Here is a 115,343-nt window from a genome sequence, read left to right on the forward strand (position 1 = left end):
AGAACAGCTATGTCTTTTCGATTTTTTGATTGGTTGAACCTAAATCGTGACGTGTTTGCTGCTTACAAAGCCAGTTTAGGGTTTATTTGGGCTTAATTTTTGTCTAAGTCCCGCTAACCTCAAAGTTCTTGGATGTTAAGTAGTGGTGTTTGCACTACTAGGAAAATAGGGTGATGAGGGAATGGGGAGGTGAGGTGATAAGTGAAAAACTCCCAAAGTTTATGTATATTAACGTCCTACCTCCCCATCTTCCCCATCTCCTCATTTGTGAGTTCTACCGAATTGCCAACAAATCTATCCCTAACCAGCCAGAAAACATCTGTTTTTGAGCATCCGAGGGAGATTCCACAGGTACAAGCTGATAGCGACTGGGTCGTGGTTGTGCCAAGTTTACAGGTAGGGTACGCAATTCGTCTTGGTGGAAGACTGTCACTTGGATGGTATCACCAACCTTGTAGTCTTTCAGGCGATCGCTTAAGCTCTCAGCGGTTACTCGTATCGCATCAATCGCTAGCAACTCATCACCTGCATCAATACCTGCTATCCCAGCCGGAGAACCCGCTTCGACAAACTTGATGACTTCCTGATTGTTCTCCGTTTTCACCATTGCACCGAAGAATGGCGCGGCATCGTCTTCCTCGAAGCTATGAAGCCGCAAGCCAAACGGTTGCAGGTACTCATCGAACGGTAACTCGTCAGTACTATCAACGTAACGCTCAAAGAAGTCAGCCAAATCTGTCTGTGCTACCGACTCAAGCACATCCCGCAGTTGTTCGGGGGTAAACCCAATTTCATCTTTGCCAAACTGCTGCCACATTACTGCCATTACATTATCGAGCGATCGCTGATTTTCATGTCGCGCACGGATTAGCAAATCCAGTAAGAACGAGACCATTTCTCCTTTCAAGTAGTAGGAAATCTGAGAATTATCACTATTGGTATCTCGTCGATAAAGTTTAATCCAGGCATCAAAACTTGACTCACTTAGCGGCTGTACCTTCCGACCTGGTGTTGTCTGCAAGCGTGTAATTTCTTTACTCAAACCCTCTAAGAAAGTCTTGGCATCGTAAATCTCTGCCCTCAAGGGGATTATCAAATCGTAGTAACTCGTTGTTCCCTCACTAAACCATAGAGACGTTGTGTAATTTTCCTGCTCATAATCAAACGTCTCTAGCGCTTTCGGGCGAATCCGCTTGACATTCCACAAGTGAAAGAACTCGTGCGCTACCAACTGTATGAAGCGGTTGTACTTCTCCTTATTCCGAAAACCGAAACGAGGGTAAATTAAGGAACAGCTATCCTTATGCTCCAATCCGCCGAAACCAGTAGCGGCAAGATGCAGCAAAAATAGATAACGCTCATAGGGCAAACCCCCATATAACTCGGCTTCAACCTCAATAATTTTTTTGGTATCCGCAATAATGCGATCGGGGTCAGCGTTGCCTTTTCCCCAAATTGCGAGTTGATGCGGTTTCCCCAACACTTCAAAGTCATATAGCTGTGCTTGACCAATTTCAAACGGGCTATCTACCAATGTGTCAAAGTCTTTTGCCTCAAAGGTATTCGCTTCTCCTGAAACAGGTTGTAGGGGTGTTGTTACACACCAATCCGGCTTAGGGGGCACAATCGTTACCCGACTCGGTTGTTGCTCAAAGCCAGGAATGAAGAAGAACAATGCCGCCCCATTAAAATAGCCATGAGTTGCATCTAAGTGATTGGTTCGCACTGACAATTCATTGGCAAACACCCGGTAACGCACCGCTATTTCTGAAGCATTCTTTGTCTCAACTTGCCAGTGATTTTTGCCAAGTTTGAGCCAAGGCAATGGCTGTCCTTTATCACCTGCCTTAGCGGAGAAATCCTGGAGATGTTTAGCATACTCCCGCACTAGGTAAGAGCCTGGAGTCCAAACTGGCATTTTCAAGTCCAGTACCGATTCCTGCCAACCTTGTACAATCAGCGTCACCTCAAATAGGTGTGATTCGGGTTGTGGCATTGCCACTTGGTAAAAAATTACTGGTAGAGTGCTGGGTACCCCAGTGGGGCGAACGGTTGTTGCTTCAGTCTTCATTTAGCAATTAGCTTTATAGCGATTAAGCTTTTAGATTAGCTAATTGTGGGGGTGATGAGGTGATGCAGTGGTGGGGAAGGTGAGGAAGGTAGGGCAAAAATTACTCCCTCATCTTCCCCATCTCCTAAACTCGTCCTGCTAGATGAGTCAACTGCTTAATATTAATCAGGTAGAGTGTCTGTTTTTGGGTATCACGTTTAATCCAGCCTTTACTTTCAAGCTTTTCCATGATTTTGCCAGTATCCTCAGCACTGATATCTGTGATATCTGCCAAATCCTTGTAGGGAATGTTATAGATTTCCATCCCCCGCTCAGTGGGTTGACCATAGTTTTCTGCCAAGCCAACCAGTGTACTTACTAACTTCACAGCAGGCGGCTGATGCCGTCGTTGAAAGCGGAGATTTGTCTGACGTAGCCGCCGCACCATCAGTTGCAACATCCGGTGGTGCAATTGCGGGTCTTTGAAGAGGGTTTGAATAAAGCGCTGAGCAGAAACGCTTAGTAACTGTACGTCAGATAAGGCAATGACATCGTTTGAGCGGGGAGACTCATCGAGGATTGCCATTTCACCGAAAAAATCACCCCGACCCAAAATTGCCATCGTAACAACGTTATCTCCATAGAGGCGTCGAACTTTGACCCAGCCGGAGACAACAAAGTAAACGGCGTTTCCCCAGGCATCTTCCATTAAGACAGCTCTATCTGATGGGTACTCGTGTTCGACGACAACAGACAGGAGCCATTCTAATGTCTCTGGGTTAGCCGTGTTAAACAGTGGGAAAAGCTCATTAAAAGCTTTAGTCTGCATGAAAAGTCTTTAAAGATAAAAATCTGAGGATGCAAAAGCCGTGATAGTCCGGGACTCGTGTGACGCTTTAGAAGATTCCAGCTCGGCATTGGCTGCGTCTATAACCAACTAAAGATAGCTGAGCTAAGGGGCTAGTACCTCCTACGCTTCCCATTACACCACACTAGGCATAGTAGTACTCAATTTTCCTGTGGTCGGTCACGTTGTCTGTATTTTTGAGCGGTTGTTTAGCAGTAGGATTACAGTGGTGATGCGGTTAGCATAAGGAGTTCGTATTGTTCGTATTTAAAAAGCGATCGCATACATCAAATCGCCCCACTAGCCTTACAACTTGATTGCCATCACTCGAATTCGTTTGTAGTCAGCAAACCAAGTTCCCTCCTGATACAACGTTGGACGTAACTGATTTTCAATATTCGCTAAAACCTCGGTCTGCTTGTCAGCCGGAAGGATTTGCAAAAAACTATTGCCAAACATTTTGATCCAATTTTGCATCCCTTGATCTCCATCATCCAACAGGGTCGGGCGTTCAAAAAGAGTAGCAAAGGTCAACTCTAATCCTTGTTGTTCCAGTAACGTTCCATATTCCCCAATACTAGGAAAATACCAGGGATTCATCGCTTCATCAACGGGATAACCGACAGCCTCCATAGCGTTGGAAATCGCCCTAATAACGGCATTAACGTTACCCTTTCCACCAAACTCAGCAACAAAACGTCCTCCTGGTTTCAGCGCACGTTGGACACCAGCTACAACCTTTTCCGGTTCTCTAATCCAATGCAGGACAGCATTGGAAAATACAGCGTCAAATTGTTCTTGAAATTGCAAATCTCTTGCATCCGCTACTTCAAACCGTAGGTTGGGGTAATGGTGACGTGCTTGCTCAATCATGGTTGAGGCGCTATCAATACCAATGACTTCCGCCCCAGACGCCGCAATCTTGTCAGTCAGATGACCTGTGCCGCAACCAAGGTCTAGAATAGATTCTCCAGATTTTGGAGATAGCAACTCAACCAAGCTTGTACCGAACTGGGAGACAAAGGAATGCTTACTATCGTAGAGTTGTGCATCCCACTGGGTCTGAAGTGAGGTTGGGGAATTGCTAGCGGTTTGGCTATCCATACGGAGTAATCTCTCTACATCGTAGAAAGCACTACCGTACCACGAGTGCCTCAGGATGTTACAGGCGTTTCGTCTTCTGGACAGGACAAGAAGGGATACCCATTTAGATTATGGGTTTTGACAACTTTCTCACAAAAGCGATCGCACTCGCTGGACTCTCACGCTGGGAGTATTGCCAGAAGCTGTCTCTTATGTTTCTAAAAAATTATGTAAATTTTTGTAATCAAAGCCTTTTTGTAGCTTTTGTTACAGAATTTTCTGGTATAGTTATAAATGTAAGGAAAAAAGAATCTAACCAAGCCTCGTTAAGGTAATCGGAGAATAATAGAATGTCTACTCAAGAACAAGCTCGCGCCCTAATGATGCGTCATCACCACATCATCAAAAATCGCCAGCAATCCATGCTTGGTCGCGCTGCCGCCGAAGTAGGCATGGAAATGGATACTGTGGACTACTGGAACCACATTCAAGGTAAGCCGCATCCTAGCTTCAGCGCTACCTATGATCGTAGTAACGCTTCACTCAGCTAGGTTGACTACCGATTGTAGGCTTCAAAGCTAGTCTCGTGGTGGTACTCTGAGTCATGAGTAACCCTACTAAACCTTGAACAATTCTTAAAAAAATATCAATAGGCAGCAAGGCGTTTTTCTTAAAAGAAGGACGCCTTGAATTTTTTGAGCAGTGCCTCAGCCTACAAAATCGAACTCTTGAACACTCCTTATAATTTTGAGTAAACCGTTCACGACTTGCTCTACCTGTTAAAGCTCAGCAAATGGAAGTTACTGAGACTGATCGCACCGCAATCCGCTTTATCATTGAACGCCAACTTCAGGCGTTTCAAAATGATGATGCTACTACCGCTTTCTCGTTTGCCAGTCCGGGAATTCAGATTCAGTTTGAAACTCCGGAGAACTTTATGCGTATGGTTAAGACAGCTTACCCAGCCGTCTATCGTCCCCGTTCTGTATTGTTTGAAGACCTCACGAATATGAGAGGAGTTCTAACGCAGCCAGTGTTGCTGCTTGACTCTGAGGGTGTACCAATGACAGCGCTTTACCTGATGGAAAAGCAGCCTGACAGGACTTGGCGGATTAATGGCTGTTATTTGGTTCCTGTCGAGAGAGGAACAATCTGATCAGCTTTTAAGAGATGTTGCCTCGCTGAACTTGCAACATTTGGTTGCCGCCCTTTTGAAACTCATAGGACACCTGCTGAATTTCTAGGTTATATCCCTGTGCTGTTAACTCTTTCATTACCAACCCTACTAAAGGTGATACCTCTGTAGAAAAATTATTCAGCAAGGGAAAAATTCGTACTTGTGTTGCAACGCGGCATAGTTCTCGGATTGAAGCGAGGTGAAATTCTTGCGAAAGTAGATCAGAATAGGTAAACAGCAAATGGGAGCAAAGCGCTAAATCAAAGCGATCGCTATCGAATGGCAGCGTTGGCAACTCAGCAGTAATGTAGCGTCCTTGCTGAATTCCCAACGGTAAATCTTCTAGGAATTTCTGCATCGCTGCCATCCTGATTTGCCCTAGATGTTCAGGTGATTGGATATCCTGCCAAACGAAGTATTCACGAGTTGCCTGAACGCCGTCTATTACAGATTGGTAGGTATCTTGAATGCGCTGGGCAATTTCACCCGCAGAAAACTGATAAATTGGGTCACAGGAAATAACCTCATATCCTTGCTGCTTCATCTCGGCATTGAAGCTAGCAGGGCCACCCGCACAATCAAGAATATTTAATTGGAGTTCGTCAGGAGTCAGATTGAACATCTTGACATATTCCTCCATCGAACGACCCCAGGGAATGACTTTCTCAAGCTGGAATCCCATTTGATTTTCTAATTGCGATCGCCTTTTTAAATAGTACGACGCTACTCCTGAAAAAATAGCAGTTTATCACTTTAGTACAGATTTTCATAAAAAAGCGATTCCTCGCACTGTAAGGCAATCACATTAGTCAGAAATTTATTGGAAAAACTGCCAACAAAAACGGATTTGTTTAACGGTTGCCCAATTATGTCGCCTTCTCTTCAGTCAACGGTTCTGGCTGTCCTTCTTCAGGAACTCGCTCGATTTCGATACCGAACGTACCCTCAAAACCAGTTCCTACGACATCAAATTCCCAACCATCAGCTACTATCCTCATTTCCTGCTCTTTTGATGGCTGGAATTCGTCTAGGGCAAACTCTTCACCTGTATGGAGGTAAAGCTTTAAATTAGGTGATAAAAGAGCACGAACGTAGTAGTGCTTGCGGAAGATCAAGTTATCGGAAAAACCAATCCCAAACAAATCACGTTCGCCAATATAGAAGTCTAGCCGCATCACCATGTCCTTAGTTGTTATGCTCTCGTCGTTGATAATCGGCAGGGTGTTCAGGTAGCCCTCCCAGATGAGCTTGTTGTCATCTGCCCAAGGGAAGGCAATGTTGCGATCGCTAAAATCGACATTACGGAACGGTCCATAGCAATTTTCCGCTTCCGCACTTTGGTGGAAAAGCTCAAAATCTACACGGCGTGGCTTGATGGAAACTCCCAGGAAGAATTCACTTTTACCAAACAAATCTTGACCACGGGTAATCTTTCCTTGCACAAAGCGTAAACGTACCCGCACATTCCCAAAGAAAAATCGCGTTGCCACCTCAAAGGACTCACGGGCTGTAATTAGTGAATCAATACCTCCATGGCACTTGTGAACAAAAGTTCGCGGTGCCCCAGGAATTTGAGCAAACGCTTGCTTTACCAACCCGTCACTTCGGTTGTAGTTTGACCCAAACTCACCCCCAGCCGAGAAAACGCGGTTCAACATTATGGCAGGAGTGATGCTATAAGAACGGTAGTTAGTGCCAACAACCGTTAGCAACCTATCTAATGGGAAGTGGTCTTGAAAATGCTTATAGGATGCACGATTGTTTTCGTCAGCTTGAAACTCAGGACTAAAATGCTCAAATTCCTTTTCCGCTTGAATACCAATCCAATCTTTGAAAATTTGAAAGGTGACACCTTGGTGTGGCGTTCCTAGAGTGACAATTTTGTTGATGTAGTCCTCAGCCTTGCGGTTACTGTCTGGATAGGTACACTGCACTGCCTCGCGAACGAGTAGCCCACCCATAGAATGAGCAATGATATTGACCTTGGGTCTAGTACCGTTCTTGTCTACTGCCAGTTCGCGAATAAAGTCGATCAGCCGAACCAGTGCTTGACCATATGTTTCAAAAGTCCGGTCATTGAGGTCGTAGTAGCGAAATACCCAGAATGTGTGCCGCAAATCTTCAATAGTCTTGATCAGGTGTAGCGCCATCGCTGGATCGATCACAACTTTGTCGCCACTGAAGAATTCTGGATTGAAATGCTTGAGTGCCTCTGGAATAAGCGCTGGTTCTGTCACTCTATTCGAGTAATATCCCACCACATTAGTAGCGTCATGATAACGCCAAGACGATTTCATCAGCCGTAGGATTAGTCCCTCATAGATGTAGTTTTCCCCCCGCTTTTGAGGATAGACGGTGCCGTTGTTGAATCCTTGATAAGCAACCCTCTTCTCATCATCAGTGTTGAAACCGCCAAATCCGCGAATTAAGATTAGCGGCAAGGTACGGCGCGTGGGTACAGACATGGTTTCCTCCAACTGCATCTCACTTTTGATTATTAATCGTTACCAATGACAGTTTTCGCTTTCCGGATTTTCTTAACGGATATGTTGCAACTACTCTCACGAAGGTAGGTTTTTTAGGCTGGGATGTTGGGGAGGTAGGGCGATAGGGAACTAGAACGTTAATATATACATTGAGAATATTTCACTCATCACCCTATCATCTCATTATTATTGAGGGTCTTTATTACCAACCTACCCTTGAAAGCCTCCAGTGCCTCCCCTGCTCCCCCGTCTATTTTCCGAGAAGTAATGCAGATAAATAAAAAAATTGGATTTAACTAGGCATAGGCTAAGCTATTCGACATAGTTCTAACTAAGGCTGCTTTCAGTGTGAGGCAGCAACTCTTGTTGTATGTCACGGACACCTTTAAGCGAAGGACGCAGTAGTGTCCCGCTAGGCGATCGCGTACAGCGCGCCAATGAAAATAGCAAAACGATTTTGCAGGCATTACCATTGCTGCGAAGTAGCGATCGCATCGAGCATCTGCCACTAATTCTGGTCGGCCCAATCTTGCGACGTACAGAGAGTAATGCTGTAACAGTTTGGATTGCCCTCAAAGCGCCTCGCGAAGTCACTCTGAAAGTTTACGCTACACAGGACAACGGTTCTACGATCAAAACTGTGTTACTGGAAGGTACACGCTCCACTGTGCCACTTGGTAAGTATCTGCACATTGTTGCCGTCACAGCGAAGCCAGTGAATGAGGAGGAAACGGGAAAAGTTGACTCCTTTACCGTCTCTGGGGTGTTAAAATCTGGACAAATTTATGCTTATGACCTAAGTTTCGGTACCCAGGAACAGAATCTTGCTCAAGCCTTACAGTTAGCGATACCTTCTCCCCTAATCACTGTCAGCTATTTTGAGCATCAGCTACCCACCTTTGCCATGCCACCGGAAGACTTAAATCACTTACGGCTGGCTCATGGTTCCTGTCGGAAGTTACACGGTGGTGGACACGATGCCCTACCAATTCTAGATGACTTGATTGAGCATTATGCTAAGGAGCCAAATTCCCGACTGCATCAGCTATTTTTCACGGGTGACCAAATCTACGGTGACGACGTTGCTGACCCGTTGCTGTGGCTAGCCACTGATGTCGGTGATACTTTGCTCGGTTGGGAAGAAAATTTGCCTTTTCAGATCCGACCATATGAAAGCAGGAAACCGAGTGAACTTAAGCCTGGAACACGCACTGACATTGCCAAGAATTACGCTGGGCTGACAGCCATGCTGATCGATACTCCAGAGGAATCGAAAAGCCACCTGTTTAGCTTGGGTGAATACTTCACCCTCTATATGCTTGTTTGGTCGCCGATTCTTTGGCCCGATCGCTTTCCGAGGGGTAAGGATATCCACAAAGACCCAAAGCTGGCAAAGCAATGGGATCGTGAAGCCGTTTTGCTGAAAGAGTGCTTTAGTGAGCTTTGGAAAGTCCGACGGGCAATGGCAAATGTGCCAGTTTATATGATTTGTGACGACCACGACTTGAGCGATGACTGGTACCTGAATCGTGCTTGGTGTGAGAGTGTGTTGGGTAAACCACTGGGTAAACGTGTGGTGCAAAATGGGCTGTTAGCCTACGCTGTGTTTCAAGCTTGGGGAAACACCCCCGACCAGTTTCAGGAAGGACAACCGGGTGGTAACTTGCTGAAAGCGGCAACACTTTGGTCAGCATCAGCAGGAACCGATGAATCTGCCTTAGGGGAGATTGCTAAGTGCCTCGGACTTCCTGCTGTGGAACCGGAAACTGGTTTGCCAAAGTTTAAGCTTGATGAAGATGTTTTGGTCATGGATCGAGATTATCCAGATGGGACACAACCGATCGAGTGGCATTACACCGTCCGGAGCTTCAAACATGAAGTGATTGTGCTTGACACTCGAACTTGGCGAGGCTATCCCCAAGGTTCTGAAGGAGCGATCGATCCCCCCATGCTTTTGTCTCCCTCGGCTTTCAGAAAACAAATTCAAAAGCCTTTAGAATTTACCGATCAGCTTAATCAAACCAATGAGACAGACATTGAAGCTACATTTATCGTTGTGCCTACTAATCTCGTAAGCCTACGAATCATTGACATCGTTCAACAGTGGGAGCTGGAGAAAGGCAATGTTTTCGACTCGGATGTAGGTGATGCCTGGAATTTGCATGAGGTGGCATTATCGAGGCTGTTGGCTGAATTATTCAAGCGACGGCAGCAGGTGGTAGTGCTATCCGGTGATATTCACTTTGCTGGGGCGATTCGCATCAGCTATTGGGCACGTCGCCATTTTGAACCACCAAAAGGAGAGCCTAATTCCGCACTGATAAACGTTCAAGGTCGAGGAGAACAAAACGAGGAACAGCGCCCCTACCCAAATGGACAAGTGCTTGCCCAACTGACGGCAAGTGCCTTCAAAAACAGCGAGTTGAAGACCTATTTCATCCACACTAGAGCAAAATCTCTTGCCCCGGAACAACCCCAAGATTGGGTAGGCTGGAATGAACCGCCAGAACTCGTTGAAATCCAAGTCACACAGGAAAGTGTAAGAGTGATGGATGTTGAGCTTCCCCCAACGGGTGCTGTTGTACGGCAAATCTTGGGAGCGCAAGGTAACTGGGGCATTGCCTGGGAAATTGCCCTCAAAGACGCTCAATGCCTCCCTGACTGGCAATACCACGTTGAGTGGCTTAAACGCGGGAAAGCCACGCTCGCACCTTGGGAAGGTAAGGAGGGTTCATCAGCAGCATCTGAGGAAGAAAATCCTGGATTGCTTACAGGGTTGGGAAATTGGTTAGCAATGCTTTGGCGGAATCCTTGGATTCAAGAAGGGGAAGAAGTAATTGGGCATAGCAATTTTGGTGTGATTAGCTTTGAATGGTCACCCAAGAATGACAAAGGGAAAGCTGTCATTCAGGATAGCTTTTGGCGACCGCCTTGGAAACCCCGCAGTGTCGTCTACAGCAGATACTATGTCCCACTGCGTGTTGATGATAATGTCCCACCTTTACCGAAGGTTGTTTCGCCAAGCCTATTGGGAACACGAAAGGAAGGCTTTCGTGATTCAGCTAAAGGACAAGACTTCCAGAGAGCAACGAACAAGTAAACAAACCTCTGGAGATTTAGAAAAGAGATAACGACACTTTCGGGTGTCGGGTGTATGATGTAGGAGAGGTTGAGTGTAGTAATCCACGCCAAGTGGTAGTAATTCCCGTACACTTACCCAAAAAAGCTTGCACTCTCTTCCTTAGATGCGCTACAAGAGTAAATGTCTGCTTCCTTGCCGTGCAGAACTCTACGAACCGGCGCAATACAAAAATCAGGAAGCATTTTAGTTCAAGCATTTGCAAAAGTTATTTGAAAATTATTGAGAGTATGACTCAGCAATTAGTTACTCACCCAATGGTGAAGTTTCAGCGTCAGGTGTATTCACTCGTTGAATCTAAGATTATTAAGCCAAGCGATAGCCTTTGGAAAATCGCCCTTCTCTATGGGGATGAATGGTCTTACTGGAAGAAGGAACTGATTGACTTTGGGTTTACCATGCAAGACCCGATCGCAGATTTACTGGCAGTAGAAGCTTGGGACGAAGAATAAGTTAGCGATCGCGCTAAAGTTAGACTTCATTAATAACTCACTGCTAAGTGCGAAACGGGACGCTGATACCTAGCGACAAGCGGCTAGCGCCTTCGACAGTTCTTTCGCTGTCTGGTAGCGATCGCGTACTTTCGGTTCACACACTCGTTCAATCACTTCCCGCAATTGGGGAGTGATTGTCGGGATTGTTGAAACATCAAACCCATATCCAGAACCACGCTTTTTGTAAAACTTTAAAGGCATCACGCCTGTCAGTAGAAAAATTAGCGTCGGACCAATCGCATAAAGGTCAGATTGAGTCACGGGATTACCTCGGTCTTGTTCTGGGGAACTGTAACCCTCAGCACCAATCCGTGTCCCAGGTGCCGTCCCAATCTCTTTGACAGCGCCAAAGTCTAGTACCACCACTTGATTATCGCGATGGCGAACCATCAAATTAGCGGGTTTAATATCCCGATGAATTAAAGGCGGGTTACAGGAGTGGATGTAGTCCAGAATGTCACAGGTCTGAATCATCCAGTCAATTGCTTGTGGCGGTGCTACAGGGCCAGAAACCAAAACGCGCTGCTCTAAATCCTGACCATGGATAAGTTCCATTGCCAGATACTTCTTACCCCCTTCGACAAAGAAGTTGTAGTACTTAGGAATTCCTGAATGGCTGAGTGATTTTAGCGTGCGAGCCTCACGTTCAAAGAGTTCTTGTGCTTTTGCCACTTGCGCCATATCAGCGTTCATTTCCTTAAGCACCAGTAGACTAGGGCGCCCCTTGATGCAGCCGCCTTTGTCCCAAGCGAGATAAGTCGTACCCATTCCCCCCTGTCCCAAAGTCCGTAATACCTGGTATTGGTGGATGACTTTCTGGACTGGTACCAATGGTTGACCGCAGTGAATGCAGAATAAGTTCGCTGGTGGATTACCCGTGTGGGTGCAAAGGTTAGGCTTTTGTGAGAGAGTCGGCCATTCCTCTTCTTCTTCTAGAGGCAAAGGCACAGGAGAGGAAGTCGGAGGAGTTGTTGATTTGTGGTTTTGAAACTTCAGCATTGGTCCCTCACGGGCAAGTCGAATCAATGCTTCATCCGGGACTAAACCTCGTGATACCAAAATGCCATTGAGGAAGGTTCCATTGGTACCCTGATTAACCAACTGCCATAAATCCCCGGATTGGGACGAACTAACCCTAAGTTCCACATGATGTCGTGAAACTAGAGGGTCATTCAGAATGACATCATTGTCAGGAGAACGACCAATCCGGATAATTGACTGGCTATCGAAATTCCACTGTTGCAGAGGGGTGGATGCTTGAGGATGTAAGAGGGTCAGCGTGACCATAGCTTCGCCGAGACGGGGAACTGGGAACTAGAAAAGTAATAGGCGATGGTGGAACGAGGAATTTCTTGCCCATAGCCTATAGTTCATAGTCCATAGCCCATAGCTCATCACCCCAATCTCCATCTCCTACGACTAGAGGAATTGTTGTTGATCAAAGTTTGGTCGCACCTTCACCCGGATTAACACAGCCGTGATGTTATCGTGACCATTGTGTTCATTGGCGAGTTCGATTAACTGAAGGATACCCTGATCGAGGTTGGCACGAGAACTAAGTAAGGGGGCGAGGTGACTTTGCCAATGCGTTTCTATGAAATCATTATCCGACAGACCGTCGGAACATAGAACAAACAACGTGTCTTCATTAAGCTCCAAAAACTGGACATCAGGATTGATGAACTGTTCGCTGCGGGGACCTAAGGCTTGAGTGAGCTGATAGGCATCAGGGCGAGAATAAGCAATTGCCTGTTCCACTCCCCGCTTCATTTCGCGTTGACCCACCTCATGATCTACTGTGATTTGCTCTAAGCCCCGCTTGCGGGTCAAACGGTAAAGGCGGCTATCTCCCACATGAGCAATCATGGCATTAGTGTTTTGAATCAACACCATTGCTAACGTTGTGCCCATACGACCATTGCCAGAACGGGCGTTTTGTTGATTGACATCATAAATTGCCTGATTGGCTAGCAGTACCGCCTCACGTACACTGTCTTCTGTAGGTAGCTGCTGGTCTTGCCAATTGTCTTGAAAATAACGCCTGATTGTCTCAACCGCCATTGCACTAGCAACTTCTCCTGCGGCATGACCTCCCATACCATCACAAAGAACATACAAGCCACGAGCTTGTACAGACCGACCCATCGGGCTTTCCTGCTTTTTGACTTGGGTGTGGATGCCAAAGCAGTCCTCATTATGCTCTCGTTGCTGACCGATATCTGTGCAACCGGCATCATCCAAACTCAGCAACTGCATTGGCAAAATTACAGTGGGTAAATCATCACTATCATTGCCACTGGCGTTATTGAAAGGAGATTTCAGCGTCATAGCCGTTCCTCTCTCATCGGTGACATTTGTTGGCATCGGGCTATCTGATTCGTCCCACGTAGAATCCGGGGATTGAGCGACTGTAGGAATTGACGATTGCTGTTCGTGGGCAATTGCTTCCAATTGCGATCGCAGTTCATCAACGGTTTTGATTTCATTCGTACATAACTGCCGGAAAACCGCTCCCAAAGAAGTAAATTGTGTCTTCTGGGACTGACTAAATAACTGCTGCCACAGTTGTCCCAGGTCTTGAAGCGTCAGTTGTTGCTCGATTGGTTCTGGATATAGGCGTACTAAACCTAGTGCTTGGTCTTCATCTACCCGGAGATTTTCTATCTCCAAAAGACTCTGACGACAATGCCACTGTTCTAGTGCCTCCCACAATTTGGCAATTTCGTCAAGCCAGTATAAAATCTGCAACGTAGAAAGCTGTTCGTTGCCCCATAAGTCACTTAGCAACGTCCACTCAGATCGGTCTTCTAGCAGCACAACAGCTTGTCCATCCTGTTGCCATGCATCATGAACTTCTGGCAGCGTTGGGTAATACGATTCTTTAAGAGCAAGATAGGGTTGTGCGATCGCTGGAATGCCAAGGACTTTCCAGGACTCTAAGTGTATACTTGCAGATTTGCCACCCAAACCCTCAATTTTTTGGGCTTCATTGGGTTGTTGTTCGAGCAGCGCTTCTAAGGGTGATTGCTGGAAAGGTTGACAATCTAGGACTCTAATAGCTGTACCGTAGCGGGTTTCGGCAGCCGCCGCTATCTGTTCTAAGCTTAAGGGTTCTAGCAGTCGGTAGCGCTGTTGAGGGTCTAGATAGACAGTCGTTGGTGTGCCAGAAGCCACCTCGCTATGATTGTTGTCATTGTTAACAGGTTCAGCTAAATCTGGTGGCAGGGAACTCGGTAGGGGTTGCGAACCTTCTTCATTTGCCGTCGCCTCAAGCGGTTCCACAGGTGAGAGGGGAATAGATTCGACATCTGGGGGGTTCACGCCCATTTGAGGGGAACTAGAGGTCGATTCATGCCCCTTTGCCTCCGAATCAACGGGTTCCTGTAACGGTGATACCTCTGTTTGGAAGGTGTTATCCGTTACTGACTCTAGTGCCTCAAGGGGCACCGCTTGAGCATTGCTAGGGGGGGAGAAAGACTCTAGGTCTTTTGCAATAATCGCCCACCAAACCGTTCCCGTGAACTCCCCACAGTTGTGGCAAGTCGCGGCATTCACTGGGACTTGAGTCCCACATTCATGACAAGATTTATGGGTCAGGGAAGTTCCACATCTTTGACAAAACTTATTAGTATTGGGGTTCTCGAACTGACACTGGGGACAAAGTAACATAATGGAACTTCCTCAATTCCTGTCAATATTTTTAAATTTTGGTATATAAGCTAACTGCCATCTAGTTTGCCACGTCAGAATCGAAGGTTGCAGTTTTTGGGGTTGGTTGCTGGGTGTATGAGTCTAGAGGGGAACTAAAATCCCTCAGTGGTAGTACTGGATTTAGTTTGTCATAGCTGACGCAGAGGTTCTAGTTCTGCTGGTGTGAGATCACGCCACTGTCCTGGTTCTAAACCGTCCAGACGCAGATGAGCGATGGCAACCCGCACCAGTCGCAACGTAGGATATCCTACAGCCGCTGTCATCTTCCGTACCTGACGGTTCCGTCCCTCAGTTAAAGTTATCTCTAGCCAAGCGGTTGGCACCGTTTTACGGAAGCGTATCGGCGGTTGGCGCTCCGGTAGAGGGGGGTGTGTTGGTAATAGTTGCACCAACGCAGGTCGGGTGCAGTAATTTTGAATTACTATACCCGCGCGTAACTGGTTCAAGGCGGCTTCATCAGGAATACGTTCTACCTGTACCCAGTATGTCCGAGGATGACGAAACCGTCGATCTGAGAGTCGATGCTGTAAGCGTCCATTGTTCGTCAACAGCATTAGCCCTTCACTATCCCTATCAAGGCGTCCCACTGGGTAAACTGAGGGTACTGGAATGTAGTCTTTGAGTGTAGCGCGATCGCTTAGTAATGAGCCACAGCCTTGCTGAACTTTACCGACGTTGTCAGTAAACTGGCTTAAAATATCGTAGGGTTTATGGAACAACAAGTATCTATACACATTGTTTGAATCTAACTTTCTCTATGGTCTACCTATAGATAGAGAGACTTTCAATTGGACTCAGTATCCGTTGAAACAGGAAAATTATCATTAAACCGTTGCTGGTCATACATATAAAGTGTGCGAATCGGGTAAGGAATGTTAATCTCTGCTTGATCAAAAGCTTTTTTGATCGCAATAATCGCTTTTGTCTTGACTTGGCGCACCTGTTTTTGCGGCGGTAATGTCCAGTACCGCACGACAAAATCGATCGAGCTATCGCCAAAACTCACCAAATCTATTTCCGGCGCAGGAGTAGACACAACTCCATCTACACCCATTATCGTGTGTTCTAAAAGCTCGGCAACCTCAGGTAGAGATGTATTGTAATCAACACCTACCCCTAAATCTGTTCGACGATGCTCATAGGCCGTCCTGACTTGCACCGCTGTGGTAAATACGGTTGAATTGGGTAATAGTATGCGCTCTCCCTGGTAGGTACGGATTTGCGTGCAACGAATGTTGATCTGCTCTACTGTACCTTCATACCCTTCAATAATCACCTGATCATTAATCCGAAACGGTTCCTGCAATAGCAACAGTACACCTGCCAGGAAGTTTTTGAAGATGTCTTGGAACGCAAAGCCAATTGCGACAGAACCCAACCCCAATGCCGCAATAATGTCACCTAGCCGCAAGCCTGGAAAAGCAAGCACACTTGCGGCTAAAATTCCAATGACCCAGGCGGCAACATAAGTCGTCTTCGCCAGCAGTAGTTGTAACGATTGACTACGGAGAGTTCGCTTGCCAAGCTTGGTGATTATTTTCTCGATAAAGTTAGCACCAAAGCGAGTCAGCAGGATAATAACAATCCCTGCAATAACTCCTGGTAAAACCTCGATACCTGAACCAATTAGATTCAGTAAGCTTGTTTGAATTTTTTGGATGAGAGCGTTCACAACTTAAGGACAGATTTTGTCTAAACTCCTAGTATGGTCTGTCATCTAGACAGCACCGAGAGAAAGTTTAGTCAATTCTGACCCGGAAGCGAACAAATCCGACATTGTTTGGAGGAGTATTTGGAATAGAAGGTACAAATTGAACGAGTACCGACCCGTTTGGGTTATTCGTATCAGGACAGGGAGCCGTTACAGGAGTCAACGGAGAAGAAAATGTTCCTTGGTCGGTATCTGGGGCATTGGTTTGTGGGGATTGTGTCGCCCCTTGATTTAACAAAATCCCACTACTTGACCCGAAACTTTCAGGGATGAATGTTGTTCCAAGGGGAATCGCGTCACAAAGTCTAACGTTTTGACTCTCCTCGGTGCCATCTGAGATGAAGTAGATGGTGTACTCAACCTCGTCTCCGCTTTCTAGGGGCGCTAGTGGGTCTAATTGTCTTAGTCCCACTGGCTGTAGTGTTGTTGGCCAAATCCCTGGATTGTCATTCACATCGGCTGGATCATCAACAACGTTATTGAAGGGGGTCGTATTCACGCTCGTTATCCGCTTGACTAAACGCAAACGTGGTGATACTTCTCCAACCGGAGTAATCGGAATAATGTCTGGGCCTCCTGTCACTGGCGCTTCGGTCAATAGGGGAGGGAGGATAACTTGGTCACTGGCTACTGCACCTTGGTTTTCAATTTGGGTCACGCCTGGGGGATTATTAATACTGACCTGGAACTGAACTGTAGCCGTATCATCAGGAGCGATTTCTCCTGGGGATGCACCAACGCTGTTAACAAGTGCGCCATCACCAGAAAACGGCATGGTATCGCCAGGAGCATCGTCTACGGCTGTGCCATTCAGTGTTGTTGTACCTGGGATATATGTTGTTCCCTCCGGGATTTGGTCGGTAAAGCTTGTTCCTGTAGAGGCGACAGAACTGACGTTTGAAATGGTTACTGTGTAGGTAATTGCTTCTCCAGGGTCTGCGGCTTCATTGTTATTAGCATCGACGAGTGTTCCCTCTTTACTCGCCGTCAAGACATCCGTGACAGTCGTTGCGTCTTCTGCTGTATCGTTGCTTGGGTTATTATCGGCTGATGTCGAAACGGTTGCAGTATTGATGTACTCACCAGGCGTAGAAGTCACATTAACGTTGATCACAACTGAACGGCTCTCACCGACCTGGATTGCGGGGTTGTCTGTCTCAGGAGAATAGACACAAGTAACCGTTCCCGGTGGGTTTTCCGAGCAGTTCCACCCATCACCCGTAAATGATTCAAAGCTGAAGCCGGGAGGCAAAGTGTCTGTAACCGTAGTGGGACCATAGGTTTGATTATTACCGACGTTCCTCACGGTCAAAGTGTATTCACCAGTTTCCCCAGCGACAAAATTACCAGCGTGACTTTTGGTAATCTCCAAGTCAGGCTCTGGAGCCTCCGTGACTGTTGTAATTCGGAGGTTCCGGATTTCATGAATGTTCGTTGCATCTCCAGTTGAACTCGCAAAACCAAACTTGAACGATTCAGGCAAAGGAGCTTGACCGCGTGCTGGATCGTTCAAGTTGATTGGGTCAAGAACTTGTTGGAAGTTGTTTCCCGTCCCTGTAAAGTCTAGCTCGACTGATATCCTATTATCCTCAGTCAGCGTAATCCTGACCCTTCGTTGTGCCGCCTCGCGATTGGGCGCATCGGGAACGTCAATGCCCTGAAGTAGAACATCGGAATTTTCGAGATAGCAATATCCAGTATTTCCATTACCCGAACCCCTGAGAGTTACAGAATCAAGGACTCTTACTCCTGTTCCAAAGGGAGACGGATTCTGACAGCCTGCACCACGTCCCTCGCCATCATTGGCAAAATTTCCGTACTCATCTAGTCCGACACCAACATACCCATTGGTCAGACCCGCAGGATCGCCTCCTCCGGTTCGTTGAGCGTAGCCAAGTGATCCACCAAAAGCACCAGGCTGAGGATTAGTGGTCTCGCCACTGAATAAGAAAAAGGTGACTCCATCTGCTGTACTGGGAGGATTGCCAATTACGTCACCACCGTATGAGAAGTAGTCGAAGGTAATTACTAAACCGGAGCCTGAAGGAATAGTGAAGTCGTAGAAAGCAAAGGCTGATTGCTGGAAGTTATTTGTTGTGATTCTTAGCGCTCCTTCTCCCTGTACATCAGGGTCTGCCGGATTACAGGCTCCAACTGAACCATCCGGAGTAAATGCGTCTCCTGCTGTTAAACAAGGAAAGGGTGTATCTGGGTTAGCTATACCAACTGACCAACCAAAGGTAGTGTTGTCATCAAATTCCTCTTCAACCAGAGTTGTTTGAGCGGCGACTGGTGAACCACTTATCGCTAGTAGCAGAAGCGCTGTGCTAGTCAGCCAGCCAAGGTGCTGATAAGGATTTAGGTGAGTAAAGGGTTGCCAGTGTTTTCTCACAGCTTGCTTATCTAAGATTGGAAACATGGATGCTAAAGAAATTGAATGACTAGAAGAATGCACACCCAAGCAAGTCTGTAACTTAGATTGGCGGGAAGGTTTGACCATTACCTAGTGCCTCCCCTGGATTCTGGTTGCAGGTCTGTTTCTTGCTCTTCAAAGATGATTTCTAAGCCTCTGGTGTCTTGGAAGATGAACTCGGCTCTGCGATCGCGTGCATAATCTAAGATCTCAGCCCCTGTTGTGCGACGCTGTGTTTCCCCAAAGGAGCGAATCGTCATTCGTTCTGGTGCAATTCCTTGGTTTAAGAGGTAGTTTCGCGCAGCTAAGGCTCTACGGTTTCCTAATTCTTGGTTGTAGGCATTCGTTGCACGAGGGTCAGTATGTCCCTCGATCTCAAGGGTGAGGAAGGGATAGGTACGCAGTACGTCGGCAATTTGGTCAAGAACAGCAGCGCTGGCAGGGCTAATCGTCGCTTGGTCGAGCGCAAAGTGGATAATTCTTGGCACCCGAAGTGTTATGGGTATTGGGGGTTCTTCTGGCGTTTGTGCTTGCGGGGGGGCAGGAGGTGCGGGGCGAGTTGTGCATTGGGGTGTCACTGGGGTTGGTGCGTCTGAATTGGGGGTGACAGTAGCTGTTGGAGACTGAACTAAGGCATTGAGCGCGGGTTCAGATGTGCCGTATTGGGGATGAGTTGCGATCGCACTCACCGTATCCCCAGGTTGTAAATTATTGAGACTAGCGCGAAACTCCCCTGCTGCATCAGTGGTAACTGTTGCGATCGGCTCACTTAATGGCCCATGGCTAATCTCCGTATTTTCACTGACTCGATAGAGTTCAACAATTGAACCTGGGTCAGCCTTACCCAAAAGTTCGACCTGAAAGTTTAGAACATAAAACTCAGAACTCAAAAATTCGGGGGCATTGATTGCTGAATTCCCGGTTTCCTTGCGTCGATTGGGTGAATTGCGTAGAGGATTGGGGCCATCCCCACGTTGAAAATGAATTGGCTCAACGTTCTGCTGCGTGTTGAGATCAATGCTTAGCCCTTCAAGCCCTGCAAAGCGATTCGCCTCAATCACGTTGCCATCACTTTTGGGATAAGCCGCAATCACAACACCTGGCCCCGATTGATTACGGATTTGGTTGCCAGTGACTTGGTGATTATCTCCCATCAAGTAAACAGCCGCCCTACGGAGGCGTCTACCATTAAATGTGATTTGGTTATCCCGAATTTGAGTTGACCCTTCAGGCTTAAATAGATACACTCCACTGCCATCGTTGCCACAAATTAAATTTCCCGTAATCTGTGAGTCATTGATGACTCCTTCTAGGCGAATCGCATCAGGCATTCCAGCAATGCCATTGCCAACAATGATGTTTTCAGTCACCAGCAAATTGTTTGCCTGAACGGAGGTAATAATGCCACTGCCTTCGTGGTTACTGATGCGATTGCGTCGAATTGTCGTCCCTTCAGCGTTAAAGACTGACACACCAAACGCCGATGGCTGCTCTGGCATTGATTCATCCGGCGGAATACCTAACCAGTTGTCCTCAATTACAACACCCCTAGGGGGAGTATCATCTGGGGAGAACGGCGCATTATCATTTGGCGGTCGCTGTCGTGAGATGTTTGGTGGAGGGGAACGGTGAGCGATGAAAATATTGGCAGGTGGTGTGCTGAGTGTCGCCTCACGCAGTTCCTTAAACCCATACACACTTAAACCGCGAACTGTAATGCGATCGCCAACAATCGTTAAACCCCGTAAAATCTGTTGGTCAGGCGCTGGCGTAATGGCGACTACAGGTATCGGAATCGCAATTTCAGCCGTGGCTGAGCCGGTCGCGTCATAGCCAGGTTGCGTGGTACCATCGACGACTAATCCCGGACTTTCCAGGCTTGGTAACATTTCCTGGAGGCGGATGGTCGTTTGTTCAGGCGGTAAATTAAACTCAATCCGTGAGGGTGTATTAGCTTGTGAGGGTTCAACCTGCGCTCTTTCAGCTTCGCTTAGTTGCTCAATACTTAGCTGACCATTGACAATCTCAATTGCCTCTCGTAAAGTTAATGCCTCATCTGGTTGAATCGCTCCATCCTGATTACTGTTGACAACGACAACCTGATTAGTCGCTTGAGCCGTAGCTTTTGTAGGAAAGGCGAAGAGGCTAAGGAGGAAAAAGACGATAAGGGGACTTCTATATGTGTGCAAAAGGTCTACTCTCGTTTGTCTACTCTTGAGAGCATCCCCAGTCTCTAGTTTTGTACCTGTGTGATTCATTGAAAGTTTAAACGGCTTGCGTTCCACCAGTAACGATTCGCTGAAGAAAAAAAAAGAGGAGGTAAGGGGAAAATTGCAGGAACCATCCCTTGAGGCTATTCCCCTCTCTTTTACTGACTCTCTCTTTCACTCCCTTGACCGAGGCTTGTAGGATTGACGGCACTAGGCGTGGCGGGGGATTCACTAGCAACAGGTTCCACACGCGATTCCTGCTCTTGAGGTGGTGTTACTCTTTGCCGCCCAAACCCACCAAAGAGTTCATTAACCTTAAAGGTCAAACCGAAGTAGGGCCCACCTTCGGAACGATAGCCACTAAAATCTCGGTCATCGACACTACCAAAGCTATAGCCAACGGCGAGGCGTAAATCTGGCGTTAGGTAATAGCCCGTTTCCACAGCCACCCCAAATTCGTTGTACGTGGGTGAGGACTGTCCAATCCAGCGTCCCTCAACCGCTAAATCCATCCGATACCCTAAGCGATACGATGCCCGTAGTTGGGAGAGGAAAACGTTGGAAGAATTCTCGAAATTATCGGCTAAATCGGTCGTACTAATCCGCATTGCTCCTTTGCCGTAAAACTCCCAGCGCCAATTGGGGGCATAGATAGCTTCAGCGGCAAATAGGTGTTCGGTGGAGTCAGTACCACTGTCAATTAACAAGGCTTCAGGAATTGTTGAGGGATTTCTTCGGTACTCGTAGCGCAGTAGGGCGTTCCAGCGATCGCTATTTGGGTTACGGTATGCTAGCCCCAAGCGGAGTGTTGCCGTATCTCCCAGTCCCTCTAATAGCTGGTTGGCAAAGTTTGCCTGCTCATAACGTCCAAGAATCGTTAAAGCTGGGGTCAGTTTACCTGCTGCGGCGAGGGAGACAACGGTGTTATTGTTGCCCGAACCAGTACGATGCTCAAAGTTAGCCGAGGCTTGAAAGCCAGGGTTATCGCTGTATTCAACCCCAACCCTATAGACATCACCACCGAGAAGTGCTAGAGAGGCAGCCGTTTGACCAACGGCATAAGGTTGAGCAAAGCGTTCTCCTGCGGCTGTGGCGATATTAGTATTGCTGAACGTGTGTTCGTAACCCAGGTTTACCCTCAATCCAGGGGAGACAACCCAACGATGATTTAACCCGACAGCCCCTTGACCCGTAACGCCATTAAAACCGCTAATAATCGAGTATCGACCCGTAATATCAGTGTTTTCACCTAAGCGGTGTTCCAGGATGGTGTCAAGGCTGGTGAGTGAGTCACTACCGAGCAATCCTCCATCAAAGAACTGATGTGCCAGTCGTACCGTAACGCCGGGATAGGCATCCCAATCCAGTCCAAACGTTGTGCGATCGGGGTAAAGGGGGTCGCTATCCCCCAGGTTGAGTTCGTTCTGGGCACGAAAGGTAAGATATTCAGTTAAGGGAAGACCTAGGTAGGAAACGATTTGGCTGGCATCACTATCAAAAACATCACCAATGCGATCGTCACGGGAGCGATTGACATAATCAACACCGAGAGTAGCTTCCCCAATTTCTTGTTGGATACCAGCACGGATGGTGGTTAGAGAATTATTGACAGGTTCACCGGGTGCTGCTTCAACACCGGGGTTAAATAGGTCAAAAAAGTCGGTGCGGACTTCTGGGGCAATGCCAAAGTTTTCTTCGTAGTCATACCCAGCGACTAAGCTTGTGGTAGAACCGAGTTGATAGGAGAGTGCCGCCCCATATCGTGTCTGTCCGGGTGTAAAGCTCGTCGTTGCATTATTCACAAAGCCTTCTTCGACAGAGCGATAATACGCTCGACCTGTAAGACTTGGCAAAATATTCACCAACGCTTCTAAGCGATACGCTGAACCCGTAACATTACCCAGGAAGAGGGAGTTGTTACTAGAGTGGGCATATTCACCAATTAACCGACTACTAGTACCCAAGGACACTAAGAAGTCGGCTCCATATAGCTCAAAATCGCGATCGCCCTGATCTTCTCGTAGGTAAGTAGCAGCAAGCCAGCTTTCAGTGTCAAAGTCTTGAGAGAAGTTGTATTGCAACCGCCCTGCATAGAGATTCGTATCATCTCCACCAGCGTTGTCATATTGGTAGGTGACAACAACCCGCTGCACTAGCAAGGTTGCTCCCTCAGTTACGCCGCCTGTATCGGCATCAAAGAAAACGGTTTCTGTTGCCAGAACCGGACGCCTGAACAAAATGGTGCCTCGGTCATAATCAATTTCGTAATCCGTCCCACGATAGAGCGGTATGCGCTCAACTACGGTTCCAGGACGATTAATTTCTTCCTTTTCAAGGAAAATCGTCTCGCTACCTTCTATGAGCAACCGTCTGGAGAGGAAGTAATAGCCACTGGTGCCGTTAGGAGCAATCGTGTCTCGCTGGAACCCGTCAATATCTGGGCTGTAGAGGGCAGTAATTTGAAGATTACCTAAGTTGTAATTCCCTTTGAAACCGTGCAGTTGCCTAGTTGTTGCTGTAAATAGCTGGGAATTTCGGGTAAATTCTTGGGTGTTGTAGTCTCCCCACATCACGTAGTCTGGTTCTGCTCCAAACACAGGAGACGTGCGCTCGAAGCGTAGGTATACGCTATCGGTGGAAGGAGTCAGGTAATCAACGGTGGAACTATCCCCATAAACTGGGTATTGTTGCTCACAAGATTGGGGACCCCGGAATAAGCGGGTGATACCATCACAAGTTTCATTGAGAGGGCGATCGCTATTATAGGCACCTGTAAATAACCATTCCCCAATCCGACCTGTCGCAAAAACAGCCCCATCTAAATCAACCTCAGTCCCCTCATCAATCAGGTCTGGGTTAAGAAAATCGCGTCGGCTTCCCCAAAAGTCAGTCCCAGAAGCACCAATCCGTAAGTTGACAACACCAGAAACCAGTGAGGGTCGGAGATTGGTAACAAACTCGATTTGGGTATAAGCCTCAAAGGGTGATGCGATCGGGATTAAAGATTGGCGAACATCCTCTATGCCCTGCTTCAAATCTTCCACAGCCGCTCGTATCCGGACTTTCTGAGCTTCCAAACCTGATTGCAACTCGGCAGTAAATAGCCCTTCCCTTGCCGTAACCTGGAATCCCAGTTGGTCTTTATCCTCATCAGCACCAACAAACTCACCAGCACTTGCCGTCAGGGTAACAACAGTGTCCTCAGTGATGAGTTGACCATTCTCATCTGTAATTCGCCCTTGCAAACTGATAGTCGAGCGACCATCAGCAGGTACACGGGGGTCGCCAACTGGAGCAACTTCGATTTGAACGGTTTTCTCTTCAACCGTTAACTGAACGCTACTAGGTGTCCCGTCCCCTGCTTGAACCGTCAGTGTATTTTCTCCCTCTTCCAAAGGGATGTTGTACCAAACTTGGGTAATGATGTTTTGAACCTCATCCCGCTCCTGCTGGGTGATTATCGAGGGGTCGATGGGTTCTTCGTTGACATTGACTTGGATTTGGGCATCTGCGTTGTACTGAACAACCAGATTCGTCGAGCGTGATGAGGTGGCACCAGGTTGAGGAGTGATGATGCGTACCTCATTAGGCGCTAAGGTAGGAGTTGGCTCAGCAAGTGGAGCGTCGTTCTGAGATACTGTTTCGGCTGAAGTATCAGGCAGTCCCTCGGCATTATCAGGACTTGGGTTAGCTAGCACTGGTTGCGGTTCCGTCGAGTCTGCCTCTTCTAAGTTAGGAACCGTATCAAGAGGAGGTGGAGTATCTGGAACTTGCACCAAATCGGTAGACAATCCTGCTTCCTCTACGCCTTGACTTTTGGGAACAGTTAAGGGGGTGGCAGTCTCCTTTGTTTCCTTAGTTCCATCTACGTCAGTCGTTACAGTTGAGAGATTAGATTCTAAGCGCTGTTGAAAGGAGTTCAGAATTGAGGAATTCAGGAGTTCAGAATGCCTTTTGGATGGCGATTCAAGCCCCACCTGAAAGGATGATTCCTCGTTACTCAATTCTGGATTCAATAATTCCGGTAGTTCTTCAGCTTTCGCGGTTGGGAGAATTCCTACCATCCCCAACACGGTTGTCAGTAAACCAAGCGTGACGGAGGAAAGCCACTTCTCCTTTGTCTTACTAGCCACGACCAACAGTCGATAACTAGTACTGCCTTTCACCCTTTTTTGAGAATTGTTCACCGCTCCTCCTGTCCATAGGCTGGCGTCACAGCAAAATTCATTCGAGCCATTCCTCCTGGTTCGAGCCGCACTAAGCGCGATTGACTATTGCCTTCAATGAAATAGAGGTTGGGAGCTAGACTGTATCCCGGCAAACTGCTCAAATCCAATGTCCCGGTACGATGACCAGAGATGACGTTTGCTAAGGAGAACAAGCCATTCGGATCGGTGGTGATGCGATTGCCATCATCCATGTAGATCACAGCATTGGGGATTCCAGGCTCTCCTGGCTGCTGTTGTCCGTCAAAGTTCTTATCAACAAAAACTCGTCCTACTAAGGTGCCGCAATCAGATAGAATTCCTTGTTCAATCCGTAGCTGATAGCTGGCGATGTTACTGCGACTTTCTTGTGCAACATTTCTGCCATCACCCCGAATCGCGTCTGGTGTCACAACAGCGGCATAAACGATGTTCAACGTCTCTTCAGGAGCCAGACTCGGATAGGTAAAGGTTACTGTCCGGTTTGATGTTACAGCCGGAGGTAAGTTGACTGGTGTGGTGCCAGAACTGGTGGTGAGGGAGCCTTGTAGTGACTCTGGTAAAAACTGCAATCCCAGTGGCAGTGTGTCTGTTACGGAAATGTTAGCTGCTGAACCTTCTCCGGTATTTTTCAGGGCGAGGCGGTAAACCACCGTGTCACCAGGTTCAGCCGCTGCACGATCTGCGGTTTTGATTAATTCTAGAATCGCTTGACCAGCGGTTAGGGTAGTTTCGTTGGAATTAACAGTTGGAAGATTATCGCCTGATGCCGAAGCTGTATTTTTGATTTCAGCGGCAGCAAGCGGCAACACTCCATTGGCAAAGAAAGCAGACAGTAGCACAGTGAAGAGCAGCTCATAGCCCCCCAACTGTTGGGTTGAAAATTTCATCAGAAGGTAGACACCTTGGTCAATCGGATTTATAGATACTTGTGCAAAAGCTTATAGCTTATTTATAAGGAACTGATAAACTTTTTCCGTAGATTCCCTGATGCGGAAACTGAGATATTAGCATACCCACTTGAATCACAGAAATAAACTATCCGTGTAAAAAAATATAAGAAATCTAACTACTTCTATAAGAAAACGCAATGCTATAAGCTAATCTCTTGACGATGGCAAAAAGCTGTGCAAAAATAACGGGTTTTAAGAAATCCCAATTTCAAGTAGTTTAATGCAACTTCTAAGTGAATCTAAACTGAGCTATTGCTGACTTTATTCGGTTGACGATGGCAATGAGTTTTACAGCGAAAACCTAGTGTTTGATGCAACTAGGATTAATACCTAGTGCTTCTAACCTTCCTGCTAATTGAAGGAGAGTTAGGCAATTTTGCTGTGTCCCCAAGCACTGAATAAAAACTTATTGAAGATATAGCGGTTTCAGGGAGAGATGAGGTACAGCAAGAGGTATGTGAAAACTAGAGAGACAAAGGAAAACAAAAAAGCTGATAGCTGATAGCTGACGGCTTTGGAGCTATAGACGGTGAGGCAGTATTCTCACCAATTAATTGAAGTGGCAAAATGTGGGTTCTAAAATGATTCCATCATCAGCGCAAAAACTATTAACTATGCCACAGTTTGACTCTCTGGAGGAAGCACTCAAACATTTCTTTGGTTATGATACCTTCCGTCTAGGGCAGCGACAGATTGTTGAAGAAGCACTTGCCCAACGAGACTTGCTGGTTATTATGCCCACAGGTGGAGGGAAGTCTCTGTGTTTTCAACTACCAGCATTACTAAAACCTGGCTTAACGGTAGTAGTATCACCGCTGATTGCTTTGATGCAAGACCAAGTGGCGGCGTTGCAAGATAACGGAATTGGTGCAACGTTTCTTAATAGTAGTCTGAACTGGGAAGCGGTGCGATCGCGTGAAGCAGACATACTCAACGGCAAGATTAAGTTACTCTATGTCGCGCCAGAACGCTTACTGGGAGAGAAATTTCTGCCATTTCTAGAGAAAGTGCGATCGCAAATTGGGATTTCCGCCTTTGCCATTGATGAAGCGCACTGTGTATCCGAGTGGGGACATGACTTTCGCCCAGAATATCGGCAGATGAAGCAACTGCGCCAACGTTACCCAGATATTCCTCTTCTCGCCCTCACAGCTACTGCAACCGGCCGCGTGCGTCATGACATCATCGAACAACTGGCGCTTCGGCAACCGGGAATTCACATTGCTAGCTTCAATCGCCCGAACCTTTACTATGAAGTACAACCCAAAGAGCGACAAAGCTACAACCAACTCTTAAAGAAAATCCGCTCTCATAAAGGTTCAGGCATTATCTACTGCCTCAGCCGTCGCAAAGTCGATGAAATTGCCTTCCGACTACAGCAAGATGGCATTCCTACTCTGTCCTACCATGCAGGAATGACTGATGAAGCGAGACTAGCCAACCAAACTAGCTTCATCCGGGATGATGTTCAGGTAATGGTAGCGACGGTTGCCTTTGGTATGGGTATCAATAAACTCGATGTACGCTTCGTCATCCACTACGACTTACCCCGCAACCTGGAGAGTTATTATCAGGAATCAGGACGAGCGGGGCGTGATGGAGAACCAGCCGACTGTACCCTATTCTTCGGTGCTGGCGATATCCGCACGATTGACTATCTCATTGATCAAAAACCCGATCCGAAAGAGCAACGAGTCGCCCGTCAACAACTGCGTCAGGTACTTGACTATGCAGAAGGAACAGACTGTCGCCGCACGATTCAGCTACGCTACTTTGGCGAACGGTTTCCAGGGGATTGCGGTAACTGTGATAACTGTCGTTCTCCTAAACCTGTAGAAGACTGGACAATTGAGGCGCAAAAATTTCTTTCCTGTGTGGCGCGTTGTCGGGAACGGTTTGGGATGACTCATATTATTGATGTGCTACGGGGTTCCAGGAAGCAGAAGATCGAGCAGAATGGGCATCACTTGCTTTCTACCTATGGGATTGGCAAAGATAGAAGTGTAGAAGCGTGGAAAATGTTAGGGCGATCGCTTTTACATCAAGGGTTAGTAGACGAAACAACTGATGGCTACCGTATCCTGAAGCTCAACAAACTCAGTTGGGAAATCCTGCGAAGCCAGCGTTTGGTTCATATTGCTGTCACAGAGACACCCGTAGCGAAAGCGTTAGCCGACATTAATCCTAGAGGTGCTGAAGTAGAAATTCTTTTTGAACGACTGCGAAAGTTGCGTAAACAGCTAGCTGATGCCCAATCCGTTCCGCCTTATGTCGTCTTTGCCGATTCCAGCCTCAAGCTGATGGCACAGCAACAACCCCAAACCTTGGAGGATTTTGCTGAAATTTCTGGTGTGGGTACACATAAACTCACTCAGTACGGTGACAAATTTGTTTCAGAAATTCGCGCCTTTTGCCAGGAACAGAAACCACCAGTCGCCCTCCCTTCCAGTACCCATATGGTGACGCTGCAATTCCACCAACAGGGTATGAGCATTGAAGAAATTGCTCAACAACGTGGCTATAGCCCTAGCACAATCATCAATCATCTCGGTGAACTACTTGAGATGAAGCAGCCAGTCGATTTAAACCGACTGGTGTCCCCAGAATTGCAACAGCCGATCATCCAAGCCATTCAAACTGTCGGTGCTGAGTCGCTCAAAAGCCTACGCGAACACTTGGGAAAAAGTTATAGTTACGAAGATATTCGACTGGTACGCGCTTGGTGGCGGCGGGAAAACTAGATGACGCGACAGCCTCACGATCAATTTGCTAAGCAATATCTAGAGGAGTTACTAGCACCTCTGGGTAGAGTAGAAATTAGCCGTGAAGTAGCCAGTGAAGTCCGGCAAGTGGATATCTGGTTTGTGCCAGCAACCTTACTCCATACAGAATCTCAAGTTTTGGGTTTGCTTGGGCAGATGGCTTCAGCGTCTTGTTTATTAGAGCCTTTTCGGAATCCCTCTAGTGCAGTAGAGGTACGCAACTGCTTGCTCAAATTGTATTCTCTGCACGGTGAACTACTGCGTAAAGCCCGACGGGAGAAAAACTCTTTATCTGAGGGTGAGTTGCCGCGTTTATGGATTCTGTCGCCTTCTTGTTCTGCAACGCTGTTGAATGGATTTGGGGCAAAACTTGATAGTTCGGGGAACTGGAGTGAAGGCGTTTACTTTCTGCCTGAGTTGCAAAGGACGGCGCTAGTGGCAATTAACCAGCTACCAGCAACGGAACAAACTCTCTGGCTGCGGCTTCTGGGACGAGGCGCTGTTCAAAAGCAAGCCGTTGATGAATTGGTAGCACTACCAAAAGAGCATCCATTACGGCGCAACATCTTAGAACTTTTGGCTAACTGGCGCATCAATGTGGAAGGGAGCGAAAATTTAAGTGATGAGGATAGGGAGTTAATTATGAACTTATCACCAGCTTATCTCCGTTGGCGAAATGATACTTTTCAAGAAGGTAGACAGGAAGGTACTTTAGAAGGACAACGCATTATGGTGGAAAATCTGCTTGAAGAGCGCTTCGGAACTCTTGATGAGGAGTTATCCCAAATTGTTGCTAGGATCATGCAGCTTCCAGTAAGAGAGCGCACTCGTTTACTTCTTCAACTATCCCGTGAGGAGTTGTCGGAACGCTTTGGGGAGGAGTTGATCTGAAGCCGTTATGAGGATGAAACTTGAGTGTAATCTATTTCGTATGCCAGTAAAATCCCTGAGGACGGTTTGTTGCTTAGCCTGATTAAATAATGACAAGAGGTGCAAAACACTCTTTTTGTCAACGATTAAAATTGAAACTGTAGTTCAAAGTAAGTCTACTCTGTGTGAAATAGATTTAAACGTTTTCTCCAGAGGGTGCTAGAAATTTTATTGAGTTTATGAACCAAATTAAAAGAAAAATCTTAGTGATTGAAGACGAAGCAGATATCAGAGAGAATCTGGAAGAACTGCTCTCAGAAGAGTATGAAGTTCTTGTTGCTTCTGGTGGGAGATTAGGACTAGAAATAGCTTTGAAAGAAAAACCCGATCTTGTTATTTGTGATGTCACAATGGCAGGCGTAACGGGTTATAACGTGATAACGGCTATACGTGCTAATCCCCATACAGCAAAGACTCCTTTCATTTTTCTGAGTGCAAAAGTATCTAAAGAAGATATGCGGTTAGGAATGGAATTAGGCGCAGATGATTATTTAACTAAACCCTATAATCGAAAGGAATTATTTAGTGCGATCGCAGCTCGTTTCAGACGGTTTGACTCATAATAATGTATTGCTCAATCTAGAGAATGTAGAATTGAGCCAGTTGTTATGTGGTTTGTAGCCTCTGTACAAGATATTTTGAGATTACAAAGGAAGAAATTGCAACTTTTTGAAGAAATGTTGAACTCACAAAAATAAACCAATGAACTATTAAGGTTTATGGCTTCAACCAAAAGAGAAGATGAATAGTCACTGATTTATCATTTCACTAGCTCAATCCGTTGAACTAAGCTGAAGTTCTAGTCGTAGAGACGTTCCGCCGGAACGTCTCTACAAAGTTTTATGGGTTGCCCAAAAAGGGGGTAGCTGACCCGGATCGGTATTACTATGCGATCACTTTCCTGTACAACTTCAACAGGCGATCGCATCTTCTCGCTTAGACTAGTGGTTTCATGTATCGCTCAGTCTGCCAAATCCTCTAGTGTGAAATGCAGAAGATCGCACAATGCTTTCATCTGTGTTGGAGTTAGCTTTGGGATATGTCTGCCAGCTTCCCAATTTTGCACAGTCGTCACAGTCACGTCCAATTCATTAGCAATTTGCCGCTGCGTTACATTCAGCGATTCTCGTCGTTGTTTGAGCTTTTCTCCCAAACTAGCCATTCTTGTCTTATCCCCAAATTAGCTTAACCAACTTGACTTAATTAAGCTATGAGCCTAATATAAAGTCATGGTTTTACCAGGTCAGAAAGCCAGTGCCTCCCGGCTACCAACCTTTTAGCACTGGCTCTGGCTCCAATTGCAATGGAGACAAGTTAATTATGCCTTACAAAGAACGCCTTCACCCTTGGGTACTTGTTCGCTTGCTGCCCAACCTACAACAAATCACTGTAGCCCAATACCGCTCTCGTTCCGATGCAGACGGTCATCTACAGGTTATTCGTCGCCTAATGCCTAATGCTAAGTTTGAGGTGATGTTCAACCCTGAATTATCAGCCAAACATCAGGCTTAGCGCACCTAGCCCTGTGTCAAGGTGTTAGGTCGTAGGTGGTAGGTTGTAGAGAAAAGCTATGGCGCTTTCCTTGGAAAGATTAGGGTTTTGGGGAATTCTGGAAGAGCAAGGCATACCTGTAAACCCCTACCACCTAACATCTAAAACCTGTCACCTTAGTTAATCGTGCCACTAAGCGGAGAACTGGCGCTGGCATAGGTTTTTACCGGAATGCGACCTGCCAAATAAGCAAGGCGTCCTGCTTCCGTTGCCATACCCATTGCCCTACCCATCGCGACTGGGTTTTGAGCCAATGCGATCGCACTATTAATTAATAAAGCATCTGCACCCAACTCCATCGAATACGCCGCCTCACTTGGCGTACCAATTCCAGCATCCACCACCACTGGTACACCTGCCTCTTCAATAATGATTTGGATATTCGCCGCATTCTTTATCCCTTGTCCCGAACCAATCGGTGAACCCAAAGGCATAACTGTGACACAGCCAACCTCTTCCAATCGCTTAGCGAGCATGGGGTCAGCATTAATATAAGGCAACACGGCAAAACCTTCTTTCACCAATTGCTCTGCTGCTTCTAGGGTGCCAATGGGGTCGGGTAACAAATACTTGGCATCAGGAATCACTTCCAACTTGACAAAGTTATTGTCCTCTTGCCCTAATAACTTCGCCATTTCGCGACCTAACCGCGCTACACGCACCGCTTCCTCTGCGGTTTTACAGCCTGCGGTATTGGGTAGCATCCACACTTTTGTCCAATCCAGTGCCTCTGCTAACCCTTCATGTCCTGGTGCTTTGGTTTGTACCCGACGTACTGCCACCGTAACAATCTCACTACCGCTTGCGGCAATACTTTGCTGCATCTGCTCAAGGCTGCCATACTTGCCTGTACCCGTCATCAAGCGAGAGCGAAAGGTACGACCAGCAATCGTTAACTGGTCAGTTGGGTAGTGTTCAGTAAGAGTTGCCGCTGGAGAGGCAACCAGTGAGGAGGAATTAGAGTTTGGCACCGGAGTTAGGTTAGAGTGGCTTGAAAAAATCATCGGACTAGTCTTAGCTGGGGCAGATTTAGTGTAAAACCTGTCGTAGCGAAAATGAGCAAGGATTGGGTCAGACTTTTGCTCACTAATCAAGTCGGCAAGCAATAATGCTGTCACGGGTGCGAGGAGGATGCCATTGCGATAGTGACCCGTTGCCAGAGTAAGGTTCTCTAAGGAACTACTGCCAATGATGGGTAATTCATCAGGTGTTGCAGGTCGAAAGCCCCACCAACATTCCTGAATTTCCCAATCTTGCAATTTTGGATAAAGTCGAATCGCTTCCCCTAGCAGGGTGTGAATCCCAGCAGGAGTGTTGTGAGGTATCCAACCAACATCTTCATTGGTTGCACCGATTAGGATTCGCCCATCTCGACGTGGTACTAGATAAATGTCAGAACCATAGAGTACTCGTTGTAGGGGTAAAGGCTGATTATTGCCTTCAGGTGCTTGTAAAGACAACATCTGACCTTTTTTTGGCCGTACTGGCACGGGCAATAAGTCGTTTAACCAAGCCCCTGTTGCTAGAACATAATGATCGGCTTGCAATTCCCCTGCTGAGGTTCTAACACCACGAACTTGCCGATTGTGTTGCTCAAATGCCTCGACTTCAACCCCTTCTCGGATATCGACACCTAATTCCTGCGCCGCAAGCCGTAACGCTTTCGCCAGTGCCCGGTTATCGACTTGAGCATCTTCGGGATACCACCAACCGCCAACGACTTCTGCACCTAATCCGGGCTGATACAAATTAATTGAATCTCTATCTAGCCAGTCGGCAACGTCTATGCGATCGCGAAGCGCTGCTGCGTAGCGCAGATCGCCTGTTGCCTCTTGTCCCTTACCCCTTGCCTCATACACTGGAGCCAAAATTCCGCAAGGCCAATAACCCGTTGCAACACCTGTCAGTTGCTCAAGTTTACGAATCCATTCAGGATACAAAGAACGTGACCACAGGCATAAGTCCAACATTGGGCCTTCGGACAGTTCTTCTGCCTGAGGTGCCAGCATCCCCGCCGCAGCTAGAGTAGAGGCTTGCTTAAAGTCGCGACTAACGACAGTTACCGTTGCGCCCCGCAGCTTCAGTTCGAGTGCGATCGCCAAACCAATAACGCCACCACCGATGATGAGAATGTCACTTGCTGCGTTCATTTGAAAAAAATTAGACGTGCTTGCTTACACGTCCGTATCCTTGTTAGTTACTATCTCAAACCTAGAAACTAACAACTCAAGAGGCATAGTTTACCACAGGGCACGAATGGGTTCACTGGGATTGGTTTGCCCTGTACCAGTTCCTGCCGTTCCCTCTGGGTCAATTGTTGGGACAGTTGTCTGGGCAGGAGCTTGGACAGTTCTTTGGTTGTTTTGCGCTTGCGCTGTTGTCGTTGGCTGATTAGCTGGTTGTACTCGCGTTGGCTGGTTCGCTGGTTGTACTCGTGTGCGGGTTGCAGGTTGTCCAGCAGTCGGAGCATCTTGAACCGTTTCTACCTGATTTGAACTGCGACTCTGACCGATGAAGGGAAAGCGCCAGCCAATCGCTGCTCCCACCAGAGCGGCAACTCCAACTACTGTAAGAATTATTCCAAGAAATTTGCTCATACTCTAGTTAAGGCCAAGAATTTCGCGTTCGTTACTTTCAAAAATTACTCAGAACTACTCTACAAGCATTTTTAGCTTTTGTTCTGGTAATGAATGCTAATTAAGTGTTTGCCTCGCAATTTTAACTCAAGCTTACTCAATTATTGTCCCTAAGACTCTGCTAATTTCGCTCTTTCTAATGAAAGAAATATTTCTTATCTTCCAGAGCTATAAGGCTTTCAGGATAGATACCAATGGTGTCAGGGTAAGTACTTCTGCACAACCTGCCAACCTGTAAGTGAAACCCAAGTAAACCCTACAAGCAGTACTATATTTGTCCCGACATGAACAGCACGCGCCCAAGGCTGACTCGGACTGATTTGGGTAGAACTAGCGGCTGAAAGTAATACTAAAACGACAACAGAGCAGCCAGCAATCAAGTGTCCAGAGTGCCCCAAACTACCAAAATGCCCAAGGGTACCGACAACACCGATCGCAAGAAGAAGCAAGACTAGAGCTACCATCACCCAACCCGTGGTGTAATGGGCTGTACGCAGCCAATTGGGTTGTGGATGCTCATTGTTTCGTCTAGAGAAGAGGTTAATTCCAGTAACAGCCAGAATCAAGTAAGCCAAGAGCGACAAGCCCATTGACCAAGCGGCTATCTTCCATAGCCAGATAAAAGAAGGCAGATTCACTCTTTAATTTCCAAAAATACTAGAGAGCTGTCACCTCCATCATAAAAACAAGAGGCTGCCAAAACGTGACAACCTCAACTAGGCTCTTTATGTGAAGAAATGATGAAAATGGGCTAGCCAAGGGTAGCCAAGGTTAAAGATTCTGTGGTCAATCGACTTTTGCTGCTAACTTTTCCTACACTGGGTGTAGTGACATTAGCCTCGGTTGCTGACTTTGGGAGTGACTCAGCCCTTGAATCCGAACTACCACTTTCCTCTACACATAAGCGATCGCACGGTATGGTATCTGAGAGGATTGCGCTTGCCATCATGCCTGTATGAATTTCCAACAGCGATTGGGCCATGGCTTCAAACACTAAGCGTTGCCCTGGAAAAACCACACGCTCAAAATACCAGTTGGGAATATTCGAGATTCGGGCAATTTGAATATGACTAGTCGCATTCACATAGCAGCATAAGATGTGATTTTGGTTATCTGGTGGTACGGGATCAAGAATTTGAGCCATGATTGCGTATGTGCTTACTCTAAAACTTGTTATTACATCACTCAAGTTAGCACCTGCGATCCCCACTGGCTGTAAACGCGACTACCAATCAGTTTTTCTCCCCAGTCACGTCTAGAACATTAGACGGGGAAAATACTTGATTTTGCCGCTTATTTGTGTTTTTAACCAAAACTTAGCATTTTTAAGTAAAAATACTCAGGTTTTCTCGCGTTTGCTAGCTTAGCAAGCGCCTGACTTAATTTCTGAAGATATTTACTTCCTCAAGAAAAATACCACACAGTTGAGAGAAGTCGTTAATCTTGTTAAAGTTAAGTTATATGAATAAGGCTTTCAGAATTCGTGTCAGTAACTTCACGGTTGAGGCTGGGGCTTTATAGAGGCGACCCCAATCCACAAGCGGATAAGTGTTGGCTTAGTCTATCTAAGCCTTCCGAGGTATGTCGGATAAAGCAATATGAGGTAAAACTTCCCTAAATTTTTAATTCTGAGTAAGCAATTGATCTAAGAAAGAACAGCTTCCACCTGAAATTAACAATGCAACAAAAAATCCTCTATGTACGCCTTCCCTGTAATCCGATCTTTCCGATTGGCGTTGTCTACCTAGCTGATCATGTCCACAAACTGTTCCCAGAGGTTGAGCAGCGCATCTTTGACTTGGGAACTGTGCCTCCCCTAGATTTTGCGTCTGCCCTGGATGCCTGTGTGGACGAGTTTCAACCCACCCTGCTGGTATTTTCCTGGCGTGATATCCAAATTTATGCGCCAGTAGGCGGTAGAGGGGGCAATCCCCTGCAAAATGCTTTCGAGTTCTTCTATGCCTGGAATCCCTTCTTAAAGTTCCGAGGGGCTTTTGGGCTGCTGCGTCTAGCCATTTCCTACTATGCAGAACTTTGGCGTAATCGGGGGTTGATTGCAAGAGGGCTTAAACGCGCTCAAAACTATAACTCAGAGGTTCGTGCTGTTGTCGGTGGTGGTGCGGTGAGTGTTTTCTATGAGCAGCTAGGGAAAGAGTTGCCAGCCGGAACGATTATTTCTGTAGGCGAAGGGGAAACACTACTTGAAAAAATTCTCAAGGGTCAAGAGTTTCGGGATGAGCGGTGTTATGTAGTGGGTGAAACAAAGCCACGCGATCGCATGATACACGAATGGCCCACTCCCATTGAAAAAAGCGCTTGCAACTACGACTACATCCCAAGCATCTGGCCTGAGTTTCAATATTACCTGCAAGACCAAGACTTCTATATTGGTGTGCAAACCAAGCGCGGTTGTCCACACAATTGCTGTTACTGCATCTATACAGTAGTGGAAGGCAAGCAAGTTCGGATTAACCCCGCTGATGAAGTCGTGGCGGAAATGCGCCAACTCTATGATCGGGGAATTCGGAACTTCTGGTTCACCGATGCTCAGTTCATCCCAGCACGGAAGTTCATCGACGATGCCATTGAGCTGTTGCAGAAAATTCTCGACTCTGGCATGACTGACATCCATTGGGCAGCTTACATCCGTGCCGACAATCTCACGCCGGAATTATGTGAGCTAATGGTGAAAACCGGGATGAATTACTTTGAAATTGGCATCACCAGTGGCTCTCAGGAACTAGTGCGGAAGATGCGGATGGGTTACAACCTGCGTACAGTGTTAGAAAACTGCCGTGACCTAAAAGCAGCGGGCTTTAATGACCTGGTTTCGGTCAACTACTCCTTTAATGTAATAGACGAGCGACCGGAAACCATTCGTCAGACAGTTGCTTATCACCGGGAGTTAGAACGAATTTTTGGTGCTGATAAAGTCGAACCCGCGATTTTCTTCATCGGTTTGCAACCGCACACTCACTTAGAAGAGTATGCCTTTGAGAACAATATCCTCAATCGGAACTATGACCCGATGAACCTGAAGCCTTGGACGGTGAAGAAACTGATGTGGAATCCAGAACCGTTGGGTTCCTTCTTCGGTGAAGTTTGCTTACAAGCTTGGCGCCAAAACCCGAATGACTTTGGACGTGAAGTCATGAAAATTCTTGAAGAAAGACTGGGTTGTGCTGAATTGGAAGAAGCACTCGTTGCTCCCGTCGAACCCAAGAAGAAACAACTCGTCACAGTGGGTTAATACAATAGGCAACTTCTTGTGGTTACCGATACAATTTTTGAGAAAGCAACGTCCTTTAACACTCTTTACTTAACTTAACGTTTTCGCGGTTCATTTAATAAAACTGTCGCCATGCTGGAAGGTTCGATTTTACAAAGACTAGAAGCAGCCCATCGAGGAGGTAAACGACCTCTAAACTTTGGTGTATATTTCAAAAACACTTTGGTTGCTCTGTGCCATGCCTTAGAAGACTTCATCCTGGAGTCGGATAGTCCGCCGATTGTGATTACAGCTTTCCAGCGGGGTAAGTGGTATCTGCAAGAAGCGGAACGTTATGGAGACTTAGCCGATAAGTCAGCTCAGATAGCAATTATGGCTGCCTCTGATGCTGGTTTTGCGGAACATCCGACCAGCCAGAAGCAGAATGTTGCCCTTGTAAGCTTGGAGCCAACTGACCCAGTAGCGCAAGAGTGGCACCTGATGATTCTCTCAGAGACATATACAGCAATGGTGTTATGTCAAGAGCTGTCGGCATCTGATTATGGTGAAAAAGGGATGCCGGAAAATGACCTAGAGCGCAAGTTCTACGGGTTCTGGACATTTGAGCCGGAATTGGTACGGGAGACAGTGGAACTTGCGATCGCTCATATTGGGGGGTACGACCCACAGTTGCAGAAAACCCTAACGGCACAAGTCGAGAAGATTACGGCTAACTTTGGGGCTAGGTCGCGAGATGACATTAGCGTTGTCGTGTCGCGTGTGGTGGATTATCTCAAACACAGTCATGATGATTTATCCCACCTTGAGGAAACCGCACTGCTTGGCTCACCGATTCAAGAACAAGCTTTGGATGACAACCTGCTTTCTAGTGAGATGCAGGCATTCTTACGCATGGCGCAGCTAATCGACCAAGCCGATCCAACCAACCCAATGGCGGCAGCAGAGGTGGCGGCAATCTCAGAGGCGATGGGGCAGTTGTTGGATTTACCCGCTTGGCAGCTCAAGCGTCTGCGTCTTGCGGGTTTGCTGCACGGGTTGGGTTCTTCGCTGGTGACGGCGGTTCAGTCTCAGGATGAAGCTCCCTGTTGCCCTCTGATGCCGGGGGTGCAAGTATTACGGGCAATGCCACAGCTACGTGCGATCGCCCAAATCCTGACTCACCAAACCGAAAAGTGGAACGGTACTGGTATCCCAGCAGCGTTAGCTTATGATGCCATTCCTTTAGAGTCGAGAATTTTAGGGTTAGTAACAGACTTTCAGTGTCGTGTCAGGCAGGTACAGACGTTGCAGGAAGAGGAGGATAAGCCAACCCTCAGTCGGGAAGAAGCGATGTCCAAAGCTTTGGCAGAATGTCAGGCGCTCTCCGGTGAAGCATTTGACCCTAAATTGGTAGAAACCCTCAATTTGTTAGTGATGGGGATGCAACAAGGTATGAGCTTCCAGGCACATCAACCAAAGATTGCCGCAGGGATGTGGTTACTAGGCTCTCACCCTGTGGAAGAAGAATTGTTAGGTGTTTCTAGCATAAAAGCATAGGCAACAAGAAATGGTGATGGAGATAGATGCAATTCGGGCAGGAAAACTCAAGCAACTGCCAGGAGCCGATTTAGAAGACGAAGACCTTTCTGGTAGCCAACTAGAACGGATTAATCTTGCGGGTGCGACATTGATAGGAACCAATTTTTCACGTTCCAACCTCAATGGCGCACGGCTAGATGGTGCGAATCTCATTGGTGCCAAACTAGCGTCAGCGGACTTACGCGCAAATTTCCTGGGAGCCAACTTGATGCAAGCTGACTTAACCGGGGCTGATTTGCGCGGTAGCAACCTCCGAGGCGCTAATTTAATGGGGGCAAAGCTTACTCGCTCGTCTTTTACAGGGGCGTTTTTGAGTGGCGCAAATCTGATGGGTGTTGACTTGCAGGGCGTTGACCTACGAGGGGCAGATTTGCGAGGGGCGAATCTGAACGGTGCTAATCTCAAAGGGGCAGATTTATCGCAAGCGGATTTACAAGGCGCTAGCTTGAGCGAAGTTAATTTTGAGGAGGCAGATTTACGTGGGGCAAACCTGTCCGGTGCAAATTTAACAAGAGCAAGTCTCCTCTGTGCGGAGTTAGAGGGTGTGAACCTGGATGGAGCCAATTTAACTGGAGTTTGTCTAGTTGGCACATCTCTATCAGCTGTAATTCCACCACCGCAGCTTGTTAAAATCCCCTTACAAATTGCTGAGTTTGAGCATACTTCGACAAAAGAAATACCAGAATAAACTGGGCATCGCACATTAAGTTGTTGCACAATCACGGGATGATTTTGTGGTAGGGGCGTATGGTATACGCCCATTGACCTTAGTGGTTAAAACTGAAATTTCACAGGGCGTAAGGCTTGCGCCCCTACAAGGTTTATTTAAGTGTCAGGCTCGTCTTAAGACGTTCCGCCGGAAGGTCTCTACAAATATAGAACCTCTATTCAGCATAGTCTTGAGAAGGGATTGCCCCTCTGGTTCAAGGTCCATAAGCTTACACGATCGCCTTTTCCCAATCAAACGCTACAAAAAGCGATCACACTCGTAAATCACAACACTGTCTCAAAAGCTTGTATCAGTCGATCAACTTCCTCAATAGTGTTGTAATGCACCATACTGACTCGCACTACTCCGCCTTGCTTATCTAACCCCAAGTCTTTAATCAGTCGCTTGGCGTAAAAGTCACCAAAGCGAATCCCAATATTATGCTTATCAATTTGCAGTGGAATAGTCTCGCTGTTCATTCCATCTACAACAAAAGAGATAGTTGGAACTCGTGAATGGCGATCGGCTTGGGGTTGACCAATTATCCGAATATTAGATTTACTAGTGAGGTATTTGAGAAGGCGATCGCCTATTACATCCTCATGAGTGCTTATCAACTCAAATGCTTGCACCATCTGACTTCTCAAATCTGGAGCCGTTTGCTCACCATAGGAAACTTGTGCCAGTTCACTTAAATAATCACACAAACCTAACATTCCATAACTCAGCTCAAAATTGACATTTCCTGGCTGAAACTTGTAGGGAATATCAGTCTGACCAATAAAGTAATGGTTTATCCCAGGCATTGCCAGTAAATGCTCTTGCTTGCCATAAAGTAAGGCGTAGTGGGAACCATAAACTTTGTAGAAACTAAACACATAGAAATCCACATCTAGATCTTGGACATCCACCAAGCGATGAGGTGCATAACCGACACCATCAATACAGACCATTGCTCCATGTCTGTGGATAACTTCGGTAATATCTTTAACCGGATTGATCGTTCCTAAGACATTAGAGGCATGAGTGAACGCAACGAGACGAGTGCGATCGCTCAATAATGGCTCTAAATCCTCTAGGTGTAGCTTCAAGGTGTCAGGATTAATTCGCCACACTTTAATCTTGATTCCCTGTTTTTCCAGGTCAACCCAAGCACCAATATTTGCCTCATGGTCACAGTTAGTGACAATTACCTCATCGCCTGGATTCCAAGTTTGGCTGATGCATAGGGAAAGAATCCGCAACAGCAACGTAGTGGATGAACCCATCACTACTTCTGATGGAGACTTCGCATTAATCAAGGTTGCCATTGCTTGGGCAGCTTTTGCAACGCGATCGCTTGCTAATTGTGAGACATCATAAGAAGCTCCCAATTGCACATCAGATGTTAGTAAATATTCGCTTATTCGCTCCACCACCTGTTTGAGCGTTTGTGAACCGCCAGCATTATCAAAAAACGTCCAATCGTCAGCAAGAGATGGAAACTGTTGACGGACAAAGCCAATTGGGAGAGATGTTTGATGAGTCATGATTTTCCAGTGCAGATAGTTTGAGGCTTGAGAGTGAATTCACTTCTGGAAGTTTACATTAGGCGATCGCTTTTTTCTGATGCTTGATTGTGAGCGATTGCCTATACTTCCTTAAGGTCAGTATCTACCTTACAAATCCTCCCCCAACTCTTCCAATATTGCCTCGATCTTCTCCTTCAAGTCTGGCAAATCTTGCTCAATAACGTCCCAGATAATATTTAGATCAATTCCTCCCAAATAATCATGCACTAAAATATTCCGAAAGCCCGAAACACTACGCCAATCAACCTCAGTTACCCTTACCTTTAAATCATCGGAAAGGCGTTGTGTTGATTCAGCTAAGGTTTACAAGCGACGGAGAGCAGCATCTTGAATCATTGTATTAACAAAAAACGCTTCTCTTCCTTCGCTTGTATATTCAGTAATGCGCTCAATGCACTCGCGAATGTACTCTAGATAAGCGCGGTTGTCCGTCATAATGGCACAGCTTCTTTGAGAACCCGTTCCCGGATTACTCGATGCAGTCCATTTTCCGTGACAATATCAACTTTACAACCCAGCAAATCTTCTAAATCAGCTAATAAACCACCAGGAAACCAACGACTGTGATTTACCCCAACATCAATTAAAAAATCAATATCACTTTCAGCAGAAGCTTCCCCCCGCGCCACCGAACCAAAAACTCGTACATTATAAGCCCCATGCTGTGCTGCAATTCTTATAATTTCATCCCGTTTTTCCTTGAGTAATTCATCAATTCCCATAACTAACTCCTCAAGATTATGTCGAATTTCTGCTCCTCATTTCACACTCTCTTAGATTGTTCGCTTCCTCATCCTGAACGCAAGAACACTTAAGAATAACAACCCCATTACTCCTGCAACTGGGTTACTATCAACGCCAGTAATCCAGGGAGAAATCTTGCCAGAATATTTCACTAATTGCCCCACATTAATAATGTAGTAGCCCCAAACTAGACCTGCGTGCAATCCGATTGGCAGACCCAGACGACCTTTACGCGATCGCTTTGCCCAAACTAATGTCAACCCCAGCAGCAACAAACCTGGAAATGCAGGGAATGTGCGAATCACTTCTTTAAACGGCTTGAGAAAGTGCAGTATGGCAAAGGCGATCGCATCAATCCAGAGTGATGCCTTTTGGGTATAATCTCGTTGTAACTCATCCAACAACCAGCCCCGAAAGACTAACTCTTCTGCAAAACCAATGCCAAGGGCGCTGAGTAATCCTTCTAAAATCACCCGTATCAGTACTACTTTCGGTGTCTGAAATTCCAGCCAACCCAGCAAGCCTTCCAGGGCAAATAAACTCAAGGTAAACATTAGACCAATACTCAATCCCTTGAGCAGATCTAACCCATTCTGCCGTGTTCCCTCCAAACCATAACGTTTTAGCAGTTGAGGTTGTTGATAAACTTTTCTACCCCACCATCGCAGCAACAGCAGGAATTCCCCAAACAATAGCCCCATCGTCAGGATAGTAACCAAGTTCGAGTCAGAAATTAAAAAGTAAATCGGTGCTGCTACCGGAAGCCAAAGTAGCACTAATATTAAAAGAAAAAATCCCAGCCGTATTGGTGCTGGGTATTGTCTAAATTTAGCAAGGTTAAATTTCAAAACTTTAAGGCTATGTAGCTTGGCACAAAACTAGAACTAGTTTTTGAAGTGTACCTGCAAACTGTTCATTGTAGGCGTTCCCAACAAGCATTCGGCATCCCATAGATGAAGTCTATTTATAGAAGCTCTAAACGCAGGCTGCTTTGTCTACTTAGTCACAATTTTTTGAACAGAGTGTAGTACTTGAGGCGATGCCTAACCCATAGCCCTTAAGAACCCAACCTCTTATTCATCCGGTTCGATTGTGCTAGTCAAACCGTGATTTTTCAGCGTTTCACAGTAGAACTCAGCATGTTCTTGAGCGCAGGTAATAACCAAAGCAATACCCGACATATGGGCTTCCATCATAATGTTGACCGCTTGAGGTTGGGTCAAACTCGATACTGTTGACATCAAAGTCTGCACCACATGCTCCATCGAGTTGAAGTCATCATTGTGGAGCAAAACGCGGTAGCGAGGCGCGGGTTTACGGACTGTTGATGTTGAACGCTTCTCAATAGTTTCGACAGACACTGCTCTACCCTCTCCAGTTCATGTGTAGAAACGAATTCCCATTATTACAGGGAATTATTTTATCTTTAGTCTTTATATTACTCAACATTATTCGTCCCAACCCATGATACTACATCAGTTTCATTGCCTCCTTATCGAGATGACAGGGAAGCGCTAAGCCTGACAGTAGGCTAAGAGCGACGCTCGTTCCAGTTCTTCGCCAACGCTAAAATAAATAAGTTAACGTTACTTAACATTTCCCGTGACTACACAGGCAACCCAAGATGCCGCTACCAGACCAATACCAGGCACTTACTGGCAGTGGCGAGGGCAATCTATTTACTATGTACGAGCTGGTGAAAAAAAATCAGGACACCCACCGTTATTGTTAGTTCATGGGTTCGGGGCATCCACAGACCACTGGCGCAAAAATATTGCCCAACTGAGTAACGATTTTGAGGTTTGGGCAATTGACCTTTTGGGATTTGGACGCTCTGCTAAACCTGATTTGCAATACGGAGGCGACTTGTGGCGCGACCAGTTGCATGACTTCATCACCGATGTCATCGGTCAACCTGCTGTCTTGGCAGGAAACTCTTTGGGGGGTTATTCAGCGCTGTGTGTGGCTGCACAACGTCCTGAATCTGCGGTTGGTTTAGTCTTACTCAACAGTGCTGGTCCTTTCACTGACACCAAGGTACCGACTCAACCAAATCCTCTGCAAAAGTTCATCGGTGATGTCAGTCGCTCAGTTTTGCTGCAACCTTGGGCAAGCTTTCTCTTGTTCCAATATGTGCGACAACGCTCAGTGATTCGCAATACGCTTGAGAAAGTTTATCTTGACCAGAGTGCGATCACAGACCAACTGGTAGAAGAAATTTATCGCCCTTCCTGTGATGTCGGTGCCCACAAAGTTTTTGCTTCCGTATTCAAGTCACCTCAAGGAGAAAAAATTGATGTCCTCCTCAAACAACTGAGGTGCCCATTACTTCTGTTGTGGGGAGAAGCCGACCCCTGGATGCGTTCAAGGGAGCGGGGCGCACAGTTCCGTCAATATTATCCCCAACTGACCGAACACTATCTTCAGGCTGGACATTGTCCCCATGATGAGGTGCCAGAGCAGGTGAATGCTATTCTACGGGACTGGACACTGTCGATTACCAGTGATTCACCGACTTGAAATATAGCAAAAGGCAGAGGGGATGCATATTGACTAGTCTTGGTTTCAGTATGAGAGCGAGAGTCAAGAGTCGCCAAAGCCACCTTTACTTTGAACCACCAATGGTGGGGGCGCAAGGCTTTGCACTCCTACCATGTGTCGTGTCTGTGCGTAAGTCTTGTCAGTAAAACTGATAGATGCCTTAAGAAATTCTGTCCCCATCTCACCAACTTCCGTATTACAACTAAAGAATCTTTATGCCAAAACTAGTTGATGACTGTTCAGTGATTCTGCTACCCCCCTTCAACCTGCGACCTGTCAAAGTGTAGATTGCTGACTGCTTCACATTTTGTTACAAATTATAAAGAACTCTCGTGGATGCACAACGTTATGTTTGGTGGCTTCGCCGGTACAAAGAATACTCCTGGTACCGACTGGGGAGAGCAGATGCTCAATACAGTCGCCAGCAAGACGATTCGCCACCTATTCACTCGGAGCGAGTCAATAGAGATTGCGGTTCGTTGCTACCCGTCTAGCAAATTGTTGCAGGGTATTATCGACAGTTTTAAAATGAGTGGTCGTGGTTTGGTAATCCGCAAGGAATTCCGGACTGAGGAGATGTCGTTTGAAACTGATGCTGTCTCGCTGGATTTTGGCTCGGTTCTGAAGGGTCAGCTTAATCTAAAGCAACCTACACAAGCGATCGCACAAGTTGTACTCACTCAAGACGACATCAACGAGTCTTTCAAAGCCGAACTGGTAAGAAAGCGCTTGGAAAATCTTTCGATCCCAGCGTTGGATGAACTCTCTGGTGGTCAGCCGATTTCTTTCACAGACGTGCAGGTGCAATTGCAACCCAACAACCGGATACGGCTTTTTGCAAAAGGGAATCTCCCTGAACACGGTTTAGTACCGATTAGTATGTCATCAACCTTGGCAGTTGAACGGCGGCGTCGTGTTCTCTTTCAAGATGCTCAGTTTGAACCGGATGCTGTACCAGAGTCTTTTCGAGAAATTTCTCAAACCTTGACGACGGCATTGGCAGAGATATTAAATAATATGGTTGATCTGGATCGCTTCAACCTTGATGGTGTCACGATGCGTATCAACCGCTTAGAAACCCAAGGAACAAGGCTGATTTTCAGTGGCTATGCTCAAATTGAGCGCGTCCCAAATAATCCCTGAGCTTAAAAGCCAATAATGTCACTCGGCAACTTCTTTACTTTAGGTGGGGTTGTCATGTGGCCCCTATTAGCGTTCTCCATACTTGCGATCGCATTAATTTTGGAGCGCATTATCTTTTGGCAGCGAGTAACGAAGCGTCAGAACAAGGTCATACGGGAAGTTCTCAAGCTATACCAATACGATCCCCAAGCCGCATTGGTCAAGCTAGAACAAAATAGCGATCTACCGATTGCACGGATTTTCATCGCCGCTTTGGAACTCGAAAAAGCTACCCCAGAGGAATTTCAACTGGCGCTAGAAAGTGCAGCGCAAGCCGAGTTGCCAACACTCAGCCGTTTTAACACGGTGTTTGAAACGATCATTAGTATTTCGCCACTTCTTGGTCTTCTAGGAACTATTCTCGGATTGATTAACGCCTTTGCCGCGCTTCGGATAGGCGATATTGGAGGGAGCAACACGGCTGGTGTTACAGGCGGCATTAGTGAGGCTTTAATCTCAACTGTAGCGGGATTATGCGTGGCAATCTTTACACTACTGTTTGCCAACACATTTCGCGGGCTATATCGGCGCCAACGGGCAGCGATTCAGGAGTATGGTGGTAAGCTTGAGCTGCTCTATCGCCGTTATTATGAGCATGGAAGACCACCGTATAGTGAAACATACAAGAATGTGGTGTGATTATTTCTGGATTACTGGTATGAGGCTAATCGAGCATTGTGCGATCTGCTTTGCTCTTCTCGCTTGGCGATCGCTTCTATAAATACCTCAATACAAGAGAGCAACAAAAAGGGAGTTGTTAGCATTGAGCTAATGATTGGTAATTAGCTTGACGGTTTGTTATAGAATGCAAAATCCCAGACTCTATAGCTTTAAAACCAATCTGTCAACCAACTAACCGCTAAATTTAGTGTGAGGCTGTGAGGTTTAATGCGAGTTTTACTAATCTATCCCCAGTTTCCTAAAAGTTTTTGGTCTTTCGAGAAAGTCCTTCAATTAGTCAACCGCAAAGTTTTACTGCCGCCTCTAGGGTTAGTAACAGTAGCAGGAATCTTACCCCAAGAGTGGGAATTTAAGCTGGTAGACCGGAACGTTCGTGCCGTTACAGAGGAAGAATGGGAGTGGGCAGAAGTCGTGATTCTTTCCGCGATGATTGTCCAGAAAAAGGATTTACTCGATCAAATTCGTGAAGCAAAACGTCGAGGCAAGCGCGTTGCCTGTGGTGGCCCCTACCCAACCTCCGTACCTTACGAAGCAACAGAAGCAGGTGTTGATTACCTGATTTTGGATGAAGGGGAAATTACCTTACCGATGTTTGTTGAGGCGCTTCAACGGGGTGAGACAGCAGGAATTTTCCGTTCTGGTGGTGAAAAACCTGATGTGACGACAACGCCTGTTCCTCGCTTCGATTTGTTGGAGTTGGATGCTTATGATTCTATGTCGGTGCAATTCTCACGAGGTTGTCCTTTCCAGTGCGAATTTTGCGACATTATTGTCCTCTATGGTCGCAAGCCTCGGACGAAGACACCAGCCCAGTTAATCGCAGAGTTGGATTACCTCTACGAGTTGGGGTGGCGGCGTAGCGTCTTTATGGTGGATGACAACTTCATTGGCAATAAGCGTAACGTCAAGTTATTCCTCAAAAAGTTAAAAGTTTGGCAAGCTGAACATGAGTATCCCTTTACGTTGAATACGGAAGCCTCGATTGACCTTGCCCAAGACCAAGAGTTAATGGATTTGATGGTTGAGTGTAATTTTAATGCTGTGTTCTTGGGGATTGAAACACCAGATGAAGCGAGTTTGCAACTGACAAAGAAATTCCAAAATACACGCACAACTCTTAGTGATTCTGTGGAAGCGATTACACGGTCAGGTTTACGGGTAATGGCTGGGTTTATTATTGGCTTTGATGGTGAGAAAACTGGGGCGGGTTCCCGGATTGTCCAGTTTATTGAGCAAACAGCGATTCCTACGGGTCTTTTTGGGATCTTACAGGCTTTACCAAATACTGCCCTCTGGCACCGATTAGAAAAAGAGGGACGATTGCGGAGCAAAGATAGCGATATTGACCAGGCAACGTTGATGAACTTTATCCCGACTCGACCCCTGGAAGACATCGCCAGGGAATATGTTGAGGCGTTTTGTGAATTGTATGATCCTGAGCGCTTTTTAGATCGTGCCTATCGCCATTTCTTGATTCTAGGGGCACCAAAATGCAAACCCCCAGGGCAACTGCCAAGTTTGGTAGACCTCAAGGCACTGCTAATTGTCTGCTGGCGTCAGGGAGTCCAGCGTAAGACTCGCTGGAAGTTTTGGCATCACCTGTTTAGCGTCATCAAGAATAACCCTGGTGTCTGGGAGCATTACCTTACTGTTTGCGCTCACAACGAACACTTTTTGGCGTATCGTCAGATTGTGCGTGATCAGATTGAAGCTCAACTTGCAGAGTTGCCTAAAGAGGTTTTGCGGACACAGCCACCAGTCCTGAGTGCATAGGGGAATTCGGTTCAAACTTTGTTAGCTTCGTTTATGTAGTGCAGATCCCCCTAAATCCCCCTTAAAAAGGGGGACTTTGACGCTCATTCTCCCCTCTTTTTAAGGGTGCTGGGGGATCGGAATTTAACGGGGCAAAGGGATTAGTAGTGATTGCAATGCTTTCCTCAATCCGAGGCATGAATAGCGCCATGTTTCAATCCCTGATAGGGATTAGTAGTGATTGCAATAAGAACTTCGGGTCATGGGTGTCAGTGTATCCGCGGTTTCAATCCCTGATAGGGATTAGTAGTGATTGCAATTAAGCTGCCTTTATCCTTTGAGCAATTCGCCTCTGTTTCAATCCCTGATAGGGATTAGTAGTGATTGCAATCAAGAGTCCGAGCCAATATATTGTCTTCTGTTAGCTGTTTCAATCCCTGATAGGGATTAGTAGTGATTGCAATGCTCATGGTCTATGTCGGCACACTCACCCATTGGAATGTTTCAATCCCTGATAGGGATTAGTAGTGATTGCAATCTGGCATTCGCCCGTGAGACTGCACAGCTAGCAGGTTTCAATCCCTGATAGGGATTAGTAGTGATTGCAATAGGATAAGCGATCGCTTTTTCCCTAAGCTTGCTCGTTTCAATCCCTGATAGGGATTAGTAGTGATTGCAATCGCTGAACCACCTTCTGGTTGTCCGTAGTAACTTGTTTCAATCCCTGATAGGGATTAGTAGTGATTGCAATACTGGTGGTGGTGTCTATGCCCTCAGTCAAGCTGGTAGTTTCAATCCCTGATAGGGATTAGTAGTGATTGCAATTCTAAAGAATATTGGGAGGAAGGACAGTCTATGCCGTTTCAATCCCTGATAGGGATTAGTAGTGATTGCAATTCCAGGGGTGGGGCACTTACTTTGGGGTAAGACCATGTTTCAATCCCTGATAGGGATTAGTAGTGATTGCAATGTCCCTCCATTGCTCCTAACAAATTCATCTCCCCAGTTTCAATCCCTGATAGGGATTAGTAGTGATTGCAATGTAGATAGGAATTGAGCATAAGTGCAAAAATAAGGCAGTTTCAATCCCTGATAGGGATTAGTAGTGATTGCAATGATACCAGCATTGGGTATGATTCACCGCTTGGTTGGTTTCAATCCCTGATAGGGATTAGTAGTGATTGCAATAGCGCGGCTTTGAAACGCTTGCTCTATTTGATTTTCGAGGTGCGGTTGCGCGAATGCTCTAATCATTTCAAAAAATCACCGATCTGTCAAGAGCCAAAATTGCTCAAACCCTTATCCTGTATAGTGCGCGAATCCTTCCTTGAGCGTGATCGCATCAACCCCCTTGTGTAATGGAGAACGTAGCCATTATTTTGCCAACCTTGCAAAAAACACCTATACCTTCGCGCACTTGGCTGTTGACCGACTTCTCTGTGATTGGATTATTGCTGAAGTACCTTAAATTAGCAGATTTTCTCTCCCTCACGAAAGAAGACATAGCACTAGTAACAGGAGAGTATATTTCCCAAAGACTCTCTTCCATAGACTAACGTCTGCGATCGCATCCGAAGCCGGATAACTCTGTCTCTTCAAATACAACTTAATCATAGGTATTCTCAATGCTAGACCTCTGGTACAAAAACGCTGTCTTGTACTGCCTCGATGTCGAAACCTATATGGATGGTAATGATGACGGCATCGGGGATTTTGAGGGACTGACTGAAAGACTGGACTATCTTGCTGGCTTAGGGATTACTTGCATCTGGTTGATGCCGTTCCATCCAACACCGAACCGGGACAACGGCTACGACATAAAAGATTACTACAACGTTGACCCTCGTCTAGGAACCTTGGGTGATTTTGTGGAGTTTACCTGTCAAGCGCATGAGCGCGGGATGCGCGTCATTATTGACCTTGTAGTGAACCACACCTCGATTGAGCATCCTTGGTTCCAGGCAGCTTGCAAAGACGAGAATTCAAAGTACCGCGACTTTTACGTTTGGTCACAGGAGAAGCCTGAAGATGCACACGAAGGAGTGATTTTTCCGGGTGTGCAAGAGACGACTTGGACATATAACGAGGAAGCACAAGCTTACTACTTTCACCGCTTTTACGAACACCAAGCCGACTTAAACATTGCTAACCCCAAGGTGCGCGACGAAATCTACAAGGTGATGGGCTTTTGGCTGGAACTGGGTGTATCCGGTTTCCGAATTGATGCCGCTCCCTTCCTGATTGAATTGAAGGGTATTGAAGACCAAGCCGATGTGAATGACCCTTATCTGTACCTGAAGGAGATACGAAACTTCCTCTCTTGGCGACGTGGCGATGCGATTTTGCTTGCCGAAGCCAATATCGAGATGAAAGACGTACCCGCCTACTTTGGGGACGGGGATAAGATGCAAATGCTGTTTAGCTTCATTGTGAATCAGCATATAATTCTTGCCCTCGCTCAAGAACAAGTTGCACCGATTGTTGAAGGCTTGAAAGCTTCACCAGAGATTCCTGAAGTTGGTCAGTGGGCACAGTTCATCCGCAACCATGACGAACTGGCACTGAATTATCTCTCTAAGGCAGAACAGGAAGAGATTGTTGCTAAGTTTTCACCCAATAAAGAGAAGACGTGGATTTATGACCGAGGTATTCGTCGTCGCTTTCCCCCAATGATTGATGGAGACCCAGGCCGTCTGCGACTTGCATACAGCCTTATCCTTACACTACCAGGTACTCCCGTCCTGTTCTATGGTGAGGAAATTGGCATGGGTGATGACTTATCCCAAAAGGAACGCAATAGCATTCGTCCCCCGATGCAATGGTCGGGTGAACCAAACGCTGGCTTCTCAGAAGCCCCATCTGATAAACTCTTCCGACCCGTAATTACAGAAGAAAAATTTGGCTATAAACACTTGAATGTCATTGACCAGCGTCGCGACCCCAACTCACTCCTCAACTGGATGGAACGAGCAATCCGAATGCGTAAAGAATGCCCAGAATTCGGCTGGGGGAAATGGCAAATTATTGATACTGGTAATCCAAGTGTCTTCGCTCACCGTTGTGAATGGCAGGGTCGTGCTGTGATGGCTGTGCATAATTTGGGAAGAGAAGCTTGTACAGTGACACTGAACCTGAAGAATGAGGAAGCAGAACATTTAATTGATCTACTGGGAGACCAACAGTATCAGCGAATTGAGGATACATCACACGATGTCCAACTTGAGGGCTATGGCTATCGTTGGTTTCGTATTGGGGGTCAGCATTTGTAGGAATCTGTACTCACCGTCCAGAGATTTATCTTCAATAGACATCTCCAACAAGGAGCCTGAAAACCCTTTGCAGCCCTGCTTTTTAAGAGGGCTATAAGCTGTTGCTGTAGGTAGGCTTGGGCAAAACGGGTTGAGCTGAAAAAGCGTCAAAAGTCCGAGGATCTAAACCAGGAGGGAAGACAACCAGTTCTCTGCCTTCTCTGGCTGCCTGATGGTGCAATGCGATCGCATCAGCCAATGTATAGAACGTAATGGGAAACCATCTGTCGTTGTAAAAGTAGACTACAACTCGACTGTTTTTAGAACTACCTAATGGCAGAGGGACGTGCCAGAGTGAACCCACAATAGATAAGCCTTTCGTCTTGGGTATGTCTGTATCCTTTGTGACAGTAATACACAAGTATTAACCACTATCAAATGTGATATGTCTTTGGATATATTTTTTGGCTTCCTTAAAAGCGATCGCTCTCGGTTCACGGCTTAAGTTTCGCGCCGGGAACTAAGCTAGAGAATAAACAATTTAGTTGCTGTACAAAAAAATGCCATCACAATGGGAATGCTTATTGAAAAATTTAGGAGAATGGCAGGGTTCATTTACTCGATTCTCTCCCCAAGGGGAACAACTGGAAGATACGCCTACCGTAGTGAGTCTGGAAGGACTGAATGATAACCAAACCATTCGTCAGATTGTCCGCCGTCTCCCTCCTGATCAGCCAGTCGAGGAAAAAGTCCTAGAATACAGTTCTCTAAATCGAAGCATCCTATTGTTTAAAAATGGGGCATTTTCCCAAGGGACGATTCAATGGGCACCCTTTTCCGAATGTGGAGCAGAACTCGGCTTAATTGAAGGCGATCGCCGTTTGCGTCTGGTGCAGCTATTCAATAAAGATAGTCAGCTATCACGAATAACGTTAATTCGAGAACAATTGGCGGGTACAGATACCCCAGAACGCCCAGAACTAACTTTGGAGCAGCTTTTGGGGGAATGGCATGGAGAGGCGGTGACAATTTATCCAGATATGCGATCGCCTGATACCTATCCCACTCAACTCAGACTCCATCGCGAAGAGCCTAACCGTGTAGTCCAACAACTAACGTATGGGGCTGGCACCTCCGCTCAAACCATCACCTCCACAGCGAGAGTCGATGGTTCTATTCTTCACTTTGACCAAAGTCGGTTACCTGTTCAAGTGTTGTTGCTACCAGATGGAGCATCATCCAACTGCCCATTAGCCGTTAAACCCGGTCACTTTTTTGTTCTAGAGGTAGGATGGTTGCTGCAACCCGATCAGCGTCAGCGGCTGGTTCGTACTTATAGTGATAAAGGAGAATGGAGCAGTCTGACTTTGGTGAACGAGCAAAAAGTGAAAGCTGAGTAAAGGCTTGGCAATGCGCCTTGCTCCGACATCAAAATCAGGCTTTCACCGATTAACTGCGTAAGTCCTCAGTTGTCTAGAGTCTGTGAATAAAAGTTTTTGTTACTAGGTGTAGAACCAGAAGAACTCACAGAGCAAGGGTACGCTGCGCTAGCTCAGCAGTAGGCACTTCTTGTACTTCGCCACTGAATCCCTTACTCCAGCTCATGATGTTAGACGAGAGCAGCATCAGCATCTTGGGTAAACAGATGCAAACAACCGCATTAAATAGTGCCATTAGTAATAGAACAATCAAATCCATATCCATATCACTACCCTCTGCAAATCAACTGTATTAGAAATTACTATTCCTCATCCCTTGAGTATGAAGGTAAAAGTCGGTAACTGAGCAACTGCAAAGGTTTGAATTACTTCTAGCTCTCATAAGCTTTTCTAAAGTTAAGATTAGTTACCAAGATCTACCTCCTTGTAGGTGTGGAAGGAACGCGAGCCAAAGACTTGGTTATTTGTTATTGGTTGTTCATAAAAAAATACAAACAACAAATAACAAATAACAAACAACCCGAACTATTCCCACTCAATCGTTCCAGGAGGCTTAGAGGTGATGTCGTAAACTACCCGATTCACACCCTTGACTTCATTAACAATCCGGTTTGAGATTGTCTCCAACAAGTCATAAGGCACTCGTGACCAATCAGCCGTCATGCCATCTTCACTATTAATCAGGCGCAAGACGATAGGGTAAGCGTAGGTGCGTTGGTCGCCCATAACGCCGACACTGCGTACTGGAAGTAACACGGCAAAGGCTTGCCAGAAGTCGTGGTACATCCCTTGCTGTTGAATTTCCTGACGGACGATGAAGTCAGCATCGCGTAAGATATTCAACCGTTCTGCTGTCACTTCACCGATAATGCGAATCGCTAAGCCTGGTCCTGGGAAAGGATGTCGTTGTACAATTTCCTCTGGCAAGCCAATCGAGCGACCGACTTTACGCACTTCATCTTTGAAGAGTTTGCGTAAGGGTTCAACGAGCTTGAAGCGTAAGTCTTTGGGTAAGCCACCGACATTGTGATGGCTCTTAATTTTCACCGCAACTCGCTCACCTGTTTTCGGATCGACGTTCGTGTCGGCTGACTCAATTACGTCAGGATAGAGAGTGCCTTGAGCGAGATAATCAAAAGGCCCGAGGCGTTTGGATTCTTCTTCAAAGACCTGGATGAATTCATGACCAATGCGGCGGCGCTTTTCTTCAGGGTCAGTGATACCCTCGATTTTGGCAAGAAAGCGATCGCGTGCCTTCACATACTCGACTGGAATGTGAAACTGCTCTAAAAATAGCTGCACCAATCCTTCTGGCTCACCTTTCCGCATGAAGCCTTGGTCAATGAACATACAAGTCAATTGGTCGCCAATCGCTTTGTGGAGCAAGAAAGCAAGCGTTGAGGAATCAACACCACCAGATAGCGCCAGCAACACCCGTTTATCGCCAACCCTGGCACGAATTTCTCGAATCGATTGTTCGACAAACGCGGCGGTTGTCCAGGTAGGTTCACAATCACAGATGTGGTAGACAAAGTTACGAATAAGGGCAAGTCCACCAATGGAATGGACTACTTCTGGATGGAACTGTACACCATACAGCTTTTTATCGTGGTGTGCGATCGCAGCACAAGGGGTATTTTCTGTATGCGCCAGGATTTCAAACCCAGTAGGTAAGGCTTCACAAGAGTCGCCATGACTCATCCACATCGTTGAGCCGTCTTCGACATTCGTCAGCAAGTCTGTGGGATCATCAATGGCTAGCGAAGCTTTTCCATATTCCGCCCGCTTAGCCCGCGTTACCTCGCCACCGAGTTGCTGCACCATCAACTGCATCCCATAGCAGACTCCCAATACGGGGATGCCTAGATTCCAAATTTCTGGGTCACATAGAGGAGCGTTTGCATCATAGACAGAATTTGGTCCACCGGAGAGTATAATGCCTTTGGGATTAAGTTGCTGTAGCTGTTGGGCAGTTGTGCGATAGGAAAGAACCTCAGAATAAACCTGAGTTTCGCGGATGCGACGAGCGATCAGCTCAGAGTATTGAGAGCCGAAATCCAGAATGACGATCATCTGACGATTTAACGGCTCTTGTAGAGACGTTAGCGGCAACGTCTCACTCGTTTGGGAGGCTTGTTCTGTTGGTAGTGACACTGATACGTCCGTCATGGAATCGAGTAAATGTACAAATATCTCGCCACCCAAGTGTCTATCAGGAGCAGCGATCTAGAGTCGTGAATTGTAAAAAGAAACCATCAGGTTTCTAGGAAGTAAGACTGTAGAGATTCATACAAAACTAACACAATTGAGCTAGTAACGTGGCACCCATTTTGCTGGTGACGATGATTTTGCGATCGCGATCAAACAAAACTGAACCGACACGCACGTTCTGTTCACTATGTTTACGGATATAGTCTTGGGAGCGAACATCAATTGTAGATGCGATCGCACCATAAACCCGATCTATCCAATTACTGCCATTAGTAGCGTCTAGCTTACGAAGATACTTCAGTGCCGCTTCAGCCGTTGCACTCGCAAAAACCTCCTGTAACACTGCTGTTGGTAAACCGAGAGTTGCACAATGAGCCGTGAGAATTTCCAGTCGTCCATCCGCGAGATGGTGATGAGTATGAAAAATTCCACCCGCTAACTTCATCAGCTTGCCATGATAGCCAAACAACAAAATTGCTGGCACTTGCTGCAATCCTGCGGTAACGAGCAGTGGCCCCAACCAATTAGCCGTCTTAATCAGCAATTCCGAGTTAATCCCCAGTTGCTGCGCCAAATCCAAACCATTCTCCCCCACACAAAAGACCAAAGTTGGAATGCTGGAGGAGTCTTCCCGACTCCCTAAATTAGTCGCTTTGTGTCTAAGCTCCTCACAAAAAGCCTCTAGTTGACCAGGCGCACTTAGAGGCTGAGAAATCCCAGTTGTCCCTAGCAGTGAAAGTCCTTCCACAACCCCAAAAGCCGCATTTGAGGTACGCTCGGCTAGTTGACGCCCTTCCGGCAAAATCAGAGTCACCCTGATTTTTTCCCCCAGTGCCAGATGATGTCTTAGGTTTTCTTGCAGTAGCCGCTCAGCATAAGCATAAATTGCTGCCTTGCCACCTGTATCCAGTTGTTTGCCAATTCCTTCTCCCCCCAGTAAACGAATCGGTTCAGATTGCTCTGGTTTTCCCCATTCCACTACTGCCCAAATCGGGGTATTGCGTGTGAGGTCAAGGTTATCACCAGGGTTACTGCGGGTAACAGCCAGCGCCATACCCTCGCCAATTCCAGCCACTTGCTCAATGGGGATTTTTACCGTTTCCGGAGGTTCAATTAAGTCTACTAATACAGCATCCAGTAATTGAGGTTGGCGTAACCAATGCAAGGCAGCAATCGCCGCAGCACAGGCAAACACAGGTAAAGTATATCCAGATTGCGGCGTTGGAGTTGTCATGAGAGGAAAATCCTCAATCTGTAGATTTCAAACTAGTAAGCTGTCCAGGTAGGTTTGAGTAGTTGACTTTCTCGAAAATAGAAGAATTGAGCTTAAAAGTTGCTATCACTTCTCCATAGAGACTATCGGCTAAAACCAACTTGAACTCAAATCCCAACTAAAGGCTGAGTCTACTATCTTTGAATGCAACTCAGTATAAACTCCTAGCTAGAGTACTTTTCGGAGGGCAGTAAGTGACGTTTCGTATTTTGAGTCTAGATGGTGGTGGAATTCGTGGCGTAGTTGCGGCGACGATGTTGGCAAGGATTGAGCAACAAATCAATGTGCCATTAAATCAATACTTCCAGTTGGTTGCAGGAACTTCCACCGGGTCAATTTTGGCAGCCGCGATCGCGAATGGACGTAGTGCGAAAGAGCTAATTGGGGTTTACCAGCAAAAGGGTTCGAGAATTTTTCCCTATCAAAACCTTTGGTCACCTGAACGGTTGGGATTAGTTTTTCAGTATGGGCTTTCTGCTCCCAAATATTCAGATAAAGGTTTGGTTGAAGTTCTCAAAGAAGAGTTTAAATACAAAAAACTCTCAGAGGTGAAAGCCACCAACCTATTGATACCTTCCTATGACACAATTAACCGAGAACCGATTATTTTCAAAAGCTGGCGGAAAAAATTTCTTAATGTCCCTCTGTGGGAAGTTTGTGTTTGTTCAGCATCCGCTCCTGCCTATTTTCCAGCTCATCAACTAATAAGGAGAGAAGAAGGTAAAGCAGTTGGTGGTGATGCAAAAACCATTGTCTTTAGTAAGGAAGCCTCGGAGGACGATGATGATTACAACCGGATGCGAATCGATATTACTGGAGGAACAGGTAGAGGTCAGGTTCGCACAATTATCGATTATGTTGGCAAGACTCGAACCGCACTGGTAGATGCCGGATGGGATGTGATACCGGATGCTACCTCTACCTTTTCTGTCGTACTTGAATATTCAGCAATTGATGGTGGTGTTGCTGCCAATAACCCTACCGCTTGTGCGATCGCAGAAGCTCTAAGATTGGGGCATAAGGTGGAGGATATTTCTCTTCTTTCTATAGGAACAGGAAGTTTTTCTCGTGAGATTCCCTTAGAAAGTGCCAAAGAATGGGGGGCTGCACAATGGGCATTACCAGTAATTGATGTAATTTTTGATGCTTCATCGGATATTAACGACTACATTGGAAGGCAGATTATTGAACGCTACCTCCGACTGCAATTTAAGTTAGATAGAAGCTGGACTGGTAAACGTTTAAGTGATGACATTGATGATGCTAGCCAGGAGAATATCAGGAATTTGATAGAAGCGGCTGATGCTTACGTTAAGAATTCACAAGTGCAAAAAGCGATCACTAATTTCTTGTAGAGTCAAGCACGTTAGCAGAAAGCCGTCAGCTATCAGCCATCAGCTTTTTTGTATTTTTTTTACAAACAAACAAACAACCAACCATAAATAACTAAGTTGGCGGGTGGCGTTCCTCTCACACCTAAAATGCGGTAGCCTTCCCGCCGACTTTTTCTAAACAGGCGCTCTAGAAAAGCTTATCGCTCAGAAGCTGGCTGATTCGTTCTGGGAGTTGCCGTAGCACCAGGAGTTGGTGCGGCTGAACTACCAGGAGAGACACGGCTATTTCCAGGCGCTACCGTAGCACCAGGAGTCGGCATGACTGAACTACCGGGAGCCACACGGCTATTTCCAGGCGCTACTGTAGCACCAGGCGTTGGCATGACTGAACTACCGGGGCTAATTCCTGGTTGCCCTGGCGATAGTTGTGAACTGCCTGGGTTAATTCCAGGTGCTTGTGGCAACGCTTGTCCGGGTATTCCTGGTAATGATGGCTGAGTTGGGTTGGAAGGAATTCCAGGGATTCCTGTACCATAAGGGTCAAACTGGTTTGTGCCTGGGGTGGGTGAGAAGCCAGGAACACCCGTTGCTGGTGGCGGAACGGCTGTTGCACCAGGAGTCGGAGTCGGCGCTGACTCTCCGGGAAGAGTGGCTAGTGCTACGCGATCGCCTCCTACCTCACGCAGCAAATCTAGCACCTGTACAACATCGTTGTAAGTGGCATTCGTCGAAGCATACAGCGCCATCAATCCATTAGGATTTTCTTTACGATAAGCCCGTAGCTTCTGGTAAAAATCATCTTTCGTCACCACAGGCTGTTGTTCAACATAAACCTGTCCTAAGTCATTGAGGCTAACTACCAAAATTTCCCGCCCCTGCGGTGTCCCAGTGCTTGCCTTGGGCAAATCAACACTAATTGCCTGTTGACGAGAAAAGCTCACTGCTGCCAGGATAAAAAATATCAGAATGCAGAAAATGACATCAATCAGCGGAATAATCTCAACCCGAACCTCTTCCACTGGGACATCCATCCGAAGCCTCAGAGGGCGGGGAGCTAAAGCGGTAGGATTTGAATCAATTTTTTTGTCCATAAACCTAACTTACTGGGGCAGTTCTGTCATCCTATCGAAGCGAATTAGAGAATGGCACTGCCCCATGATTTTATTTTTCTGTAACTTCAGGAACGTCTAGGGTGTTGGTGTTGGTATTGGTATTGGTGTTCAAGGACTGATTAAGAGTATCAGTCTCCTCACCTTGCAACCAAGCTTGTCGATAGAGTAACTCCAACTCTCCCCCTGCTTTCCGAAAAACTCTGATTTGGTTGTACCAAAAAGCCTGAAATAGTCGATAGAACGCCAAACTGACAATTGCCACAATTAAGCCCGTTGCCGTGGTAATTAGCGCTTCGGCAATGCCTAGAGTGACTCCAGCCGTTGACGCTGTTCCCAAATCACTAATACGGATTGAACCTAACGAGCTAATCAAACCCAAAACCGTACCCAACAAACCCAGTAGTGGTGCTAGAGCAATTACAGCCTCTAGAAGCTTGTCTCCCCGTCGCATTGATGCCAACTCATCATCTGCTGCTGACTCTAGCGCCAACCGAAATACTTCTGGATCGGGGTTAGCCAGCCGCAAGGGAGCATAAAGATATCGCCCAATTGGTTGTCGCCGCGCCTCAAGCGCTATCTCCCTAGCAACTTGCATGTTACTAGTGGCTGCATCCAGCACACGATTGACAGTTTCTCTTTCTTTGAATAAGAGGCTTGCCCAAAACCAGATACGCTCAAAGATCGTACCCAATGCGAGGATGGATAAGACCAACAGTGGCCACATTGCCACCCCGCCCTTCTCAATAAGATCGACTATATCTACCGTTTCCATTCGCGCATACCTCCCTTAATTGCCAAGTGCAATTTCCCTTTGTGTATAGTGCAAGCCATTCCAATTCTATGGATTTCGAGCCAATTGCAAAGAGATCAGGCTGATTTTCCCTTGGCGGTTGAGCTATATTGCTCAACTCTGTCACCTGCCCCCTCTGTTAGTCTCCTTAAGAAAGTAAGAATTCCATCCTCTCTGGTGGTTATAGCGATCGCTAATCCTCGACACAAACAGGGGGGTTATCCACACCGGAAGTTCCTAGCGGGATTTGGCAAGATTAAAAATAGATAGAGGGCAAATACATGAACAATTTTTCTATCCCATCGATTTACAACTGGTATCGCAACACCATTCGTAATCCTAAGTACCGTTGGTGGATGATTTTAGGAACCTTACTTTATATCTTTAGTCCAATTGATATTGCTCCAGACTTCATTCCTGTGATTGGGCAAATTGACGATATTGCGATTTTATCGTTGTTAGTTGCTGAGGTTTCCCAGATACTAATCGAAAGTGCTAAATCTCGTAAAGGCACAACAGTCGCTTCTGATACTGCCAGCACGAGTGAGACAAGTGACAAGACAGTAGATGTTGATGCTGTGTCAGTTCAGTAACTATTACAAGCAATACAGTATTAATTAAATAACCTCGCTATTGGCTTGATTTAACTTATGCAGACAGCCAAGAAGCGAGGATGTTTTTTTGTGAGAGTTAGTAATTGTGTATCAACACTTCTTGTTTTTGGGTAGGAGAGCCGTAACTCCTTTTTAGGAGAGATAGGCAACTCTTTCAACCTTTTTAATCTTGTAACCTGTTACAGGTTGGCTATTGCTGTATGAAGCGATCGCTACTCTGAAGAGATACCTGAAAGATGCGGAGTCCACTGTCTCCAAGAATCGCTAGCTTCCTTGGCTCGTTTGGTTTTTTATCACTTTGAACTACTGCACGGAATGAGCGGACAACGTTCTCTCCAATGCAACTAGCAAATTCTCGGAGTTCGGGTTCACCCATCTCAAGCACAATACATCCTGATTGCTCTTTAGCGGGTGAATTACAACCTTTCTCCTGATGACGTGCCTCTAAAATTGTAGTGAGATAGGCTTGCAAGCTTTTAGCTTCTTCATCATCAAGGTTAATGCAGTTGAGTCGATGTAGTAAACGGCTCTGCTCGGAAGGTGCAGAAGAAATGTCTAACTTGTTATCCCGGCGCTCCTTTACGCTGAGGATGCGAACTAGAGTATCGCGGAAGGTTTTGAGAGACATAGGTTTTGAACAAGAGAATGCTAAGTTTTCTTGGATGCGTCTTTACTCTAATGATTAAAAGTTAAGAACTTGAAAAGAACGTCTGCCCCAAGAGTTAGAGAACTTGCTCCGTAACTGCTCACAGCAAGAAGTCGTGCTTATTGAGAACCAATCGACTCACAAGCCGCAGGAATTTAGGTGGATTGCAGACTTGGGCATTGGTGTCAACTTCAAGAAAATTACCTTGTTAGCGCAACTCGGCGGTGAGAGTCCCTCGGATTTATGCCAATGTCTCGGTGCGATGCCCTTGGAGATGCTTCGCGATCGCGTTTCGTTTACTAATAGTCAGCTAGTAATTCTGGTGTGCTTCGATAGGATTTCTCAGGGGTTGCTAGGAATACTTGTAGCGGAAGTTGAATTATGTGATCGCTTGTCTGCTTGCCTCACCAGAAAGCGTTAGTTGCTCTATGGTTTTAGGTTCTGGGAGGGGTTTACCGTCTTCCTGATATTCCTCAACTAAAAGCTCTAATACCTCTTGAGCATTCTTTAAAGCTTCTTCATAGGTATCGCCGTGAGTATGAAACTGCTGAGATAGAAAATCAGGCAAGTGAACTAGGTAACAGTTATCTTCATCCGACCATTATTGAATCACAACCATATAATGTAAACTCATTTCCTTAAAGTTTTTTCCTGGCGATCGCATTTTTCTAATCAGCTAAAGTAGGGTGCGATTCACTGACGCGACAGCTTCGCTTCACGCCATTCGTTTCTAATAGCCAACTAGTAATTTTAGCGTGTGTCGATGTGATTTCTCAGGAGTTGGTAGGAAGGCTAAAACAGAAGAGGATAAACCTAACGACTACGTTACCCACTGAACGCAGAAGCGATCGCTATCCGCCAATTTAAACCAAAGAATATCAAAGGGATATGCGATCGCACAGCGGCTGCAAAAGAGATTCGCAACCCATCATCACCATAGAGTTTGAAATCTTGTTGCCATTGGTCTGATGGCTTGAAAATATTAATTTTGTTGCGATTACCATCCTGTAGCAGTCCACCAAGAGAAGCTGTGATTACTATTAAAGTGGCATGACTAACGCGCTGAGCGATTTAGGCTCTACATAAATGGGGATAGGTGCATGACTCCGTACACCAGACAAAAATTCTTAGCCGCGCTTCAGATTGCTGTTTTGAGCTTTTCATTACCCCTGCCTTTAACCAGCAACAGTTGGGCGCAAGATTCTATCGTTGGTGAGACGGCTCCTCAGCGTGAGAATTTAGAGGAAGCCAATGAACCGAAACATTGTTGGCGTGCTTCCGAGCCTCTGTTTACCATAAGTGCCGGGAGTGCGGGGAGTGACACGAGTCAGGTAGTTGATGAGGCGGAGATTGCCTCTTTGATTGAGAAGTTAAAGAACAATGATGAACGGGAGCAATGGAACGTCGTCAACGCCCTGCAAAGGATTGGTTCGCAAGCTATCCCTGCGCTAATCAATGCATTGAAGAACGAAGATGGAAACGTTCGTGCCAATGCCGCATCTGTGCTAGGGAGCATGGGTGCGGAAGCGAAAGCTGCTGTTCCTGCGCTGATTGAGGCGCTGAAAGACGAGGATAGGGAAGTTCGCAGGGGTGCTACCTATGCTCTAGGGCGAATAGGTACGGAAGCGAAAACTGCCGTTCCTGCGCTGATTGAGGCGCTGAAAGACGAGGATAGGGAAGTTCGCACGGCTGCCACTGGTGCCCTAGGGCAAATAGGTACGGAAGCTTCATCCGCCGTTCCTGCCCTGATTGAGGCGCTGAAAGACGAGGATAGGGAAGTTCGCACGGCTGCCACTGGTGCCCTAGGGCAAATAGGTACGGAAGCTTCATCCGCCGTTCCTGCCCTGATTGAGACGTTGAAGGACGAGGATAGAGAAGTTCGCATGGCTGCCACTGGTGCCCTAGGGCAAATAGGTACGGAAGCTTCATCCGCCGTTCCTGCCCTGATTGAGACGTTGAAGGACGAGGATAGGGAAGTTCGCACGGCTGCCACTGGTGCCCTAGGGAACATTGGTTCCGAAGCTTCATCCGCTGTTCCTGCTTTGATGGAGGGGTTGCGGAACGACGATGTGAGCATTCGCGTAAATGCCGCTGATGCTCTAGTGAAAATTGGTGTATCAGCTGAAGCCGTCGTTCCGGTTCTAATTGAGGCTATGCACAATGAGAATCAGTCTGTTCGCCAAAGTGCCGCAACTACCCTATGGGAAATGGGGGCGGAAGCTTCATCCGCCGTTCCCGCCCTGAGTCAAGCGTTGAAGGACAACGATTGGTTAGTTCGCCAACAAGCCGCTTCTAGCTTGGGCAACATTGGTATTGCTGCGAAAGCTGCTATTCCCGCCCTGATTGAGGCGTTGAAGGACGAGAATCAGGGTGTTCGTACTAATGCCGCTACTGCCCTAGGGAACATGGGTGCCGAAGCGAAAGCCGCGATTCCCGCCTTGATTGAGGCATTTAACCACGAGGATAAGTATTTTAGCCAAATTGCCGCTGATGCCTTAGGAAAAATGGGTGCGGAAGCGAAAGCAGCCATTCCCAGCCTGCTAGAGGCTTTGAAGAATAAGGACAGCAAAATTCGCGCAGAAGCCGCTTATGGTCTAGCGAAAATTGGTCCTGAAGCGTCAGCCGCGATACCCGCCCTGTTTGAGGCATTGAAGGACAAGGATAGCCAAGTTCGTGCGGTCGCAGCTTTTGCTCTAGCGGAAATTGGTGCTGAAGCATCATCCATTGTTCCTGTCCTCATTGAGCAGTTAAAAGACGAGAATTTTGAAGTTCATCTGAGTGCTGCTGTTGCCCTCAGTAGAATTGGTCCAGAAGCATCAGCCGCCGTTCCAAGCTTAATTGAGCAGTTGAAAGTCAAGGCTCCCTTCTTTCAAATGTATGTTGTCGGTGCTTTAGGGAATATAGGTTCCAGAGCGCAAGACGCTATTCCTGCCCTGATAAACCTGTTGAAAGCGAAGGACGAGGATGGCAACGTTCGCTCGATAGCCGCCATTGCCTTAGGAAGTATAGATACCCAAGGGCAAGCAGTTGTCCCTGTCCTAGTAGAGGCGTTCCAGGATGACGTTAAGGATGTTTGCTCATCCGCTGCGTTTGCTTTGGGAAATATCGGTTCCAAAGCTTCATCCGCTGTTCCCGTCCTGATGCAAGAGTTGCAGAACGAAAAAAGCAACGTTCGTCCCTATGCTGCTATGGCTCTAGCAAATATGGGTGTGGAAGCGCCAGCCGTTGTCCCTATCCTAATGTCAGCGTTGCAGGGCGAAAAGACCAACGTTCGTGCGAATGCCGCCATTGCCTTAGGGAAAATCGGTGTATCAGCAAAAGTTGCCATTCCCGCCCTGATAAAGGCGTCTAAGGATAAAGATCGCGATGTTCGTATGAGTGCTGCTATTGCTCTAGGAGATATGGGTGTAGAAGCTTCATCCGTCGTTCCGATACTGGTTCAAGCGTTGAAAAATCAGAATATATATGTTCGTCGGCGTGCAGCCGATGCCTTAGGACATATTGGTTCCGAAGCTTCATTCGCCGTTCCGGCTTTAGCTGAAGCTTTGAAAGATAGAAATAGCGAAGTTCGTGCAAGTGCTGCTTCTGCCTTGGAGAAAATCGCTCCAGGCTCTCAATAGAGTCTGACGAAGGGGAGCTGTTGATGAAAGACCAGATTATTACTGACGCCTACAGGCAAACCCAGAGAAGTGGGAAAAATACCATTACTCACTAGACTCGACTTTTGGCGAATAGTTCTAAGCGAGGAATCCCTATATAAAGTAGCTGCGGTATCGAGTAAAAACTTGTATGCCAGACAGGATAGACCAGCAAAAAAATGCCTATTTGGGTCAAGGGATAGCCTTTCCCTTGCGTGTGACCGTTCAGGGAAGTTTACAGCTAAGTGCGACGGCGCGGAACATTGAGGAATCAATCCTGATTATTCTCCGGACTAATTTGGGAGAGCGAATCTATCGACCGAACTTTGGTTCACGGTTGTCAGAACTCGTGTTTGCCCCAATGAATATCCAAACGCTTCTTTTAATCCGCCTGTACGTGGAGGAAGCGCTAGAAATGTGGGAGCCTCGGATTGTTCTCGATGCGGTTCGCACTGACCCCGATCCAGTTCGCGGTCTTGTAAACGTTACGATTGAGTACCATCCCAAAGACAGTCACGATAAGCGTAGCTTAGTTTATCCGTTCTACCTGTTGCCCCAATCCGAGTCGCTCGCCTAGTTGCTGTGGAATTTGATTTCTTACCCAACCTGCCTAAGTCCAATCTGGATGACCGGACGTTTAAAGACCTCGTAGACGAGTGTATTTTGCGTATTCCGCGCTACTGTCCAGAGTGGACGAATTACAACGCTAGCGATCCTGGAATTACCTTGGTCGAGCTATTTGCTTGGCTTACCGACCAGATGCTGTTGCGGTTTAACCAGGTGCCTCGGCGTAACTATGTGGCGTTTCTGGAACTTTTGGGTATTCGCCTCCAACCCCCAGCACCAGCGCGGACGGAGGTGACGCTCTATCTGGCAGCCGCTTTGCCTTCCTTATACCAGATTCCTGCTGGCAAAGAGGTGGCAACTGAGCGCACGGAAACTGAAGAAGCGATTGTGTTTACAACAGACCAGCCGCTTTCAATTGGGGTTCCGAGAATTCGCCATTTTCTTACTGCCGAAACGCTGGAAGAGCGACCTCAACTATTACGCGATCGCTTTTCCAATCTCTGGACACAAGCCTCTAATGGCAGTTGGGAAGGTCGAGAACAGCCCGTATTTAGCGATCGCCCCCAACAAGGTAATTGTTTTTACCTCGTATTTGAACCCGATCAGCCGCTAGAAGGCAATGTTCTTGCTATCACCTTACGCGGAAGACCAGCAGGTTCTACAGGTATCAATCCCGATCGCCCCCCTCGGCATTGGGAAGCCTGGAATGGCATCCGATGGCAACCCATCCTTCGCAGAAATGCAGATGATGGAACGCGAGGCTTTAGCTTTGATGATGTATCCCAGCAACAGGAACTCAATGCGGTGCGGGAAGCGGATGTAATCCTCCATCTTCCCCAACACTGGCCTTCTACATATTTCTCTACCTATCAGGGGCGCTGGTTGCGCTGCGTTTACACCGAACCCCACACCGTTCAATCAGGTTACAGTTCGTCCCCCACATTTATGGGACTAGCAACCCGCTCAATTGGGGGAACCGTTAACGCGAGTCAATGTACGCTGGTTCAAGATGAATTGCTGGGCGAAAGTGACGGAACACCCGGTCAAACGTTTCAGCTTCAAAGTAGACCAATCCTTCCAAGACTGGCAGAAGAGCATCTCCTCGTTACACCACCTTTAGGTTTACCTCAAGTTTGGCAGGAGGTGAGTAACTTTGCTGAGTCCGGTTCTGAAGATCGGCACTACACAATTGACTCGCTGACAGGACAGTTGCAATTTGGTCCCCTAATTCGAGAACCTGCACAACTCAAAGAGCAAACTCAGATTCGCGCCCAAACACAACAGGATAATGGCATTTATCTAGGGGGGGAACCAGCCGCGATGCAAGTGATGGAGCGGCAGTATGGAGCAATCCCTCCGCGTGGCTCTGTGATCCGAATGGTGGCGTACCGCACAGGAGGAGGACGACGTGGGAATGTTCAAGCCGGGACACTCCGCATTCTCAAGTCAGCCATTCCCTACGTTGCTAGTGTGGTGAATCACGAAGCGGCTCGAAACGGTGCAGATGCTGAATCGCTTGAAGATGCTGTGATTCGCGTACCAAAACTGCTGCGAACTCGCGATCGCGCTGTGACTCCTGAAGACTTTGAACTATTGACTCTTCAAGCTGGCGACGGAGCCGTAGCGCAAGTCCGATGTCCTGCTCGTCAAACGGGTGGAGCAACAAACGGGGTCGTCAACTTATTCATCGTGCCTCAAGCCGACATCAGTGGTATCGAACGAGGACAAGGAATTAGCCCCGACCAACTCGCCTTGAGTCCACCGTTGCAGGAAAAAATCCTCGCTTATCTCGATGAACGACGGCTTCTCGGTATCCAGGTGCGGCTTCAGGAACCCGAATATGTTGGCGTTGCCGTTCAAACCGAGGTAGGGCTAGAGCCAGAGTACAATAACCCGCAATCACGGCAAGAAATCCTTCGTCGTCTCCAGGTTAGCTTGTATCAGTTTCTCAATCCCCTTACGGGGGGCGTGAAGGGCGAAGGCTGGTCGTTTGGTTGCCCCGTCTACACCTCGGATATTATTGCCTTGTTTCAGCGAACCCCAGGAGTGCGGTATTTAGGCACTGTTTTATTATTTGAGTTACGCAAGCAAGGGCAAACCTGGGTGCGAAGCCTTGCCTCGAATGGATTAGTGGCACCGGGTTCCCACGGGCTAATTTGTTCCTGGGCTGATGAACACTTACGCTCTGGTCATGCCATTAGCCTAATATGAACAAAAAAAAGGCAGATGGCCGAAGGAATTTATTCCGATACCTTCTTCACGAGCATAGGAGCAACTGCTCATGAGCAAGGGTCACAATCTCAATTGAAGGTATTTCAGTGGCTGGGAGCGACTGGGGGCTTGCATCGCCCTGACGCTCCTACCTTCTACCTTCTGCCTTCGTCACCATGAACTATGAACCATGAACCATTTTGAATTCTCATGACTCAACCCCGTTCGGTTCAGACGATTAGCCTCTTACTCACCCCAATGCAGCTCCCAGAGGCAGCGCCCACTCAAGCCTCAGGAGCAACTTCTGCAACGTGGACGGCTGAATCATCAAAGGTTGATGCCACGCCTCCCCTAAGTTTGGGATTATCTCCTGGTGAACCGAGCGAAATTATTGTTCAGATTAAAAACGAAAGCGATCGCCCCCTCCAACTTGACTTTAAGATTGAAGGAGATTTTCCTCTACAGTGGTGTCAAATTGGTCAGGAAGGCAGTGAACTTCTGGCACGGCAGCAGATGGATGCGGTTCTTTACTTTCAAATTGCCGCTGATTTTTTTGAGCAACACCAAAACCTCAGTTCGGATAAATCATTAAAAATCGACTATCGCGGTCAACTTCACGTTTACGCCACCCAACCCGATACGGAACAACGGCAAGTGAAGTCCGCAACCTTCAATCTCTACGTTCGTCCTCGTAGTCTTTACCTCAACTTTTTGCCATCCGTCTACCGTGAGGTGGACTTTATCGGTCGCTTGCTCAAAATCTTTGAACAAGCCTTTGAGCCAACTGTTCAAACCTTAGATGTCCTCTGGGCGCACCTTGACCCCCTAACTGCCCCCCAAGCCTTGCTGCCTTTTTTAGCTCACTGGGTTGGTTGGCCAAGCGATGTCCCTTGGAGTACACACGAGCAACGTCGCCTGATTCGCCATGCGATGGACATTTATCGTTGGCGGGGAACTCGTCAGGGGTTAAGGCTTTACTTGCATCTTTATACTGGACTCCCTCTAGATGAGCCAGGAGTAGCAGAATCAGAAAAAGCCATTAGTATTCAAGAAGTTTTTAGCGAGGGGTTTATTTTGGGTTCTGCTCGCCTCGGACAAGAAGCCATTTTAGGAGGAGGACGACCTTATCACTTTATTGTTTGGCTACGTTGCCAAGAGCCAAAGCGAATTGATGAAGGCTTGGTACGTTCAATTATTGACCAGGAAAAACCTGCTTTTTGCACGTATGACCTGTATATTGAGGAATCATTAACAGCAGCTAACACCTAGCCCTTAGCTGTTGTGCGTTTAATTTGTACATAGAAACTAGCTTTCCTCATTTTGAATTTTTTAGTTTGAATTTTTAATTCTTAAAATGTCTCGTTTCTTCCCCTTTCCTCCATTTCAAGCTTTTGAACGACTCCAGATCGCTGATGGTCTATTAATGACGGCACAGCGATGGAAAAGCGCTCATGATTATCATCGACAACGGCAAAACTTTCACCACCAATCGCTACATCAACCGGGTGTCGTCTGTGGGCTAGGAGTGTCGGTGATTCCGGCTCCAATGGATGTAGCGGCTCAGTACCGAGATGGGCGCTGGTTACAAGTTCAGCCTGGAATTGCGATCGATCTACTGGGGAACCCAATCATTGTGTCCCAGCCAGAAGCTTTCCGTATTCAATCGGAGCCACCCCCCTGTCAGTCATTGGTCGTTTATTTGGTTGTTAGCTATGTTGACCCCGATCAACTGCGTCAGTCAGCAGGGAGAGAAAGTGTTCAGGAAAGGTTCCGGATTGTTGAAAAGACAAATCCAAGTGAGTTGGATGTTGAATTGTGCCGCATTCATCTCCAATCAGGAGAAGTAAGGCTTCAAACTCCAATTGATGTCTTCTTTCCAGGAGTGAACGAGTTGGATCTACGTTACCGACAGCCAGTCTGTTCTCGACCTTTGGGGATTGTACAGGTTGCTCAGGTGACATTGGGAACTCAACAGGACAATCAGATTGCGTCTACCCTTTCTCAACTGCTTCAGGCAGTGGCAGTACTCTATCCGACATTACAAGGAGAAACTGAGATTGGGCAAATGACTCCCCAGTTCCTTGCCAATGCAGACTTATCAAACTACGACCTGCTTTACCTGCCGCGTCAATACTTACTCAGCTTTGAGCAACCCGTTATTGACACGTTGGGGCAGTATTTAGAGCGTGGGGGAGTGCTGCTGATTGTCGTTGACTTTGAGGAGGTCAATCTAGATGAACTACTTACGGTGAAACAAGAATTGCAGGTTGCCCTTGATAATTTGGGAGATGAGGCAGAACTGATGGTGATGCGGCAAGACTTAGAGGTAGAAATCAGCGCGATTGACGCAAACATCGCTCAGCATATTCAAGAGGTTTGTTATTCCATCAATGCTGTAGCAGAGAGAATGGGGTATTCCTTAGAAGGCGTAGGTTCTCTGAATCACCAACACCCTCTGCGGCTTCACCCGTTTTTATTCGCCCAATTTCCCCTCATTAATGGTCAACCCCTGCACCTGTTTAACTGGGGTGGGATTATCCTCATGGTCGGTAATCTCGCTCAATGTTGGGGACTGGATGAGGCGTTGACTCTGCCACGAGAGACGATCCGAACGGCGCAAGAGATGGGTATCAATCTTTTGCATTTTGCATGGCATCGTCATCAACTGACTCAGCTTCAGCAAGCTTCACCGTTCACGACAACTGCAAGCGAGCATACCCAAACCCTGATCGAGCAAGTACCAGTCGTTGAGTAGGGGTTTTGAGCGGATGGCGAAACAAATTAGCACTGAGATTTCTACCCAAGTCCTCCACTACAAGCCAGGAGGTGCCCCAGCAACTTTTGAGTTGACTGTCAACAATGATAGCGATCGCTTTGCCGCGTTTCAGGTCGATTTGTCGGCAGCAGGCTCTGATCCAAAGCTTGGGTCGAGTTGGTATCGTTTAGTCCCTGCTATCTCTTCAAAAATTCCAGGCGGAGATTACACCCGTTTCCAGGTCGAAATTTTAGCAGTTCCACCTGTTCCAGGGGGCTTCACGGGTACGATGAATCTAACCGTGCGGGTTTTCTCATGGGAACTCAACGATGAAGACAGACAGATTTTGCGGTTAGTCGTTGAAGGTTCAGGTATCTTGCCTTCCACGTTGGCATTATCTGAGCGTAAATTTCAGGGGTATCCGGGTGATTTAATTGATGTGTCGGTAGCCGTTAGCAACTCAAACCGTCAGGCAGTTGATGTGACGCTGCGGCTTAGCGGGATAGACCTAAATTGGTTCCCGAATGGCGCAGAAAAACAGCTCCACATTCCCGCTAGAGGACAGACAGATGCGGTATTTGCGTGTCAGTTACCCGATGCAACCCAGGCTCCAAGTGGAGTCTATACGCTGAGTGTTGAAGCGACTCAGCTTCGGGCAGTACCTGTCCAAGCTCAAGCAACACTAACTATATTGCCTGCTGGATTTATGGAGTTTCGTTGTTCTCCGACGCGGCAGCAACTCCCCATGAAACCTCGCCGCTGGCTCAATCCGGCAGTAGACACCGCGACTTATGCCCTTGAGCTAGAAAATCAGAGCAATTTGCCCCAGGAAGCAAGCGTCGATGTCCGCTATCAAGACGAGAGTAGCGAAAAACCGCGCAGGTGGTTTCCTTTGTTTGGGGGCAATGCCAAATCACCTGTCAAACCGCCAGACCTTTCAGCGAAAGTTGCAACGAACACCTTAGAGGTCAAGCCAGGGCTGGTCAACTTAGGGGTTGGGGAAACTGCTCAGCTTGAGTTGATTATCCGTCGAAGATTACCGTGGATTGGCTGGTCGCGACGGCGCTTTCTGCAAGCTAAGGCGATCGTCTCCGACCCGCGTCTCGATCTTCGCAACGATACGCAAACGCTAGAACTACGTGTTTCGCCGCAGATTCCTCTTTGGTTACAGCTAGCGGGTATTCTGTTCGTCTTACTTCTCGGCTGGCTCATCTTGGGTCGCCAGCGGGGACATACCGGACCTGTTACAGCAGTCCAGTTTAGTGGGCAAGCGGATGAGGTGGTGAGCGTGTCAACAGATGGCACTGTCCGTCGTTGGCAGGCTAACGGCACTCATCTTAAATCACGGGGGATATTGGAGCAGGGTGATAAAGCCGTGCGCGTCGTGCGGTACCGTCCGGTGAACAATGATCAAGTGGCAGTGGGATTTGAAAACGGACAAATCCAGATTTGGGATTTGCTGTTTGGCGAACGGCAGTCGTCATTTTCCTATCGAAACGATGATCGCGTTTTTGACCTTGCCTTTACTCAAGACTCTCGCTCGTTATTTAGTGGTCACGGGAGTGGGTTAATTTTACAGTGGGGCATAGAACCCGGAAGACGCGCACTCACCCAGGTGAAGCCACGACGCGGGTTCAAAGTTGACTATGCCGTTCAGTCCCTTGCCCTTGTCGGTTCAACAGAGAATCATTTGGCGATCGCAGGTCGCTACAATCGGCTGACTCTGCTGAACTTGGCAACAGAAACTAATCGAGAGATGCCATACCGAACCGGAGGGTTCAATGACTACATCATGAGTTTGGCAACAGCAAGTCAACAGCCTGATTTGCTGGCAACGGCAGATAATCGGGGAACCATTACCCTCTGGAATTTGCGCCGCTGTTTAGCCGATAACAAGGCTCCCTGCGAACAGGTCGATGACTGGTCTACAGGACACGGTGGAGCCGCCGTTCGCTCAGTTGCCTTAAGTGCTGATGGTTGCAATCTCGTCAGTGCTGGCGACGATGGGCGAGTCGTCCTCTGGTCTTTGACCTCAGAGGGCACTCGCAGTCCAGCACTGATTGAAGGGAAGACACTGTATCAATCGTCAGTGCCGCTCAATGCTGTAGACCTCATCCGCACTAAAGACCGCATTTTGGTTGCCAGCGGTAGTCAAGATCATCAGGTCAGGTTGCATAGCATAGACGAGGCAACTGCACAGGCAGGTGGCACATGCAGTAGCTTTGCTCAGTAAGGGGCAAGTGTTAGGGGCTAGGAATTTTCTAATACCTAACACCTACTCTTAAAGATCGGGATAGGGAAGTAGGAAGATGACGGGAAATCAATTGAGTTCAGAGGCAGGACAGCCGCGTAATTCGTCAAGCTTAGTCGAACTGCGGCGGTTAACTGCCGAGCAGCAGCAACTCCTTACCTGGATGGCACAGCAGGAAGCAGGTGTCAGCTTAGCTGAGATTGCTGCCCAAACCCGCAAATCTGAGGAAGAGGTCAGCAGGCTACTTGCAGAACTCAGGCAGCAAGATTTAATTTTCAACGTTGGCAGCGATCGCTATCGCGCTTCGTCTCCTACCCAAGGTGATTCACTAGCCGATAGCTACGCTTCAGGCAGCTTCTCCGACAACCTGCTACAGTCGCTTAGTCCGAGCAAACCGCTTGCCGTTATCCTCAACTCCACTGGTAAGGATGTTGTCACATCAGGAGGAACGTTTGAACTGGCAGTCACTGTAACGAATAGAGGTAGCCAAAGTGCTGTTGTTCACATTTTTATTGATGACCTTTCTATTCTGTTGCGTCAATGGTGTCAATCGAGTCAGGAATACCTTGCTCTATCACCCGACCAAAGTGGTGAGGTTGTTTTTCGATTTCAGATACCTGTTGAGGTGCTGCCGGGAACGTTTCATTATCTCCTCGTCGTTGATGCGCCGCAGCATTACCCAGAATATCCTCCAGCTCGGTATTCGCAACAGCTAGAAATTTTGCCCCCTAGTCTTGACATTGTCAAAGCGAGTGACCCGACCTTCGTCATACAACCGCCAACGAGTTCAGCAAAGCCTGCTGTCCTGCAACCGAGTAGTGTTCTGCAACTGCAAGTTTTAGTCTACAACCGCTCCGATCGCGTTGATCGCTTCCGTTTGACTTGTACAGACTTGCCGGAATCTTGGTTTACTATTACCTACCCCCAGGAAACTCAAGGATTGGGGCTAGTACTAGAAGCTGAGAGTTTGGGTCTCAATCCCGGAGATCAAAGTCAAATTTTGCTGCTCATTACCCCGCCCTCAGATGCCCTAGCAGCGAACTATATCCCAACCGTGCGGCTGTACTCGGAAAATAACCCAGACCTCAATCTTTTAGATTTGGTGTATTTCCAGGTTCTCCCGATCTACTTACTCCAACCTGCCCTGCGACCCATTATCAGTCGAATCAGGGAGCAATCAGGATTACTTGAAGTACAACTTGTCAATAGCGGTAATACAGAGCGTGAGCTTCTCCTGCGGGTGAATGACTTAGATGGAGGTGAAAGTTGCACCTACCGCCTTGAGCCAAACGAAGTCAAAATAGCGCCAAAAGAAACCGCACGGGCGAAGTTAACAGTACAGCCGACCCGGTGGTGGCGGCGCCCTCTGTGGGGTGGGGGTCGAGTGCTGAACTTTCAGGTAGAGTTAGAAGACCGCCAGCAGGTACCCTTACCCAGTAGCTTGCTGCCGGGATATGTGACATGGGCAGCACGTCCCTGGTGGCAACTGCTCCCTTTGGTGCTGGCAGGGTTAGGCACTTTGGCGCTTTTGGTTTGGCTGATTTGGTGGTTGTTTTTTAGACCGCCAGTTTCCCCAAAAATCTTAGAATTTTATGTTGAGGATTCCCGTTACTCGGCGGCGAATGGGGATGTCGCACAAGTCGGATGGCAAATTCAGTTTCCCAACCGCATCCGCTCTCTGAGAATTACTGGTCAGGCTCCGGATGGTCGGGCAATTAGTGGCCCACTTGTCTATGACTTTAGTCAATCCCTGCCCCCAGCGCTGAAACCGTTTTGTACACTTGAGCAAGTCCTTTTAACGTGTAGAAACGTTCGCACCGATGCTCGGCAAGCGGGGGAATATATCTTTGAACTTACCTTGATTCCCAAACGGGGACGGGGGCAAACGCTAGAGACTCGGAAAACGGATCGGATCGCAATTGACCCAGTTCCCTTGCCGCAGGTGGTTGAGTTCAAACCAACCCAAGCCGCTTATCTAGAAGCGAAGAATACACCAGCGAATCAGTCTGCACGGGGTAATACCCAGGCTTCTCCAGCAATTACAAATCCATCCGACATTCGGCTGAACTGGGTAGTAACCCGACCCCAAGACCTGCAAGCACTTCAGCTTGTAGGGCGTACACCGGATGGTGCGATCGCTCGTCCGCCACAGCGCTTTAACTTCGCTCAGGGTATTCCTAAAGAGTTGCAAGAATTTTGTGAGATTGGCAACGTCTTAGTCTGCCAGAATCTAGGGACAGGCGTGCGGCAAGCCGGAGACTACATTTTTGAATTAATTGCTATCCCCAAAGATGAGTCAGCAAAAGCTCCAGAACCAACCAAAACTCACCCAATCAAGATTCAACCCCGCCCTGCCCAAATTCTTAACTTCCGAATCAATAACCAGGATGCTAGACCAAAGTACTTAATTCCCATGGAACAGGGGCAGCCTCCCCTGGCGTTGGTTGTGTCTTGGAACGTTGAGGGAGGGGGAAGTACAGCCGTACAACTGTTGCCTTCTCCTGGAAGCGTTCCCTTGCAAGGAGCCGTCGCTTTTCCCCTCAGCCAGCAACCGGAAAGTCAAACAATTACTTTGCAAGTAAGCAATGGTGTAGGGCAACCAATCACACGCTCCGTCACTATTGAGACGTTTGACCCCACTCCCACTGATCCGGCTGCTACCGCTGCTGCTGCCGTTGCTGCTGCGGCGGCAAATGCCCGACAAAACGCAGAGGCGATGCAAGAACAATCAGGTGCATCGTCACCCTCAACACCCCCCTCAACGTCACCTTCACCCCCCTCTTCAACCTCCTCCCCTTCCCCAACACCAGAACCATCTATTCCCTCCCTAAACTCGCCTGCTCCCTCTACTAGCGATCGCCTTTCTCCTTCGGAACTGCCTCCACAGTTTGACTAGCTGGCGAGTGATTAATGCTTCTAGCAAACGTTATGGGTAAAGTACTGAAAAATACATCCATAGCTGTAGCCATAAAGGTTAGGACAGATTTAAGGGCCCAAACAACCACGTACTCCTGATAAGCCTTCTGCCTTTTGCCTTCTGCCTTTTGCTACTTAGTGGACTTCATCCAAGTAATGCACTGTTGTAGCTGTTGGTTCATTGTCTTTGCATCTGCATGGTAGCGGCGTCCATGACCAGGCAGTACCCACTCAAATGAGTAGTTCACCAACTTGTGCATTGATTTAGTTAATTCTGTCCACGAGTACCAGCAAGCTCTTCGGAAAGCAATTAGCTGATTAAGCTCGTCTGACCAAGCCAGATGGTCACCAGTAAACAGAAACTTGTTGTTGTACAGCAAAACTGTATGACCTTTGGTGTGACCAGGAACGGGAATAATTAATAAATCAGGAGCTAGCTCAAAGAGTTCCGAGCCAGATAGCTGAATTTCAACATTTCGCGTTCCACTGTTGATTTCGTCGCTATGCAGGATGCGCTCACACTTGAAATGCTCAGCATATTTCTGATGATCGGCAACATCATCGCGATGCGTCAGGTACAAGTAGCGAATCCCACCCATTTCTTCAATACGCTTAACAAGTGGCGGCGTAAAACGAGGAGAATCTACTAAAACATTTCCTTCAGGGCGTTGAATGAAGTAGCTAGCTGCACCGTAGGAATCCTCGGCATGGTAGCCACAGTGATAGACATTTTCTGCTACTAAAATCGGCAAACTCTGTTGTGCTTCTTTGATGTCCTTCGGCTTTTCAACAGTGCCAATGGAAGCCGTAGGACAAGCTAATAACGCTTGAAGCGATCGCAATCGTTCTATTTCTGATGTCGGTTGATGATAAACCGCAGATTGCCCACCAGCACTATGAAACACCTCCGGAACCATCCATCGGCAAGTATCACAATCAATGCAGGTACTATCAACGTAAAAGTCACCACTCACGTTTTGAGAGCGGCGTTGCTGGAGATGAGCCACTGTGAAACCTCCGACTATTCTTGCAAGCTTTTTGAGTGTATTTATAAATCATAGTCATTATGAGTATGGATTGTGTGGGCAGAGAATAAATTGTCCCATCAATAGCTGTAGGGCACAGCTTTTCTGTACCCTACACTTGCCACCTGAATAACTTTTTTCTAGGAGTCTTTTACCTTGGGTTCATCAGGTTTAAGAGGAATTACACTCTCGTTAAGGGAGATGAGGGAGTAATTTCGGCCCTACCTCTCCTACTTTCCCATCTTCCTCACCTTCTCTACCTTCCTTCAATTAGTGACATTCGGTTTAAGAGGAGTGAACTTTTTGTTTAACTGATTGAGTCGAATCAAAGCCATAAGATTCTCGCACCAAGTACAGTGGGCGCCCCTTTACCTCTTCATATACACGACCCAGATATTCACCAAGGACACCTAAACTGACCAGTTGAACTCCTCCCAAGAAGAGGACAGCAACCATGATCGAAGCATAACCAGGTAGGTCTACTCCAAAAAGTACAGTACGAATGACTAGAAAGCTTGCGTAGAAGAATGCAGGAATAGCAACTAAAAGACCAATATAACTCCAGACTTTTAGAGGAATAAAGCTAAAGGAGGTAATTCCATCCAGAGCAAAGTTCCAAAGTCGCCAGTAGTTCCAGGTTGTTTCTCCTTTGTAACGTGAGGGACGGTCATAAAGAATCGAAGTTTGTTTGAAACCTACCCAAGCAAACAAACCTTTCATAAAACGATTGCGTTCTGGCAGTTGCTTAATAGCATCAACCACACGACGGTCTATTAAGCGGAAATCTCCCGTGTCGCGGGGAATCGGGACATGACTAATGCGATCAATAATTCGGTAAAATGCATTAGCGGTGAGGCGCTTTATCCAGCTTTCTCCTTGACGCGAGCGACGAGTCGCCAAAACCACATCATAGCCTTCGCGCCACTTTGCAACCAGATCTGCAATTAATTCTGGTGGGTCTTGTAAATCAGCATCAATGGGTACAACAGCATCACCACATGTATAGTCCAAACCTGCGCTCAGAGCAATTTCTTTACCATAATTTCGAGACAGATTAACGACTTTAATGGCAGGGTTTTGTTGATGATGTTCAATCAGTCGTTCAATTGTATTGTCTCTACTCCCATCATTCACACAAACAATTTCATAGGTCATGTTGAGGCGATTAAGGACAGAGGTTAATCGCTCAAACAGATAGTCAAGATTCTGCTCCTCGTTATACACGGGAACGACTACAGAAAGTTCAACATCACCTGAATATGAAGGCATGGTGTAAGAAGTGTGAACTAACGAAAACTACCCCAGCCAAAATATATCACTACAGAGGGTTTGGGGATTCCTGAATTAGGATGATGTTTTTAAATGGGTGAAGCTGTCAAGTCCCCTAAAGATATAAACTGGCGCTGGGCTAATCCTTAGTCCCTAACTAAACCCTAGCTGAGATTCAGTGTTGTCCAGGTTTTTTCTCCAACAATTCCGTCGGGAGAAATCCCTTTAGCTTTCTGAAAGGCAATTACAGCCGTTTGTGTCGCAGCACCAAAGATTCCATCAGCAACGCCTGGATTAAATCCTTGCTGTTGTAGACGCTGTTGGAGTTGTTTAACTTCAGGACCAACGGCTCCTCGTTGGAGTGGTAGAAACGGTTGTGAAGGTGTATCTCGCCATTTTTGAGAAAATTCTTCCAACACTTGTTTTGAGACTTGTCCTTGCAACCATGCGATCGCCTGATCCTGGTGAGGTAAGCCGCGATAATACTTATAAGTGTCAATTAGACTCAGTGTTGCGGGTGGGGATTCTGGCAGGACAGGAACAACCGACAGCGCCTGCCAAGTTGCGGGACCAACTACACCATCTGCCTTCAACCCGTTAAACTTCTGAAAGGAAACAACAGCTTGTACTGTACCAGAGCCAAAAATACCGTCGATTGGTCCCGGATTAAAGCCTTTGGCTTTCAGGAGTTGCTGTAGTTCTTTGACTTTCGTTCCTGTAGAGCCTTCCCGCAGATAGTCTTCGACTGAAGCATCAATGCGTTGTCGGACTTCGTTGCGTAATCGAGGTAATTGGCTGTACAACCAATCACCAGGGCATTGTGTTGGGGAAAAGTCTCGATGTCCTCGAATATTGTCTGGGCTAATTTTGCAGGACGAACAAATCGAAGCACACAACTCAACCAAACTATTCCACTGCAGGGCTTTCATCTGGTAGGTGGTAAAGGTACCTTCATTTTCAATTCCTGGTGACTCATTACCCTTAGTGTTACCTGCATGAGCAGAGCGAACACTACGCCCCTGTACAATTGCCGCTAAAGAGCCTTGTCTGCCCTCTAGCAAAAATCCACTAGTCGTGTTCAAGAAGTTGTGACCAGAATCTACCCAGCCAAAGCCATCCATGTGGGCTTTTTGAACACTTTTGGCAAACTCCTTAGCTCCTGTTAGCGTTCCTTTCGAGGCATCATTGGGGGGATTCGGGGTAGCCGTATGATGAATGATGATGTACTGCGGTCGAGTTATCTCTGACCATTGTTTTGGGGGCTTTGCTCCCCAGTCTTTGGCGGTAATGACACTGGCCGTGAATGACATCCTTACCTCTTGTCGTAAGTTGTAATGGCTTGATGGTTGCGATAGTGCTGAACTTCGTTCCGCTTTACTAAGGCGCTGCTGCAAGCTGATCGCGAGTGGAACATCTAGCCATAAAGCAGGTGTGACTTGTTTTTAACCTACTGTGTCACTCATTGCAAAGGGGGTTCTTTATCCTTGACATTTTTATAGAAATGTTAGATGGAACTGCTTGCAGGAGAAACTGTACAGAGATTTCTGCCTAGATGCGTCAGTAGGTTCTTCTGGAGGCAACAAACTCTCCAATCGAGAACCCTTCTGACTTTGCCTAACTACTTTGGGATTGTCCGTCACAACGTACTGGGGTTCCGTTATCCCAGCTAGCAATATCAAAGCTTTGTTCCCTAGCTTGTTGTTCTACCTCAGCCTGATTCTCTGCCGCAACGAATAAAAATACACCGCCCTCTTTACCATCATCACGTCGGAGGGCGGAGGCGATCGCATCTTGTGGTTGCAAGTGGTAGCCGTCCCAGCCAAAGATTGGGTAGGTGTCCCGGACAAGGAGAAGCGATCGCTGATTTCCTTCAACGCTTCCCGCTAGCGTCACAAAGTGACCGACATCCCAATCGGCTTCGGGCGGTGATATATCCTCACCAGCGAGGTAAGCCAAGGCATCTGTCAAGGTTATACGCGAACCCCAGAAATGTCCAGTTTGCACGTTGCAAAGTGGTACTGCCTCCCAACTACGATTCTTCTGGCACAAGGCGATTAAATCTTCCATGCTCTCTGGTGACCAGTTGGCACGAAGCGGCACTAATGCATAACGCCCCAATGAGGCTTGGAACACGGCATTAATTAACCCAGTTGCCGCTGTACCCGCCTCTTGAACGTTAACCGTCTCTGGCAGTCGTTGAGAATAGTCTTGACGTGAACTTGCTCCTGGTGGCACCCAATGAGTCGGGTCACCGATTGGTAACGTTGAGTCTGCCAACAATGCTAGTTGCGTCACATCAACACCTGTAACCCCATGAGCCTGAAGCAGCATCGAAGCCCAGTAAGGGCCACAGAGATTATCCGGTTGCTGACCAGCAAGACGATACGGCTGGTTGATTCGCTCAGCACCAGGGAAAAACTTGACTGAGAGACAGGCTGGCAGATTCAACATAGTTCAAGGGGCTGAACAATTGGCAGGGAATCTGAGAGTAACCCTTTAAGTTCTTACATAGTACAACGTGAGCAAACAGACATAATCTCACTCACTACTACTAGGACTCAAGGCATTTGCCTTTTCTCCTGGAATTAGGTTTAGGATATTCTGCGCTTCTTTTAGAGAAACAATTGTGAAGTTTAATTTAAAGTGGAAAGGCTCCACACGGCTGGGTGTTATTGGGGCAGACTCCCAGACTGTAAGACGATAGCCAAGGTTAAGTGGTTTGAGTTCGTAGTGTATCATCAAAGTTTTTGCCAAAAGTCAAATAATTAGTGCTGCCTACACTTATCTCTTGAGCTATGGCAACTTATGCCAATGGAAGTAGACAATCGTTTTCCTACAATGGTTTTCAATTGACTGGAAGTCATAGTTTTTAACTTAGGAAAGGAGAAAATAAAAAACAAAATTCACTCCTACTTTTCCTATTTCAAAAAGACTGTCCCTTATCAACATGAAAACCCATCTAAACAGCCAAGAAGGCTTTGGTGCCTGGTTGTCTTGATTTATAAACCGTTTAAATACTAAAGCGTGAATAGGCTGTTGCACTTCACCCAACTGTATCACCCGATCGGGTGAAGACATTTTTTGCTTTATTCCTATGAACAAAAACCCAAAGTTTTGAATATTTATACCTGAATTTTTCTTCGTCAATTAGATTGTGTGCCAGTTCCTTTTCTGGTGTAAATTGGAAAGTTCCGTCCGGAGCCACAACACCTTCTACTGGAGCTTATGAAGTCATCAATTCTTGACTTAACCTCAGGAGAAATTTATGCGAGTTCGGATCGAGTTAGTAGAAGTATATTGCCGCGATACAGAGGATGTTACTGGGGCCGACACATTATATCTAGTTGGTGGTGTGTCGGACGGAAGACAAACGCAACCTGTACTAACCAATCGACTGTGGATTAATGACAACCAAACTCGTTCATTTGCTGCTGATCGCAGTGTCATGTTTGATGCTGATGTACCAGAGAACAGAAGTGTTCATATTGGTCTACAAGCCTTTGATGAAGATGCAGCCAGAGACTGGGCTAAGCATGGTGAGTGGGTTACTCAGTTAACTGATGCGATCGCAGGAGAAATTGAGCAACTCCCCCGTGACCCACAGATACCGCAGGGTCCAGGTAGCAGTCAAAACCCAGACCCCGCAAAAGTAGCCGCCGCAATTCTGCGAGGAGCGGTGCGAGTCGTTGGGTTCTTTGCCCAGCTTGACAAAGATGATAAGCTCGGTCAAACAACAATAGACATCCCAGTAGGAGTTCCTGGCACAGAAATCAAAGAGTGGAACTTTAGCGGACGTAACCTCGGTGGGGCTTTGGGATGGTCTACTTGGAATTACACGGTTCGCTATCGTGTTAGCCAATTAGCGCCAGGTACTTCAGGTGCGATCGCAACCTTCGGAAATAAAATCAAGCTGCGTCATCTTGCAACAGCTAGAACCCTTCACTCACACCCACTCAATTACGGTCACTCCCGTACATCTGGTCAGCAACAGGTAACAGCCTATGAGGGGGCGGATGATAACGATCTCTGGATTATTAAAGGAGCGCATGGGCAACCTGACAACCATAGGGCAGGGCAACCCGTTCAAAATGGTGACATTATTCGCTTGCAGCATGGGTTAACTGGGAGAAACTTACACAGTCATGGCGGAATCCCTTCCCCAGTAACGGGTCAGCAAGAAGTTACCTGTTTCGGTGACAACGGCTTTGGCGATGACAATGATAACTGGCGAGTTGAAATCGAAGGTGGTGGAGCTTGGGATACGAATCGGCGAATGAGGCTGATTCACGTTAATACCAATCATGCTCTGCACTCTCACTTCGGGTACTCCCATCCTAATTGGACGGCAAGTCAGCAGGAAGTTACAGGTTTTGCAGGGCGAGATGATAATGATTGGTGGTCGCTTTTCGAGATTCATTAAGCTGCTGCCATCTAGCGGAGTTGTCCACTAATCCAAAATCCAAAGTGGTATAAGCGATCACGCTTTTAATTTACAACAACTGCTCACCCAAAGGGGAAAGGTCAATTCATACATACCTTTTCCCTTTTTCCTTTTTCCCAAAACTAGTTAGCTGTAGAGAACTAAAGGAGAAAGTAGAAGGCAGGTTCTCTTCACGCTGGCTCTAGCCTGAGTTGACAAACCCTAGACCGCTCCTTTAGAGAGAGGTTTAGGCAAAGCCGTAACGTTAGGCTCGAAACTATAGGAAATTTGTGTAAAAAGCCTGCTCAGAATTTTCATAGATTCTGAGAAATTTGTGATTGCTAGAGGAGAGTAAAAAATGGTATCGACTCTTGATGACACCAAGCGGCTTGCCATTGCAACAAAATTGGCAGATATGAAAGCACTACAAAATCTGTTGATTAACAATGAGCAGCAATTCATTCAGAATTGCAGTGATGAGGATATTCGCAAGCGCCTACAGGATATGCTCGAAGATGACCAGAAAAACCTAGGCGTTCTCGATACTGTAATCATTCAGTACGGTGTCAAGGGAGAGGTTAAGGAAACAACCCAGAAGCTAATCGAGGAAGTCCAGAAACTTATGGGAAGTTCTGAACTAACTCTGTTTGAAAAAGTATTTCAGCATGAATTACTCAAGCATAGGCAGGCGATGGCTGGACTACTAATCCACAAAGCAGCTCAAGTTGTTGGTGCTGATATTGAAGCAGCGATTACTCCTTTAAATACAGTTAACTTTGAAAACCGCGCTCATCAAGAACAACTCAAAGGCGTTCTTGAAATTTTGGGAGTTCGTGAACTGACAGGACAAGAACCAAAGCAAGGACTGTGGGGACGAGTTCAAGATGCTGTTGCTGCTTTAACAGGTGTAGCGGGTAGTGTAATAACGCGCACTGATGATGAGATGAGTATCCGCAACCTTCTCCGCATGGATCATACCAAAGCTGATACATTATTCGCGGAAATTTTAGGGGCTGACGACCCTCAAAAAATTCAAGAGTACTTTGGACAACTCTACAAAGATATCAAAGTCCATGGTACAGCCGAGGAACAAGTTCTCTATCCAGCAGTTCGACCCTATTACGAACACACACAAGAAATATACAAGCAAACTGATGAAGTGATGGAGATGTTAGATGAAATTAAACCTCTATCTCCTACTTCATCTGAATTCAAAACAAAAATTGAACAGTTAAGAACGGCAACGAGAAATCACATTAATCAAGAAGAAAAAGATATCTTTACCATAATTAGAGACAACTTCAGCGAGGAGCAGCAAAATCAACTTGCTACTGAATTCAAAACGGCTAAAAGTCAGTTACAAACAGAGATAGCTGATTCCACTCACGCAACAGTAAGCTAACTAAACCTCAAGTCAATAGCTAAAAAAATAGCTAGTACTTGATTGATCATCCATCAACGAAATATTTTCAGCGAATATCTTTTCACATTTTGTGCAACTATGAGCAATCCAATGACGTGGAAGTATATCTTTCTACTCAAGGCTGTGATCAATTGGGTAGAGTCTATAGCTTTGCTACTTACCGATTCATGGATTCGCGAGTGGCTTGGTCAGCCACCTCTTACCAATCCTGAATACTTGCACCTATTTCTCGTGTTGGTATTTGTTATTGGGCTTGGCTATTGGTGGGTTGGTAATGATATCTCGCACAATCACGGCATTGTCAAACTGGGAATTCTCGCGCAATCTTCAGTCTTTATTGTCTTGGCTTATCACACCTTGGTACGCAGCCTTCACCCATTTTATTTAATTCCAGGTGTCATTGACCTAAGCTTTGCGATTCTCTTTGGTCTGTTTCTCTACTCTTACGGTCGTATTAAACCAGCTCTAGAGTGACCTTCCGTTGCAGAAATGCTTTGAAAAGACAGTAGATATAGAACGTGAATGGGAGTAGAGCCAATGGTGATGATGAAAAATTTAAAACGAATTTCTGACACGGTTTGGGAAATCCCTGTTTCCTACAAAGAGGGTATGCGCGTTCCTGCCCGGATATATGGAACAGAGAAGATAATTCAGGAATTAGACGAAGCCGTTTATGACCAAGTGACCAACGTAGCAACGCTTCCAGGGATAACAAAGTACGCCTTATGTATGCCTGATGGACACTTCGGCTATGGGTTTCCCATTGGTGGAGTGGCGGCGATGGATGTAGACCAAGGCGGTGTAATTTCCCCTGGTGGCATCGGTTTTGATATTAATTGTGGAATGCGTCTACTAGTTACCAACCTGACCTATAAAGATGTTAAACCCCATATCAAAAAGCTGGTAGATAAACTCTACCAAAGGGTTCCTGCTGGAGTGGGGAGCAGTGGCTTTGTGAAGATTTCGCGGGAAGAGTTTCGGCAGGTTGTCGAGAAAGGCGCTCGTTGGTGCATCGACAATGGCTATGGTTGGGAAGAAGATTTGGAACTCATTGAAGAAAACGGCTGCATGAAGGGTGCCGATGCTTCAAAGATTAGTGAAAAGGCAATTGATCGAGGTTTTAACCAAATCGGTACTCTGGGTTCTGGTAACCACTACCTTGAGATTCAAGTAGCTCGAAAGGAACACATTTTTGATCGTGATTTAGCCGAGACTTTAGGAATTACTCGCCCAGATCAAGTGGTGGTGATGTTCCACTGTGGCAGTCGCGGATTTGGTCATCAGGTAGCAACTGACTATCTGCAAGTTTTTCTAAAAGTGATGGAGAGCAAGTACGGCATCAAGATTTTAGATCGGGAACTTGCCTGTGCGCCTCTCAACTCTCCTGAGGGTCAAGCCTACTTTGCGGCGATGAAGTGCGGCATCAATATGTCTTATGTCAATCGTCAAGTCATTTTGCACCGCATCCGTGAGGTGTTTTCTGAGATATTTGGAAGTTCTGCGGAAGACTTGGGTATGCACATGGTTTACGACGTAGCCCATAATACCGCTAAGTTAGAGCGTCACATCGTTGATGGGAAAGAGCGATCGCTTCTTGTCCATCGTAAGGGTGCAACTCGTGCTTTCGGACCAGGGATGGCAGATGTGCCGGAGCGGTACAAAGAAATTGGTCAGCCAGTTATCATTGGCGGCAGTATGGAAACTGGATCTTACTTATTGGTTGGCGTACCGACTGGCGACCAGACGTTCTTCAGCACTGCTCATGGTAGCGGACGAACGATGAGTCGAACAAAGGCGCGGAAAACCTGGCAGGGAGACCAACTCCAAAGGGATATGCTGCGTAAAGGCATCTATGTCCGCAGTACCTCAAAGCCTGGACTGGCGGAGGAAGCGGGTGGCGCGTACAAAGATATTGAGGATGTCATTGAAGCGGCTGAGTTAGCTGGAATTAGCAAACGGGTTGTTCGGCTGACTCCAATCGGAAATGTTAAGGGGTAGAGTATGCAAGTACGCACACCACTCACAGTTATTACTGGGCCGCTTGGAAGCGGAAAGACGACACTACTACGTCACATCCTCAATACGGTTTCCAGCAAAATCGCTATTCTGATGAACGAATTTGGCGAAATTGCGATCGACAGTAAAATCATTGCCGGGAAAAATGTCGAGATGGCAGACCTCGGTGGGGGTTGCGTATGCTGTTCGCTGCTGGGTGAGTTTGAAGCGGCTGTCGAGGAAATTATTAATACCGTTGACCCAGATTACATTGTGGTGGAGACAACTGGAGTTGCAGAGCCAGATGCGCTGGTATTCGATATTCAAGAGAGTTTACCAAAGGTGCGACTGGATGGAGTTGTGACAGTTATTGATGCAGATGCAATGGTGAAATATCCGTCTGTGGGACACACAACTCGGCTACAAATTGAAGGAGCAGACACTATCCTCTTAAACAAAGTTGATTTGGTGTCGGAAAGCGAGTTAAAAGCGATAGAAGAGAAGTTGCACTCGTTTAATGAAGTCGCCTCAATTTTGCACACCCAACGGGGTCAAGTGGATACAGATTTGCTATTTGGCATTGCAAGAGAGCGAGTTGAAAAACCGCCTCATCACGTTCACCAACCCGAATTTGAATCATTCAGCTATACTTCGGAAGCTACCTTCAATCCAGAATGTTTTGAGGGATTTGCTGATAGTCTTGAGACAGAGGTGTATCGGGCAAAAGGTTTTATCCAGTTTGATTCAGGTACCTATTTGTTTAATTTCGTAGCTGGACGCTGGGATTTGGAGCGATTTGAACAAGAAGGAACGGAGTTAGTTTTTATTGGCAAACAGTTGAGCAATCGCAAAGAAGAAATTATTAGTCAGTTAAAAACGTGTGAGCAATAGTTCTATGCCTTATGAGTTTCTCGAAGATATTGCCACTGCTGATATTGCTTTTCACGCTTGGGGAAAGGATTTAGAGGAGCTTTTCATAGCGGCAGGTGATGCAACGATTAATGTGATGATTGATAATCTAGATGCGCTCGCACTTAAAGAAACGCGCACTTTCACCTTGGAAAATGATGAGCTAGATATGCTGCTGTTCAATTTTCTGCAAGAATTCGTCTACTACAAGGATAGTGAACTACTTCTACTTCGAGCGCAGCAGGTTCAGATTGAGGAGAAGAACGGAGAATATCATCTCAGTGCAGTGACTCAGGGAGAAACGCTTGACTTAGAAAGACACGAACAACGGGTAGATGTCAAAGCTGTTACGTTACACCGTTTCCAATTAGAAAAAACGGATGACGGTTGGACAGCAATGGTAATTCTTGATATTTAGGGAGTGTCTACAACTATGAGACATTAAGGGCGAGAATCTCTTCCCCTGCTTTGAAACTGTAAGGTGAGTAACTTCCAATCTACAATGCTAAGGCTTAACTCTGGATACGGCTCCAAAACTCTATAATTTCCAAGGCTTAAGGCGTAGTAGAAGAACCCACCACCAATGCACCATACTACGCTTTGTTTGAACGAGCCGCAATTGAGGTGCTACTCCTAGAAGAGGCAAATAACCTTCAGGCTTGTTGACTACATTATGGCTATAATCAATAACCATAATCCATTGATCTTGGTTATACCAACCCAAGTTCTCCCCAAATATACGCCAACGTTCGCTGAATCGATCAGAATAGTCTTCGAGGCACTTGAGCATTTCATAGTCAGAAAGGCAAGTTTCTGGAGTCACTTTGCTATCACGGAATGTATATTCCAACACACGTCTCTGTACACTAAATCCAAACCTATTATTACTGTATTTTAGCCAAAGACCGTCGATAGTTTGTAAATCAACGATTGGAAAATTTTTAATATCCTCTTTGCCAAACACTTCACGCATCAAACTCATAGTTTCCCTATCGGCTGCCTGCCAGTTATTCTCCACTAATAAATCGCGTAAGCTTCTGTAGTCTTTGCCAAGTTCTGAACTTAGAGAATCAGGTTGATTGGATGAGCTTACTTGCTTGAGTGTATCTTGATTCAATGTCTCAGAGGGTGATGAGGCTTGCTGTCTCTCCATTGTTTGACTTGCTACTTCTTTATATTCATCAGCTATTAACCCTTCAGCTTGAGTTCTTCGCCTATTACGCAAGCTACTTATTTCTTGGTATAGTAATTTTCTGTATCGTTTTACTTCTTGCTGCATTAAACCTTTACTTTGAGAAGTTTTAGAATCATACTCATCATGGCAATCCAAACAAAGGAAAGCGAGGTTATCTAGCTTGTTGTTTGTATTGTCCTGATCAAGATGAGCTATTTGTCCTTTTACTACATCAAATTTGTGATATAAGCCAAAGCAAATGCAACATCTTCTTGCGCTTTGAGTAAGCACTTCTATTTCGATACTTGAGGGTATGGTTTTCCGCGCCATATACTACCTTATGTAAAACTGTCAGTTACCAGTGTGTTCAATACCATTTTTACAAGTCTAGTTAGGAAGCAGCACTCGATAGAACCCTGAAAAACATTAACTTATGGGTGAACGCCTTATAAAAAGGCAAAATACAAAATAGTATGCGACCCAAAGCACCCTACTGAAAATGGATGTACTTTCCCTTGACCAATTTGGTCGTCTTCTCATTCCCAAAGAGATACGAGAACAACTCGGACTGACCAACACGACTCAGTTCACCTTAGTAATCCAAGACGGTAAACTGATTCTGGAGCCTTTGCCCCAAGACTCTAAAGTTTATTATTCCGGCACGGCGTTAGTCGTTGAGTCAGAGCCAATAGATAATTTAGAGACAGCACTCGAAGATCTACGGGAAGAACGAATTACGGAATTTATTGCTAGCAGTGAGAACCCTGTTTGATACTTCAGTGATAGTCGCTGCATTTGAAGTAAGTCATCCCCGACACACTGTCTGTCTGCCCTGGCTTCAACAAGCCCAAACCGAGCAAATTCAAGGATTCATCGCCACTCATACTCTAGCTGAAGTCTACTCAGTTTTGACCCGTCTTCCTGTCAGACCACGCATTTCTCCTGAACTTGCACAAAGACTGATTACAGAAAACTTAGAGAGATTTGAGGTCATTTCCCTGACTACTAGACCTCTTGCAAAAGTCATCACTGGGGTACTATAGGGTCTGAACAAAGGCGATCACTCACCCGTTTTTTGCGATCACCAGGTCTAATTCATAATAAAAGTTGATGAAACACGAACAAGCTCAACATCTCAAGCCAGGAGAATTCAAACGCTTTTGGGGTGTCAAAGTAGAAACTTTTCAACACATGGTGGAAATAGTCCAGCAATACAGCCAACAAAAGAAGAAGACTGGACGACCTGGAAAAATCAGCCTGGAAGACCAAGTGTTGATGACATTGGAGTATTGGCGAGAATATCGAACCTATTTTCATATAGGTCAATCTTGGGGAGTGACGGAATCTACGGCTTGGTCGTTTTATCCGGAAAGTTGAAAAAGTTTTAAGTGATGCAAGAGTTTTTACTTTGCCAGGAAAGAAGTATCTTTATCAATCAGATTCTTTAATCAATGCCGTTGTCATTGATGTGACAGAAAGCCCTATTGAACGTCCTAAAAAAAACAGAAGCAATTCTATAGTGGTAAGAAGAAAAAGCATACTCTGAAGTCTCAAGTTATAGTGAATCAAGAAACAGGGGAAATTATCTGTACAGAGCATGGTAAGGGAAAAATGCATGATTTCCGCTTGTTTAAGCAGAGCCAAATTCCTTTAAGCCAAACTATTGAATGCTTGGCAGACAAAGGATATCAGGGAATTCAAAAAATTCATGCCAACAGTCAAGTTCCCAAAAAGAAGCCAAGAAAAGGGGAGTTAAGTTCCTCAGATAAAAAGAGAAACAGGGAATTAGCTAGAAACCGAGTAATTGGAGAACATATTAACCGAAGACTGAAAATATTTAGAATTTTAGCTGACCGTTATAGAAATCGCCGAAAAAGATTTGGTTTAAGGTTTAATCTGATAGCTGGGCTGTACAATTACGAACTTCGACTCAGCGAACATAGGAATAAGGAGAACTTATGATTAACGGCTAGCGATCGCTTTTGTTCAGACCCCATAGTACCCCAGCGACGACTTTTGCAAGAGGTCTACTGAGGACTACCAGATGGTAGTTGCCCAAATGGTGAATTTAAACCTAACAGGCGGTGGTATCTATGATGCCTTGATTGCACAAGCTGCGGTCAAAGCTGAGGTGAATACTTTGCTTACTCTCAACCCTAATCACTTTAACCGCTTAGGGGAAGACATCGCTCGACTTGTGCAAGTACCGCAGTAACGAAGTACACTTTGCAACTCCCTAGAGTGTAGAGCGTTAGCACTTTACGATTTACTGTGCGATCGCTTCTTGTCAGTTTGCTGCAAACAGACTGCACGATGACCCTTTACTGGATTCCCCTACCTCAGACACATGTACCTTAGCTTGACTTGAGGATAGCCTTGTTTACGTTATAGCAAGGGAACAGCTCATGGCAGAACAGTACGGTCCTTGGACGATACAAGAAAAGCGTCGAAAGTATCAAAATTCATTTATCAATGTCCGTGAAGACCAGGTTGTTCAACCTGACGGGCAACCCGGTATGTATTCCACCGTTACAATGAAACCTGGTGTTGCTATTCTGCCGATAGATAGCGATGCAACCGTGTATCTTACTCGGCAATTTCGCTATGCTCTTGGGAAAGAAAGCATCGAAGTCGTGTGCGGTGCGATTGAGGAGGATGAACCTCCGCTAGAAGCGGCACAACGTGAAGTTCAAGAAGAAATTGGAATCAAAGCCGAGGAATGGAGCAATTTAGGAATCTTTGATTTAGATACATCAATCGTTCATTGTCCTGTGTATCTATTTCTGGTGAAGCAGTTAACATTTACACAAACACATCAAGAAGGAACAGAAACAATCGAAAGAGTTCGTATGCCCTTAGATGTAGCAGTACAAATGGTGATGGATAGCAAGATCACCCATGCGCCAAGCTGTGTGATGCTTCTCAAAGCAGGTAATGCACTGGCTAAATAATTACAATCAGCCGTTCACCAAGTTTTCCAACGGGAAGCATCAGTACTGCGTTAAGCTTATGTGCTTGATACGATCGCACTGGCACCAACTCTAAAATATTGTAGTTAGCTTTTATGAGGATTCTTTTAGTAGAGGATGAGCCTAGTCTCGCTGAGGTACTAGCCGATGCGATCGCCGATCAGCGTTATGTAGTTGATGTCGCTACAGATGGAGAAACTGCTTGGGGGCAAATCAAAAACCTTGACTATGACTTGATTGTGCTAGATATGACACTCCCTAAGCTGGGTGGCATTGATTTGTGCAAGCGGGTACGCTCTCATGGCTACCAAATGCCAATCTTGATGGCAACTGCCCATGACACAACATCCGATAAAGTTAGCTGCTTGGATGCTGGCGCTGATGACTATATGGTCAAGCCTGTTGATTTAGAAGAATTACTCGCTCGGATTCGAGCTTTGCTACGACGGGGAAGTACTTCATTATCACCAACGCTAAAGTGGGGTGACTTGCATCTTGATCCAGCTACCTACGAAGTTAGCTATAAAAACCAATCTCTGCGATTGACTGGCAAAGAATATAGTCTTTTGGAACTCCTTTTACGCAATGAACGGCGGATACTCAGCCGCAGTGTCATCATTGAACACATCTGGTCACTTGACAATCCTCCAGAGGAAGATACAGTCAAAGCTCATATCAAGAGCTTACGCAAAAAACTCAGAGCAGTAAGTGCGCCTGATGATTTTATAGAAACTGTTCATGGTCTAGGTTATCGTCTCAAGCAATTTTCCCAAAATGTGAACTAAACGCTAATCGTCGGTTCTAGTTTAGTGGAAGAATCTATTTTTTTTAATACGGCTTGAGTGTTTGGCATGATTCCTATGACTAAACTTTTGTAATATTTCACAAGTCTATAGTTAATTATTCTATTTTCTCTAAGACCTCTTTCCCGATTTCTTCGACACTTTACTAATTTCTTCAGGTGTCCTTCCCTCTATTATCCCGATGAGTTTAGACTTCTCGCTTGTCTATTAATATTGCACAGAAATTTCCTTTTATTTTGATTAGGGCTATTTCATCAATTCCTAATCTCGTCATTCAGAAGTTCTGTCAAAAGTTTGCTTCCCTTTTTCCGGGGTATGAGTGTCAATTCACCGAAACAACTACTTGTTTCGGTTTTTGGAATCGAGCCGCCATGTTAGTCTAGTTATTCTTATACGAACCCTTAGGACTTACGCCTGATTAACATAATGCAAGGCTATCTAAGCTGCACCATTTCTTTAATCGCCTCACAAGCTCCGGCTTAGACAAGGGTGCTATGGGTAAGTTCCAAAACTGTAACCAACGAGGCAAAGCAGCAATCGGGGGGCAAAATATCGACGACGGTATCATTTTGCCGATGCTTAAACAGCAACAGGTAGCTTAGGAGCGATCGCCCGATCATGTTAATTAACGTTCTAAACCGCTTAGTTTCTTCTAAAAGACCGTCACTGCGTTTGATACTTGTTGTACCGTTCGTCCTCCAAATCTTTGCAGCGGTGGGCTTAACGGGGTATCTTTCCTTACGAAACGGTCAGCAGGCAGTCAACGACCTAGCCACCCAGTTACGCCTTGAAATCGCTGCCCGCATCTATCAGCATCTTAAAACCTACATGGCGACACCCCATCTGATCAATCAAATTAATGCTAATGCTGTCAGGCAGGGTCTGTTGAATTTAGAAGATTCAAAGAGCCTGGAGCGCTACTTTTGGGCACAGACCGAATTGTTCCCTGAAATGGCTACGATTGCGTTCGCCAACGAGCGGGGAGAATTCGTTGGGGCTAACGGTCTTGAGCAATACATCGTCGTAGCGAACGAGTCTACGGGTGGCGCTATGCGGAGATATGCTGTAGACAACCGAGGCGATCGCACTAAATTGCTATTCAACAGACCCAACTACGATGCTAGGGTTCGGTCTTGGTATCGAACCGCCGTACAACTAGGCAGCCCTGCTTGGGATGAAGTTAGCGTATCTTTCAGCGATCGCAGGCTTGATATCAGTGCCACCTATCCGTTCTACGACAAGACAGGTAGGTTTAAGGGGGTACTTCTAGGCGAACAAACCCTCTCACAAATCAGTCATTTCCTTCAAAGTCTGAAAATTTCGCGATCGGGACAGACCTTCATTGTCGAGCGTTCCGGAGATTTAATCGGAAGTTCCACTACGGAGCAGCCATTTCTCATAGTAGAGGGTAAGGCGAAACGGTTGAGAGCCACAGACAGCAAAGAAATCTTGATTCGCTCCACTGCACAGTACTTGGTGAAAGAATTCGGTGACTTCAGCCAAATTCGTAACAGCCAACAACTCAACTTTGTCCTAGAAGGACAGAGGCAATTTGTACAAGTGCTACCCTTCCAAAGTGGTTCAAGTCTTGACTGGTTGATTGTAGTGGTAGTCCCAGAATCAGATTTCATGGAGCGTATCAATACCAATACCCGCTCTACAATTCTCCTTTGTCTAGCCGCTTTAATTTTGGCAATCATACTGGGCATTCTTACTGCCCGTTCAATTACTCAGCCGATTTGGCGTTTGAGCAATGCCTCTTGGACATTAGCGAAGCAAGCCGCTACCTCAGATCTTGCTCGTCCAGAATTAGAACAAAAAGTAGAAACGAATAGTGTCAAGGAACTCAGAGTTCTGGCTCAGGCGTTCAATCACATGGCTCAAAAGTTACGCGAGTCCTTTACTGCATTAGAAAAGGCAAATGAGGAGCTAGAAGGGCGCGTCCTAGAACGGACAGCCGAACTCAACGAAGCCAACCAGGAAATAACACTCCTCAACCAGCGCCTCAAGTCTGAAAATCTGCGGATGAAGGCGGAACTGGAGATAACGCGCCAGCTACAACAGATGATATTACCGAAACAGGAGGAACTCCAGTCAATTCCCGAACTGGAGATTGCTGGTTTTATGGAGCCAGCACAAGAGGTAGGAGGCGACTATTACGACGTTCTGACTCACAACGGTTTAGTAAAAATTGGTATTGGAGATGTAACCGGACACGGTTTAGAGAGTGGCGTATTGATGATTATGGTACAAACGGCAGTGCGTACCCTACTAGCGAGCAATGAAACTGACCCTACTAAATTCTTGAATGTGCTAAATCGGGTGATTTACGACAACGTGCAGCGAATGAATTCAGATAAAAATCTTACCCTCTCCTTATTGGACTACCACGAGGGTACCCTGCGCTTGAGCGGTCAACACGAGGAGATGATTGTCGTGCGCTCTGGTGGTCAGGTAGAACGGTTTGACACAATAGATTTAGGCTTTCCCATTGGTTTAGAAGCCGATATTACCGATTTCGTCGCTAATACTCAAGTACAGTTGAACCCAGGAGACGTGGTAGTTCTATACACGGATGGAATTACAGAAGCCGAGAATTACTCAGGGGTGCTATACGGGGTTGAGCGGTTTTGCGAGGTGCTAGGCGACAACTGGTATCGGTCAACCGAGGAAATTAGGCAAGCTGTTGTTGAGGATGTTCGACAGCATATCGGTGAGGAAAAGGTCTACGATGACATCACTTTGCTAGTAATCAAACAGAAGTAGTCATTCGTTATTCGTGAGTTGCAATTAACAAGTGATACCAAGTCCAAGGGAATACATACTATCGACATGACTCAGATATTTGGGGACTTCCATGAGGATCTGCCTGTTGTTCAGGAATACTTGACGCTTTTCTTTTCGCCTAGTTCTGTGCCAGTTAAGCAGCGTTGGAGAACCAATGGGTTGTCGGCTGATTTTATGGCTGACTACTTTGCGACGTTTTTTCCGGGAAATGAGGGGGCGACGACTGAAGATAACATCCAAAGAGAAGTAAAGAGCGCTGTTAGCTTTATTGGCAATGAGTTGTTAGAGAATGCCATGAAGTTTAGTGACGAAACCTCAGACCACCCGATTAGCTTGACTCTTCAAATGCATAGTGACAGACTTGTGTTTCTCGCAACTAACAGTGTCAATCCCAAAGAGATCGCGACGTTTCAGAACTACATCCAGGAGTTAACAACCTCTGACCCTGACGAGTTGTATATTCGTCATCTGGAAGAAAATGCAGAAGACGAGCATGAACACGCTTCTCAATTAGGACTTCTGACCATGATGAACGATTATCAAGCCAAGCTAGGCTGGAAGTTCGAGAGTGTCCAAAACGATCCAGATGCGATCGCTGTAACGACGATGGTGCAGTTGACCCTATAGGTTACGAAAACAACTAAGACTATGCAAAGAGCTTTGGGATGATGGAGATTAAGACTGAAGATTACCGCATCTGCTACGACCCAGATAGCAAAATAGTGATCTGCCAGGGTTCACTCCGCTTAAGCGGGACAGAAGAATATGCGCCAATCGTGAAGTTATTGAATAATCTCGCTGACCAAGAGCCTCCAAGGATTACTCTAGACTTAAGAGAGCTAGAGTTTCTCAACAGTTCAGGGATTAACGTACTCTCAAAGTTCGTAATCAAGGTTCGTCAGCAAGGAAATATTCAAATGGTGTTGCAAGGCTCTAAAAACATCCCCTGGCAAGGGAAGTCTTTGAAGAACTTGCAACGACTAATGCCTTCTTTGCAACTGGAATTCGCGTAGTGATCCAAGGTGCATCGTTATACAGGTCTTTTACACAATATAGTTTTTGTCAAGGTATAAACCTTAAGACGATGACGATGCAGGCACAACAAGTATCAACGCAACAGCTTATTTTAGAAATCGAAAGGCTGCGTCAGGAAGTAAAAGACCTAAAGCAGGACAAAACTGATTTGGAGATTTTGCTAGAGACGACAACTGCTCATGCTGACACAATTGAAGCTCAGTTGCATCAGTCAAACCAACAACTACAAGCCGAAATTACTGAACGCCAACGTGCTCAAGCTGTACTCCAGGCTTTAGCCTCCGAACTTCAGTCGCTGGTGACAGATATTACTAGAGACAAAGCTGATCTAGAAATCTTATTAGAAACAGCCACTGAACATGGCGATGCTGTAGAAGATTTACTATACAACAGCGCTCAGGATGTGGCTTGCAAAGGTGAGAAGAAGCTGAAGAAATTTCTGGAAGCTATGCCTGTCGGTGTCGGTGTCCTGGATGCTAACGGCAAACCCTATTATGGCAATCAGATGGCGCAGCAGTTACTTTGCCAGGATAGGGAACCGTTCGTCTCGGCGGAAGAATTGCCGGAGGCTTTTCAAATCTATGTTGCAGGAACTAACACACTGTATCCTAGTGACCAACTTCCTGGAATGAGGGCATTAAAGGGCGAAAATGCAACGGCTGATAATCTAGAAATCCATAGAGGTGATAAGGTTATCCCAATCGAGAGTTGGGGAACACCAATCTTTGATGACAAGGGAAACGTTATCTATTCAATCATTGCCTTTCAAGATATTACTGAACGTAAACGGGCAGAGGCTGAGAGTCAAAACTTTACCCATGAACTCTTTGCACTCAACGAAGCTTATGAACGCTTTGTGCCTCGTCAATTTCTTCAACTGTTGAATAAAGAAAGCATAGTCGATGTCCAATTCGGCGATCAGGTGCAGAAAGAGATGTCGATTCTCTTCTCTGATATCCGCGATTTTACCATGCTCTCTGAGAGCATGACTCCCCAAGAAAATTTTAAATTTATTAATGCTTATTTATCTCGTATGGAACCAGCGATTATTGAAAATAAAGGTTTCATTGATAAATATATTGGCGATGAAATTATGGCATTGTTTAGTGGCGGTGCTGATAGTGCGGTTAAAGCTGGAATTGCAATGCTGCAAACGCTGACAGAATACAATCAGCATCGTGCTAAACAAGGTTATGTCCCGCTACAAATTGGTATTGGTATTAATACAGGTTCTTTGATGCTGGGGACAGTCGGGGGAAAATCCCGAATGGATAGTACGGTGATTGGTGATGCCGTTAATTTAGCGTCTCGGATGGAAGAGTTGACTAAAAACTACGGTGTATCATTATTAATTTCTCATCATACTTTTTTGCAATTACAAGACTCAAACCAATACAATTTCCGAATTATTGATCGGTTGAAAGTTAAAGGAAAATCAGCCGCTGTTAGTGTCTATGAGATATTTGATGCTGACCCTCTAGAAGTTCGAGAAGGCAAGCTAGCGACTAAACAAAAATTTGAAAAAGGTCTGCTGCTCTACAATCTGGCTTCTTTTAATGAGGCAGTCCACCAGTTTAAAGACTGTCTACGGATTAACCCAAAAGATACAGTGGCTCAATTTTATTTGAAACGCTGCCAAAAGTTTCTATTTTGACGACGCGGTTCCTGTTATTGGTAGTTGCAGGTTTCCTACAAGATTTCACCTCGAAATTAATCCCTAGAGTTGGCTTTTCAAGAAATTTTTGACAATTTCAATAGCAGCAACTGGTGTTTCAGCAAGTAATACGGCGGTAGTTGAGAGGCTGGAAAAAAAGCGTTGACCTTCTGGATGGTCAGTCAACAAAACGACAGGTTTATTTGCCTTGATAGCGAGTGCGACTTCAGACGCTGTACCTGCCCCCATGCCACAGGCAATCACAACATCACTGGAAAGGACGTTGATATTGTTCCGGGCATTGCCCATGTCTGTGAAAATCGGGATATCGATCGCATTAGAGATACCACTAGCGTCAGCAGTTGGCAAAATACCTACTGTTAGACCATTTGCCGCTTTTGCCCCTGTATTCGCCGCGTCCATGACACCAACATTCCTGCCTCCTGTCAGGAGAACCCATCCTTCTTGAGCAATTAGTTTGCCCAATTCATAGGCATTGGCACACTCAGTCTCGGATGCACTAGCGCCTGGCCCCATAACCCCAATTATTGTTTTGCTCATCGGTCAAATTCAAATCACAAAACCAACCCAGCAATCATCCCAACTAGTACAACAAAGCCAATCCAAACATTTTGGCAGAAAATCTCACCATAAACGGGTCGTGGAAGATCTGGCTGGCGTAGTCGAATATATTGCCAAGCCCAACCGAGGGTAGCGATACCTAGTGCTAACCAAAAGCTGGGTTGTAATTGCATCACGATACCCAGTCTTACCAGTAAACCAGCTGTAGCTGCAAAGAAGATACCCACAGCCTCAGCCGCATAATCCCCAAAGAATAGCGCACTGGAACGAACGCCAATTTTCCGATCATCCTCACGGTCTGACATTGCGTAGACTGTATCAAACCCTAATGTCCAAAGCACTGTTGCCCCCCAAAGCCACCAAGTAGCAGGTTCTAAATTGCCCGTGACAGCACTCCAACTGATCAGGACACCAAACCCCCAAGCAATAGACAGCACTAACTGAGGTACAGGAAACACCCGCTTTGCTGATGGGTAGAAAACGATGACTGGCACAGCAGCAACGCAAAGCCAGAAGGTAAACGGGTTGAGATATAGAGCAAGCACACCCGCGCAACCCATTGCGATTAAGGCAAGAATAACGCCGATTTTGACAGAGAGGGCACGGGAGGCAAGAGGGCGATCACGTGTTCGTTCTACTTGCGGGTCGATATCTTTATCCCATAGGTCATTAATCACACAACCTGCCGCGCTGGTTGCTAAAGTCCCCAGGATAATCACGCCCACTAGTGGCGCAGGTGGCGTACCGTTAGCGGCTAAAAAGACTGCCCACAAGGCGGGAATCATCAAAATCAGACGACCTGCTGGCTTGTCCCATCGCAAAAGTTGAATAACAGTTAGCCATGTAGGTGCAGGGTTTGGTTGTTGCTGGGTCAACATGAAAGGAATAATAGATTGTAATGACAGGTTTGTTTAATAGGGTGTAGCAAGCTCCTCAGTTTTTCTAGAGCCGCTTTCTATAATTTAGGACTGGACAATAGGCGAGAGTGCTTATTTACTAAATCCCCTTTAAAGATATCGTTATCCGTAGAGTCTAGGCTAGGGATGTCACTGGGGATACATTAGTCATGTTTAATTCCGTTGCCAAAGAGAGTACTGTGAATATTTCTACTGCTACTGCAAAGCAAGACCGCATTATTGCCGCTATTGATATTGGGACAAATTCTATTCACATGGTGGTTGTGCGGGTTGACCCAGTGCTGCCAACGTTTACGATTATTGCTAAGGAGAAAGATACAGTACGTTTAGGCGATCGCGACCCACGTACAGGCGATTTGACTCCGGAAGCGATGGAAAGGGCACTCAAGGCTTTGCAACGCTGTCAGAAACTCGCAAAAAGCTTCAATGCTGAACAAATTGTCGCTGTGGCAACCAGCGCGGCGCGAGAAGCCCCAAATGGGCGAGACTTTATCAAGCGGATAGATTCAGAACTAGGGTTATTTGTCAACCTAATTTCTGGTCAAGAAGAAGCGCGGCGGATTTACCTGGGTGTCCTCTCAGGCATGGAATTCAACAACCACCCTCACATCATTATTGACATCGGTGGCGGTTCTACGGAATTAATTTTGGGGGATAGTCACGAACCTCGTACCCTCAGCAGCACTAAAGTGGGAGCAGTTCGCCTCACAGCGGAATTCATCACCACTGACCCAATCAGTAGCACCGAGTTTCAATACCTGCAAGCTTATATCCGAGGAATGCTAGAGCGACCCGTTGAGGAGGTGCGAGTTCACATACAACCAGGTGAACAACCTCGCTTAGTCGGGACATCTGGCACGATTGAGACGCTAGCAACCATTCATGCTAAGGAGAAACTGGGCATGGTGCCAAATCCTCTCAATGGCTACCAACTCAGTCGTAGAGATATTAGGGAAATCGTCAAGCGCTTGGCAGCGATGAATTATGCTGAACGTGCGGCAATTCCAGGAATGTCAGATCGGCGATCGGAAATCATTGTTGCTGGGGCACTAATTTTATTGGAAGCAATGACACTCTTGGGCATTGAGTCGTTGATGATTGGGGAACGCGCACTCCGGGAAGGGGTAATCGTTGACTGGATGCTCTCCCACGGTTTAATTGAAGATCGACTGCGCTATCAAGGCTCAGTACGCGAACGTAGTGTCCTCAAAATTGCTCAGAAATATCAAGTTAACCTAGAATACTCTCAGCGAGTTGCCACCTTTGCCCTCAGCTTATTCGACCAAACCACAGGACACCTCCACAACTGGGATACAGACACCCGCGAACTCCTTTGGGCTGCTGCAATTTTACACAATTGTGGTTTGTATATCAGTCATTCTGCACACCACAAGCATTCCTATTACCTAATTCGCAACGGTGAACTTCTCGGCTTTGCAGAATCTGAAATTGAAGTGATCGCTAACTTGGCGCGTTACCACCGTCAAAGTACCCCCAAGAAAAAGCACTCAAACTACAGCAACCTGCCGAGTAAAAAGCACCGTCAGTTAGTTAGTCAGCTTAGTGCAATCTTACGCTTAGCCGTTGCTCTCGACCGACGACAGATTGGTGCAATTGAGCGAGTGCGCTGTGAGTTCCATCCAGATACTCAAGAATTGCACTTGGGACTACAGCCATCTCATCCAGGTGATGACTGTGCATTGGAACTCTGGAGTTTGGATTACAAGAAAGGTGTCTTTGAAGAGGAATTTGGTGTCAGGTTGATAGCTACCCTGGAACCAGCATCAGTAGTAATGAGTTAATTAATTCAATCCCCATTAACTCAGATTAAAGATTAGTTTGCCGCTGTATCAAGAACCTGCGATGAACTAAAATGTGGCAAGCCTCAATGCTGACTGCTGAAAGCTGATAGCTGACGGCTTCTCAAACATGGAACCTCCCTACGCGATCGCAAGTCAGCTAGCTGAAATAGTGAAATGACTGCTGGACAGAGCAAGTTCCAATCTCAAGTCTAAAGTCATTTGGCTTCTAACACTCAAAACTTAGCCATGACCCAACTGTTGTATTAGTTTTGCTTCGGCACGTACCGCAAATTATCTAAATCCCTTGGAACTACAGGGATAGATGTTTGTCGTGCAACAAATAGCCCCGCACCGAAACCGATTCTGACATCCTCTAGGTCAGATAATGAGGCAGCAAAGACAATATCACCCAGATCATTAACATCAGGTAAGCCACTAAACACAGGCCCATTATCAGGTCGCGCTAGCCGTAGGAAACCTAAGTCTGTAGGAACAATTTCGCCCTGAGTAACAACTTTCCGCAGTCTTGTGCCATCACCCGCCCAGATTGCACGTAAACCCTCAGTATCAAAAGCACGGAAAACGGTCAGACCATTGTTATTCAGTCTCGGTGGGAAGCGTTCAATCTGTGAGATTTGCCCATCCCCTTCGATCGCGATTACCTCAGTTCTTTTGCTATCCATCCGGAAAATGCCGCGTTGACCAGAACTTAAAGTTGCGGTAAAGGCAATTTGTCCGTTGTCATTAAAGCCGATGCTGTTGTCGAAGCTTTGATACGCTGAGTCAGTATCATGACTCTGATTAGACACAACGAGTGTGGAGTCGCCATCTAAGTCAAAAATCCGGATTTGGTCAGGACGTTCATTGCCAATATCCCCAGGTTGACCCAATCGTACCTTTGCCGCGATTTGTCCCTTGTTGTTAAAAGCAGGAAGAAATAAGAAGGAATAGATGCTTGATGAATCCAGGTTACTCATCAGTGCAAGAACTGATATCGTCGTGGATGGCGTAGCACTATAGGCAGCGAACCCATAGGAATCCGCAAATTTAGCTCGGAATCCGACTGCGCCAGAATCATTTAGTGTTGGGGATGTGCAGGCACAGCTACCGATTGGACCAGCGGTTAAGTGAGTCGCTTCACTATTCACTGCCTCATACATCCAGATTCCGTTCTGACGCGATCGCAATTGTTCCCAGACTAAACATTCATGATTGTTTAAAGATACTTTGCTCAACATTGTGCCTTTCGGTGCAACATACACCAAACGCCCTGTGCGCTCAGTTCCGTACCAAATTGCTTGATTCCAAGCACCTAGAACCTTAAAGGCAACGTTGCCATTGTTGTTGATCGAGGGGGAGATATTTCCAAACGAATACCAATCCGGTAGGTTATAACCTTGTGGGCGTTTGATGTTCTGGTGTTGTGTACCAGACGGATGCGAACGGAGTAACGCCCCGCTATCGCACCTGGCTTGTATCTGGTAGGTGTACCGACAGGAACTGCTTGAGTAATTAGCCTGAAACATCAATCTCCCAAGACTTGCTATCTGATTGCCGCATGAGTGACGAGGAGAAGCAGGATAAGACGATGCGATCGCATTCCTCAATCTTATAAAGCTATCAACTATCAGCTATCAACCCAACAAGTTGATTATCCCTATCGAATGATAGGTTATTGAGCGGTTCGCTCACGGTAGGATAAAGTGACAAATTAGCTAAACGCTAGGTCATCACTGGTTTTGAAACACCAGGTGAGCTAGTGTTTCATGGCATAAACTCCTCAACAACTTGCCGATGTTGCCACTGAACTAGTGGCGGGACAGTGCAACCTCAACATCATGACGAAATCGAAAACGACTGTCACTGAAATTAACCTGAGAGACCCGCAATATTACTTCAACCGGGAACTCAGTTGGTTGGAATTTAATAACCGAGTCTTACGTGAAGCCACTGACCCTCGAACGCCACTGCTGGAACGTCTCAAGTTCATGGGAATTTTCAGCTCTAATTTAGATGAATTTTTCATGGTTCGCGTTGCGGCACTGAAGCAGCAGGTAGTGGCGCAGGTAAGAAAGTTATCACCGGATGGCCGAACACCAAGTGAACAGTTGGAAGCTATCAACCAACGGTTGCTGCCAATGGTAATGGAGCAACATCAGCATTTTGAGAAGGTACTGCGACCGCAACTTGCGCGAGAGGGTATCTACCTTCTCGACTACATGGACTTGAACCAGGAACAACGGACTTTCCTTCAAAACTACTTTGAGGAGCAAATTTTTCCGGTTCTGACGCCCTTAGCCGTAGACCCCAGTCATCCATTCCCCTATATTTCCAACCTCAGCTTGAGTTTAGCCGTGGTGGTGAAAGACCCTGAAACGGGGGAAGAACTGTTTGCACGAGTGAAAGTTCCGAAAACCTTACCTCGGTTTGTCCCTCTCCCCGAAGAACTGCGGCATCGGAGAAAGGGTCAACCTGTTACTTGGACAGGTGTTCCCCTAGAACAGGTGATTGCTCACAATTTGGAGTTTTTGTTTCCGGGGATGAATATTCAGGAATATCATCCATTCCGGATTACTCGAAATGCAGATTTGGAGGTGGAGGAAGACGAAGCGGATGACCTCCTCTTTGCAATCGAGCAAGAACTGCGTAAGCGGCGGCTGGGTGGTTCAGCTGTCCGGGTGGAGATTCAAGCCACAACACCTGATACGGTGCGAGGAATGCTAATGCGGGAGATGGGGTTAAAACATGAAGACATCTACGAAGTGGAAGGGCTACTGGGACTGGGAGATTTGATGTCTTTTATGGAACTGCCACTTCCAGAACTGAAAGACCCCTCATGGACACCCCAGGTGCCTCCCCGTTTGCTTTCTGCCTCTGGGGAAGAGGAGGTGGAAGATTTTTTTAGCGTGATTCGTCAGTCAGATTTATTGCTTCATCATCCCTATCACTCGTTTTCTGGCACTGTACTGCGCTTCATTACCGAGGCGGCGCACGATCCAGATGTTCTGGCAATCAAGATGACGCTGTACCGTACCTCCGGTGATTCCCCAATTGTCAATGCCTTGATTTCAGCCGCAGAAAATGGCAAGCAGGTGGCGGCATTAGTGGAACTCAAAGCCCGCTTTGATGAAAAGAACAATATTATCTGGGCGCGGAAGCTAGAGCAATCTGGTGTTCATGTGGTTTATGGCTTGGTAGGTTTAAAGACGCATACGAAAGTCGTGCTGGTGGTGCGTCGAGAAGAAGACTGTATTCGTCGGTATGTCCACGTTGGCACGGGCAACTATAACCCGAAGACAGCAAGAATCTATACCGATTTAGGGTTATTGAGTTGTCGTGAAGATCTAGGGGCAGATTTGACGGACTTATTCAACTTTTTGACAGGTTACTCCAGGCAACGGTCTTATCGTAAGTTGATGATTGCACCTGTGAATTTACGCGATCGCTTTTATGCCCTCATCCAGCGCGAGATTGAACATTGTCGCAATGGTTTTAGCGGTCGCATTGTTGCCAAAATGAATGCCCTAGTTGACCCACAAATGATTACCAAACTTTATGAAGCATCTCAAGCTGGGGTTCAAATTGATCTGATTGTGCGAGGGATGTGTTGTCTGCGTCCGGGTCTTGAAGGCATTAGTGACAATATTCGTGTAATTAGTATTGTGGGTCGCTATTTAGAACATTCGCGAATTTATTACTTCCACAACCAGGGTAAAGAGGAGGTTTATATCGGTAGTGCAGACTGGATGACCCGGAACTTGGATCGACGGGTAGAAGCGATCGTACCAGTCGAAGACCCAGAGATTGTAAAAGACCTCCAAGAAATCTTGGCTGTCATGCTAGCAGATGACCGTCAAGCTTGGGATTTGCAACTCGATGGTCAATACATCCAACGACATCCCGTTGACCAAACAAAAGAGCAATGCGCCCAAAAAATCCTCATGGAGATGGCACTTCAGTAACTAAATCGTTAGAAGTTAAGCGGTTCTGAATCAACTCATAACTTTTAACCCCTTGCAATTGTGCGCCACACAATTAGACACTAAATTTGACAACCCACCGCAGTTAAGAGGTCTTCTGTGAAAAAAGTTTTAGGTATCATTCTCGGAGGTGGCGCTGGCACCCGCTTGTACCCACTAACCAAACTGCGGGCTAAACCAGCCGTCCCATTGGCAGGAAAGTATCGCTTGATTGATATTCCGGTCAGTAACTGCATTAACTCGGAGATTTTTAAAATCTATGTAATGACCCAATTTAATTCAGCATCTCTCAATCGACACATTGGTCGTACCTACAGCTTTTCCGGCTTCACTGAAGGGTTTGTTGAAGTGCTAGCTGCCCAGCAAACCTCGGATAATCCTAGCTGGTTTCAGGGAACCGCCGATGCTGTTCGCCAGTACCTCTGGTTATTGCAGGAGTGGGAGGTTGATGAATACCTGATTCTCTCAGGAGACCATCTTTATCGGATGGATTACCGCGATTTTGTACAACGTCATCGAGACACTGGGGCAGATATTACACTTTCCGTTGTACCTATTGATGAAAAACGTGCCTCGGATTTTGGCTTGATGAAAATCGATGATCGCGGTCGAGTCATTGATTTTAGCGAAAAGCCGAAAGGCGATGCATTGAAAAAAATGCAGGTCGATACAACAACACTCGGTCTAGACGCGAAACAGGCAAAAGAAACTCCTTACATCGCCTCTATGGGGATTTATGTCTTCAAAAAAGAGGTATTGACAGATTTGTTGAATAAATCTCCACAGCAAACTGATTTTGGTAAAGAAATTATTCCAGCGTCAGCGAAGGACTATAACGTTCAGGCGTACCTATTTAATGACTACTGGGAAGATATTGGGACGATTGAAGCCTTCTATGAGGCTAATTTGGCACTAACGCGGCAGCCTCGCCCACCTTTCAGCTTCTACGACGAAAAAGCCCCGATTTATACTCGTGCTCGTTATTTGCCTCCCACTAAGCTCTTAAATTGCCAAGTGACAGAATCAATGATTGGGGAAGGCTGCATTCTCAAAGAATGCCGAATTAATCACTCAGTATTGGGAATTCGTTCTCGCGTTGAAGCAGGTTGTGTGATTGAGGACAGTCTGATCATGGGTGCTGACTTCTATGAACCCTATGCAGAACGACCGTCCGATTGCGAAACTGGCCCAATTCCTCTGGGTATCGGTACCAACTCAACAATTCGTGGTGCCATTATCGATAAAAACGCCCGCATTGGTTGCGATGTTCAAATCATTAATAAGGACAGAGTAGAGGATGCAGAGCGTGAGAAACAAGGCTTTTATATCCGTAACGGGATTGTCGTGGTGTTTAAAAATGCAATAATTCCCGATGGAACGGTGATTTAGTCATTGTTTAGAGCGGTCAGCAGTCAGCTATCAGCTATCAGCTATCAGCTTGGTTTGATATTTAGAGCCTCTTGAAAGAGTGCTTTGCCCTACTCTGTGAAAATCTTCTTTTCCTTAAATAAGGGGATTGCATTGAATAGCTGATAGCTGAATGCTGATAGCTTTTTCTTATGACCAATGAACAGACTGATTCTGCTGATTGGGCTTCCTGGTAGCGGCAAATCTTCTTTAGCGTCTATGCTAACGGCTGCATATCCTGGAAGTCAGGTCATTTCTACAGATGCCATCCGTGCAGAGTTGTTTGGTTCGGAAAGTGTCCAAGGCCCGTGGTTATTGGTATTGCCTCAAGTAGAGCAGCAAATGCGGCAAGCTGTAGCACAGTCGGTTATGGCGATTTATGATGCTACTAATGCAGCCCAGTGTCACCGTGTCGAGGCGATCGCACTCGCACGGTCAACAGGTTTTACTAAAATCACTGGCATCTGGTTAGATACGCCAGTTCTAATGTGTTTAGAACGAAACCAAAAGCGATCGCGGATTGTTCCCAATGAGGTAATTTGGCAAATGCACTCCTCGCTGCTGGATGCCCCACCAAGCTTGAAAGATGGATTGGATCGTCTGATTCGCCACTCACCAGCAAGTACGGAAATTGCGATCGCGTCACAGAGGAAGAACCGAACTCAACTAGCTTGACGGCTTTGTTACGCTAGCTTTGAGGCAAATATTAACTAAATTTCACAATTTCTCAGCTTACAACTTGCCTCAGCCTCGTTGACGACATTGGCAATTACACCCTTAGTATTAAAACTTGGTAGGAAAAGAGTAGCCGCGTCGTTAGGGTAGCGAAGGATAAAACTTAGACTAAATCTTTAAGAGTAGAGGAGACACCCGTTATGGCTGCAACTGACTTCAAAGACTACTACGCCATCCTGGGATTAAATAAAACAGCTAGTGCTGATGAAATCAAAAAGACATTTCGGCGACTTGCCCGGAAATACCACCCGGACATGAACCCTGGTGATAAACAAGCCGAAGCTCACTTTAAAGAAGTCAGCGAAGCCTACGAAGTGTTGTCTGACCCTGAGAAACGCCAGAAATACGATCAATTCGGGCAGTACTGGAAGCAAGCTGGACAGGGATGGCCCTCTGGCGCTGGTGGCACTGGTGGTGTCGGTGTCGATGTTGGTGGCTTTGATTTTAGCCAGTACGGTAGTTTTGACGAGTTCATTAATGAATTGCTAGGTCGCTTTGGCACGGGTGCGGCTGGCAGCACGGGTCGAACTTACACCTACCGCACTGGAACAGGTGCCGGAGGATTTAATGGTGCGTTTAACGACGTTGGAGGCTTTAGCGACTACTCAAATTTTGATGGTCGTACAGCAGGTGTTGGTGCTGACCGGGAAGCTACGATTACTCTGAGTTGGTCTGAAGCGTTCCATGGTGTCCAAAAACGCATCAAGCTGGGTAATGAAGTTATTGATGTCCGGATTCCCCCTGGCGCAAAAGCAGGAAGCCGCATTCGTTTAAGAGGTAAGGGTCAGCTAATCGCTCCAAATCAGCCACGGGGAGATTTGTACTTGAATGTGGAACTAAAACCTCACCCTTTCTTTCAGTTTGATGGAGACAATCTCCTGTGCGAAGTACCCGTGACACCTGATGAAGCGGTGTTGGGGACATCAATCCAGGTACCAACACCAGATGGGACTGTAAGTGTAAACGTTCCTGCTGGTATTCGTTCAGGTCAATCCTTACGGCTACGTGGAAAAGGCTGGCCACGACCCAAGGGTGAGCGTAGTGACCAGTTAGTACGGATTATGATTGTGACACCAAAAGAACTTAGTAAAGTTGAGCGGGAGTACTACGAAAAAATCCGTGACAATCGTACCTTCAATCCCCGTAGTCACCTATCGCAGATTCAACTTTAATCATTTTTAATCATTAGTTGTTAGTTTTTGGTTGTTAGTGAATTAAGAGGCATAGAAAGCGTTAAGTACAAGGTTTCAAAATGTGTCTAGATTCGGTCAAACAACTAACAACTAACAACTAACAACTTTTACCTTCGCTTAACGAGTGCCCCTGCTGCGGCTTGTAGAGAGGCGTAGTCAGTTTCCGGCTGACCGTTGATGTAGTATTTGCCTTCTACTGATTCGCAGATTGTGCCGACGACTAGCCCATCCGCGCCATAGACTGCCAGTAGCTGCGCGATCGCATCGGGTTGAAAACCCTGGAGAGTGGTAGTCCAATCACTTTTATCAATTGCACCAATCCTAATTGTCTCTTCCATATCATTGGCTCCTATCAAAATTTCAGGCAAGGGCAGGGAGTAGTCGGCAGACCCGTTCTAACACTTCTCACGCTAATTAAAAGTGCCTTGCGGATTATAGCTTCTCAATCGCGTTGAGCAATGTCTCTACTGTTGCATTAGAAGCTAGGAAAGAAAATAGATGTTTAAACCGGAGTGTTCCACTACTGTCTAGAAGAAATTGAGCAGGTAAGGGAGCACCTAAGGCTTGACCTACTTCATACGATTGAAAGCTGCGGCAACTGGGGTCACTTAGCAGTGGCATTTTTAAACTTAAGTCTTTGACAACGTGTTGGCTAGCTTGAGAGTCTGTACTCGTAATCATTAACACCTCAACGCCTTTTTCGAGAAAGCGTTCATAGTTCTCGTTCATGGCTTTGATATGAGGAAAGCACAGAGGACAATACTGCTTTTCTGTGAAGATGCGAGTAAAGGCGAGGAGAACAGGTTGCTTGTTCCGGTAGTCCGATAGCCTGACTTGACGGTTGTTGGTAATATCAGGCAGCTCAAAGTCAGGAGTCGTTGTTCCCAGATTTAATGTATTAGTTGCTGGTATGGGGAAAAAATTGCGGAAGAATCGCTCGTTGAGTAAACCGCTAAAATCACTGGACGTTAACATCAAGTGCAGCCTCCTTCTTCATAATAATTAACAATATATAAAATTTAGCCCCAACACACTTGAGGTGAGCAAGTGTATCAGGGCAGTTGTTTGGGTTGAATTTCTAGCAGTTCTCGGTTAAATGAGGTACAGCTAAAGGCTGCTTTCACAAACGCTACTGGTCAGGAAAACAAAAAAGCTGATGGCTGATAGCTGAGGGCTAACGGCTATATTCGTCTAGCCCTAAAATGAAGCATCAGCTTTTACGTTAGTTAGACAGAGGCGAAGAAGACTTTGGATTTTACAGGGTCAGGAACCATTGTCTTGTCTCCAGGCTGCCAACCGGCTGGGCAAACTTCGTCGGGATGCGCCTGAACGTATTGAAGCGCTTTCAGGGTACGCAGGGTTTCATCAACGCTACGACCAAAGGAGAGGTTGTTGATGGTTGCGTGCTGAAGAATACCATCTTTGTCGATGATGAATAAACCACGCAAAGCAACACCCGCTTCGGGGTCAAGTACGTTGTAAGCGGTACTGATTTCTTTTTTGATATCAGAAACCAAAGGATAGCTCAGATCGCCAATACCGCCAGACTTGCGGTCTGTCTGAATCCAGGCGAGGTGAGAGAATTCACTGTCAACAGAAACACCTAAAACTTCGGTGCCGACTTCTTTGAATTCTTCAAAGCGATCGCTAAACGCTGTAATCTCAGTAGGGCAGACAAATGTGAAGTCAAGCGGATAGAAAAACAGGACGACATATTTTCCCCGATAGTCAGACAATTTAATTGTCTTGAACTCTTGATCGACTACAGCAGTGGCAGTGAATTCTGGAGCCTGTTGTCCTACGCGCAGACATCCTTCTGTCGGGCTAGTCATGAAATTATTCTCCTTAAATTTTCTGACGTATACGTTGGCTACACGTCGCCAGTAAGGTTGTAACAACCTTACTCATGTTGACAAAACTTGATAGTTTACGAACTGTTACAACTATATCATAGTCATAACGATTTTGAGTAGGGCTTTTAGAGCAGTCAGCTATTAGCTATCAGCCGTCAGCTTTAGCTAACAGGTTTGAACTACTCGAAAGTCGGTAACAAGTCACTACATTCTCAGTCTCGATCTCGGTCAACGGCAAGTTTTGATGGAGTAGAGATGAGATGACCACTGCGGACTTTCACTCGAAATAAGAGTGTGATCGCCCAATCCTCTATCGTGAGGTATAGGAAATTTAATTTACTCAATCGCTCAGTGATACCTGGGGAAGCTTTTTCCGGTCTTCCCTTGATTAAGGCTGCCCGCTAATATTTCAACGCAATAATTTTTACAATGGCAATTCCATCTTTCAATCTTTCAGACCTCACGGGATCTAACGGCTTTACCATCAACGGCGTTGCCCCTTATGACACCTCAGGCTACGTCGTCAGCGGTGCCGGAGACATCAACGGCGATGGCATTGATGACCTAATTATCGGCGCACCTGGATTTACTGGTGGTAATCCTGACGCCACCACCACTCCTGGTACTAGCTATGTAGTGTTCGGCTCGCAAGCAGGATTCCCTACTAACTTTGAACTCAGTACCCTCAACGGCACTAACGGCTTCGCCCTCAACGGCATTGCGGCAGATGATGCCACAGGTTTAAGTGTCAGCGGTGCTGGAGATGTCAACGGCGATGGATTCGATGACGTGATTATTGGAGCTATTTATGCTGACCCCAACGGACTGATTGATGCAGGCTCCAGCTATGTCGTATTCGGAGCGCAAGCAGGATTTGCTCCCAGTATTGACCTCGCTACTCTCAACGGAATTAACGGCTTCACTATCAACGGCATTGCGGCGGGAGACGAATTGGGTCGCTCAGTTAGCGGTGCTGGAGACATCAACGGCGATGGACTCGATGACTTGATTATCGGAGCCGTTAGTGCTAACCCCGACGGACTTCAGGATGCGGGTCAAAGCTATGTGGTGTTCGGCTTCAACAACGGATTCCCTTCCAGCCTCAACGTCAGTGACCTCGACGGCAATAACGGCTTCACCATCGACGGCATTGCAGAGGAAGACGAATCAGGCGTCTCAGTCAGCGCCGCCGGAGATGTTAACGGTGACGGCATTGATGACCTGATTATCGGGGCATATGGGGCTGACCCCAACGGAGAGAGCAAAGCGGGTCAGAGCTATGTAGTGTTCGGCTCAACTGGAGGATTCGCTCCCAGCCTCAACCTCAGTGTCCTCGACGGCACTAATGGCTTTACCATTGATGGTATTGCCGAGGGTGATTTCTCAAGCCAAGTCAGCGCCGCCGGAGACATTAACGGTGACGGCATTGATGACCTGATTATCGGGGCATATGGGGCTGACCCCAATGGCAACGCCTATGCAGGCACCAGCTATGTGGTGTTCGGTTCATCTGAAGCATTCCCCGCCAGCCTCAACCTCAGTGTCCTCGACGGCACTAACGGCTTTGCCATCAACGGTATTGCCAGTTATGACCTCTCAGGCTTCAGTGTCAGTGGTGCCGGGGACTTCAACGGCGATGGTATTGATGACCTGATTATCGGGGCACCTTTCGCTGACAACGTTGCGGGTCAAAGCTATATAGTATTCGGCTCAAAAGAAGGATTCTCCGCCAGCCTTAACCTCAGTGAACTCGACGGTACTAACGGCTTTGCTCTCAACGGTGTTAATGCCTATGACTTCTCAGCTATATCAGTGAGCGCTGCCGGAGACATCAACGGCGATGGACTCGATGACTTAATTATCGGGGCTTCTTATGCAGACCCCAACGGCAACACCAATGCTGGCTCTAGTTATGTTGTCTTCGGCAGAACCCCGATCATCGGAGACGCAGCCAACAATTCACTCTTCGGCACTGTCAGTGACGATACGATTTACGCTGGTGGCGGTAATGACCAGCTCTTCGGCAGTGAGGGCGTCAACACTCTGTTTGGTCAGGATGGCAATGACTCGATTTACGGCGGTTCGCAAGTCGATTACATCTATGCTGGCAATGGCGACGATACCATCTACGCTAGCGAGGGCAACAATAAAATCTTCGGTGACGCTGGCAATGACATTATCTACTCCGGTTCTGGCAATGACCTGATTGATGGTGGTACTGGTAACGATACCATCTGGCTGGGAGGTGGACAGGACATAATTATCCTGGCAAGCAGCGAGAGCTTCGATACGATTAACAACTTCCAGCTTGGTCAGACAACGCTTGGTCTATCTGGTGGCTTGACGTTTAATGACCTAAATATCGCTCAACAAGGGAATAATACCCTGATCGAAATTGCCAGCAGTGGCGAAGACTTGGCACGTTTGAATGGGGTACAAGCTAGCAGTATCGGCTCTAATAGCTTCGTCATTGTTTAGTGCGCTCCAACTGCTTTGAGAGTGTTTCACTCTTCGACAACGCGCTCAGTTAGGGGAATCCCGCGAGGTTTCCCTAACTTTTCTTTCTTGTACTTCTCAGGACTTTTTCGCACATTTTCTTACGAACAAACATACTATTCATGACTGATGCAATGCAATCAAACCGTAATGGGTTTGCGGCTAACGAACTTCCCCTAACAATCAAAGACGCACCGGACATAGGGGCGCACGCTGGGAATTTCCCCAATTCTGCTACCCCTTCAACCAGCGCCCCCTCTTTGGAAATCAGTGCCTCTCGCCAGTTCACCTCCTGGTTAGCCGAGCAAAACCTAAGCCTTGCTTTCACCACCTATCAAGCGGGGAAAGTTTTTTTTATTGGGTTGCAACCGAATGGACAGTTGTCGGTATTCGAGCGCACGTTTGAGCGCTGCATGGGGTTGTATGCAGAGGGTTCAACTCTCTACATGAGTTCTCTGTATCAACTGTGGCGGTTTGAAAATGCTCTCTCGGCAGGACAAGTTCACAATGGCTATGATGCTGTCTACGTGCCTCAGGTCGGTTACATCACGGGGGATTTGGACGTGCATGATGTGGTGGTAGAAGTACCCCCCTTAATAAGGGGAGTGCAAGAAACACAAAATTTTGTTTCCCCCCTTACTAAGGAAGGGTTAGGGGGGGTCATCTTTGTCAATACCCTATTTAGCTGTCTCGCCACAGTCAGTGAAAAATACAGCTTCATCCCCCTGTGGCAACCGCCCTTCATCTCCAAGCTAGCGGCAGAAGACCGTTGTCACCTGAATGGCTTGGCACAGCGAGACGGACAACCCCGTTACGTGACAGCAGTCAGCCAGAGTGATGTGGCAGACGGTTGGCGGGATAGAAGGCGGGATGGGGGTTGCGTTATTGATATCAGCAGCAATGAGGTAATTCTGACCGGACTTTCCATGCCCCACTCGCCCCGCTGGTACAGGGATAAGCTGTGGCTGCTCAACTCCGGCACTGGGGAATTTGGCTATGTAGACATGGAACGAGGAATTTTTGAGCCAGTAGCTTTCTGTCCTGGTTATATGCGCGGCTGTGCCTTCAGCGGTGACTTCGCGATCGTCGGGCTATCCAAACCCCGGCATAACAGGACGTTTTCCGGCTTGTCCTTAGATGACAACCTGCGTGCCAAAGATGCCGAACCCCGCTGCGGACTACTGGTGATTGACCTGAGAAACGGGGATATCGTCCACTCGTTGCGGATTGAAGGGGTGGTAGAGGAATTGTACGACGTGCAGGTGCTACCTGGAGTGCGTCGCCCGATGGCAATTGGCTTTAGAACCGACGAAATTCGTCGCGTTGTAACGATGGGGTAAGGGGGGAAGTACCCAGAGTGCTGTAAGTTGTGGCTTGGGCTTTAAAAAATTAATACTTTGTTGCCCACATTCCGCTCATTCCCCATTTTCTATCGCGCCGAGAGCTATCAGCGTCGCTTTCTGTGCTTCAGTTAAACCTGTAACCCCAGTGATATTCATGCCTTCGTAGAGTCGGGGTGGTTTCAGTATTTTTAGGCACTCACCTGTATTGACATCCCACAGCCTTGCCGTTTCATCAGCACAGCCACTTGCTAAAGTTTGACCATCCGGACTAAAACTGACTGAGTAAATTTCACGGGTATGTCCGGTGAGAGTTCTGATACATCTTCCAGTGCTGACATCCCATAGCCTCACCGTATGATCGCAACTACCACTAACCAAGGTTTTTCCGTCTGGGCTAAAGGCAACTGACCATACCCAATTGGTATGCCCAGTCAATGTTTTGATGCAGTTACCCGTATTGACATCCCACAATTTCAACGTTTGATCGGCACTAGTACTAGCTACGATTTGACCATCCGGACTAAAGGCAACCGAAGATACTTCATTTGTATGTCCAGTGAAGGTTTTTAAGCAACTGCCAGTGCTGACATCCCATAGTTTTACACAGTCAAAACTGCTACTGGCTAGGGTTTTACTACTGGGACTGAAAGTGACGAAAAATGGGGAGAAGAAAAATATGGAATTGCTAGGTTCGGTACAAGTTCGGAAACATTGACCCGTTTGACAATCCCAGAACCTGATGCTCTGGTCAAGACCGCTACTGGCTAAAATTTTGCCATCTGGACTAAAGGCAACTCCATATACCCAATCAGTATGTCCCGTGAACGTTTTTATGCACTTGCCCGTATTGACATTCCATAACTTCAGCGTTTTGTCAGCACCCCCACTAGCGATTGTTTTACCATCGGGACTAAATGCTACTCCTATGACTGATTTAGTATGTCCCGTGAACGTTCTCACGCAACTGCCAGTATTGACATCCCACAGCCTCAGTGTAGTGTCAACGTTGCCACTAGCTAAGAGCTTACCGCAGGGACTAAAAGGAACTGCTAATACACAACTGTTATATCCAGTGTAAGTTTTGAAACATTTGCCTGTTTGACAATCCCAAAACCGAATTGTAAGGTCAAAACTACCACTCACTACTATTTGACCATCTCGACTGTTGGCGTAGCCTGCGCTACGCGCATAGGTAACGGACTCTACGCGATCGCTATGTCCGATGAAGGTTCTTGCACAGCAACCCGTGCTAACATCCCACAACTTCACCGTTTTGTCATAACTACCACTCACTACTGTTTGACCATTGGGACTAAAAGCGACTGATGTGACTACACTGCTATGTCCCGTGCAAATTTTAACGCACTGACCATCACGGATATCCCAAAGCCTGACTGTGCAGTCAGCACTGCCACTCGCTAGGGTTTGACCATCCGGACTGAAGGCGACTTCATAGACCGAATTCGTATGCCCGTACAACGTCTTAAAGCACTTGCCCTTGCGTACATCCCAAAACTTTACCGTGCTGTCAGCACTAGCACTCGCTAAAATTTGACCATCCCGACTAAAGGCGACTGAATAGATTTCATTCGTATGTCCGGTGAGTGTTCTAACGCAACTATCAGTCGTGACATCCCACAAATTTACTGTGTTATCAGCACTACCACTCGCTAAAATTTGACCATCCGGACTGAAGGCGACTGAGTAGACTATATTACTATGTCCGGTATAAGTTTTTAGACAGATGCCAGTACGAACATCCCAAAGCTTCACCGTGTGGTCATAACTACTACTCGCTAGGGTTTGACTATCTGGACTCCAAGCAACTGATTTAACCCAGTGGGTGTGTCCCTGAAAGGTCAAAAGTTGTTGGCTTTTTTGCACGTCCCACAGGTGAATATTATTATCTATATCGGCCGTCGCCGCACATTTGCCATCTGGTGTCAGTGCTAGTGACGTAACAGGACTCAATATGTCAGAAAAAACCGATTGACACAGGTCAGAATTGGCGAAATTGACATTGGGCAAGTTTATCCCCTGGAGGTTGGCTTGCCAAACCGTTAGATTTGAAAAGTCATAACCGCTTAGATCTACCTGTAATTGGCGAAGTAAATTGATAATATTTCCACTCACATACCCAGTCTTTAGGGGCGCTTTCCCTCGTAACATCTCAAGAATTTGAGCCAGATAATTTTCTAGAGCTTTTGGGTCGCTAAGACTCG

95 protein-coding genes, 3 pseudogenes and 1 CRISPR repeat array (1 of these 99 running past the window's edge) are annotated in these 115,343 nt (G+C 46.6%); of the genes and pseudogenes, 50 read left to right on the top strand and 48 right to left on the bottom strand.

Annotated elements, in window-relative coordinates:
• Nucleotides 1–274: 274 nt before the first annotated feature.
• From H6F98_RS14435 to H6F98_RS14445, 3 genes are all read right to left on the bottom strand, one after another.
• Entirely contained in the window at nucleotides 275–2,071 is a 1,797-nt protein-coding gene (locus tag H6F98_RS14435) for a M61 family metallopeptidase (RefSeq protein ID WP_192219400.1), read from the bottom strand.
• 124 nt (nucleotides 2,072–2,195) lie between these two features.
• Nucleotides 2,196–2,879: a Crp/Fnr family transcriptional regulator gene (locus H6F98_RS14440; RefSeq protein ID WP_192219401.1), complete on the bottom strand. Its 684-nt coding sequence runs from the start codon at nucleotides 2,877–2,879 to the stop codon at nucleotides 2,196–2,198.
• 324 nt (nucleotides 2,880–3,203) lie between these two features.
• Complete coding sequence (locus H6F98_RS14445; RefSeq protein WP_192219402.1) at nucleotides 3,204–4,001, bottom strand: trans-aconitate 2-methyltransferase; 798 nt, start codon at nucleotides 3,999–4,001, stop codon at nucleotides 3,204–3,206.
• A gap of 329 nt (nucleotides 4,002–4,330) precedes the next feature.
• Here H6F98_RS14445 and H6F98_RS14450 point away from each other — a divergent pair, with 329 nt between their 5' ends.
• Together H6F98_RS14450 and H6F98_RS14455 are read left to right on the top strand one after the other, a co-directional pair.
• Nucleotides 4,331–4,531, top strand: a complete 201-nt coding sequence (locus tag H6F98_RS14450; RefSeq protein WP_192219403.1) for a hypothetical protein — start codon at nucleotides 4,331–4,333, stop codon at nucleotides 4,529–4,531.
• Between the two features lie 242 nt (nucleotides 4,532–4,773).
• A complete protein-coding gene (locus H6F98_RS14455; RefSeq protein WP_192219404.1) occupies nucleotides 4,774–5,136 on the top strand; it encodes a DUF4864 domain-containing protein in 363 nt (120 codons plus the stop codon).
• A gap of 7 nt (nucleotides 5,137–5,143) precedes the next feature.
• Here H6F98_RS14455 and H6F98_RS14460 read toward each other — a convergent pair whose 3' ends face one another.
• A complete protein-coding gene (locus tag H6F98_RS14460; protein WP_192219405.1) occupies nucleotides 5,144–5,839 on the bottom strand; it encodes a class I SAM-dependent methyltransferase in 696 nt (231 codons plus the stop codon).
• Nucleotides 5,840–6,023: 184 nt separating this feature from the next.
• Nucleotides 6,024–7,622, bottom strand: a complete 1,599-nt coding sequence (locus H6F98_RS14465; RefSeq protein ID WP_192219406.1) for a triacylglycerol lipase — start codon at nucleotides 7,620–7,622, stop codon at nucleotides 6,024–6,026.
• A 391-nt stretch (nucleotides 7,623–8,013) separates the two neighbouring features.
• Between H6F98_RS14465 and H6F98_RS14470 the strand changes: the two genes are divergently transcribed.
• Both H6F98_RS14470 and H6F98_RS14475 read left to right on the top strand, forming a co-directional pair.
• Nucleotides 8,014–10,743 carry an alkaline phosphatase D family protein gene (locus tag H6F98_RS14470; protein ID WP_242058534.1) on the top strand — a complete coding sequence of 910 codons (2,730 nt, stop codon included), beginning with the start codon at nucleotides 8,014–8,016 and terminating at the stop codon, nucleotides 10,741–10,743.
• 269 nt (nucleotides 10,744–11,012) lie between these two features.
• On the top strand, nucleotides 11,013–11,234 hold the full coding sequence (locus tag H6F98_RS14475) for a DUF4327 family protein (RefSeq protein ID WP_192219407.1): 222 nt from the start codon (nucleotides 11,013–11,015) through the stop codon (nucleotides 11,232–11,234).
• A gap of 69 nt (nucleotides 11,235–11,303) precedes the next feature.
• Here H6F98_RS14475 and H6F98_RS14480 read toward each other — a convergent pair whose 3' ends face one another.
• From H6F98_RS14480 to H6F98_RS14515, 8 genes are all read right to left on the bottom strand, one after another.
• The gene (locus tag H6F98_RS14480; protein WP_192219408.1) at nucleotides 11,304–12,563 is read right to left on the bottom strand and encodes a protein kinase domain-containing protein; all 1,260 of its coding nucleotides are present in this window, start codon (nucleotides 12,561–12,563) and stop codon (nucleotides 11,304–11,306) included.
• A gap of 132 nt (nucleotides 12,564–12,695) precedes the next feature.
• Nucleotides 12,696–14,945, bottom strand: coding sequence for a serine/threonine phosphatase (locus H6F98_RS14485; protein WP_192219409.1), 2,250 nt, complete (start codon nucleotides 14,943–14,945; stop codon nucleotides 12,696–12,698).
• Nucleotides 14,946–15,115: 170 nt separating this feature from the next.
• On the bottom strand, nucleotides 15,116–15,721 hold the full coding sequence (locus H6F98_RS14490) for a pseudouridine synthase (RefSeq protein WP_192219410.1): 606 nt from the start codon (nucleotides 15,719–15,721) through the stop codon (nucleotides 15,116–15,118).
• Between the two features lie 50 nt (nucleotides 15,722–15,771).
• On the bottom strand, nucleotides 15,772–16,659 hold the full coding sequence (locus tag H6F98_RS14495) for a mechanosensitive ion channel family protein (RefSeq protein WP_192219411.1): 888 nt from the start codon (nucleotides 16,657–16,659) through the stop codon (nucleotides 15,772–15,774).
• Between the two features lie 67 nt (nucleotides 16,660–16,726).
• Nucleotides 16,727–19,117, bottom strand: coding sequence for a DUF11 domain-containing protein (locus H6F98_RS14500; RefSeq protein WP_192219412.1), 2,391 nt, complete (start codon nucleotides 19,115–19,117; stop codon nucleotides 16,727–16,729).
• An 80-nt stretch (nucleotides 19,118–19,197) separates the two neighbouring features.
• Nucleotides 19,198–21,369, bottom strand: a complete 2,172-nt coding sequence (locus H6F98_RS14505) for an OmpA family protein (RefSeq protein WP_192219413.1) — start codon at nucleotides 21,367–21,369, stop codon at nucleotides 19,198–19,200.
• A 110-nt stretch (nucleotides 21,370–21,479) separates the two neighbouring features.
• Complete coding sequence (locus H6F98_RS14510) at nucleotides 21,480–25,508, bottom strand: hypothetical protein (RefSeq protein WP_192219414.1); 4,029 nt, start codon at nucleotides 25,506–25,508, stop codon at nucleotides 21,480–21,482.
• Entirely contained in the window at nucleotides 25,505–26,416 is a 912-nt protein-coding gene (locus tag H6F98_RS14515) for a DUF11 domain-containing protein (RefSeq protein ID WP_192219415.1), read from the bottom strand. The genes H6F98_RS14510 and H6F98_RS14515 overlap by 4 nt, the downstream gene beginning before the upstream one ends.
• A 677-nt stretch (nucleotides 26,417–27,093) precedes the next feature.
• Here H6F98_RS14515 and recQ point away from each other — a divergent pair.
• The 3 genes from recQ (at nucleotide 27,094) to H6F98_RS14530 (ending at nucleotide 30,734) form a co-directional block, all read left to right on the top strand.
• Nucleotides 27,094–29,220 (top strand): DNA helicase RecQ, encoded by a 2,127-nt coding sequence (gene recQ / locus H6F98_RS14520; RefSeq protein ID WP_192219416.1) that lies wholly within the window; start codon nucleotides 27,094–27,096, stop codon nucleotides 29,218–29,220.
• Nucleotides 29,221–30,132 (top strand): hypothetical protein, encoded by a 912-nt coding sequence (locus tag H6F98_RS14525; protein ID WP_192219417.1) that lies wholly within the window; start codon nucleotides 29,221–29,223, stop codon nucleotides 30,130–30,132.
• A gap of 218 nt (nucleotides 30,133–30,350) precedes the next feature.
• Nucleotides 30,351–30,734 carry a response regulator transcription factor gene (locus H6F98_RS14530; RefSeq protein ID WP_192219418.1) on the top strand — a complete coding sequence of 128 codons (384 nt, stop codon included), beginning with the start codon at nucleotides 30,351–30,353 and terminating at the stop codon, nucleotides 30,732–30,734.
• A 398-nt stretch (nucleotides 30,735–31,132) separates the two neighbouring features.
• Here the strand turns inward: H6F98_RS14530 and H6F98_RS14535 are convergent, their stop codons facing one another.
• Nucleotides 31,133–31,333: a helix-turn-helix transcriptional regulator gene (locus tag H6F98_RS14535; protein ID WP_192219419.1), complete on the bottom strand. Its 201-nt coding sequence runs from the start codon at nucleotides 31,331–31,333 to the stop codon at nucleotides 31,133–31,135.
• 92 nt (nucleotides 31,334–31,425) lie between these two features.
• Between H6F98_RS14535 and H6F98_RS14540 the strand changes: the two genes are divergently transcribed.
• Complete coding sequence (locus H6F98_RS14540) at nucleotides 31,426–31,683, top strand: hypothetical protein (protein ID WP_313929876.1); 258 nt, start codon at nucleotides 31,426–31,428, stop codon at nucleotides 31,681–31,683.
• A 155-nt stretch (nucleotides 31,684–31,838) separates the two neighbouring features.
• Here H6F98_RS14540 and H6F98_RS34605 read toward each other — a convergent pair whose 3' ends face one another.
• The 5 genes and pseudogenes from H6F98_RS34605 to H6F98_RS14560 form a co-directional block, all read right to left on the bottom strand.
• A complete protein-coding gene (locus H6F98_RS34605; protein ID WP_396812011.1) occupies nucleotides 31,839–32,669 on the bottom strand; it encodes a thiazole synthase in 831 nt (276 codons plus the stop codon).
• Nucleotides 32,670–32,861: 192 nt separating this feature from the next.
• A pseudogene (thiO, locus tag H6F98_RS34610) lies at nucleotides 32,862–33,872 on the bottom strand (glycine oxidase ThiO); the annotation flags it as partial.
• Nucleotides 33,873–33,962: 90 nt separating this feature from the next.
• Nucleotides 33,963–34,319 carry a hypothetical protein gene (locus H6F98_RS14550; RefSeq protein WP_192219422.1) on the bottom strand — a complete coding sequence of 119 codons (357 nt, stop codon included), beginning with the start codon at nucleotides 34,317–34,319 and terminating at the stop codon, nucleotides 33,963–33,965.
• A 239-nt stretch (nucleotides 34,320–34,558) separates the two neighbouring features.
• Complete coding sequence (locus H6F98_RS14555; protein ID WP_192219423.1) at nucleotides 34,559–34,996, bottom strand: DUF4079 domain-containing protein; 438 nt, start codon at nucleotides 34,994–34,996, stop codon at nucleotides 34,559–34,561.
• 113 nt (nucleotides 34,997–35,109) lie between these two features.
• A complete protein-coding gene (locus H6F98_RS14560; protein ID WP_192219424.1) occupies nucleotides 35,110–35,502 on the bottom strand; it encodes a DUF1830 domain-containing protein in 393 nt (130 codons plus the stop codon).
• A gap of 534 nt (nucleotides 35,503–36,036) precedes the next feature.
• On the opposite strand from H6F98_RS14560, the gene H6F98_RS14565 reads away from it, so the two are divergent.
• The 3 genes from H6F98_RS14565 (at nucleotide 36,037) to H6F98_RS14575 (ending at nucleotide 39,853) form a co-directional block, all read left to right on the top strand.
• Complete coding sequence (locus tag H6F98_RS14565) at nucleotides 36,037–37,608, top strand: photosystem II high light acclimation radical SAM protein (protein WP_192219425.1); 1,572 nt, start codon at nucleotides 36,037–36,039, stop codon at nucleotides 37,606–37,608.
• 111 nt (nucleotides 37,609–37,719) lie between these two features.
• Nucleotides 37,720–39,123, top strand: coding sequence for a DICT sensory domain-containing protein (locus tag H6F98_RS14570; protein ID WP_192219426.1), 1,404 nt, complete (start codon nucleotides 37,720–37,722; stop codon nucleotides 39,121–39,123).
• A 16-nt stretch (nucleotides 39,124–39,139) separates the two neighbouring features.
• Nucleotides 39,140–39,853 carry a pentapeptide repeat-containing protein gene (locus H6F98_RS14575; RefSeq protein WP_192219427.1) on the top strand — a complete coding sequence of 238 codons (714 nt, stop codon included), beginning with the start codon at nucleotides 39,140–39,142 and terminating at the stop codon, nucleotides 39,851–39,853.
• Nucleotides 39,854–40,158: 305 nt separating this feature from the next.
• Here H6F98_RS14575 and H6F98_RS14580 read toward each other — a convergent pair whose 3' ends face one another.
• The 6 genes and pseudogenes from H6F98_RS14580 to clpS all read right to left on the bottom strand — a co-directional run bounded on the left by H6F98_RS14580 (nucleotide 40,159) and on the right by clpS (nucleotide 43,550).
• Entirely contained in the window at nucleotides 40,159–41,403 is a 1,245-nt protein-coding gene (locus tag H6F98_RS14580) for a cysteine desulfurase-like protein (RefSeq protein WP_192219428.1), read from the bottom strand.
• A 129-nt stretch (nucleotides 41,404–41,532) separates the two neighbouring features.
• Nucleotides 41,533–41,700 (bottom strand): annotated as a pseudogene (locus tag H6F98_RS33540) (DUF86 domain-containing protein); the annotation flags it as partial.
• 48 nt (nucleotides 41,701–41,748) lie between these two features.
• Nucleotides 41,749–41,880, bottom strand: a complete 132-nt coding sequence (locus H6F98_RS34085; RefSeq protein WP_277927580.1) for a hypothetical protein — start codon at nucleotides 41,878–41,880, stop codon at nucleotides 41,749–41,751.
• Entirely contained in the window at nucleotides 41,877–42,167 is a 291-nt protein-coding gene (locus tag H6F98_RS14590; protein ID WP_192219429.1) for a nucleotidyltransferase family protein, read from the bottom strand. The genes H6F98_RS34085 and H6F98_RS14590 overlap by 4 nt, the downstream gene beginning before the upstream one ends.
• 51 nt (nucleotides 42,168–42,218) lie before the next feature.
• A complete protein-coding gene (locus H6F98_RS14595; RefSeq protein ID WP_396812014.1) occupies nucleotides 42,219–42,971 on the bottom strand; it encodes a CPBP family intramembrane glutamic endopeptidase in 753 nt (250 codons plus the stop codon).
• 291 nt (nucleotides 42,972–43,262) lie between these two features.
• Nucleotides 43,263–43,550: an ATP-dependent Clp protease adapter ClpS gene (gene clpS, locus H6F98_RS14600; protein WP_192219431.1), complete on the bottom strand. Its 288-nt coding sequence runs from the start codon at nucleotides 43,548–43,550 to the stop codon at nucleotides 43,263–43,265.
• 241 nt (nucleotides 43,551–43,791) lie between these two features.
• Between clpS and H6F98_RS14605 the strand changes: the two genes are divergently transcribed.
• Nucleotides 43,792–44,709: an alpha/beta fold hydrolase gene (locus H6F98_RS14605; protein WP_192219432.1), complete on the top strand. Its 918-nt coding sequence runs from the start codon at nucleotides 43,792–43,794 to the stop codon at nucleotides 44,707–44,709.
• A gap of 63 nt (nucleotides 44,710–44,772) precedes the next feature.
• On the opposite strand, the gene H6F98_RS14610 is transcribed toward H6F98_RS14605, so the two are convergent.
• Complete coding sequence (locus H6F98_RS14610; protein WP_192219433.1) at nucleotides 44,773–44,910, bottom strand: hypothetical protein; 138 nt, start codon at nucleotides 44,908–44,910, stop codon at nucleotides 44,773–44,775.
• A 156-nt stretch (nucleotides 44,911–45,066) separates the two neighbouring features.
• On the opposite strand from H6F98_RS14610, the gene H6F98_RS14615 reads away from it, so the two are divergent.
• The 4 genes from H6F98_RS14615 to H6F98_RS14630 all read left to right on the top strand — a co-directional run bounded on the left by H6F98_RS14615 (nucleotide 45,067) and on the right by H6F98_RS14630 (nucleotide 51,614).
• The gene (locus tag H6F98_RS14615) at nucleotides 45,067–45,873 is read left to right on the top strand and encodes a DUF2993 domain-containing protein (RefSeq protein WP_396811935.1); all 807 of its coding nucleotides are present in this window, start codon (nucleotides 45,067–45,069) and stop codon (nucleotides 45,871–45,873) included.
• A 15-nt stretch (nucleotides 45,874–45,888) separates the two neighbouring features.
• The gene (locus H6F98_RS14620) at nucleotides 45,889–46,551 is read left to right on the top strand and encodes a MotA/TolQ/ExbB proton channel family protein (RefSeq protein WP_192219434.1); all 663 of its coding nucleotides are present in this window, start codon (nucleotides 45,889–45,891) and stop codon (nucleotides 46,549–46,551) included.
• A 249-nt stretch (nucleotides 46,552–46,800) separates the two neighbouring features.
• Nucleotides 46,801–48,366, top strand: coding sequence for a B12-binding domain-containing radical SAM protein (locus tag H6F98_RS14625; protein WP_192219435.1), 1,566 nt, complete (start codon nucleotides 46,801–46,803; stop codon nucleotides 48,364–48,366).
• A gap of 120 nt (nucleotides 48,367–48,486) precedes the next feature.
• Nucleotides 48,487–49,533: a CRISPR direct-repeat array (repeat unit 37 nt; unit sequence GTTTCAATCCCTGATAGGGATTAGTAGTGATTGCAAT).
• Nucleotides 49,534–49,970: 437 nt separating this feature from the next.
• Complete coding sequence (locus H6F98_RS14630) at nucleotides 49,971–51,614, top strand: alpha-amylase family protein (RefSeq protein WP_192219436.1); 1,644 nt, start codon at nucleotides 49,971–49,973, stop codon at nucleotides 51,612–51,614.
• 91 nt (nucleotides 51,615–51,705) lie between these two features.
• Here H6F98_RS14630 and H6F98_RS14635 read toward each other — a convergent pair whose 3' ends face one another.
• Nucleotides 51,706–52,014 (bottom strand): hypothetical protein, encoded by a 309-nt coding sequence (locus H6F98_RS14635; RefSeq protein WP_199348497.1) that lies wholly within the window; start codon nucleotides 52,012–52,014, stop codon nucleotides 51,706–51,708.
• A gap of 139 nt (nucleotides 52,015–52,153) precedes the next feature.
• Between H6F98_RS14635 and H6F98_RS14640 the strand changes: the two genes are divergently transcribed.
• The gene (locus H6F98_RS14640) at nucleotides 52,154–52,993 is read left to right on the top strand and encodes a DUF3598 family protein (protein WP_192219437.1); all 840 of its coding nucleotides are present in this window, start codon (nucleotides 52,154–52,156) and stop codon (nucleotides 52,991–52,993) included.
• A 124-nt stretch (nucleotides 52,994–53,117) separates the two neighbouring features.
• Here H6F98_RS14640 and H6F98_RS14645 read toward each other — a convergent pair whose 3' ends face one another.
• The 3 genes from H6F98_RS14645 to cbiD all read right to left on the bottom strand — a co-directional run bounded on the left by H6F98_RS14645 (nucleotide 53,118) and on the right by cbiD (nucleotide 56,477).
• The gene (locus H6F98_RS14645; protein ID WP_192219438.1) at nucleotides 53,118–53,297 is read right to left on the bottom strand and encodes a hypothetical protein; all 180 of its coding nucleotides are present in this window, start codon (nucleotides 53,295–53,297) and stop codon (nucleotides 53,118–53,120) included.
• A gap of 260 nt (nucleotides 53,298–53,557) precedes the next feature.
• Entirely contained in the window at nucleotides 53,558–55,201 is a 1,644-nt protein-coding gene (gene guaA / locus H6F98_RS14650; protein ID WP_192219439.1) for a glutamine-hydrolyzing GMP synthase, read from the bottom strand.
• Nucleotides 55,202–55,328: 127 nt separating this feature from the next.
• On the bottom strand, nucleotides 55,329–56,477 hold the full coding sequence (gene cbiD, locus H6F98_RS14655) for a cobalt-precorrin-5B (C(1))-methyltransferase CbiD (RefSeq protein WP_192219440.1): 1,149 nt from the start codon (nucleotides 56,475–56,477) through the stop codon (nucleotides 55,329–55,331).
• A 233-nt stretch (nucleotides 56,478–56,710) separates the two neighbouring features.
• Here cbiD and H6F98_RS14660 point away from each other — a divergent pair, with 233 nt between their 5' ends.
• Entirely contained in the window at nucleotides 56,711–57,871 is a 1,161-nt protein-coding gene (locus tag H6F98_RS14660) for a patatin-like phospholipase family protein (RefSeq protein WP_192219441.1), read from the top strand.
• A 176-nt stretch (nucleotides 57,872–58,047) separates the two neighbouring features.
• On the opposite strand, the gene H6F98_RS14665 is transcribed toward H6F98_RS14660, so the two are convergent.
• Entirely contained in the window at nucleotides 58,048–58,941 is an 894-nt protein-coding gene (locus H6F98_RS14665) for a biopolymer transporter ExbD (protein WP_192219442.1), read from the bottom strand.
• A gap of 70 nt (nucleotides 58,942–59,011) precedes the next feature.
• Nucleotides 59,012–59,734 carry a MotA/TolQ/ExbB proton channel family protein gene (locus H6F98_RS14670; protein ID WP_192219443.1) on the bottom strand — a complete coding sequence of 241 codons (723 nt, stop codon included), beginning with the start codon at nucleotides 59,732–59,734 and terminating at the stop codon, nucleotides 59,012–59,014.
• 299 nt (nucleotides 59,735–60,033) lie between these two features.
• Here H6F98_RS14670 and H6F98_RS14675 point away from each other — a divergent pair, with 299 nt between their 5' ends.
• Entirely contained in the window at nucleotides 60,034–60,345 is a 312-nt protein-coding gene (locus tag H6F98_RS14675; protein WP_192219444.1) for a YkvA family protein, read from the top strand.
• A 211-nt stretch (nucleotides 60,346–60,556) separates the two neighbouring features.
• Here the strand turns inward: H6F98_RS14675 and H6F98_RS14680 are convergent, their stop codons facing one another.
• Nucleotides 60,557–60,994, bottom strand: coding sequence for a hypothetical protein (locus H6F98_RS14680; RefSeq protein ID WP_192219445.1), 438 nt, complete (start codon nucleotides 60,992–60,994; stop codon nucleotides 60,557–60,559).
• 133 nt (nucleotides 60,995–61,127) lie between these two features.
• On the opposite strand from H6F98_RS14680, the gene H6F98_RS14685 reads away from it, so the two are divergent.
• Nucleotides 61,128–61,433, top strand: a complete 306-nt coding sequence (locus H6F98_RS14685) for a hypothetical protein (RefSeq protein WP_192219446.1) — start codon at nucleotides 61,128–61,130, stop codon at nucleotides 61,431–61,433.
• On the opposite strand, the gene H6F98_RS14690 is transcribed toward H6F98_RS14685, so the two are convergent.
• A complete protein-coding gene (locus H6F98_RS14690; RefSeq protein ID WP_242058535.1) occupies nucleotides 61,392–61,580 on the bottom strand; it encodes a type II toxin-antitoxin system HicB family antitoxin in 189 nt (62 codons plus the stop codon). The two genes, H6F98_RS14685 and H6F98_RS14690, sit on opposite strands and share 42 nt — an antisense overlap.
• A 532-nt stretch (nucleotides 61,581–62,112) precedes the next feature.
• On the opposite strand from H6F98_RS14690, the gene H6F98_RS14695 reads away from it, so the two are divergent.
• The 7 genes from H6F98_RS14695 to H6F98_RS14725 all read left to right on the top strand — a co-directional run bounded on the left by H6F98_RS14695 (nucleotide 62,113) and on the right by H6F98_RS14725 (nucleotide 75,330).
• Nucleotides 62,113–64,632 carry a sister chromatid cohesion protein PDS5 gene (locus tag H6F98_RS14695; protein WP_192219447.1) on the top strand — a complete coding sequence of 840 codons (2,520 nt, stop codon included), beginning with the start codon at nucleotides 62,113–62,115 and terminating at the stop codon, nucleotides 64,630–64,632.
• Between the two features lie 169 nt (nucleotides 64,633–64,801).
• A complete protein-coding gene (locus H6F98_RS14700) occupies nucleotides 64,802–65,227 on the top strand; it encodes a GPW/gp25 family protein (protein ID WP_192219448.1) in 426 nt (141 codons plus the stop codon).
• A gap of 5 nt (nucleotides 65,228–65,232) precedes the next feature.
• Entirely contained in the window at nucleotides 65,233–67,428 is a 2,196-nt protein-coding gene (locus tag H6F98_RS14705) for a putative baseplate assembly protein (protein ID WP_192219449.1), read from the top strand.
• A gap of 210 nt (nucleotides 67,429–67,638) precedes the next feature.
• Nucleotides 67,639–68,697 carry a phage tail protein gene (locus tag H6F98_RS14710; RefSeq protein WP_192219450.1) on the top strand — a complete coding sequence of 353 codons (1,059 nt, stop codon included), beginning with the start codon at nucleotides 67,639–67,641 and terminating at the stop codon, nucleotides 68,695–68,697.
• Between the two features lie 85 nt (nucleotides 68,698–68,782).
• Complete coding sequence (locus H6F98_RS14715; RefSeq protein WP_192219451.1) at nucleotides 68,783–70,183, top strand: hypothetical protein; 1,401 nt, start codon at nucleotides 68,783–68,785, stop codon at nucleotides 70,181–70,183.
• 13 nt (nucleotides 70,184–70,196) lie between these two features.
• Nucleotides 70,197–72,416 (top strand): hypothetical protein, encoded by a 2,220-nt coding sequence (locus tag H6F98_RS14720; protein ID WP_192219452.1) that lies wholly within the window; start codon nucleotides 70,197–70,199, stop codon nucleotides 72,414–72,416.
• A gap of 76 nt (nucleotides 72,417–72,492) precedes the next feature.
• Entirely contained in the window at nucleotides 72,493–75,330 is a 2,838-nt protein-coding gene (locus tag H6F98_RS14725; protein ID WP_192219453.1) for a hypothetical protein, read from the top strand.
• A 151-nt stretch (nucleotides 75,331–75,481) separates the two neighbouring features.
• Here H6F98_RS14725 and H6F98_RS14730 read toward each other — a convergent pair whose 3' ends face one another.
• The 5 genes from H6F98_RS14730 to H6F98_RS14750 form a co-directional block, all read right to left on the bottom strand.
• Nucleotides 75,482–76,357: a 4Fe-4S domain-containing protein gene (locus H6F98_RS14730; protein ID WP_192219454.1), complete on the bottom strand. Its 876-nt coding sequence runs from the start codon at nucleotides 76,355–76,357 to the stop codon at nucleotides 75,482–75,484.
• 303 nt (nucleotides 76,358–76,660) lie between these two features.
• Nucleotides 76,661–77,644: a glycosyltransferase family 2 protein gene (locus H6F98_RS14735; protein WP_192219455.1), complete on the bottom strand. Its 984-nt coding sequence runs from the start codon at nucleotides 77,642–77,644 to the stop codon at nucleotides 76,661–76,663.
• Between the two features lie 164 nt (nucleotides 77,645–77,808).
• Nucleotides 77,809–78,954, bottom strand: coding sequence for an N-acetylmuramoyl-L-alanine amidase (locus H6F98_RS14740; RefSeq protein ID WP_192219456.1), 1,146 nt, complete (start codon nucleotides 78,952–78,954; stop codon nucleotides 77,809–77,811).
• 304 nt (nucleotides 78,955–79,258) lie between these two features.
• Nucleotides 79,259–80,095 carry a DUF6885 family protein gene (locus H6F98_RS14745; protein ID WP_192219457.1) on the bottom strand — a complete coding sequence of 279 codons (837 nt, stop codon included), beginning with the start codon at nucleotides 80,093–80,095 and terminating at the stop codon, nucleotides 79,259–79,261.
• An 87-nt stretch (nucleotides 80,096–80,182) separates the two neighbouring features.
• Nucleotides 80,183–80,383 carry a hypothetical protein gene (locus H6F98_RS14750; RefSeq protein ID WP_192219458.1) on the bottom strand — a complete coding sequence of 67 codons (201 nt, stop codon included), beginning with the start codon at nucleotides 80,381–80,383 and terminating at the stop codon, nucleotides 80,183–80,185.
• Nucleotides 80,384–80,909: 526 nt separating this feature from the next.
• On the opposite strand from H6F98_RS14750, the gene H6F98_RS14755 reads away from it, so the two are divergent.
• The 6 genes from H6F98_RS14755 (at nucleotide 80,910) to H6F98_RS14780 (ending at nucleotide 86,809) form a co-directional block, all read left to right on the top strand.
• A complete protein-coding gene (locus tag H6F98_RS14755; protein ID WP_192219459.1) occupies nucleotides 80,910–82,064 on the top strand; it encodes an MIR domain-containing protein in 1,155 nt (384 codons plus the stop codon).
• Between the two features lie 358 nt (nucleotides 82,065–82,422).
• A complete protein-coding gene (locus H6F98_RS14760; RefSeq protein WP_192219460.1) occupies nucleotides 82,423–83,466 on the top strand; it encodes a hemerythrin domain-containing protein in 1,044 nt (347 codons plus the stop codon).
• 111 nt (nucleotides 83,467–83,577) lie between these two features.
• Nucleotides 83,578–83,961, top strand: a complete 384-nt coding sequence (locus tag H6F98_RS14765; RefSeq protein ID WP_242058536.1) for a hypothetical protein — start codon at nucleotides 83,578–83,580, stop codon at nucleotides 83,959–83,961.
• Between the two features lie 48 nt (nucleotides 83,962–84,009).
• Nucleotides 84,010–85,485 carry an RtcB family protein gene (locus tag H6F98_RS14770; RefSeq protein WP_242058537.1) on the top strand — a complete coding sequence of 492 codons (1,476 nt, stop codon included), beginning with the start codon at nucleotides 84,010–84,012 and terminating at the stop codon, nucleotides 85,483–85,485.
• 3 nt (nucleotides 85,486–85,488) lie between these two features.
• The gene (locus H6F98_RS14775) at nucleotides 85,489–86,373 is read left to right on the top strand and encodes a GTP-binding protein (protein WP_192219462.1); all 885 of its coding nucleotides are present in this window, start codon (nucleotides 85,489–85,491) and stop codon (nucleotides 86,371–86,373) included.
• Nucleotides 86,363–86,809: an archease gene (locus H6F98_RS14780; RefSeq protein WP_313929878.1), complete on the top strand. Its 447-nt coding sequence runs from the start codon at nucleotides 86,363–86,365 to the stop codon at nucleotides 86,807–86,809. The genes H6F98_RS14775 and H6F98_RS14780 overlap by 11 nt, the downstream gene beginning before the upstream one ends.
• 120 nt (nucleotides 86,810–86,929) lie before the next feature.
• Here the strand turns inward: H6F98_RS14780 and H6F98_RS14785 are convergent, their stop codons facing one another.
• Nucleotides 86,930–87,895, bottom strand: coding sequence for a GUN4 domain-containing protein (locus H6F98_RS14785; protein WP_192219463.1), 966 nt, complete (start codon nucleotides 87,893–87,895; stop codon nucleotides 86,930–86,932).
• A gap of 169 nt (nucleotides 87,896–88,064) precedes the next feature.
• On the opposite strand from H6F98_RS14785, the gene H6F98_RS14790 reads away from it, so the two are divergent.
• The 10 genes and pseudogenes from H6F98_RS14790 (at nucleotide 88,065) to H6F98_RS14835 (ending at nucleotide 96,813) form a co-directional block, all read left to right on the top strand.
• Nucleotides 88,065–88,337: an AbrB/MazE/SpoVT family DNA-binding domain-containing protein gene (locus tag H6F98_RS14790; RefSeq protein WP_192219464.1), complete on the top strand. Its 273-nt coding sequence runs from the start codon at nucleotides 88,065–88,067 to the stop codon at nucleotides 88,335–88,337.
• Nucleotides 88,321–88,608: a PIN domain-containing protein gene (locus tag H6F98_RS14795; RefSeq protein WP_192219465.1), complete on the top strand. Its 288-nt coding sequence runs from the start codon at nucleotides 88,321–88,323 to the stop codon at nucleotides 88,606–88,608. Before H6F98_RS14790 ends, H6F98_RS14795 begins: the two co-directional genes overlap by 17 nt.
• A gap of 67 nt (nucleotides 88,609–88,675) precedes the next feature.
• Nucleotides 88,676–89,527: pseudogene (locus H6F98_RS14800) on the top strand (IS5 family transposase).
• Between the two features lie 82 nt (nucleotides 89,528–89,609).
• Nucleotides 89,610–89,780 carry a hypothetical protein gene (locus tag H6F98_RS14805; RefSeq protein ID WP_192219466.1) on the top strand — a complete coding sequence of 57 codons (171 nt, stop codon included), beginning with the start codon at nucleotides 89,610–89,612 and terminating at the stop codon, nucleotides 89,778–89,780.
• A gap of 190 nt (nucleotides 89,781–89,970) precedes the next feature.
• On the top strand, nucleotides 89,971–90,516 hold the full coding sequence (locus H6F98_RS14810) for an NUDIX domain-containing protein (protein WP_192219467.1): 546 nt from the start codon (nucleotides 89,971–89,973) through the stop codon (nucleotides 90,514–90,516).
• 113 nt (nucleotides 90,517–90,629) lie between these two features.
• Nucleotides 90,630–91,319, top strand: coding sequence for a response regulator transcription factor (locus H6F98_RS14815; RefSeq protein ID WP_192219468.1), 690 nt, complete (start codon nucleotides 90,630–90,632; stop codon nucleotides 91,317–91,319).
• Between the two features lie 636 nt (nucleotides 91,320–91,955).
• Nucleotides 91,956–94,103, top strand: coding sequence for a SpoIIE family protein phosphatase (locus H6F98_RS14820; RefSeq protein ID WP_192219469.1), 2,148 nt, complete (start codon nucleotides 91,956–91,958; stop codon nucleotides 94,101–94,103).
• A gap of 66 nt (nucleotides 94,104–94,169) precedes the next feature.
• Nucleotides 94,170–94,751 (top strand): DUF6272 family protein, encoded by a 582-nt coding sequence (locus H6F98_RS14825; RefSeq protein ID WP_192219470.1) that lies wholly within the window; start codon nucleotides 94,170–94,172, stop codon nucleotides 94,749–94,751.
• 41 nt (nucleotides 94,752–94,792) lie between these two features.
• Nucleotides 94,793–95,137, top strand: a complete 345-nt coding sequence (locus H6F98_RS14830) for a slr1659 superfamily regulator (protein ID WP_192219536.1) — start codon at nucleotides 94,793–94,795, stop codon at nucleotides 95,135–95,137.
• Between the two features lie 77 nt (nucleotides 95,138–95,214).
• Nucleotides 95,215–96,813, top strand: coding sequence for an adenylate/guanylate cyclase domain-containing protein (locus H6F98_RS14835; RefSeq protein WP_242058538.1), 1,599 nt, complete (start codon nucleotides 95,215–95,217; stop codon nucleotides 96,811–96,813).
• A gap of 63 nt (nucleotides 96,814–96,876) precedes the next feature.
• Here the strand turns inward: H6F98_RS14835 and H6F98_RS14840 are convergent, their stop codons facing one another.
• Both H6F98_RS14840 and H6F98_RS14845 read right to left on the bottom strand, forming a co-directional pair.
• The gene (locus H6F98_RS14840; RefSeq protein WP_192219472.1) at nucleotides 96,877–97,374 is read right to left on the bottom strand and encodes a cytochrome; all 498 of its coding nucleotides are present in this window, start codon (nucleotides 97,372–97,374) and stop codon (nucleotides 96,877–96,879) included.
• Between the two features lie 14 nt (nucleotides 97,375–97,388).
• Nucleotides 97,389–98,273: a 4-hydroxybenzoate solanesyltransferase gene (locus H6F98_RS14845; RefSeq protein ID WP_277927581.1), complete on the bottom strand. Its 885-nt coding sequence runs from the start codon at nucleotides 98,271–98,273 to the stop codon at nucleotides 97,389–97,391.
• 188 nt (nucleotides 98,274–98,461) lie between these two features.
• On the opposite strand from H6F98_RS14845, the gene H6F98_RS14850 reads away from it, so the two are divergent.
• Nucleotides 98,462–100,114: a Ppx/GppA phosphatase family protein gene (locus tag H6F98_RS14850; RefSeq protein WP_192219473.1), complete on the top strand. Its 1,653-nt coding sequence runs from the start codon at nucleotides 98,462–98,464 to the stop codon at nucleotides 100,112–100,114.
• 263 nt (nucleotides 100,115–100,377) lie between these two features.
• Here H6F98_RS14850 and H6F98_RS14855 read toward each other — a convergent pair whose 3' ends face one another.
• Nucleotides 100,378–101,640, bottom strand: a complete 1,263-nt coding sequence (locus tag H6F98_RS14855) for a choice-of-anchor tandem repeat NxxGxxAF-containing protein (protein WP_192219474.1) — start codon at nucleotides 101,638–101,640, stop codon at nucleotides 100,378–100,380.
• A gap of 312 nt (nucleotides 101,641–101,952) precedes the next feature.
• On the opposite strand from H6F98_RS14855, the gene ppk1 reads away from it, so the two are divergent.
• From ppk1 to H6F98_RS14875, 4 genes are all read left to right on the top strand, one after another.
• The gene (ppk1, locus tag H6F98_RS14860) at nucleotides 101,953–104,076 is read left to right on the top strand and encodes a polyphosphate kinase 1 (RefSeq protein ID WP_192219475.1); all 2,124 of its coding nucleotides are present in this window, start codon (nucleotides 101,953–101,955) and stop codon (nucleotides 104,074–104,076) included.
• 117 nt (nucleotides 104,077–104,193) lie between these two features.
• The gene (locus H6F98_RS14865) at nucleotides 104,194–105,483 is read left to right on the top strand and encodes a glucose-1-phosphate adenylyltransferase (protein ID WP_192219476.1); all 1,290 of its coding nucleotides are present in this window, start codon (nucleotides 104,194–104,196) and stop codon (nucleotides 105,481–105,483) included.
• A gap of 177 nt (nucleotides 105,484–105,660) precedes the next feature.
• Nucleotides 105,661–106,176 carry an AAA family ATPase gene (locus H6F98_RS14870; RefSeq protein ID WP_192219477.1) on the top strand — a complete coding sequence of 172 codons (516 nt, stop codon included), beginning with the start codon at nucleotides 105,661–105,663 and terminating at the stop codon, nucleotides 106,174–106,176.
• Between the two features lie 200 nt (nucleotides 106,177–106,376).
• Nucleotides 106,377–107,408, top strand: a complete 1,032-nt coding sequence (locus H6F98_RS14875; protein WP_192219478.1) for a DnaJ C-terminal domain-containing protein — start codon at nucleotides 106,377–106,379, stop codon at nucleotides 107,406–107,408.
• Nucleotides 107,409–107,536: 128 nt separating this feature from the next.
• Here H6F98_RS14875 and H6F98_RS14880 read toward each other — a convergent pair whose 3' ends face one another.
• The 4 genes from H6F98_RS14880 to H6F98_RS34090 all read right to left on the bottom strand — a co-directional run bounded on the left by H6F98_RS14880 (nucleotide 107,537) and on the right by H6F98_RS34090 (nucleotide 109,626).
• Complete coding sequence (locus H6F98_RS14880; protein WP_192219479.1) at nucleotides 107,537–107,767, bottom strand: hypothetical protein; 231 nt, start codon at nucleotides 107,765–107,767, stop codon at nucleotides 107,537–107,539.
• 94 nt (nucleotides 107,768–107,861) lie between these two features.
• The gene (locus tag H6F98_RS14885; protein WP_192219480.1) at nucleotides 107,862–108,404 is read right to left on the bottom strand and encodes a peroxiredoxin; all 543 of its coding nucleotides are present in this window, start codon (nucleotides 108,402–108,404) and stop codon (nucleotides 107,862–107,864) included.
• Nucleotides 108,405–108,655: 251 nt separating this feature from the next.
• The gene (locus H6F98_RS14890; protein ID WP_192219481.1) at nucleotides 108,656–109,261 is read right to left on the bottom strand and encodes a peroxiredoxin; all 606 of its coding nucleotides are present in this window, start codon (nucleotides 109,259–109,261) and stop codon (nucleotides 108,656–108,658) included.
• 233 nt (nucleotides 109,262–109,494) lie between these two features.
• Nucleotides 109,495–109,626 (bottom strand): hypothetical protein, encoded by a 132-nt coding sequence (locus H6F98_RS34090; protein ID WP_277927582.1) that lies wholly within the window; start codon nucleotides 109,624–109,626, stop codon nucleotides 109,495–109,497.
• Nucleotides 109,627–109,711: 85 nt separating this feature from the next.
• Between H6F98_RS34090 and H6F98_RS14895 the strand changes: the two genes are divergently transcribed.
• Nucleotides 109,712–111,760, top strand: a complete 2,049-nt coding sequence (locus tag H6F98_RS14895) for an FG-GAP repeat protein (RefSeq protein ID WP_192219482.1) — start codon at nucleotides 109,712–109,714, stop codon at nucleotides 111,758–111,760.
• A 140-nt stretch (nucleotides 111,761–111,900) separates the two neighbouring features.
• Nucleotides 111,901–113,118, top strand: a complete 1,218-nt coding sequence (locus H6F98_RS14900) for a TIGR03032 family protein (RefSeq protein ID WP_242058539.1) — start codon at nucleotides 111,901–111,903, stop codon at nucleotides 113,116–113,118.
• 75 nt (nucleotides 113,119–113,193) lie between these two features.
• On the opposite strand, the gene H6F98_RS14905 is transcribed toward H6F98_RS14900, so the two are convergent.
• Nucleotides 113,194–115,343, bottom strand: the 3' portion of a protein-coding gene (locus tag H6F98_RS14905) for an eIF2A-related protein (RefSeq protein WP_192219483.1). Its footprint extends 1,501 nt past the window's final position; 2,150 of the gene's 3,651 nt are visible here — the last part of the coding sequence; the start codon falls outside the window, past its right edge; it ends in the stop codon at nucleotides 113,194–113,196.

This window comes from Microcoleus sp. FACHB-SPT15 (assembly GCF_014849525.1).
In the GTDB taxonomy this organism is placed as follows: Bacteria; Cyanobacteriota; Cyanobacteriia; order Cyanobacteriales; family Coleofasciculaceae; genus Symplocastrum; species Symplocastrum torsivum.

What these genes read in the sequence shown, in the direction of transcription:
- H6F98_RS14500 (WP_192219412.1), bottom strand. Translation starts at nt 19,117, where the DNA reads ATGTTTCCAATCTTAGATAAGCAAGCTGTGAGAAAACACTGGCAACCC.
- H6F98_RS14885 (WP_192219480.1), bottom strand. Translation starts at nt 108,404, where the DNA reads ATGTTAACGTCCAGTGATTTTAGCGGTTTACTCAACGAGCGATTCTTC.
- H6F98_RS14435 (WP_192219400.1), bottom strand. Translation starts at nt 2,071, where the DNA reads ATGAAGACTGAAGCAACAACCGTTCGCCCCACTGGGGTACCCAGCACT.
- H6F98_RS14835 (WP_242058538.1), top strand. Translation starts at nt 95,215, where the DNA reads ATGCAGGCACAACAAGTATCAACGCAACAGCTTATTTTAGAAATCGAA.
- H6F98_RS14720 (WP_192219452.1), top strand. Translation starts at nt 70,197, where the DNA reads ATGGCGAAACAAATTAGCACTGAGATTTCTACCCAAGTCCTCCACTAC.
- H6F98_RS14535 (WP_192219419.1), bottom strand. Translation starts at nt 31,333, where the DNA reads ATGGCTAGTTTGGGAGAAAAGCTCAAACAACGACGAGAATCGCTGAAT.
- H6F98_RS14875 (WP_192219478.1), top strand. Translation starts at nt 106,377, where the DNA reads ATGGCTGCAACTGACTTCAAAGACTACTACGCCATCCTGGGATTAAAT.
- H6F98_RS14665 (WP_192219442.1), bottom strand. Translation starts at nt 58,941, where the DNA reads ATGGACAAAAAAATTGATTCAAATCCTACCGCTTTAGCTCCCCGCCCT.
- cbiD (WP_192219440.1), bottom strand. Translation starts at nt 56,477, where the DNA reads ATGACAACTCCAACGCCGCAATCTGGATATACTTTACCTGTGTTTGCC.
- H6F98_RS14590 (WP_192219429.1), bottom strand. Translation starts at nt 42,167, where the DNA reads ATGGGAATTGATGAATTACTCAAGGAAAAACGGGATGAAATTATAAGA.
- H6F98_RS14640 (WP_192219437.1), top strand. Translation starts at nt 52,154, where the DNA reads ATGCCATCACAATGGGAATGCTTATTGAAAAATTTAGGAGAATGGCAG.
- H6F98_RS14480 (WP_192219408.1), bottom strand. Translation starts at nt 12,563, where the DNA reads ATGGTCACGCTGACCCTCTTACATCCTCAAGCATCCACCCCTCTGCAA.
- guaA (WP_192219439.1), bottom strand. Translation starts at nt 55,201, where the DNA reads ATGACGGACGTATCAGTGTCACTACCAACAGAACAAGCCTCCCAAACG.
- H6F98_RS14840 (WP_192219472.1), bottom strand. Translation starts at nt 97,374, where the DNA reads ATGAGCAAAACAATAATTGGGGTTATGGGGCCAGGCGCTAGTGCATCC.
- H6F98_RS14845 (WP_277927581.1), bottom strand. Translation starts at nt 98,273, where the DNA reads ATGTTGACCCAGCAACAACCAAACCCTGCACCTACATGGCTAACTGTT.
- H6F98_RS14755 (WP_192219459.1), top strand. Translation starts at nt 80,910, where the DNA reads ATGCGAGTTCGGATCGAGTTAGTAGAAGTATATTGCCGCGATACAGAG.
- H6F98_RS14890 (WP_192219481.1), bottom strand. Translation starts at nt 109,261, where the DNA reads ATGACTAGCCCGACAGAAGGATGTCTGCGCGTAGGACAACAGGCTCCA.
- H6F98_RS14485 (WP_192219409.1), bottom strand. Translation starts at nt 14,945, where the DNA reads ATGTTACTTTGTCCCCAGTGTCAGTTCGAGAACCCCAATACTAATAAG.
- H6F98_RS14785 (WP_192219463.1), bottom strand. Translation starts at nt 87,895, where the DNA reads ATGGCGCGGAAAACCATACCCTCAAGTATCGAAATAGAAGTGCTTACT.
- H6F98_RS14870 (WP_192219477.1), top strand. Translation starts at nt 105,661, where the DNA reads ATGAACAGACTGATTCTGCTGATTGGGCTTCCTGGTAGCGGCAAATCT.
- H6F98_RS14735 (WP_192219455.1), bottom strand. Translation starts at nt 77,644, where the DNA reads ATGCCTTCATATTCAGGTGATGTTGAACTTTCTGTAGTCGTTCCCGTG.
- H6F98_RS14525 (WP_192219417.1), top strand. Translation starts at nt 29,221, where the DNA reads ATGACGCGACAGCCTCACGATCAATTTGCTAAGCAATATCTAGAGGAG.
- H6F98_RS14810 (WP_192219467.1), top strand. Translation starts at nt 89,971, where the DNA reads ATGGCAGAACAGTACGGTCCTTGGACGATACAAGAAAAGCGTCGAAAG.
- H6F98_RS14450 (WP_192219403.1), top strand. Translation starts at nt 4,331, where the DNA reads ATGTCTACTCAAGAACAAGCTCGCGCCCTAATGATGCGTCATCACCAC.
- H6F98_RS14760 (WP_192219460.1), top strand. Translation starts at nt 82,423, where the DNA reads ATGGTATCGACTCTTGATGACACCAAGCGGCTTGCCATTGCAACAAAA.
- H6F98_RS14550 (WP_192219422.1), bottom strand. Translation starts at nt 34,319, where the DNA reads ATGAGCAAATTTCTTGGAATAATTCTTACAGTAGTTGGAGTTGCCGCT.
- H6F98_RS14820 (WP_192219469.1), top strand. Translation starts at nt 91,956, where the DNA reads ATGTTAATTAACGTTCTAAACCGCTTAGTTTCTTCTAAAAGACCGTCA.
- recQ (WP_192219416.1), top strand. Translation starts at nt 27,094, where the DNA reads ATGCCACAGTTTGACTCTCTGGAGGAAGCACTCAAACATTTCTTTGGT.
- H6F98_RS14460 (WP_192219405.1), bottom strand. Translation starts at nt 5,839, where the DNA reads ATGGGATTCCAGCTTGAGAAAGTCATTCCCTGGGGTCGTTCGATGGAG.
- H6F98_RS14530 (WP_192219418.1), top strand. Translation starts at nt 30,351, where the DNA reads ATGAACCAAATTAAAAGAAAAATCTTAGTGATTGAAGACGAAGCAGAT.
- H6F98_RS14700 (WP_192219448.1), top strand. Translation starts at nt 64,802, where the DNA reads ATGCCAGACAGGATAGACCAGCAAAAAAATGCCTATTTGGGTCAAGGG.
- H6F98_RS14900 (WP_242058539.1), top strand. Translation starts at nt 111,901, where the DNA reads ATGACTGATGCAATGCAATCAAACCGTAATGGGTTTGCGGCTAACGAA.
- H6F98_RS14725 (WP_192219453.1), top strand. Translation starts at nt 72,493, where the DNA reads ATGACGGGAAATCAATTGAGTTCAGAGGCAGGACAGCCGCGTAATTCG.
- H6F98_RS14805 (WP_192219466.1), top strand. Translation starts at nt 89,610, where the DNA reads ATGGTAGTTGCCCAAATGGTGAATTTAAACCTAACAGGCGGTGGTATC.
- H6F98_RS14850 (WP_192219473.1), top strand. Translation starts at nt 98,462, where the DNA reads ATGTTTAATTCCGTTGCCAAAGAGAGTACTGTGAATATTTCTACTGCT.
- H6F98_RS14575 (WP_192219427.1), top strand. Translation starts at nt 39,140, where the DNA reads ATGGAGATAGATGCAATTCGGGCAGGAAAACTCAAGCAACTGCCAGGA.
- H6F98_RS14475 (WP_192219407.1), top strand. Translation starts at nt 11,013, where the DNA reads ATGACTCAGCAATTAGTTACTCACCCAATGGTGAAGTTTCAGCGTCAG.
- H6F98_RS14770 (WP_242058537.1), top strand. Translation starts at nt 84,010, where the DNA reads ATGGGAGTAGAGCCAATGGTGATGATGAAAAATTTAAAACGAATTTCT.
- H6F98_RS14675 (WP_192219444.1), top strand. Translation starts at nt 60,034, where the DNA reads ATGAACAATTTTTCTATCCCATCGATTTACAACTGGTATCGCAACACC.
- H6F98_RS14790 (WP_192219464.1), top strand. Translation starts at nt 88,065, where the DNA reads ATGGATGTACTTTCCCTTGACCAATTTGGTCGTCTTCTCATTCCCAAA.
- H6F98_RS14465 (WP_192219406.1), bottom strand. Translation starts at nt 7,622, where the DNA reads ATGTCTGTACCCACGCGCCGTACCTTGCCGCTAATCTTAATTCGCGGA.
- H6F98_RS14855 (WP_192219474.1), bottom strand. Translation starts at nt 101,640, where the DNA reads ATGTTTCAGGCTAATTACTCAAGCAGTTCCTGTCGGTACACCTACCAG.
- H6F98_RS14630 (WP_192219436.1), top strand. Translation starts at nt 49,971, where the DNA reads ATGCTAGACCTCTGGTACAAAAACGCTGTCTTGTACTGCCTCGATGTC.
- H6F98_RS14740 (WP_192219456.1), bottom strand. Translation starts at nt 78,954, where the DNA reads ATGTCATTCACGGCCAGTGTCATTACCGCCAAAGACTGGGGAGCAAAG.
- H6F98_RS14680 (WP_192219445.1), bottom strand. Translation starts at nt 60,994, where the DNA reads ATGTCTCTCAAAACCTTCCGCGATACTCTAGTTCGCATCCTCAGCGTA.
- H6F98_RS14455 (WP_192219404.1), top strand. Translation starts at nt 4,774, where the DNA reads ATGGAAGTTACTGAGACTGATCGCACCGCAATCCGCTTTATCATTGAA.
- H6F98_RS14715 (WP_192219451.1), top strand. Translation starts at nt 68,783, where the DNA reads ATGTCTCGTTTCTTCCCCTTTCCTCCATTTCAAGCTTTTGAACGACTC.
- H6F98_RS14815 (WP_192219468.1), top strand. Translation starts at nt 90,630, where the DNA reads ATGAGGATTCTTTTAGTAGAGGATGAGCCTAGTCTCGCTGAGGTACTA.
- H6F98_RS14710 (WP_192219450.1), top strand. Translation starts at nt 67,639, where the DNA reads ATGACTCAACCCCGTTCGGTTCAGACGATTAGCCTCTTACTCACCCCA.
- H6F98_RS14565 (WP_192219425.1), top strand. Translation starts at nt 36,037, where the DNA reads ATGCAACAAAAAATCCTCTATGTACGCCTTCCCTGTAATCCGATCTTT.
- H6F98_RS14470 (WP_242058534.1), top strand. Translation starts at nt 8,014, where the DNA reads ATGTCACGGACACCTTTAAGCGAAGGACGCAGTAGTGTCCCGCTAGGC.
- H6F98_RS14440 (WP_192219401.1), bottom strand. Translation starts at nt 2,879, where the DNA reads ATGCAGACTAAAGCTTTTAATGAGCTTTTCCCACTGTTTAACACGGCT.
- H6F98_RS14825 (WP_192219470.1), top strand. Translation starts at nt 94,170, where the DNA reads ATGACTCAGATATTTGGGGACTTCCATGAGGATCTGCCTGTTGTTCAG.
- ppk1 (WP_192219475.1), top strand. Translation starts at nt 101,953, where the DNA reads ATGACGAAATCGAAAACGACTGTCACTGAAATTAACCTGAGAGACCCG.
- H6F98_RS14895 (WP_192219482.1), top strand. Translation starts at nt 109,712, where the DNA reads ATGGCAATTCCATCTTTCAATCTTTCAGACCTCACGGGATCTAACGGC.
- H6F98_RS14580 (WP_192219428.1), bottom strand. Translation starts at nt 41,403, where the DNA reads ATGACTCATCAAACATCTCTCCCAATTGGCTTTGTCCGTCAACAGTTT.
- H6F98_RS14775 (WP_192219462.1), top strand. Translation starts at nt 85,489, where the DNA reads ATGCAAGTACGCACACCACTCACAGTTATTACTGGGCCGCTTGGAAGC.
- H6F98_RS14515 (WP_192219415.1), bottom strand. Translation starts at nt 26,416, where the DNA reads ATGAAATTTTCAACCCAACAGTTGGGGGGCTATGAGCTGCTCTTCACT.
- H6F98_RS14610 (WP_192219433.1), bottom strand. Translation starts at nt 44,910, where the DNA reads ATGGGGACAGAATTTCTTAAGGCATCTATCAGTTTTACTGACAAGACT.
- H6F98_RS14670 (WP_192219443.1), bottom strand. Translation starts at nt 59,734, where the DNA reads ATGGAAACGGTAGATATAGTCGATCTTATTGAGAAGGGCGGGGTGGCA.
- H6F98_RS14570 (WP_192219426.1), top strand. Translation starts at nt 37,720, where the DNA reads ATGCTGGAAGGTTCGATTTTACAAAGACTAGAAGCAGCCCATCGAGGA.
- H6F98_RS14505 (WP_192219413.1), bottom strand. Translation starts at nt 21,369, where the DNA reads ATGAATCACACAGGTACAAAACTAGAGACTGGGGATGCTCTCAAGAGT.
- H6F98_RS14645 (WP_192219438.1), bottom strand. Translation starts at nt 53,297, where the DNA reads ATGGATATGGATTTGATTGTTCTATTACTAATGGCACTATTTAATGCG.
- H6F98_RS14560 (WP_192219424.1), bottom strand. Translation starts at nt 35,502, where the DNA reads ATGGCTCAAATTCTTGATCCCGTACCACCAGATAACCAAAATCACATC.
- H6F98_RS14620 (WP_192219434.1), top strand. Translation starts at nt 45,889, where the DNA reads ATGTCACTCGGCAACTTCTTTACTTTAGGTGGGGTTGTCATGTGGCCC.
- H6F98_RS14830 (WP_192219536.1), top strand. Translation starts at nt 94,793, where the DNA reads ATGGAGATTAAGACTGAAGATTACCGCATCTGCTACGACCCAGATAGC.
- H6F98_RS14695 (WP_192219447.1), top strand. Translation starts at nt 62,113, where the DNA reads ATGACTCCGTACACCAGACAAAAATTCTTAGCCGCGCTTCAGATTGCT.
- H6F98_RS14615 (WP_396811935.1), top strand. Translation starts at nt 45,067, where the DNA reads ATGCACAACGTTATGTTTGGTGGCTTCGCCGGTACAAAGAATACTCCT.
- H6F98_RS34085 (WP_277927580.1), bottom strand. Translation starts at nt 41,880, where the DNA reads ATGACGGACAACCGCGCTTATCTAGAGTACATTCGCGAGTGCATTGAG.
- H6F98_RS14445 (WP_192219402.1), bottom strand. Translation starts at nt 4,001, where the DNA reads ATGGATAGCCAAACCGCTAGCAATTCCCCAACCTCACTTCAGACCCAG.
- H6F98_RS14765 (WP_242058536.1), top strand. Translation starts at nt 83,578, where the DNA reads ATGACGTGGAAGTATATCTTTCTACTCAAGGCTGTGATCAATTGGGTA.
- H6F98_RS14880 (WP_192219479.1), bottom strand. Translation starts at nt 107,767, where the DNA reads ATGGAAGAGACAATTAGGATTGGTGCAATTGATAAAAGTGATTGGACT.
- H6F98_RS14745 (WP_192219457.1), bottom strand. Translation starts at nt 80,095, where the DNA reads ATGTTGAATCTGCCAGCCTGTCTCTCAGTCAAGTTTTTCCCTGGTGCT.
- H6F98_RS14625 (WP_192219435.1), top strand. Translation starts at nt 46,801, where the DNA reads ATGCGAGTTTTACTAATCTATCCCCAGTTTCCTAAAAGTTTTTGGTCT.
- H6F98_RS14750 (WP_192219458.1), bottom strand. Translation starts at nt 80,383, where the DNA reads ATGATACACTACGAACTCAAACCACTTAACCTTGGCTATCGTCTTACA.